The following is a 115,343-nucleotide window of genomic DNA, read 5'->3' on the forward strand; positions in this document are numbered from 1 at the left end:
TCGTTCACTATTATTATGCCTCTCGCTAACGCGGAGTGGTAGTTCAGCTGGTTAGAATACCTGCCTGTCACGCAGGGGGTCGCGGGTTCGAGTCCCGTCCATTCCGCCAATTTAGCACTCTTAGATTCGGAGCGGTAGTTCAGCTGGTTAGAATACCTGCCTGTCACGCAGGGGGTCGCGGGTTCGAGTCCCGTCCGTTCCGCCAATCTTTTTTATCCTTTCTAAATATTTTCTTTTTTATATCCTCCTTTTAATTATTTTTAGAGAATATAAGATTCTGCATATAAAAATCTGCATTTCAACACTCGTGTATTGACTACAAGCATCAAAATGCAGACTAATTTCTCAATCTATTATTTAAAAATATTTCTCGTTTGCTCTACCCGTTTAAATTGGCTGATTAATAAAACCGCCAACAGTAGGCTGTAAAAGGCGAAAATCACCACAATCCATTGAGCCATTGAAAAGCCTAGGAAAGACCAGCTAATCTCCGCACAAGATCCCGTTGGATTAAATACATAAGGCAACCAGCGATCTAATGGCAAGGTTTGTGGAAATTCAGCCATATAAGAACATTGATTCCAAGGTGCCGGATTGAGCTGATAATCAACGTGTTTAATGGCGAGCAATAAGCCTTTCACTGCGCTGCCTAAGCCCACCAATAATGCCAATAAACGCAAAATTAATGCACGCGGATAAAGCAAGCCAATTAATGCTGAAAATGTAATGCCAAACAAGGCGACTCGTTCGTAAATACACATTACGCAAGGGGCTAACCCCATTCCGTGTTGAAAATAAAGTGCGGTGCTTTCTAACGCAATTGTTGAGATCAATAAAAGCAACCAACCGCCACGATTGAGTGATAACTGTTTGAAATATTTCAGCATTGGGAATCCTTCTTATACTGGCGTAATTAATCCAATTTGTGCTAAAAGTTGTGTCATTACAGGCAATAAAAATTCTACCGCAAATAACCCCACTAAAGATAACACAATTGTATAAGGTAGCGCCATATAAACCATTCTTCCGTAAGACAAACGAATTAACGGCGCAAGTGAAGAAGTCAGCAAGAATAAAAATGCCGCTTGCCCATTTGGTGTTGCCACTGATGGCAAGTTTGTCCCTGTGTTGATGGCGACAGCAATTAATTCAAATTGATGTGGCGAAATAATCTGTTGTTCCAATGCGGCTTTTGCTTCGTTGATATAAACCGTTGCCACAAATACGTTATCAGAAATCGCGGATAACACCCCATTGAAAACATAGAACAGCATTAATTGCACATCTTCGGAAGCAGAAAGCACAAGATCAATGATAGGCGCAAACAGGTGTTGATCCACAATCACCGCCACCACTGAGAAGAACACCACCAACAATGCAGTGAATGGCAAGGATTCTTCAAAGGCTTTGCCGAGCGCGTGCTCACTGGTGATACCGCAAGCTGATGTACATAAAATAATGACACTTAGCCCAATTAGGCCAACTGCGGCCAAATGGAACGCTAAGCCAACCACTAACCATACGCCCACTAAGGCTTGGATCACTAATTTTACTCGTTCTTGATTGTTCATTTTGAGCTGGCGGTTGCGGTCAAATTTAGCTAGCACGCCCCACACTTTACGCGGAAGTTTCGCACCATAACCAAATAAGCGGAATTTTTCCACCACAAGGCAAGTTAATGCGCCACAAATTAAAATTGGCACGGTAACTGGTGTCATACGGAAAAAGAATTCACCAAAGCCCCATTTTGCTTGTTCAGCAATGATCAGATTTTGCGGCTCGCCGACCATTGTCATCACGCCGCCTAATGCCGTCCCTACCGCTGCGTGCATCATTAAGCTACGCAAAAAGGCACGAAATTCTTCCAAGGTTTCACGGCTATTGCCAATGTGTTTGTCATCATTAATGTCATCAGAATCATCAAATTGTTTGCCCGATGCCACTTTATGATACACACCGTAAAATCCCATTCCCACGCTAATAATCACCGCCACCACGGTTAAGGCATCTAAAAATGCGGAAAGAAATGCCGCACTTAAGCTAAATGAAAGGGATAGCACCAATTTGGAACGAATATTGAGTAACAGCTTGGTAAAAATGAAAAGGAGCAGCTGTTTCATAAAATAAATGCCCGCCACCATAAACATTAACAGCAAAATTACTTCAAAATTTGCCATAATTTCTTCTTTAACGTGTTCGGGGTGAGTCATTCCAATCATCACAGCTTCAATGGCTAACAGCCCGCCGGGTTGTAATGGATAACATTTCAACGCCATTGCAAGCGTTAAAATAAACTCCGCAACCAACACCCAGCCCGCAACAAAAGGGCTAACACAAAAAAACAAAATCGGATTTAAAACTAAAAATCCGACTATTGCCAGTTTGTACCAATCAGGACTTGAACCAAGAAAATTTTTCAGAAATGCTTGAGAATAGTTCATATTACGACCTTTACTTTAAAACGAAAAAATATAACTGTGCTAATTGTAATATATCCACCTTTCAAGGATAATAACAAATCTCTATTTTGTTATCTATATCACAAATTTTTCAACAAATAATTGCGCAAAAGTATGAATAATCATCAGTCGCTTCTTAAAGCCCAAAGCCCAGCGGGATTAGCTGAGGAATATATTGTAAAAAGCATTTGGAATAACCATTTTCCACCGGGGTCTGATCTACCAGCAGAACGGGAATTAGCAGAAAAAATCGGGGTAACCAGAACGACATTGCGAGAAGTGTTGCAACGCCTTGCCCGTGATGGCTGGTTAAGCATTCAACACGGCAAGCCAACCCGCGTGAATAATGTGTGGGAAACCGCTGGGCCAAACATTATCAGCACGCTGATTCAGCTTGATAAATCCACCATTCCCGTGATCATCACCAATGTAGTGTCTTTGCGTACTCGAATGGGTGAACATTATATCCCAGAGGCCATTCAAACCGATCCTGCCGCTTCATTAAAATTATTTGAAAACCTACCGCACTTGGCTGACACGCCACAAGCCTACGCAGAATTTGACTATAATTTATACCGCTCTTTTACCTTCGTGGCGAACAAACCCGTCTATGGCTTAATTCTAAATAGCTTTAAAGATCTCTATCACCAAGTGGCATCATTGTTCTTTTCTGAAGCCAAATCACGCCAATTCACTATGCAATTTTACCAAGCTCTACGCCAAAGCTGCGAACAAGGCAATGTTGAACTTGCCATTCAATGCCTAGCAGAAAACCGCGAACGCAGCAGCAGCATTTGGAAAGCGATGTTGCATCACTTGCCGGCGGATTTTGGGGAGTAAATTTGGTGAGAAAAATCGCGTGATAATAAAAACGCCAGTACTCACTGGCGTTAAATTCATATATTACTGACGATAATTAGCTAAAAAACGCCCTAACTTAGAAAGTGCATCTTCAATTTGATTCACATACGGCAAGGTTACAATACGGAAGTGATCGGGGGAATGCCAGTTAAAACCGCGTCCGTGTACTAATAACACTTTCTCTTGACGTAATAAATCCAGCACCATTTTTTCATCATCATAAATATTGAATTTTTTCACATCAATTTTCGGGAACATATAAAGCGCGCCCATTGGCTTAACACAACTTACCCCTGGGATTTGATTAATCAGTTCATAGGCTTTGTTGCGTTGTTCTAATAAACGTCCGCCCGGCAGAATAAATTCATTAATGCTTTGATAGCCGCCTAATGCAGTTTGAATGGCGTGTTGCATTGGGTGGTTGGCGCATAAACGCATTGAAGCTAGCATATCCAAGCCTTCAATATAGCCTTTTGCCTGATGTTTCGGGCCGTTCAAAATCATCCAGCCTTGACGGAACCCTGCCACACGATAAGATTTTGACAAACCATTAAACGTGATAGTTAATAAATCTGGTGCAAGGGCAGCAATATGATGATGAACTGCATCGTCATACAAAATTTTGTCGTAAATTTCATCAGCAAAAATAATTAAATTATGCTCACGAGCAATATCTACAATGCCTTGCAATAAATCTTTGCTATACACCGCGCCCGTTGGGTTATTCGGATTGATAATCACAATGGCTTTGGTGCGAGAAGTGATTTTGCTTTTGATATCCTCTAAATCAGGAAACCAATCTGCCTGTTCATCGCATAAATAATGCACTGCTTTTCCGCCAGCAAGGGTGGCCGCAGCCGTCCATAATGGATAATCTGGCATTGGGATCAACACTTCATCATCATTATTCAAAAGCGCTTGCATCGCCATCATAATCAGTTCAGACACGCCGTTGCCGATATACACATCATCAACAGTCGCCCCTTTAATATTTTTCGATTGGTAATATTGCACAATAGCTTTACGCGCGGAATACAACCCTTTGGAATCGCAATAACCTTGTGCTGCGGGGAGATTACGCAAAATATCTACCAAAATTTCATCTGGTGCTTCAAAACCAAAAGGCGCGGGATTGCCGATATTTAATTTTAAGATTTTATGCCCGTCTTCTTCCAAACGCAGTGCTTCTTTATGCACTGGCCCACGAATATCGTAACAAACGTGTTCTAACTTGCTTGATTTAGGAAATTTTGTCATTGTTATTATCCTTTTAGTTACCAAAAATAATATTGCGTGCTGCTATCATTGGGGTAAAAAATTGCCGATAAAAATCGGCGTATTTCTCACCGCACTTTACGCTTATTTTGCAAAGATGAAAAGATTTTATAAAAAATTCTGCCAAAGTGCGGTAGAATTAGCCCTTATTTTTAACTGATTTTTTTGCCAAAAACAACGCTTTTTAAATGGATAATTTGCAATCAATTAAACAACAGCTGATCGAGAGAATTTCCCCTGCGCTGCCTAAGCGACAAGGGATCGCTTGCGTGCAGGCAGAAATTGAGACTGATCTCAATTTGTTAAGCTGGTTAAAAGGGCAAAAAACCTATCCGCAGTTTTACTTGAATTTCCGCGATAGCACCCAAGTTGTGGCGGCTATCGGACAAGTACGCGACTTTTCGCAATTAAATCAGGCACAAGCCTTTATGCAACAAAGCGGTTATCCTTTAGTGGGCGGTGTGCAATTTTATGGTGAAAGCCAATTTGTCTTGCCGCGTCTGTATTTGCAACAGCAAGAAAATAAGTTAAACATTCAGTTATTTATCGATCAAACAAAAGATATTGAGCAAGAGCGCCAAGCCTGTTTAAACGCATTAAAAACCTTTGAAAAAAGCACCGCACTTTGCCCCATTCAACAATCCATTCATTTTGGGAAAAAACGGGCAGAACAACGCGAATGGTGCGAATGGGTGGAAAAAGGTTTACAGCACATTAAACAAGGCGTGCTGAATAAGATTGTGTTGGCCAATGAAACCCTTTTCCAATCAGAAGGCAAACTGAACGCCTATGATTTTTTGGGCGAAAGTGAACGCTATAATTTCGGCTGCTATCATTTTCTTTTTGCCGAAACGGAAGAATGTATTTTTATTGGCTCCAGCCCTGAACGCCTGTATCAACGGCAAGGTTCACAGCTGCAAACTGAAGCCTTAGCTGGCACAGCGTTAGTGGGTGAAAATGCACAAGAAACCGAACAACAAGCGCAATGGTTGTTGCAAGATGAGAAGAATATTTATAGTTGTTGATGACATTAAACAACATCTTGCTCCTTATAGCCAACACATTACGGTGTCCCCTTTGGGTTTAAAAACCTTGCGTCAGGTACAGCATTTAAGACGCCAAATTTCAGCGCAAACTTCCCCTGGATATGGCGATGATATTTTCTTAAACGCCATTCACCCCACTGCAGCCGTGGCAGGCTTAGGACGCAACGAGGCGCTCGCCTTTTTACGCCAAACGGAAACCTTTGATCGCCGTTGGTATGCAGGGACATTAGGCGTAATGCAAAAAGAATGGGCTGAATTTTGCGTTGCCATTCGCTCTGCATTCCTTGAGCAAGAACAAATTCGCGTTTTTGCCGGTGCAGGGATTGTTGAAGGCTCTATTCCCTTGTTAGAATGGCAAGAAATTGAGCGTAAAGCCTTAGGATTAATTTCTTTATTACAAGAATAAAAAAGAACGGACAAAATAAACGGAGAACCCTATGTCAGTGAGTGTATTTAATCGTTGTTGGTCAAAAGTGATCTTGGAAACCCTTGTGCGCCAAGGTGTAAGCCATTTTTGCATTGCCCCCGGTTCTCGTTCTACCCCACTCACGTTAGAAGCGGCACGCCTTGAACAAGGTGGCAAAGCCAAATGCCATACTCATTTTGATGAGCGTGGTTTGGGCTTTCTCGCCCTTGGCTTGGCCAAAGCGCATAAAAACCCCGTGGCGATAATTGTTACTTCTGGCACCGCGGTGGCAAATCTTTATCCTGCGGTGATTGAAGCGCGCCAAAGTGGGGTTAATCTCATTGTATTAAGCGCTGATCGCCCACCAGAATTATTAGAGTGCGGTGCAAATCAAGCGATTTTACAGCACAATATTTTTGCCGATTATCCTGTGGCAACGGTGGAGTTACCGCGCCCTAGCCAAGATTACACGCCAAATTGGTTGATTTCGATTGTGGAACAGGCTTGTTATCGCCAAAGCCAGCACGCTGGCGTGGTACATATTAATGTACCATTTGCGGAGCCATTGTATGAAGCCAATGCAGATCAGATTGATCAACATTCTTGGCTTGCGCCGATTCAGCGTTGGCTAAGCCAAAACAAGCCGTGGCATAATCATCAAGCGCCACAACGAGAAGTGGTAATGCACGAGCATTGGGATCATTGGCGCACGAAGCGTGGGATCATCTTGGTCGGCAAACTGCCACCAGAGCAATCTATGGGCATTCGCACTTGGGCTGAAACCCAAGGCTGGATTATGCTCACAGATATTCAATCGGGCGTTGAGCCAACCTTGCCTTATGCCGATATTTGGCTGGCAAATCAAACTGTTAAACAAAAATTGCTGGAAGCAGATATTGTATTGCAATTTGGTTCGCATTTTATCAGCAAACGCATTAATCAATTTATGACAGCGTTTAAAGGGGAATATTGGATTGTTGAGCCGTCAGATAATTCAGTTGATCCAAACCATCACGCGCACACCCGTTTTAATGGCAAAATTCACCATTGGTTACGCGCTCACCCACCGTTGCGCCAAAAATCTTGGCTACTCGAGCCAATCGCCCTTGCCAAGTTCTGCGCAAGTTTTGTGGAACAGCAAGTGGGGGGTAATTTGAATGAAGCCTCTTTAGCCCATCATTTAGAGCGTTTATTGCCAAACAATGGTCTGCTCTTTTTAGGCAACAGCCTATTTGTGCGCTTGGTTGATGCACTCACCAAGCTGCCTGAAGGCTACCCTGTTTACACCAACCGTGGCGCAAGTGGCATTGACGGCTTGCTCGCCACCACTGCAGGGTTAAGTTTAGGCTCAAATCAGCCTGTGGTTGCGATGTTAGGGGATACTTCTGCCCTATACGATCTCAATTCCTTAGCGTTGCTTAAAAAAGTAAACCAGCCAACCATTATTTTTGTTATCAACAATAATGGCGGCGCAATTTTCGATATGCTGCCTGTGGATGCGGAAATGAAAGATAAATTCTATCGTATGCCGCATAATTTGGAATTTTCTCACGCAGCATCAATGTTTGATCTCAAATATGCGCGCCCTTACACTTGGGCCGATTTAAGCTCGGTGCTAAAACAGGCTTATTTCCGCCGTGAAGCCACCTTGATTGAAATTAAGGTAAACAACAGTGATGGCAGCAATATTTATAAACGCCTGATTGAACAAATTAGTCACGCGGTGATTGGCGCATAAGATCTCAATAACAAAATGGCAACGCAACGTCCGCATTTGGTTTTTCTGCACGGGCTACTTGGCACAAAAGCCGATTGGCAAAAAATTATCGAAAAACTACCGCACTTTCCCTGCGTTGCCCTTGATCTTCCTTTTCACGGCGAAAATAAACAGCTTGCCGCCAAGGATTTTGCTCAAAGTGCGGAAATCTTAAATGCGCAAATTCAAAGTGCGGTGCAAAATCAGCCTTATTTTTTAATCGGTTATTCCCTCGGCGGACGACTTGCCCTTTACTATGCCTTGCAAGCCGAAGTGGAAAAAGGGGATTTGCAAGGGCTGATTTTAGAAGGCGCAAATTTAGGGCTAACCTGCGAGCAAGAACGCCAACAACGCTGGCAAAATGATTGTGATTGGGCGGAACGCTTTGCCACTCAGCCTGCGCATCAAGTGTTAGAAGATTGGTATCAACAGCGTGTTTTTTCTCACTTAACCGCCGAGCAACGCCAAGCCTTAATTCAACTTCGCCAAGCTAATTGTGGTGAGAATATCGCTCAAATGCTCAACGCCACTTCCCTTGCCAAACAACCTGATTTTCGCCCACAAGTGCGGTCAAATTCCTTGCCAATTTTTTATCTGTGCGGTGAAAACGATGGCAAATTCCGCCAAATGGCGGTGGAAAATCAACTGAACTTACATTTAATCCCAAATGCTGGGCATAATGCCCATCAAGAAAATCCGCAAGGTTTTGTTGAGTGCCTACAACAAATTCTAACCAATATAGGAATAAACTAGAAAAACCAGCTAATTAAGTGAAAATTCATCAGATTTTAAGATAGCAACACATTCTTAGAAACACTGACTAAAGCGAAAAATTTAATGACAAATCTGCACAGATAAATCAGCCAATTTTTCCCACACATCATTACTAAATTCAAGTTTTACCAAGCGTTCTAATTCAGCGAGCTGTTGAATGATTTTATACAATTTGCGATAAGTTAAGCGTTGGATTGCTTGCAGAAAAAGCGGGCGGCGTGATTGCCAAATTTTGAGTTGATCAAACTGCTCACGCAATTTCGCGGTAGAAAGCGGTTGATCAATATTGCTCATTCCTTGCTGTGGTTGAGTGAGTGTTAGAATCGTAATTAGCTCGCGTTGTAAGGTGCGCAATAAAATCACAGGCTGGATTTCCTCACCACGCAAGCCGGCTAGAATCCGTCTGGCACGCTGACTTTTGCCCTCAAGCAAGGCATCTACCCATTGGAACACGGTAAACACGGAAGATTGCTCCACCACGGTTTGCAGACGCGATAAGGTGATTTTATCCTTAGGATAAAGCAAGGCGAGCAGTTGTAAGGTTTGTTTTAAGGCAAGAAGATTATTTTCGTAGCTGTAACACAAAAGCTGGATTGCTTCTGGCTCAACAAAAATCTCTAAGGCTTTGCTGCGCCCTACAATCCAACGGGGTAGCTGTTCAATATTTGGTGTTTGACAATTGACGATAGAAAATTGCGCATCAAACTGATTGGCTTGCACAAACCAATCTTGCTTTTCCATTGGCTTGGTGAGCTTTGCCGTTTGTAGAATAAGCAACACGTCTTGATTTAATAAGCCAACTAATTCGGCTAAACGCTTTTGTAAAGGTGCGGTGAGATTTTCGGGAAAATTTAGCAATAAAATTTGACGGTTAAAAAACAAGCCCATTGATTGCACTTGTTCGTTTAAGGCGATCCAATCGGTGCTGTTATCCAGCGTGATCTCATTTTTTTCATCGAAACCTTGCTGCTTTGCCACAGCGCAGATGAGATCCTTACTTTCTTGCAAAAGCAAGGGATCTTGCCCCACTAAACAATAAATTGATGCCAATTTTTTCTCTAGCGAGGCCCTAAGCTGATCAGCAAACAGACGTTGCATTATTGACTTTTCACCTGTTGTTTTAACGCCACCATTTTGGTGATAAGCTGACGCGCAGCTTGTTCACGCATATCGTTCCAAATCACTTCTTTCTCGGCAGATTTCGCTAAGGCAGCACGCGAGTTATCAAAGAAGGTGCGTGTAACTTGGGTGTTAATCGGATAACGTTGCTTATTTTTAAGCTGAACGCTGGCTTCCACTTGCAATACTAGCACTTTTTCCGCCTCACGCCCCTGTTTGAAAATAGACGCCACTTCGCTATTCTCACGAACATTATTTAAGCGTAACACCACCACATCACCTTGCTCAACAAGCTGAATGTTATTGGCTCGCAACTGCTTGCGCATAGCAATCGTCATCGCATCATAAGGATCACTACTTTCCAAACGCAATGTTTTCATCTCTTGTGGAATTAATTCACCATTTTCAAAGTGGAAACCACAAGCCGTGAGTGTTGCCAACGCACCAACAAGGCATAATTTTTTAAGTAAATTCAACATAATAGAAACCTTATTTACAAATAATATTAAATAAAATGCTCGCTTTTTCTTTTACATTAGCCAGTGCCAGATTACGTCCTTTTGTTTTTTCTACATCTTTAATTTCCCGCTGTAAATCAGGGGTATTACCTGTAAAACTTGGCGTATAACCAACTTCTTTTGGTAGTGCATTATATTGCACCTTGGTGTTAATTAAGGCTGTATAAAAATCGGTAAAGCTATTTTGTGGATAATAATTGCTAGCCATAACAAGTTTTACACCTTGCTTACCCTGAAAGTCTTTGCAGATCCCATTCGGTGCAGTGAATTTTGCGTGAGTAAGACGATAAGCACCAAACTCATAAAAATCAAAGGAAGAGGCTTTGGATAACTGAGCAATATCTTGTTTTTTATGTGGGTTAAGAGAACGATTGCCAATTTTGAAAATAGTTGCCATACCGTGGTTATTTCCAGTAAATAGAAAGGATAAATCCCCCAGTGCGTATGTGGTATTATTTTCACGTTGCTCAGCATAGCCTTGAAACTGAGTTAGATCACGTTCATTCCAAGGCTTGTTTATTTCTGAGCTAGGCGTAATAGAAGTAAAACTTACTTCTTTAATTTTCCCATCAATATCTTTATAGGGACGCCAAGGCACATCATTTTGTGTTGCACAACCAGAAAGAGCGGTCAAAATACAGCTAATTTTTACAATATTGGCATATTTCATCGGTTATTCCTTATAAAAAGGTGGGAAATTTCCCACCCATAAGATTATTTTGAGGATTATTTCGCGACAAAGCTAAATAACTTACCTGGTACATAGATGGTTTTCACAATGGTTAAACCGTCTAGGAATTTTTGTACATTCGGATCGGCAAGGGCGATTTCTTTAATGGCGTCTTCTGCCATATCCGCAGGCACAGTGATTTTCGCGCGTACTTTACCGTTTACTTGTACCACCACCAATTTTTCGTCATCAACCATTGCTTGCGCATCAGCTTTTACCCAAGGGGCGAAGTCAATAGCGTCTTGGTTGCCAAGCTCTTTCCATAATTGGAAACAAATGTGTGGGGTGATTGGGTAAAGCATTCTTACCACTGCATTTAAGGCTTCTGCCATTACTGCGCGCTCTTGCTCATCGTCCAATGGGGCTTTGGTTAATTTGTTCATTAGCTCCATTACCGCAGCAATCGCTGTGTTAAAGGTTTGGCGGCGGCCAATATCATCGCTCACTTTCGCAATGGTTTTATGCACATCACGGCGAAGCGCTTTTTGTTGGCTTGAAAGTGCGGTTGGATTTAGCGCAGTTTTTGCTGGATTTTTGCTGTATTCAAACACTAAATTCCATAAACGGCGCAGGAAACGATTTGCCCCTTCCACGCCTGACTCTTGCCATTCCAAGGTCATTTCCGCAGGGGAGGCAAACATCATAAACAAGCGCACGGTATCCGCACCGTATTTTTCCACCATTTCTTGTGGGTCAATACCGTTGTTTTTCGATTTGGACATTTTTGTCATTCCGCTGTGGACTAACTCGCGTCCTTCATCATCAATGGCACGGATAATACGCCCTTTCTCATCGCGCTCAAGGGTTACTTTCGTTGGTGATACCCAAATGCGCTCGTTGGTGTCGCTGGTGTAATAGAACGCATCAGCCAATACCATTCCTTGACACAATAATTTGTTTGCTGGCTCGTCAGAGTTCACTAAGCCCGCATCACGTAATAATTTGTGGAAGAAACGGAAGTAAAGCAAGTGCATTGTGGCGTGTTCGATTCCACCGATATATTGATCCACCGGTAGCCAGTAATTGGCTTCTTCTGGGTTCAGCATTGCTTGGTGGAAATCTGGGCAAGTGTAACGCGCGTAATACCACGAAGATTCCATAAAGGTGTCGAAAGTGTCGGTTTCTTTCAATGCGGGTTGTCCGTTATAAGTGGTTTTTGCCCACTCAGGATCGGCTTTGATCGGGCTGCGCACGCCGTCCATTACCACATCTTCAGGTAACACGATTGGTAAATCAGCCAATGGTGCAGGTACAACTTCACCGTTTTCCAGTGTTAGCATTGGAATTGGCGCGCCCCAATAACGTTGGCGAGATACGCCCCAATCGCGTAAACGATAATTCACTTGGCGTTTGCCCACGCCCATTTTTTCTAATTTATCGGCGATGCCATTGAATGCGGCATCAAAATCCAAGCCATCAAATTCTGCTGAATTGATCAAAATACCGTGTTCGGTGTAAGCCTGCTTTGATAAATCTAGCGGGCTACCGTCTGCTGGCGTAATCACTGGATAAAGCGGTAAATCATATTTTTTAGCGAACTCATAATCACGCTCATCGTGCGCTGGCACGGCCATTACCGCACCTGTTCCATAGTGCATTAACACGAAATTCGCTACCCAAACAGGTACTAATTTTCCTGTAATCGGGTGAATGGCGTGAATGCCCGTTGCCATTCCTTTTTTCTCCATTGTGGCAAGCTCGGCTTCTGCCACTTTCGTGTTTTTGGCTTCTTGAATAAATTGCGCAAGTGCGGGGTTATTTTGCGCTGCTTTTTCTGCTAATGGGTGCGCAGCTGCCACAGCAAGATAAGACACGCCATAGAAAGTATCAGGACGTGTGGTATAAACTGTTACGGTTTCATCAGAATTTTCAATATTGAAGGTTATTTCCACCCCTTCCGAACGGCCAATCCAGTTACGTTGCATTGTTTTCACCATATCTGGCCATTCTGGCAGATGATCTAAACCACCTAATAATTGCTCGGCATATTCGGTGATTTTAATAAACCATTGTGGGATCTCTTTTTGTTCCACAGGCGTATCACAACGCCAGCAACACCCTTCGTGAACTTGCTCATTGGCAAGCACGGTTTCATCATTCGGACACCAGTTTACGCTAGAGGTTTTTTTATACACTAAACCTTTGCGATAAAGCTCTGTGAAGAACCATTGTTCCCACTTGTAATATTCAGGTTTGCAAGTAGCGATTTCACGATCCCAGTCAAAACCAAAGCCCAAAATTTTGAGCTGATTTTTCATATAATCAATATTTTCGTATGTCCATTTTGCAGGCGCGGTTTTATTTTTCACCGCCGCACCTTCCGCAGGCAAGCCAAATGCGTCCCAACCCATCGGCTGTAACACATTTTTACCGTTCATTCGCTGATAGCGCGAAATTACATCACCAATGGTGTAGTTGCGAACGTGTCCCATATGCAAGCGACCAGAGGGATAGGGGAACATTGAAAGGCAATAATATTTCTCTTTGCTTGGATCTTGCACCGCTTTAAATGTTTTATTCTCAGCCCAATATTTCTGCACTTCAGGCTCAATTAAATCGGGGCGATATTGTTCTTGCATAATGTTACCTTTAAAAAATTATCAAAAAATTGACCGCACTTTGCCCATTTATTACGGCGATTTTAGGCGGCATAGATGAATAAGAAAATGTAGTATAGGATAGCGTAAAATGGGGAAAATTGATAGAACTATTGCGAAAATTGCCACCCTTATTGGTGGTGGCATTTCTCATACAACGGCACTAACTCTTGAATGGTTTGTGCGATAAATTCCACTGCATCAATGTGATCTAACTCGGCTTTTTCAATATTTTTCCCTATGCAGAAAAAATCTTCATCATTGTTGAGGCAAAAATCTTGCGCAGAAAGCGACCGCACTTTGCGGAAATCGGCGTATTCACTTTCATCACCACGCCAAAAATCAAAATCGGCATACTGAGTTTGATCCAGTTGTTCAAACCATTGGTTATATTGTTGCACATTGATTTGCGAGCGATCAGCGCGATAGCAGTGCCAATCAAGACTCACTTGTAAACGGCGGCGGTTTAAAATAACCGATAAAATGGCGGCAGAATTTTTGTTAAATTCATATTTAAAATAAGCGAAAAAATGCGCCCGCACTTGCCAACCGTTACACCATTTTTCAATATGGGGTTCAGCAAAAGGTGGGCCAAGGCGTTGCGCCACTTGCAAAATCGCTGTTTTCCATAAATTCCATTGCCGTTTGTAATCCGCTTTAATTTGTGGGATTTGCTCTGGGCAGAATTTTTTCATCTGGGCGAACTGGAAAAAAGGAAGATTGAACAGCTCGCAACTGGCAGAAGTAATCAGTTTTTCTTTCATAGGTTAGGTGTATTGTTTCATTGCGGGTTGAGTAAAATACTGTTTATCTTCCCAGCGTAGCATTGTCATTCGATTGCCCCACACGCAGCCGGTATCAAGAGCGTAAATATTGGCTGGGGTTGGCGTATCAACCAAGCTCGCCCAATGTCCGAAAACGAGATTTTCTGTTTTGAATAAAGGATTATCCAAGTTAAACCAAGGGGTTAGCTCAGAGGGGGCTTGATCCACAGGGGCTTTGCAAGCGAAATCAAGGCGATGATCATAATAACAAAAACGCATACGGGTAAACACGTTGATAATGTAACGTAGGCGATCGATGCCCTGCAAATCAGGCGACCAGCGATCAGGCAGGTTATCATACATCTGTTCGATCATTGCATAATAATCACCGTGGCGTAGCACTTGCTCCACTTCGGCAGCGCAGGCTTTTGCCGTGGCAAGATCCCAATCAGGCGAGATCCCTGCGTGAGTGAGTAAAAATCCTGCTTGTTGATTATGAATAAGCAAGGGTTGCTGGCGTAGCCAATCAATCAATTCGTGAAAATCAGGGGCGTTAAAAATGGCCTCCACGCGATCCTTGGGTTTGATTTTTTTTATGCCAAGTGCGGTGGAAATTAAGTGCAAATCGTGGTTGCCCAGCACGGTGTGCGCTGCGTTACCAAGGGATTTGACTAAACGTAAACATTCAAGGGATTTATCCCCACGCGCCACCAGATCACCCACTAAATAAAGCACATCTTGGCTCGGATCAAAGTTTACCTTTTCCAACAAAGCGTGCAATTCATCATAACAGCCTTGCAGATCGCCGACTAAGTAGGTTGCCATTGTTTTATTCCGTTTCGCTCTGTGTGTTTTCCACCACAGGGTTATCACATAGCCAGTTTGCTAATCTGGCATAATCGGCAATGGAAAGATTTTCTGCCCGCGCATTTAAATCAATCCCAAGTGCGGTGAGATTTTCCGCAGAAAATAGTGTAGAAAGCGCATTACGCAAGGTTTTACGCCGTTGATTAAAGGCTTGCGTACACACGCGATTGAGCCAGTATAAATCTTTCACTGGGTGCGGAAGCGTGCCGTGTGGAATTAAACGCACTACCGCGGAATCTACTTTGGGCGCTGGTTTGAAAGCGCTCGGCGGCACTTCCAAGACAGGCATGACTTGGCAAAAATATTGCGCCATAATGGTTAAACGTCCGTAAGCCTTGCTATTCGGTGCAGCGCAAAGGCGTTTTACCACTTCTTTTTGTAGCATAAAGTGCATATCTTGAATTTGTTCGCAATAGTTGAACAAATGGAACATTAATGGCGTTGAAATATTATAAGGAAGATTGCCAAAAATGCGTAATTTCTGATTTTTTTCCGCTAAATGTTCATCACGGTAAAGTTGCCCAAAATCAAACTGCATCGCATCTGTTTCAATCACATTCAACTTTTGATGTAAAAATGGGTGATGACGCAAACGTTCAGCCAAATCTCGGTCTAACTCCACAACGGTTAAACGCTCAACTCGCTCCGCCACAGGTTCTGTTAGCGCCCCCAAACCGGGGCCGATTTCTACTAAGAATTGATCTGGCTGTGGATAAATGGCTGCCACAATGCTTTGAATAATATTATCGTCTGATAAAAAGTTCTGCCCAAAACGTTTACGGGCGGTATGACCTAGATGTTTTCTTGAACTCATAATGATTTATCACTGTTAAAAAAGACACGCTATTATAAAACAAAAATCCCAGCATTGGGGCTGGGATTTCGTGATTGCTTCAAATTACTTGAAATATTTAATATTCGCTGTTTTACGCAAGGCTTTCACCCAATCTTGTGAGGCTTCACGCAGTTGTTGATTGACTAACTGCTCATAGGCTTTTTGCATATAAGCATCACGGGTACGATCCCCTTGGCGAGTGTCAGTAACTTCTAAAATATGCCAGCCAAATTCTGTTTTAAATGGGGCTGAAATGGTGCCTTTCTTCGTGCTTTGTACCATTTTAGCAAAGGGTGGCACATAGGTTTCTGGGAAAGCAAAGCCTAAACTGCCGCCATTCGCGCCAGATAAATAATCTTTAGAATATTTTAATGCGGCATCAGCAAAGGTGGTTTTGTGCGCCAAAATATCCGCACGAATTTGAGTTAATTGCGCTTTCGCTTGCGCATCATTTAATAATGGGTTTAATTTCAATAAGATATGACGAACTTGGTATTCTGTTCCAGTTACTTTTTTCTCTTTACCCCGTGCTTTCGCTTGATCAAGCAATTTTTGCCCAAGTTCTTGTACTTCTTCTCGGGTTACATCAACACTTTTACCAATCGCCTGATTGCGCACTTCCGACATTAATAATTGATTTGCGATCTGTTGGCGATACTGATGATAGTTAATGCCTTGATAATCCAATACATCAAGTAGTTGTCCGTACGTCAAGCCATTGCGTGCCGCAATATCTTCCATTACACGATCAACTTGTGCGCTACTCACACTCACACCAGAATCTTTAATGGCTTGATTAACTAAAATATCATCAATCACCGTATTTAATGCCGCCTCGCGATTTGCTTCTGTATTGGCCTTTTTACCTAAAGCAGTACGCACTTGGCTTTCTAAAATAGGGCTTCCATTCACGGTGGCAACCACGCGTTCTACGGCAGATACATTCGCTGAAAGCGCAAATAATCCCACCAAACCTACTAAAATCGCTTTAAAGTTAAATCCTTTCATATTTTCCATTTATTAGTTCAAATTATTTTACGTTAGAGTGTCAATTTGCCAAAAGGTTCATCGATTTAGTTTGATAAAACATTTTTTACACGACGTTTATTTTGATACCAGCGCCACTTCATAACATTGATCAAACTTCATCGTCCGAACTTGCACTTTTTCCGCACGACTGGTTGGCACATTTTTGCCGACATAATCGGCACGAATTGGCAATTCACGGTGTCCGCGATCCACAAAAATCACTAATTCCACTTTTGCCGCTCGCCCAAAATCAATTAACGCATCTAATGCAGCTCGAATGGTTCGCCCTGTGAACAACACATCATCGACCAAAATTACAATTTTATTTTGAATACTCACATAATTTGATGCGCCGCTATACACAGGTGATCGGCTTTGCGGCTCAACATATTCCAAATCATCGCGATAAAAGGTAATATCCAAATCAAGGGAAGGCAGCTCTTTACCGGTTAAATCATTAATTTTACGTTTGATTAACTCTGCAATTTCCGCCCCACGGCGCTTAATTCCGACAATAATGAGGTCATTGAGATTTTGATGTTTTTCGATGATTTCGTGCGAAATTCGAGAAATGGTTCGCATAAATCGATCTTCATCAATCAGAATTTTTTCTGCCATTTATAAATCCTAAAGAGTAACTAAGTTATGATGAATTTTCGCTACTATACCAAAAATTCACAAAAAAATGACCGCACTTAATGAAATTCTTTCTCCGCCAGAATAAAGAAAAAGCACAAACTGAAGTTTGCGCTTTGTACCCTTAATCCATTGCATAGCCTGCATTTGGCAGGCATTTGCCATCTAAATAGGCGCTGCCATTTTGAAGCGTTAAACGATCGGTAACAAACCATTTAATCACTAAAGGATAAATTTGCTGCTCTTGATATTTCACGCGCTGCTCAATATCACTGACTTCATCATCTGGAAAAATTGGCACTTTGGCTTGCAGCACGATCGCACCACCGTCCACTTCTTCATTGACAAAATGCACCGTTGTACCGTGCTCTTGCTCACCTGCGGCTAAAGCTCGTTGGTAAGTATCTAAGCCGGGATATTTCGGCAATAATGAAGGATGAATATTCAAAATTTTGCCCGCAAAACGTTGCGTAAATTCAGCAGTTAAAATTTTCATATAACCAGCTAGCACAATTAAATCCGCACCAAGCTCAGCAATATAATCACCGATAGCCCGATCCATCGCTAGATTATCGGCGTAATCTTTGCGTTCAAAAAGTGCGGTGGGAATTTCAGCCATTTTTGCGCGTTGCAATCCATAAGCTGTTGCTTTATTGGCGATAACAACACAAATTTGCGCAGGAATATCCCCCACCTTGCAAGCATCAATAATGCTTTGCAAGGTTTGCCCTTCACCAGAAATCAGTACAACGATCTTTTTCATTAACGAATAACAACCTGCTCTTCGCCTTCGCTCGCACTTTCAATGCGACCAATCTGCCACGCTTTTTCTCCTGCTTGTTGCAATAACGCCAACGCGGTTTCCACTTGATCTTGTGGCAAGGCGATGATCATACCCACCCCGCAGTTGAAGGTGCGATACATTTCATAGCGATCGATATTGCCCTGCTCTTGTAGCCAGTTAAAAATAGCAGGCCACTGCCAGCTTGATTCATCGATCACCGCTTTCACATTATGCGGTAACACGCGTGGGATATTTTCCCAGAAACCACCACCCGTTAAGTGAGAAATGGCGTGAACAGGCACTTGTTTGATTAATTGTAAAATGGATTTAACATAAATTTTGGTTGGTGCTAACACTTGATCGGCGAAAGGCTTGCCGTCTAATTCTGCGCTAGCAGGATCGATACCTGAACGCTCGATCACTTTGCGAATTAAGGAATAACCATTGGAATGCGCGCCACTTGAGCCTAATGCGATCAAGGCATCGCCCACTTTCACTTGGCTGCCGTCAATAATTTCTGACTTCTCGACCACGCCCACGCAGAAACCTGCTAAATCATAATCACCTTGATGATACATTCCCGGCATTTCTGCGGTTTCCCCGCCCACTAAGGCGCAACCTGATTGTTCACAACCGTTGGCAATGCCTTTAATCACGCTGGCTGCCACATCTACGTCTAATTTGCCTGTGGCATAATAATCTAGGAAAAATAGCGGTTCTGCCCCTTGCACCACTAAATCATTAACACACATCGCCACCAAGTCAATGCCGATGGTATCGTGTTTATTCAAATCAATGGCAAGGCGTAATTTTGTGCCAACACCGTCTGTGCCAGATACCAAAATTGGCTCTTTATACTTACTTGGCAACGCACAAAGTGCGCCAAATCCGCCCAACCCGCCAATCACTTCGGGACGTGTGGTGCGTTTTACATCGGCTTTAATTTTTTCTACTAAGGCATTACCGGCATTAATATCCACACCCGCATCTTTGTAGCTTAATGATTGTTTGCTCACGATTTTTTCCTATATGGCTTAGTTACTGAAAATTGCGCGTATTGTAGCACGCCTACGCAATCGTTTGCGATAAATTTTATCGCGTCGCTTTATTTTCACTCTTTATGTAAACCTGATTTTGTGGAACAGCTCACAAAATCGTCTTTTTTTGTTAGAAATCCCCATTCAAATATGCCAGAATGATTCTAACCTAATCAACGAGCGTTCTTCCTCAGAATGTAAGGAGGTCAAAATGAAAAAATTAGGTTTATTGCTTAGCGTAATGCTACTTGCCGCTTGTTCTACTACGCCTACTTCACCCCCCCCCAGAAGTGAAACTCGTTCTGCCAACCTTAACCAAAGCAGGCTATTTCAAATTAGCGCCGAATGCAGAATATTATGTGGATACCCAATCGGTTTGGGTGGATAACGAAGACAAGCACTTAATTCATTTTGATGTGGTGATTAATTCGGATAAAGGCTTATTCGTGTATAAAGAGCGCCCAGAACTTTACGCGCGCTCCGTGCGTCAATACAAAATTCTCAACTGTAATACTTATCGTCTTACCCAAGTTAGAACGGATTACTACAGTGAATTTTGGGGCGATGGTATCCGCGCCGCCTTACGCAAACAACAACGACACACGGTAAAATTGCAAAAAAATTCCACCCTTTATGTGTTAGGGCAAGTGATGTGCGCCAATATGTATCGAAAATGGTAAGGCAATAAAAGTAAAATAAAAAAATTAGGGCTGGGAAAAGTCAAAAGAAGAAAAACAAAGTGCGGTGCAAATTTTCAGAATTTTTGCACCGCACTTCTTTATTTTAGCATTATGGGCGTTTAATCAAACGCTTACGCATTTTGATGTTGATCATTTCGACTACCACGGAGAAGCCCATAGCAAAGTAAATGTAGCCTTTTGGAATGTGGAAATCTAAGCCTTCACCAATTAACGCCACCCCCACTAAAATCAAGAACGAAAGAGCAAGCACTTTCAGTGTTGGGTGCGATTCCACAAAATCACCAATCGGTTTAGCTGCTAGCATCATTACGCCAACGGCAATCACGATTGCCAAAATCATCACGCCAATTTCGCTTGCCATTCCCACAGCAGTGATCACAGAATCCAGCGAGAATACAATATCTAAAATGGCAATTTGAATAAGTACGCTGAAAAAATTCACTTTTTTTGCCGCACTTTGGTCTTCGCCCTCTTCTTCTGGCGTCATTGCGTGGTGAATTTCATGGGTACTTTTTGCCACCAAAAATAATCCCCCCACGATTAAAATAAGATCACGCCCTGAAATTTGTTGCGAGAAAACTTCAAATAACGGCTCAGTGAGTTTCATTAACCAAGAAAGAGAAAGCAATAATAAAATACGCGTAGCCATTGCCAAACCTAAGCCTATTAAACGTCCTGATTGGCGTTGTTGGGCAGGCAAACGCCCTACTAAAATACTGATAAAAATGATGTTATCAATACCTAAAACAATTTCTAATGCGGTTAGGGTAAATAAAGCCACCCACGCTTCGGGGCTGGCGATCCAGTCAAACATAATAAGTTCCTTATAGATTAAATCTAAAGCGAACAATGATATAGATTTCTGGCTTTAATGGAAAGGAAAATCAGCCATTTTGCTGAAACTGTTGCAGGATTTCGTGGGTGAAATTTTTGCGTAAATAAAAGCCGAGCGGTAAGGTGTCAATCATCTCGCCATTTCGCCCAATGCCTTTGGTGAGCGCTTTACTATTTGCACCTTTGGGGCGAAGTTGCAGCACTTCACCAAGGCGCGCGGTGATTTCATCAAGCCGACCAAACACGATATATTCCATTAATTCTTCCCAATCTTGCTGCAAACGTTGTTCTTGCTCAGGTGAGGGCTGCCATAAAATAGGCTGCCCAATATGACGTTCAGCAAGGGGAATGGTGCGTTCGCCTTCAATGGGAATCCACAACACTTTGGATAATTTATGGCGAACGTGAGAAGACTGCCAAGTGATTCCACTATTTTGAATTAGCGGCGCAAGGCTGACGAAGGTGGTTTCAAGGGGCTTACCTTGACGATTAATGGGTATCGTTTTAAGTTCAATGCCAAGATGGGCAAAATCTTGTTCCGCTTTGCTGCCCGCGGTTGCGCCTAAGGCAGTTTCCAGCAGCATTCCCACCCAGCCTTTATCCCGTTTCAAATTGGGTGGCACAGACATATTCAGCTCCTTGGCAACTTCACCAAAGGTGAGTCCTGCCAGCGATTGCGCAAGGGTGAGTAGAGCTTGTTCGGTGTTTGGGCTATTCATAAAGTGCGGTGCTTTTTTATTAAATTTTTGTTAGCTTTGATACTTTTTCAATAATTTCTGTTTGACGTATTCCACGCCTTTATCTACATAAGCAATATTTTCTAACTGTAATAAATGGCGTTTGGCAGGCAACCCGCCGCCAAATCCCGTTAGCTGACGTGTTTTTCCTAACACACGATGGCAAGGAATAATAATGCTAATTGGATTACTTCCCACCGCACCACCTACAGCGCGCACCGCTTTAGGCTTGTTAATGCGATTGGCTAACTCACCATAACTTATGGTTTCACCATAAGCAATTTTGCAAAGCTGCTGCCAAATGCTTTGCTGAAAAGGCGTGCCTTGTGGATTAAGCGGAATCCCTGCAAAATCTTCTTTTTCACCATTAAAATAACGGGTTAATGCTGCCGAAACTTGTGCAAAGAGCGGGTGATTTTCCTGTAAAATCCATTTCGGATTTGGCGCAATTTGTTCAGCTTCTAAATCCAAATTGGTTAATTTGTTATCTTGGCTAATCATCAATAACCGCCCAATGGGGGAATGATAATAACAATAATAGATTTCGGACATTGGGAATTCTCTAAAAAATCACATAAAAAAGACCGCACTTACCTTTTTATACAGAAAAGCTCGCGCGATAGTTAGCTATTTTCACCTTGTCTAAACTTTGTTGAAAACGTGCATTATGGTTCAGTTCCCACAAATCAAGGTTATTTTGTAAATTAATCCAAAATTCGGGGCTAGTACCAAATGCTTTTGCCAATTTTACCGCCATTTCTAAAGTTACTTTAGAATGACTGTTTACTAAGCTACTTGCAGTATTGCGATGAACATCAAGGATTTCAGCAAGATCGCTTACTTTAAGATTAAGTGGTTGCAAAAATTCTTCTTGTAAGATTTCTCCGACTGATGTGGGCTTGCGCTGTGTTGAGAACATCATTTCTCCTTATAAATCATAACGATGTGGATCAAGATAAAGCTGAGAAAGTTCGCCATTATCGAAATGAAAAATCAGACGATATTGTTTATTCACCCTAATGGAATAACGTTTATTCTCTTTAGGCTCGAGCAGCTCAAGGTGATTGGCAGGCGGAACCCGTAAATCATTTAGATTTTCTGCCGCATTTATCATATCTAATTTTCTTGCTAATACTTTCGTTAAATTTGCAGGAATTTTGCTATGCAATTCCCCATACTGGAAAAAACGATAAAGATAGTCATCTTTAAAATGCTTAGCCGTTAAATTAAACATCTTATTTGCTCTGCTTATTTCTTATTATGAAAAATATTGTAAAGAATTGAATTGCATAGTACAAGTGTGCAATTAAGAAAAAGCCTATCCAGCAGGATAGGCTTATTATAATCCAATTCGCGTAAATGCCTAGTTCTTAAATTAGAAGCTATAATTTACGTTTAGGCCGTAAAGGTTGGCGCTAGATTTTGAACGATAGTCAGCTTTTACTTCAACTAAACCACCACCAAGACTTTGTGTTTCGGTAAAGTTGACTTTCTTACCGCGTAAATGAGCAAAACCGAAATCTACAGAAAGACTTGGGGTAAATTTATAAGTTGCCCCTAAGCTATACCAAGTACGATCGGTATCTGGAATTGACGCACTCGCGTGCTCAGTTGGTGCAGCTGCTTCATCATAAGCAATACCAGCGCGTAATGTTAGTTGATCATTAACAAGATAGCTTGCACCTAAGGCTACGCGTGTATTATCGCGGTATCTTTCTTCTTTATGGAATGCAAGATCACCATTGCGAGAGCCTGCCGGCACGCTCTCATAAGTCGCGTGTAAATTTTTCAAACGACTCCACTCTGTATATTTGTAGCTATAATGCACAGCAAAAGCATCTGTTAATTGGTGGAAACCAGAGATTTCCCAATAACCCGGTAAATTTAACGTTAATGAACCCGCACCAACATAAGGTTGAACACCATAAGGCATATAACTTACTGCGTTACGATCTTTAAATTTCACATCAACTTTTGAGTGGTATGCAACACCGATACGGTTTCTTTCATTAAATTCATAAACCAAGCCAGCATTCCAACCAAATCCCCAAGCGCTTCTATCTTCAAGGTGAGTAAGAACTGTACCTTTCTCAACACCTGCACCAACTTGTGCCGCCATTGGTGCATAAGGGCTAGGACTTGCTGCAACCGCATTTAGTGCGTCATCTAAAATCCCTGCTGTACGTTCAACTTCAGCTTTAGCATAGATAGCATTTAAGCCAGCACCAATACTAAATCCTTCAGTAACACGGTAAGCACCACTTAAATTTAAGTTAATTGCGCTTAAATCCGTTTTTCCGCCAAAAACACCCGCACTATAATCGCTGCCATATTCACTTCTTAAACCGAAGTTTACATTCATTCCTCCACCAATCGCGAATTTATCATTGATTGGGGCTACGAAATACATATTAGGTACTAATGAACCTGGTACAACATCATTATTATCAGCAGATTGTGGACGAGTAACTGGACGACCACCTGCTGTCGCGGTTACCGTACCATCAACACGAATTTTAGAATCGACATAAACCCCACCCGCACTAAATTGGTTGGTTTTAAATAAAGTCATCAAAGCAGGGTTGGTAGCCACCACAGAGGCGTTATCAGCAATAGCTGCTTCACCAGCATAAGCACGGCCAAGACCTGAGCTTGAAACTTCTGCTAATTGGAATGCAGCTGCTTGCGCACCTCCAGCGACAGCCAATAATGCAGAAGAAAGTAATGTTCTTGAAAAAATTGTTGTTTTAGTCATTTGTAACCTTTTTTCGATTAAATTGATAAAAATTGATTAGAAAAGCTGTTGGATTGTAAAGAAAGCACTACACTAGTGCAAACAAATTTAGCCTAACAAATCAGAGTTCAGACCAGTTGAAAAATATAAAAAGAAAACAAAGGGATAATAAGCAGCCAGTTCATCGCAAACTTAGCTGTTATATCAAAAATAAGAATAAAAAAATGCCCAGCTAAGCCGGGCATTGATAAATTACTAAATGTGAGAAAAGTTAGAAAAAAGACCACAATAAAATAGCTAATAACTGTGGTGAGAGTATCCGCAAGAACATCACCAGTGGATAAACGGTGGCATAAGAAAGTGCGGCAATTCCGCTGTCTTCTTTAATCGCGTTGGCAAAGGCAAGCGCAGGGGGATCTGTCATTGAGCCTGCAAGTAAACCACATAAAGACAGGTAGTTAAGTTTTAGGTATAAACGCGCAAACAGCCCCACCGCCATTAATGGGAAGAAGGTGATGATAATGCCATAGCCCATCCATTCAAGCCCAGAACCATTTACTAGGGTATCCACAAAGTTACCGCCTGATTTTAGCCCTACAACCGCAAGGAATAACACAATGCCAATTTCGCGTAACGCTAAGTTAGCACTTGGTGGCATAAACCAGTAAAGTTTTCCAATGCTCCCTATTCTTGCCAAAATCAGCGCAACAACAAGCGGCCCACCAGCTAAACCCAGTTTTAGCGCCACAGAAAGCCCCGGAATATAAAAAGGAATTGAGCCTACTAACACCCCTAAGCCAATCCCGATAAAGACAGGGAGCATTTGCACCTGTTGCAATTTTTGCTGTGCGTTACCAATTAAGGCAATGGCGTTATCAATCATATCAGCGCGTCCGACAATGTGTAGCACATCACCAAATTGCAAGCTCGTGTTTGCACTTGGTACAAGTTCCACCCCGGCACGGTTTAACCGAGAAATCACCACACCATATTTTTGATGAATACCCAAAGATTTAATGCGTTTTCCCAAGACCTTTTCATTGGTTACCACAATGCGCTCTGAACGAAGATCACCGGTGAGTGTTGAGCGTGGCACATCTACTTCTTCACCAATCACGAGCTTCATTTTTCTTAATGTATGCGCTTCCCCCACTAAATGGAGCAAATCATCAAGAAAAATTTCAGTGTCTGCATTCGGCACGCTTACGTTATCGCCACGTTTTAAGCGAGAACAAACCACCTCTTTACTTTCAAACCCCGGAATTTCAATTAGCGGCAAGCCGTTAAGATTTGGGTTCGTTACGCGCACATTCATTGAACGCAAACTTTCCTTATCCTGACCGCTTTCACGTTGGAAATTGGCCTCCTCTTCTTCCACTTTTATTTTAAAAAACAACCGCACTAACCACATTGTGAGTAAAATCCCACAAATCCCAAAAGGGTAAGCTACGGCATAAGCCATACCCATATTGCTGGTGGTGTGGCTCATTCCTAATTCAGCAAGAATTTGTTGCCCGGCCCCTAAAGACGGAGTATTAGTTACCGCCCCAGAATAAACCCCAAGAATAATATCAAGTGGCACATCAGCGGCTTTATATAGCACAACCACACTGGCTGCCCCAAGTAATACGATGAGCACCGCTAACCCATTGAGTTTTAAGCCTGATTCTCGTAATGAGGCAAAAAAACCCGGCCCTACTTGAATACCAATCGTATAAACAAATAAGATCAAGCCAAATTCTTGAATAAAATGTAGCGTATGCGCATCTAAATGCACCCCATATTGGTTGGTAAAATGGGCAACAATGATCCCCCCAAACAATACTCCCCCAATACCTAGCCCTACGCCACGAATTTTAAAATGGCCGATCCATAATCCGACCACCGCAACGAGGGCTAAAATGCTAATCGTAACTGCAATATCACTCATAACAACCTCAAAAATTTAATTTAACTAAAAAAATTATAGCAATCTCCAGATAGAAAGAATAAATTAAAGTCCAAAAATTTAATCTACATCACATTTTTCTTGCTTACCGCATTAATTTCTTTAACAATCTTTGAACAAATTTCTCATTCTGCTATCTAAACAACACGATTAACTATTTTCTTTTCTATCAACTCATTACTCGGAAATATTATGAATTGGTCAGACGAATTACTAAGTTCATTTTTATGGATAATCCAAAGCCTCGTGATTACGAGCATTGTCTTCTCCCTTATCTTAGCGCTTTTAGTCAAAACAACTCGCTGGGCGCATCAATTTTGGCTTTTAGCTAAAAATTACCTTTCCCCCAAACAGAGCCTCAAACCACTCTGCTATTTTTGGGTGATCATCTTCTTTAATCTAGTTGCTGTGCGGTTAGATATTCTATTTTCTAATTGGTATAACGCAATGTACAGCGCATTACAGGAAATGAATGTCAGCGTATTCTGGCAACAAATGGTCGTATTTTCCTTGCTTGCCACTGTTCACGTGTTGAATGTGCTGTTTACCTACTACATTTCGCAACGCTTCAAAATTCAATGGCGAACTTGGCTCAATGGGCATTATGTAGAAAAATGGACAGCCAACCTGATCTGCCCCCAAAAAGTTAGACTATATTCTAATTTAATTCAAGGACTGAGTTCTGTATTCCACAGGGCTTAGTCCTTTGAGCTTCACTTGAATACGCTCATTGTTGTAGTAATGAATGTACTCGTGAATCACTTTTTCAAGCTGTTCAAAGGTTTCAAACCGCTTGCCAAAGTAACATTCCGTCTTCAATCGCCCGAAAAAGCTTTCCATCGCACCATTATCAAGGCAATTACCTTTTCTCGACATACTTTGCTTAATACCGTGTTTTTTCAATATCTCCTGATAACCCATCATTTGATACTGCCATCCTTGGTCGGAATGCAGTATCGGTTTTTCCCCCGCTAATCGGTTCACCGCCTGGGTCAACATTCTGGTTATCTGCTCAAAATTCGGACTTCTCGCCACATCATAAGCAATAATTTCGTTATTAAACAAGTCTTTAATCGGTGATAAATACACTTTGCCTTCCGCACATTTGAACTCGGTGATATCCGTTACCCACTTCTCATTCGGCATCGTTGCCGTAAAATCCCGTTGCAACAGATTATCGGCAATTTGTCCCACTTTGCCTTGGTAAGAACGATATTTTTTCTGCTTACTTTTTCCTTTTAACCCCAAACGTTGCATTATCGCTTGCACCCTTTTGTGGTTGATAATCAAGTATTTCCTTAATTCCAAGGTAATTCGACGATAACCATAATTTTCGTCATTTTTGCGATAAATTTCCTCTATTTTCTGTGAAATCGCTACATTTTTATCCGACTTTGGCTTGAGATGATAAAAGAACGAACTGCGTGCCAATCCGATTAGCCTGAGTAACAATTCCAACGGGAAACGCGAGCGTAAGGCATTTACGATGACGGCTTTTTCTGCATTTTTTGTTGGTTGAGTTCCTGCAACTTTTTTAGCATTGCATTCTCCGCTTCTAATTCCAAAATTCGGTAACGCAAGCGTTCTTCTTCTGTTTTGGGCGTTGGTGGCATTTTAGGTGAGTTGAGTTTCATACTTGGACGACCTTTAGGTTTGAGTAATAACCCATCTATACCTTGTTTTTCAAAGCGTTGCAACCATTGACTAATTATCCCTGAACTGGGGATATCAAAGCGAAAGCAGGCGGCTTCAGCGGAGCACTGGCCTTTTTTGATAGCTTGAATAACCTTTAATTTAAACTCAACAGAATAATATCGTTTTTTACCTAACACAGCTAATCCATTGATTCCATTATGATTAAATTTCGCAATCCAACGTGCTAACGTGCTTTGGGGAAGCTGAAAATACTGGCGAGTAAGCGAACGGTTTTTTCCATTTTGATGATAAAAGTCGAGCACTTGTTGTTTGAAACGTTGAGTATATTTAGTCATAAAAAATCTGCACCTTAATCAGTTGGTTGTTTAGTCCAACTTTTGGGGTGCAGATCAACCAAGCCTATTATAAAACCCTGTATAGCCTCAATCAGCTAGACAATCCCGATCAACGTATCCAGCAAGATATTGAATCTTACATCAACAGCTCGCTCAGTTTTGCTACGGGCGTGATTTCCTCCACGGTTTCACTCATCGCATTCACCGCGATTTTGTGGAACTTATCAGGGCCAATGGAAATCGCGGGCTATGAAATCCCGCATATGATGGTATTTTTAGTGTTTATTTATGTGCTTATTACCAGTGTGATTGCCTTTAGAATTGGACGACCATTAATTAAACTCAACTTCGCTAATGAAAGGCTCAACGCAAATTATCGTTATTCCCTAATTCGCCTAAAAGAATATGCAGAAAGCATTGCCTTCTACCGTGGTGAAAAAATGGAACAACACTTATTGTTCAAACAATTCAATAAAATTATTGGAAACATCTGGCAACTGGTTTACCGCACCCTGAAATTATCTGGCTTTAACTTAACTGTTTCACAGATCTCCGTTATCTTCCCATTTCTTATTCAAGCGGGGCGCTACTTCAGTGAACAAATCAAACTCGGTGATTTAATGCAAACCGCCCAAGCCTTTGGCAAAGTGCAAGAATCTCTTTCTTTTTATCGCAATTCTTATGATGATTTCGCGGCTTACCGTGCTGTGCTTGATCGTTTAACAGGCTTTCATAGTGCGATTAATGCGGCTAATCAACCATCTAAAACCCAACTTCAAGATAGCCAAGGCGAAGTGGCATTCCAAAATCTCACCATAAAACGCCCTGATGGAAAAAGCCTGATTGAAAACTTAAACCTCACCTTTCCCCTAGGCACAAGGGTACTAATTCAAGGGCAATCTGGGGTTGGAAAAACCACGCTATTACGCACCGCAGCAGGGCTTTGGCAATATTCCGAAGGCACCGTAATCTGCCCACAACACAGCGCCCTATTCCTTTCGCAAAAACCTTATTTGCCACAAGGTCGCTTAATTGATGCCCTTTATTATCCTGCAATGGCAAGTGAAGATTGCGATCTCGCTGCAATCCAACAAATTATGCAACAAGTTAATTTAGGACATTTAACCGATAAGCTCGAGCAAGAACAAGATTGGACGCGCGTGCTTTCTCTCGGCGAACAACAGCGCCTTGCCTTTGCCCGCTTATTACTACACAAGCCACAGGTGGCATTTCTTGACGAAGCAACAGCAAGTATGGACGAAGGACTGGAAGACGCAATGTATCAGTTATTAAAAAGCGCATTGCCAAATACCACCATAATCAGCGTAGGGCATCGCTCTACCTTGCTTAAGCATCACAGATTGCATTTGCAAATTCAGGCAGATAAAAGCTGGAAATTAATCCAACCGATGGAAAATTAGGGTAAAGAAAAGTGCGGTGGAAAAACTCAATATTTTTCCACCGCACTTCATATTTTATACTTTATTGAATACTAAACCGAATTGGCACGGTCATTGAAGAAGAAAGCCCTGCAGGTCTTGCGCCGATAGATTTTGTTCGGCTTACAGCCTCTAAGGCGGCTTTATCTAAATCATTATTACCCGAGGATTTTGCGAGTTGAATATTACTCAACGAACCATCAGCGGCAATATTAAAACTCACTGTCGCTATCCCTTGTTTACGCATCATTTTAGCCCGTTGTGGGTAGCGTCTATGGCGTTCTATTTCTCGGCGCAATGCGCCCATATAGGCATTCTTTACATCAGAGCCAGCACTTTTACTAACAAGGTTTGGATTGTTCACCGTTGCCTTGCCTAAGCTGGTTGCTGTCGCTGTGATTTTCGCTTCAGAATTCACATTGCGATCCCCTTTTTCAAGCGCCTTATTCGCCAAAGGTTTCTCTTTGAGTTGAGGTTTCTCTTTTTTCGTTTTTTCTTTCTTTTTCTCTTTCGGCTTTTCTTTCTTAATTTCTTTTGGCTTTTCTGGTTTTGGTGGTTCAGGTTTTACAATGGGATCGGGCACAATTTCTTTTGCCACTGGCTCTGGCTCAGGTTCTGCAACAGGTTCTGGCGCAGGTTCAGGTTCTTCAACGGTCATTCCCATTAGCATTTCCATTGAAATACTGTTATCGATCACGTCTGCTTGATAGCCATTGGCACTGCTGTCGGCTTTTACAGCATAGACAATCGCTCCAATCACGGTGGCGTGAAATAGGAGAGAAAAGAAGAAGCCAAACCAAGAACGATGTTTATTTGCCATTTATTTGCCTTTTTCTTTCATTGTGACAATGGCAACATTTTTGATGTTATTTTTCGCCATTAAATCTGTCAGGCTAACAAAATCTTGGAATGTGGCTTTAGCGTCCACTTTCAGGGTTACTTTTTGATCTTTCGCCCAGCTTGCCACTTCTTTTTCCATTTGCGCTAAATCTGTCGGCTTATCGTTAAAAAAGATTTCACCTGTTTCCGTAACGGTTAATAATTTGGCTAAATCGTCCGATTTAAACGCTACAGTGCTGCTGGCTTTTGGCACGTTCACTTGAATTTTGCCTTGCGAAATAAAAGACGCAGTGATTAAGACAATCGCCAGCAACACTAACATAATGTCAATGAAAGGGATAATATTGATTTCATCAAACTTTTTCACATTATGCCCCTAGATTTTTTTGTCCGTTTAAGGCTTTCCATTTTAGGCGATTGACTTCCACTTTGCGTTGCAAGCCGTTGTAAAACACCATTGATGGAATGGCGACTAAAATCCCTACTGCCGTGGCTTTCAGAGCAAGGGAAAGGTTAAGCATAATGGCAGCAGCATCAATGTCCCCACCTGAATTTCCTAATTCATAGAAAGTTAATAAAATCCCGATAACTGTACCCAATAAACCCACATAAGGGGCATTTGAGCCAATGGTGGAAATAATAGTTAGGTTACGGTTGAGATCAATGTCTAACTCGTAGATATTGGTGTAGTGCGAAACATTCACACGGCTTAAAAAGATAAAGCGTTCAATCACGAACCATACCATAATAAAGCTCATTAAACCGAGTAAACCTAAAATAATGTAATCAACATAATGTTGTAAAAATGCGAATAATTGCGGCATTGAGAAATCCTTAACGCTGACTTCAAATAAAACGAGGCAAATTGCCCTTAATTGTTATTGAGAATGAATTTCAATTAGGTTGCAAATTGTAGCAAATTAAAAATTTGCGGTCAAAGCACAAACAAAAAATGTGGTGAAAAATCACCGCACTTTGTTTTTTCACATTTAGAATGTGTAACTCACATTCATTCGGAAATCACGCCCTGCGCCGGTTAGGCTGTTTACCCCTGCGCGTTGGCTGTGGCTTTTGTAGTTCTTGTTGAACACGTTATCCACCGCAACATTAATGGTGAGATTTTCGTTTGCTTCCCAACTTGCGTAAAGATCATTGACGCCGTACCCCGGTTGTTTCACGCTGTCGCCTGAACCAGAACCACGGCTTGGTGAGCCTGTTTCACCTTCTACAAAACGTCCTTTCCAGCCAATAATTAAGTTTGGCTCAGCAAATTTGTAGGAAACTTCAGTTTTCCAAGTACGCCCTGTTGCCACAGCAAACACGGTGTTATCCGCCACTGCGCCATAAACTTCTGGCTTGCTTTCAGCCACGCCAGCACGCAAGGTTAGCCCTGAATATTTGTAAGCTGCACCTAATTCATAACCCTGGTTACGCAATAATGCGCCGTTATAAATCACGTTATCTTTCAAGGACATTGCCTCTTTCACTTTTTGCCAGAAATAACTTCCGTTGAGAGAAAGGCTGTCGTTGAAATCATAGTTAAAGCCAATTTCCGCATTGCGAGCTTGCTCAGCACGGATATGGCTATCTACGCTAATTCTACCCGATCCCGCAATCGCTACCTCATACAAACGAGGGCTACGACTTGCATAGTTTAAGCTGGTATTCAGGCTTAAATTATCAGAAACTTGCCAAATTAAGCCCGCACTTGGGTTGAAATGCCCGTGGCTGGCTTTTTTGCTTTAAATTCAAAGTAATCGTAACGGGCTCCCGTAGTTAGTGTAACGGAACCAATTCCCCAAATACCCTCTACATAAAAGCCTAAATCGTCTTTACGCTGATTATGAGCCCCCACTGCCAGTTGGTTAGGTTTTCCCACTTGTTTACGATAATTTACCCCATATTTCACAAGGTGATGCTCGCCAATGGCACTATCTAAATTTAAATTTGCTCCCGTGGTGAGAATTTGGGTTTCACTCGCTGGTTCTTTACGCACACGCTTTGTGTGATATACATTGGCATTCGCCTCTGTGATAAACCCCATATTTTTGCCTGTCCACTCTAAATTGGTGGTATCTTGCGTGGTGGTGCGGTAACGTGGATTGTTGTTATCTTCATTCACCACGAAGTTTCCATTATTGTCTAAAAGATAATAGCTATCTTGCCCACGGCGATCCTTACCAGCATAAACTGAGCTTAAAGCATATCCTTTTGCCCGTTGTTCCGCTGAGAGTTTTGCTCCCGATACATAGGAATTACTAAAATCAAATTCTTCACGCAAAGCACGCACACCATAATAACGCTCTTGACGGTGGCTGAATACCACCCGCTGATTTTCGCTAATATCCCAACCAAACTTTGCTAATAATCCCCGTTCGCCTAAGGCACTATTTTGTACGGTATCTGAACCATTGAGATTTTGATACCCTTTACCACCTTTATAATTTTCTTTATGGTTCCAGTTGCCAGAAATCAAGGCATCAAATGCCGCAACCTTGCCATAAACACTTGCGCCTTGCGTATAGCCTTTATTACTGCGTACGCCACCAGTGAGCTTAAAGCCAAAATTTTGCCCCTCTCTCAATAAATCCTGCGCATCAACAGTGGTGGCGATGATCGAACCACTGGTCGCCCCAATCCCCGCACTGGCTGAGCCAGCCCCTTTTTGCACGTCAATACGTTTGATTAACGCAGGATCAAGCAAGAAACGCCCTTCGTGATGGAAAGCTTGGGTGTCGGAATAAGTATTGTCCACTTTGAAATCAATTTGATCTTGCCCCATTCCACGAATGGCTACCCATTGTGATGTGCCGCCATTTCCGCCACCGAAATTGATGGCTGGCTCATCAAATAATAAACCACGCAAATCCGTTTCAGTGCTACGTTCCATTTGTTTTAGGGTAACAACATTGGTTTTGCTTTTCGCCCCTGTATTTTCCGTGATGACATCAATCACACCAAGGCTTTCCGCTTGTACCGCTGTAGCAACAAGCGTAGCGAGAGGTAAAAGAACAAATTTTGCTTTTTTCATAATGAACTTCCTTTATTTCATACTGTCAAATTATTGAGAATTATTATTGTTTGCTTTTGCATTTATAGTCAATAACTAAAAATTCAAAAGATAAAAATTTCTGAAACAGAAAGAAAATCGTTAAAAATTGAGAAAAATTTTGTAAAAAATCACCGCACTTTGTGAAATAAATTAGATAACGTTTAAAGATGAAAAGTAAATGAAAGGCAAAGGAAAAAGACGAAAGGCAAATAACCTTTCGTCTTTGTGATTTTATGATAGGAAAAACCGTTTATTCTGGCTGTTTTGTTGGTGAAATTTTTTCTACTTTTGCTTGTTTCACCATATTATCTGCCACTTCTAAAATAGTGATTTTTAAGCCGTTGATTTCACATTCCGTGCCTTCTTCGGGAATTTCTTCTAAATGCTCTAAAATCAATCCGTTGAAAGTGCGCGCTTCGTCTGTGTCTAAATGCCAGTCAAACAATTTGTTCAGATCACGAATATTGGCAGAGCCTTCAATGATCATTGAGCCGTCAGATTGTTGGGTAACTTCTTCATCAATGGACGGGGCAGTTGACGTGGTAAACTCGCCCACGATTTCTTCCAAAATATCTTCCAAGGTGACCAAGCCTTTGATGTCGCTATATTCGTCCACCACCAAGCCAATCCGCTCTTTTTTGCTGCGGAAATTCAATAATTGTGCATTAAGCGGTGTGCCTTCAGGGATAAAATAAGCTTCATCCACCGCGCGGATCAAGGTTTCTTTGCTGAATTCATTTTTATCTAGCATTAAGCGATAGGCTTCGCGCACACGCAAAATACCTAGCACATTTTCGTCCATACTCTCTTTGTACAACACCACTTTACTGTGCGCCGAATGGTTGAGCTGACGCATAATGGCTTTCCAATCATCGTCAATATCGATTCCGCCAATGTCGTTGCGCGGCACCATAATGTCGTCCACGGTAACTTTTTCTAAATCCAAAATAGAAAGCAACATTTCTTGGTGGGCGGAAGGAATGAAATGCCCCGATTGGTTTACAATGGCGCGTAATTCTTCTGTGCTTAAGGAACTGGTTTTTTGCTCATTTTTCACGCGGAATAATTTCATCAAGCCACGAATAATCAGGTTCATTAAGAACACAATGGGGCTAAAAATTTTCAGCAATGGGGTGAGAATATGGCTTGATAAAAACGCCACTTTTTCAGGATAAAGTGCGGCAATGGTTTTCGGGAAAATTTCCGCAAAGATCAACATTGCGAAGGTTAACGCCCCTGTGGCAATCGCCACGCCCATATCGCCATATAAACGCATACCAATAATGGTTGCAATGGCAGAGGCAGAAATATTCACAAGGTTATTACAGATGAGAATCAGGCTAAGTAAAATATCTGTTTTTTTCAAAAGTTTTTCTGCTTTTTTCGCCCCTTTATGCCCTTTTTCAGCTAAAAAGCGCATACGATAGCGGTTGGCGGAAAGCAAGCCTGTTTCTGAACTGGAAAAATAGGCGGATAAAATGAGTAAAATAATTAAAGTGATAAATAACGTACTAAGGGGAATACTATCCAAAATCAAGTCCTTTTATAAAACCATCGTTCTTGGGTGGCCGAAATTAAAGCCCTAACCCAAACGCAACTCGGCTGCCAAAATAGGCAATCGAAAGCAAAATCATACCTGAAATGCTATAAATAATCACCTTTTTTCCACGCCAATGCCATTTCCAATGCCCGATTAACGCGACACCTAGCACCAACCACGCAAGGAACGAAAAGATGGCTTTTTGTACATTTTGCATACCGAAGAAATCTGGCAAATAAATCGCCCCAGAAATTAGCGTTAGGGTCAGCAACACTTCACCACTTAGCATTAAGCGGAAAAAATGGCGTTCCACCGTCATTAATGGCGGAATAATTGGCGATAACGCCAGTTTTTTGCTTTTTAGATTGCGGTCAATCCACCACAACTGCACGGCATATAAAGTAGCGATAAAGCAGACAGCATAAGCCAACAGCGCCAAGCCAATATGCAAGAATAAGCCCACATTGTGGATCAAATGCTGCACGATAGAAAAAGGTAAAAATGTTTGTAAAATCAAATTGATAATGGCGAGGCAATAGACGATCGGCAACAAAAACCATAGCGTATTCACCCGAAAACCAATGGCAAAAGTTGCTAAAGCTGCCACGATCACACTTAGCAAAGAACTGATGTCCATTAAGGTGAAGGTTTGCTCATTCGCCCAATGGGAAAACAACGGCGCAAGGCTAATGCCGTGGGTAATAATCGCCAAAAGTGCGGTGCAAAAAAACAATGTTTTATTCGGTTTTTTGGTTTGTGCGCCCGAATGGGCTTTCAACAACATCGGGGTAATGAGAAGAATGCTAATTAAATATAAAAAAATTGAAACAACGGCAAACCACATTTTTATTCACCTTATTTATTCGCTTTAATGCCAAATTAAGAACTATTCTTATTCTAGCCTTGCCGCACTAAAATCGCTATAAATTTCTTTCAAATGATGAAAATCTGTGGGATTTCAGTATAATTGGCACAATTTATTTCATTTTATTCCACTCAAATTTAGGAAAAACGATGTTTGAAAACCTTTCTGATCGGCTCTCGAAAACCCTGCGTAACATAACAGGGAAAGGGCGTTTAACCGAAGATAATATTAAAGATACCCTGCGCGAAGTGCGTATGGCATTGCTTGAAGCAGACGTTGCGCTGCCTGTGGTGCGTGAATTTATCAATAAAGTGAAAGAGCGTGCTATCGGTGAAGAAGTGAATCGTAGCTTAACACCAGGGCAAGAATTTCTCAAAATTGTGCAATCCGAGCTTGAAAAAGCGATGGGTGAAGCAAATGAAAGCCTAAATCTCGCCACTCAGCCGCCAGCAGTGATCCTAATGGCGGGTTTGCAAGGGGCGGGTAAAACCACCAGTGTGGGGAAATTAGCCAAATTCTTGCGTGAACGTCAGAAGAAAAAAGTGATGGTGGTGTCGGCGGACGTGTATCGCCCTGCGGCGATCAAACAGCTTGAAACCCTCGCGCAAGCCGTTGGAGTGGATTTTTTCCCGTCTAACAGCCAGCAAAATCCAGTAGAGATTGTGCAAGCTGCCCTAGCAGAAGCTAAGCTCAAATTCTATGATGTGTTGATTGTGGATACCGCTGGTCGCCTGCACGTTGATGGCGAAATGATGGAAGAAATCCAAAAAATTCACACCGCACTTAATCCTGTGGAAACTCTTTTCACCGTGGACGCAATGACGGGACAAGACGCCGCCAACACCGCAAAAGCCTTTAATGAAGCGCTACCACTTACTGGGGTGATTCTGACCAAAGTGGACGGTGATGCGCGTGGTGGTGCGGCACTTTCTATTCGCCAAATCACCGGCAAACCGATTAAATTCCTAGGGATTGGGGAAAAAACAGACGCCCTTGAGCCTTTCCACCCTGATCGTGTGGCTTCACGCATTTTAGGAATGGGGGACGTGCTTTCGCTCATCGAAGATCTACAACGTTCTGTGGATCAAGAAAAAGCGGAAAAAATGGCGAAAAAATTCCAAAAAGGCGATGACTTCACTTTGGAAGATTTCCGCGATCAGCTCATTGAAATGAAAAAAATGGGCGGAATGATGACAATGCTTGAAAAATTACCGGGTGCGAAAAATCTGCCTGATCACATTAAAAATCAAGTTGATGACAAAATGTTCATCAAAATGGAAGCCATCATCAATTCAATGACCCTAAAAGAGCGCGCCAAACCTGAGATCATCAAAGGTTCGCGCCGCCGCCGTATTGCGCTTGGCTCAGGCACACAGGTGCAAGACGTGAATAAATTGCTCAAGCAATTTGACGAAATGCAGCGTATGATGAAAAAAATGCGCAAAGGCGGTATGGCAAAAATGATGCGTGGAATGAAAGGAATGATGGGCGGAATGGGCGGCCTAGGTGGTCTTGGCAATATGTTCAAACGCTAATCAATCATAAAAACGGTAAAAATAAAACCGCACTTTTAAAGTGCGGTTGTTTTTTGCGAATTTATTTAGTTCGTTTATTCCAGCGTCCCTTGCTGTTTTAAATATTCCAAAACTTTTTGTGTGGCGAGGGAACATTTTTCTTTGTCTTGATAACCAATCCAAGCCAATTCAGCAATTTCACTTTCAGGGCGATAATCGCCGATGAAATCGCCTTTGTAGCAGGTGAGCGTTACAACGCAATCCATATTTTTTCCGTCTGCTTGAGCGGAAAATGCACCGATTCGTTGAAGGCTATTTTCAATTAAGTCGATGCCCAATTCTTCTTTAATTTCGCGCATTAGGGCTTGTTGATCACTTTCGCCTTGCTCTCTTTTTCCGCCAGGGAGATAAAATTTCTCTTTGCCTTTAGAGCGTGCCATTAATACTTGTTTATCTTTAATGTATAACCAAGCTAGCTTGTCGATTTGCGTCTTCATTTTTGCCTCGCTGAAAATAAAAATCTGCACCTTAAACGCAGAATATTGTATTCCTGTTTAAGGTGCAGATCAAAGTGCGGTGCTTTTTTGCGAATTTTATAAAAATTACGCTTTAGTTTGTGCGCGTTTTACTAAAATAACAGAAAGAGTAAACGCAACGGCGAAAGAAATCACCATACCCACACTGTACATTGCAAGGCTGTCTGGTTTAATAGACGGAATACCTAAGAACCCTGCTGCGCCAAGTGCTTGCGCTTTTACATTGAAGAATGCAATAAAGGCGCTGGATAAACCTGAACCGATCATTGCCGCTAAGAAAGCTTGACGATAGCGTAAGTTCACCCCGAACATTGCAGGCTCAGTGATCCCTAATAAGGCAGAAATACCTGAAGGAACGGCTAAGCCGCGTACTTTTGGATCTTTCAATGCGAATGCCACACCTAAACAAGCCGCACCCTGTGCGATGTTTGACATTGCTGCAATTGGGAAGATGAATGTACCGCCCGATAATGACATATTAGAAAGCAGTTGCGTTTCCACCGCGATAAAGGTTTGGTGCATACCCGTGATAACAATTGGTGCATAGAATGTCCCGAAAATACCGCCACCGATAAAGCCAAGTTTGTCATATAACCAAGTTAAACCGATAGTGATCAAATCCCCTGCTTCACGTCCGATTGGCCCAATCACGGTGAACGCAAGTAAACCTGCGATAAAGAGCGAGAACATTGGGGTGATCAAGTTGTCGAGGTAAGATGGCACAAATTTACGGAACGTTTTTTCTAACGTAGCTAGAACCCAAGCCGAAATTAACGTTGGAATTACCGTGCCTTGGTAGCCCACTTTTTCGATTTCTAAACCGAACACATTCCAGTGTGTGATTTTGCCTTGCGCAGCGGTAAGGGCATAGTTCCAACCGTCCGCCAATGCAGGGTGAACCAATAACATTCCCAACGCAGCCCCTAAGAACGGATTTCCGCCGAATTTACGAGTAGCAGAAAAACCAAGCAACACCGGTAAGAACACGAATGGCGCGTTGGCAATAGTATTAATAAAATCAACAAGATCAGAAAGATTGCTAAAACGATCGACTACGGAATAACCTGTAATTGGCTGACCAGAATCGCGCAAGGCTTGTGGTACGTCCCAGAAGAAACCTTGTGCGGTAAGCATACTGTGGATACCCATTAACAAACCGCCCGCCACGATAGCAGGGATAATTGGCACGAAAATATCCGCCAAGCCTTTCACCAAGCGCATAATTAGCCCTTGGTTATTTTCTGAAGCTTGTCTCGCCACTTCATTTTTGGTCATATCGCCGATGTTAAGCTGTTTCGCCATTTCATCGTGTACTTTATTTACGGTGCCTGAACCAAAAATAATTTGATACTGGCCAGAAACTGCAAATTGACCTTTTACACCATCAATATTTTCGATAGCTTCTTTGTCAATTTTGCCTTCATCTTTCACCACAATGCGTAAGCGAGTTGCGCAATGTGCAAGCGCGCTGATATTGTCTTTGCCACCCAGTTTATCAATCACCTGCTTGGCAACATTTGGAAAATTCATCGGTTTTCTCCTCTTGTTGATGTTGAATTAAAATTGCACAGATTCTAGCTAAAACCTTTAAGCGTGGCTAGTGTAATGTGCAAAAACTTTGCTAATGATCAACAGAATTTAGCCAATTTATTAACTTATCTAAATCTTTCTGCCAATTTTGCGAGAGTTGTTCCAAATAATAGGCGATTTCACTTTCCCAATTGGGGTTTTCGCTATGCTGGGCTTGTTCGGCGATTTGTTGAATGCGCTTTAATCCAACAGAGCCTGCCGCGCCTTTGATTTTATGGGCGATGTTGCCGACTTCAGTTCTGTGCGCGGGTTGAGTTTGATAAATTTGGTAAGCCGCCATTAATTCCGCCATATAATCGGGCATTAGCTGTTGGAAAAGTGCGGTGTTATTTTTTACTGTTTTTACGCCCAATAAAGCGACAAATTCATTGAGCGTGGCGAAATCCAGCGCTTCATCTTGTTCTATTGCTGTTTCTGGCATTGCTTTGGAAGAACTTTCGGCCAGCGGCAGTGTAATCTCATCAGCAAAATATTGATAAAGACATTGCGTCAGCGCCTCTAAAGAAAGAGGTTTACGCAGAATATCGTCCATTCCTTGCTGTAAATACTCTTGCTTATCGTGCATTACATTGGCAGTGAGCGCAATGAGTGGCGGCAGATAATCATATTCATCATTTTCGTATTTTTGGCGTAAATGTTGGGCGATTTGAAAGCCCGACATATCAGGCAGCTGAATGTCAATGAGCAGCAAGTCATAGCTATTTTGCTCAAATTTTTCAATGGCTTGTTGCCCCGTCATTGCCACATCTACTTCATAGCCCAATTTTTCCAACACAGATTTTGCCACAATCACATTCACTTCAATATCTTCAATCAGCAAAATACGCAGTTGGCTTGGCAGATGTTGATGATAGGCTAACGGCTTGCTCACAGACTCGGCTTGAATAGTTAAGGTAAAAACGGAGCCCTTTCCCACCGCACTTTCCACACAGAGATCACCGCCCATTAAATTGGCAATAGTCTTGGAAACTGCTAAGCCAATACCACTGCCGGCGTGCTGATATTGATTGGATTGCACGCGGTAATACATTGCGAAAATATTCGCCAGCTCGCTTTCTGCAATGCCAATACCCGTATCGGAAATAGCAAAAGCAAATTGTTGTTCGCCAGTTCGGCTAACTTTCAGCTTGATCACGCCTTTTGGGGTGAATTTCACCGCATTATTAATTAAGTTCCATAAAATTTGGCTTAATCTGGCGCTATCTAGCATCAGCCATTGCGGTAAATCAGGTTCGTATTCCAGTTCAAATTTGAGCTGATTTTGCTCCGCCATTAAGGTAGCAAAATTGGCAATATCATTAAGAAAGGCATAAAAATCCGTTTCTTTGTGGTTTAACTCAATTTTGTGCGCATCAATTTTTTCCAAATCAATAATATCGCTAAAAATATGTCCTAAAGACACCGCACTCATATTAATGGTTTTCAGATAATTGCGTTGTTCTTGGTTTAATTTGCCATCAAGTAAAATACGGCTTAAGCCAATAATGCCGTTCAGTGGCGTGCGTAATTCGTGGCTAATGGTGGTCATCAAGGCGGTTTTGTTACGGCTGTTTTGCTCTAAATCATTTAATGCCACAGAAAGTTTTTTTTCTGCCACCATTCTTTCCGATACTTCACGGCGTAAATTTTCCACTAATTTGGCTAATTCAAGGCGAGATTTTTCCAGTTTTTCCACCAAAAGAGTGAAGAAATAGATCACAAAAGGCGCGGAAATCAAGCCAAACACCACGGAACGCACCACGTCCGTCCAATAAACCGTTCCCACCACACAAAGGCTGAACAACACTTGTGTGCATAAAGCCAACACCGCCAGTGCTAAGACGCCAAGTATAGAAAATCGCACGCGTCCAAGGCGGATCACCCAATCCACATAACGTTGTGCGAAGTGTTTGATATTTCTCATTTTACAACCTTGATTTAGCCAAATAGACAATGGCGTTATGATAACAACAACGCATAAAAAAAGAGATAAAAATTTGCCCTAGACAAGGCTAGGGCAAAATTTGAATAGGTAAGAAGAAAAATGATGCGATAATTAACGGCTGCGGAAAATAATGCGTCCTTTACTTAAATCGTAAGGGGTCATTTCCACGGTTACTTTATCGCCAGTTAAAATACGAATATAGTTCTTACGCATTTTCCCTGAAATATGTGCGGTTACAACGTGTCCATTTTCTAATTCAACGCGGAACATCGTGTTCGGCAAGGTTTCTAAAATCGTGCCTTGCATTTCAATGCAATCTTCTTTAGCCATTAATTCCTCTAATATTAGTTAATAAATAAGTCAAAAAACGGGCGAATTATACTCTCATCAATCGTATTCACCAAGTTTTTTCTAGAAATTTAGTCGAATACGCAAGTTTTGCTAAATTGTGGTAAAATCCGCCGCCGTGAAATTCACTTCATTTTTTATCTTCAACTAAGGACATTTTATGAGTATTGCCACCCCACAAGCGGTGCTTGATTTTTGGTTTAGCGAAGAAAATCAGCCATTCTGGTTTGTTAAAAGCGATGAATTCGATGACAAAATTCGCGAAAAATTTGACCGCACTTTAAAAGCCGCCGCACAAGGTGAATGCGCCAACTGGCGTGAAACCATTGAAGGGCGCTTGGCGGAAATTATCGTGTTGGATCAATTCTCGCGCAATTTATATCGCAACACCCCAGCAGCCTTTGCGCAGGATTCAATGGCATTAGTGTTGGCTCAAGAAGCCATTAAACATCCTGATTTTGCTAGTCTACCGACCTTATGGCGTAAATTTATGATTATGCCTTATATGCACAGTGAATCTGCCTTGATTCATCAGCAAGCAGTGGAATTATTTAGCGCACTCAATGATGATTACACCTTAGATTTTGAACTGCGCCATAAAGCGATTATTGATAAATTTAATCGTTATCCGCACCGCAATGCGATTTTAAATCGCACCTCAACCGCGGAAGAAATTGAATTTTTAAACCAGCCTAATTCTTCTTTTTAATTCGGAGTATTGAATGATTCATAAATTAATGAAAGCCCGTGATCATCACGAAGTCCATCGTGTTGCCACCACATTAGAGCTTTATTTTGATTTAGTTTTCGTGATCGCCATTGCGGCGACTGCAAGCGGCTTGCATCACGCCCTTGCGGCGCATCATTTCAGTGAAGGCTTAATCCATTTTGCCACCTCGTTTTTCTGCGTGTGGTGGGCGTGGATGAACTTTACTTGGTTTGCCTCTGCTTACGATAATGATGATTTTACCTATCGCATCGTAACAATGGTGCAAATGTTCGGCGCAATTATTTTAGCTATCGGTATTAATAATGTATTTGAACACAACGATTATGTGATGATTTTGATCGGCTACATCGTAATGCGTGTGGCAATGGCATATCAATGGTTTCGTGCTGCAAAAGGCGATCCAGAGCGCCGCACCACCTGCTTACGTTATGCCTTCGGGATTATCTTCGCACAAATTTGTTGGACTATTGTGGCATTAAAATTCCCTTATTTATTCAACACCTTATTCCCATTCTTAGCCTTGCTTGAGCTTTCTGTGCCAGCCTGGGCGGAAAGTGCCAACAAAACCCCTTGGCACCCACATCACATTTCAGAGCGTTACGGCTTATTAGTGATTATCGTTTTGGGCGAAGGCATTTTAGGCGCAACTAACGCCATCACACCATTATTCCACAGCAATGAAGCAATGCTCACTGAAGCATTCCCATTAGGCTTAGGGATTTCAGCGTTAATGTTCTCTCTTTGGTGGCTTTATTTCAAAATGCCTTGGGGCGAATTTTTGCACAGCGATCGCACGTTAAATAACGCTTTAGTCTATGGTTACGGCCATTTATTGATTTTCATCGCGCTCACCGCGTTAGGTTCTGGCTTAGAATTATTAGCGGACTCCGTGAAAGAATTTGGCACAATGGCGGAAGTGGTGGAACACGCAAGTTCAAATGCACATTCTGTTTCGCCTTTATTTGCAATGACCGTGTTAAGCATTTGCTCGGCGGTTTACCTCATTGCCTTAGCATTCTTGCGTTGGTACTTAGACAAAGACACCAATTACAGCGTGATCGGTTTTGTGCTTGCTATTGCAGCGACTTTCCTTGGCGTGCTATGTGTGTATTTAGGAATGCCGTTGCAATGGTCAATTTGGTTCACCGTGATTGCGCCAATTGCAATGATCTCATTCTATAAAACGAAGCCGATTGGTTAAGTTTCATTGATCTTTCCCCTAGCCGAAAAAATGGGCTAGGGGAGATTTAACATTTTGATTTTTCTCACTCTTGTATTAGGATAACTAAACCTAATCTAAATAAGGAAGATCATTATGTTAATTCACCTTTCAACACAACCTGCCAGCCCAGTTTGGGGCGAAAATGCGTTATTGAGTTTTGCAAATGACGAAGGCACGGTTCATCTTAAACAAAATTCGACAAATTCCGACCGCACTTTAATTCAAAAAGCCGCGCGTAAATTGCGTAATCAAGGCATTAAAGAGGTGGAATTAGTGGGCGAAAATTGGGATTTAGAAAACTGTTGGGCGTTTTATCAAGGTTTTTATTCTGCAAAACAGGATTATGCCATTGAGTTTCCTCATTTAGATGACGAACCGCAAGCAGAGCTATTTGCCCGTATTCAGTGTGGTGATTTTGTTAGAGAAATCATTAATTTACCTTCCGATGTTATCACACCACAAAAATTAGCTGAACGCGCGGCGCAATTTATTGCAGAGCTTGCAGCGGAATACGCCAATGAAAGTGCGGTGAATTTTGAGATTATTTCTGGCGAAGCCTTATTAGAAAAAAATTATCAAGGCATTTGGAATGTGGGCAAAGCCTCCAACCATAAGCCAGCAATGTTGCAATTAGATTTCAATCCAAGCCAAGATCCAAACGCCCCTGTTTTAGCTTGTTTAGTGGGCAAGGGAATTACCTTTGACAGTGGTGGTTATAGCTTAAAGCCAAGTGATTCAATGTCCACAATGCGCACCGATATGGGCGGCGCAGCCTTAGTTACCGGTGCATTAGGTATGGCTATTGCAGGCGGTTTAAACCAGCGCGTGAAGCTTTATCTTTGCTGCGCAGAAAATATGGTAAGCGCCGAAGCTATGAAGTTGGGCGATATTATCACTTATCGCAATGGCGTAACTGCTGAAGTGTTGAATACAGACGCAGAAGGGCGTTTAGTGCTAGCTGATGGCTTAATTGAAGCGGATAAGCAAAATCCACAATTTATTATTGATTGCGCCACCTTAACGGGCGCGGCAAAAATGGCGGTGGGCAATGATTATCACAGCGTCCTTTCAATGGATAACGAACTCGTTGCAAGCTTGTTTAACGCTGCACAAACGGCTAACGAGCCTTTCTGGCGTCTTCCATTTGAAGAATTTCACCGCGCGCAGATCAGCTCTCAATTTGCCCAAATCGCCAATATCGGCACAGTGCCAGTGGGTGCTGGCGCAAGTACGGCAACAGCATTCTTATCTTACTTCGTGAAAAATTACCAACACCATTGGCTGCATATTGATTGCTCTGCGACTTATCGCAAATCAGCCAGTGATTTATGGGCAACAGGCGCAACAGGCATTGGCGTGCAGACCTTGGCGCATCTTTTACTCAACCAAGCAAATTCATAGGAGGAACGCGTGGAACGGACATTATCCATTATTAAACCTGATGCGGTAGAGCGTAATTTAATTGGCAAAATTCTCAACCGCTTAGAAAGTGAAGGGTTTCGCATCATCGCGATGAAAATGGTGCATTTAACTCAAGAGCAAGCACAAGGGTTTTACGCAGAACATCAAGGAAAGCCATTTTTTGATGATTTGGTGAAATATATGACTTCCGCGCCAGTGGTGGTTTCGGTGCTAGAAAAAGAAAATGCAATAAAAAACTACCGCACTTTAATGGGCAAAACCAACCCAGAAGAAGCCGATGAAGGCACATTACGCAAAGAATTTGCCTTAAGCAAAACTCAAAACTGCGTTCACGGCTCTGATAGCCCAGAAAGCGCCGCCCGTGAAATTGCCTATTTCTTTGCGGATTCGGAAATTTGCCCACGAGCAGAATAATGTTGTGCTTTTATAAAAGTACAAGAGCGATAAAAACAAAAGAGCCAATAAAAATTGGCTCTTTTTTATGCTTATTGATAATAGCAAATTAATCCAAACGCGCTGCCATTTTGAGCCAGTCAGCTTTAAATTCACGGCGCATATTGTTGATTGCGTCAATAATATCGTGGTGAACAAGGTGTTCATTTTGGATTCCCACGCAGTAGCCGCCTTTGCCTTGTAAAAGCAGATCTACCGCATAAACACCCATACGTGAAGCTAAAATACGGTCAAAGGCGCAAGGTGTACCACCACGTTGGATATGCCCTAAAATGGTTGCGCGAGTTTCGTGTTTTACACGGGCTTCAATTTCTTTGGCTAACTCATTCACATCACAAATATGCTCTGTCATTGCAATGATTGCGTGGCGTTTACCTCTCAAAATACTACGTTCGATTTGTTGAATTAACGCTTCACGATCAAATTCCACTTCAGACGCTACGATGTATTCACAGCCACCTGCAATCCCCGCAGAAATGGTTAAGTCGCTACAATGTCTGCCCATTAATTCCACGATTGAAATACGTTGGTGCGAGCTTGATGTATCACGCAAGCGGTCAATGGCCGTTACGGCGGTTTCTAATGCGGTTTGATAGCCGATGGTATAATCCGTTCCAGCCACATCATTATCAATAGTGCCGGGGATCCCCACGCAAGGGAAGCCATGTTCTTCGGTAAGCAATTTTGCCCCCATATAAGAACCGTCTCCGCCGATAACAACGAGCGCATCAATACCGTGGGAACGTAAAATTTCTGCACATTTCGCCCGCACTTCTGGTTTTTTAAATTCTGGGAAACGTGCTGAACCAAGGAATGTTCCGCCGCGGTTAATAATATCTGATACGCTATAACGTGTTAATTGCTTGATTTTATTGTTATAAAGCCCGTGGTAGCCATCATAGATACCATAAACTTCTAAGCCTTCGCCTAAGGCTGAACGAACCACGCCACGGATCGCAGCATTCATTCCTGGGGCGTCCCCACCACTTGTTAATACGGCAATTTTTTTAATCATAATCGTTAATACCTTTATTCAAAGTTAATAATATAAAAACTGTGCGTAGCTTACACTATTCGCAAAACCTGCTCTAGAAAAATTTTGTGAATCCTATCACATTTTGATTTAGGTTAATTATTTGGCTGTAAGCTATCAGCTTGAGCTTGTTCAATCTGCACCACGCTGGTAGGTTCGTGATGAATTACTATATCCACACGGGGAAAACATCGGCGTAAACGCTGTTCAAGATGATCGGTAATTTGATGCGCTTCCACGAAAGAGAGATGATCATCGAGTTCTAAATGAAATTGAATGAAGCGAATTGCCCCTGAACGGCGTGTACGCAAATCGTGAAAGCCTAAAATATTCGGCTGCGATTGAATCACCTGTTCAATTTGCGTAATTTCTTCTGGCGGTAAAGCTTGATCGAGCAGCAATTGAATCGCATCATAAAACATCTGACCCGCATTAAATAAAATATATAAGGCGATCACAATTGCAAAAACTGCATCAGCCCACAGCACACCCCATAAGCTCAACCCTAAGGAACATAAAATGGCAATATTCATCAGCAAATCCGTTTGATAGTGCAAGCGATCCGCCTTAATCGCAGGGCTATCGGTTTGCTTGATAATATGGCTTTGATACAGCACCAGAAGCAACGTTGCCACAATAGAAAACAGCGTAACCATAATGCCGAGATAGGTTTGATTTAACGGCTGCGGTGAAGTTAAACGGTAAATCCCTTGTAATAAAAGGAAGATCGCACTACCAGAAATAAACGCACTTTGAATAAGTGAAGCAAGTGATTCCGCTTTGCCGTGTCCAAAAGAATGGTTGTGATCCGCTGGCATTAGGGCAAAACGCAAGATCAGCATATTCATAAAAGAAGCCAATAAATCCAGCGTGGAATCCGTAATGGACGCAAGCATACTGACGGAATCCGTTTTCCACCAGGCAAAACCTTTGATTAAAATTAACAGCAACGCGGTGAAAATGGCACAATTTGCCGCCCGTTTCACCTGTTTGGAATAGACTTCTTGCATTAAGGATTACAGCTCCAAGTGAAATGCCCATTGTTTAATTTCTGCATTTCTTTATCCACCACATATTTCTTCAAATAACGAATTACGCGGTTGTGTTTCATATTCATTAATTTGCGATCTTTGGCAATTTTCACGGAATATTGATATTGCACAAAACCGCAAAATGGAATCTCTTTACCCCGAGCCACGTTTACCTGCCAATCGGGATTTTGTTCAGTTGGATCGTAAATCACAAAGGCAAACAGCTCATTTTTTTTACTATAAATATCAAAATGCTCTACGCCAGTATTACGATAAACCCGTTTGCGTAAGACAATGCGCTCCTCCAAGGTTCGCTGCTGCCAATTTCTATCTTGCAACAGTTCAATCGCACTATGCCACTGTTCGGCAGTTTCGCCTTTTGGTACATAAACGTAACGAGCAATAGTGCCTAAATCTTGTTGCGAAGCAAGATAATAGCTTTGTCCACTGTGGTCAATTACCTCAGACACCGCTAATTGCGGTGAAGTGCTACAAGCCGTCAAAATAAGTGCGGTGAGAAAAACGGCAATTTTTTGCACCGCACTTTGGTTTCTTTCAATCCATTGTTTCATTTTATTCACTTAAATCACGTTTAAACACGAATTCCTTTTCCGTTGATGAAGTGGCGTCAAACCAGTAGCCACCGAGATCGAAATCTTTTAATTGTTCCACTTGAGTGAGACGATTTTGAATGATGTAGCGACACATTAAACCGCGCGCTTTTTTCGCATAAAAGCTGATCACTTTATATTTACCATTCTTATTATCTAAAAAGACTGGTTTTACAATATGCGCCTTCAACTCGCTTTCCTTAACGGATTTATAGTATTCATCGGAGGCAAGATTGACCAACACATTATCCCCTTGCTGATCCAAAGCTTGTTGCACCGCCGCGGTGATAATATTGCCCCAAAAATGATATAAATCCTTGCCTTTCGGGTTGGCTAATTTTGTTCCCATTTCTAAACGATAAGGCTGCATTAAATCCAAAGGACGTAGCAGACCATATAAGCCCGACAACATTCTCAAGTGCTGCTGGGCGAATAAAATATCATCACGGGATAAATGCGCGGCATCTAGCCCCGTATAAACATCACCTTTGAACGCAAAAATCGCAGGGCGCGAGTTTTGTTCATTGTGATCCTGATTCCACTGCGCAAAACGCGCCACATTTAATGCGGCTAATTTATCGCTAATGGACATTAAAGAGGCGACATCGTGTGGCGCAAGCTGACGACAAATACCAATCAGCTGTTCGCTATATTCCGTTAAATCAGGTTGAGAAACGTCAAATTTTTCCACCGCACTTTCAAAATCAAGAGTTTTAGCGGGAGAGATAATTGCTAACATAATGAAATCCTTATAAATTCTTTAAAGCGTTAAGGGCAGTTGCCATTCTATCGGCGCTAATTGATGCTGTTGTAAATAGGCGTTCGTTTGCGAAAAATGCTTGCAACCGAGAAATCCGCGATGTGCAGATAAGGGCGAAGGGTGCGGCGCAGTTAGCACGCAATGTTTTTGTCTATCAATAAATTGCCCTTTTTTCTGCGCGTGGCTGCCCCATAAGAGAAAAACAAGATTTTCGCGTTGTTCATTTAAGGCGGCAATCACCCGATCGGTAAAAGTTTCCCAACCAAAATTTGAATGGGAATGGGCTTTGCCTTGTTCCACGGTTAGAACCGTATTTAACAGCAGTACACCTTGTTCTGCCCAGCTCACTAAATAACCGTGCTGAGGAATTTGAAAGCCCACATCATTGGCTAATTCTTTATAAATATTGACTAACGAGGGTGGTGGCGCAATACCGGGTTTCACCGAAAAAGATAAACCGTGCGCTTGGTTTGGCCCGTGGTAAGGATCTTGCCCCAAAATCACCACTTTCACTTGATCAAACTCGGTTAATTTGAAGGCATTGAAAATCTCATTGCTCGGCGGATAGACAATTTTGCCCGCCGCTTTTTCACGCTGGACTTGTTGTAAGATTTGCTGAAAATAAGGCTGGCTTTTCTCGCCACCAATCACATCTTTCCACGTTTTCATTTTGTTTTCCTCAGCGTTAAACCTAGGCTAAGATTATAAAGAACCTCACCTCAAATTAACAGCCTCTATTCCAATTTAATGTTTAATTAATCTTTATAAAAATGTTAAGTAATTGTTAAATTCAAGATGATAAATTTATTTTATTTTTGATATGTATCAATTTCGCTATTTTTGTTTGATAAATTCAATCTGATCCATATCAAAATAATTGAATTGGTCAAATTTTTTGATAAAATTCCTACCAACTTATGATTAATTAACAAACAAATTTAGGAGTTCTTATGATTAAAGGTATCCAAATCACTCAAGCCGCAAATGATAACTTATTAAATTCATTTTGGTTATTAGACAGTGAAAAAGGTGAAGCACGTTGTTTATGTGCAAAAGGTGATTTCGCAGAAGATCAAATCGTAGCAGTAAGCGAATTAGGTCAAATCGAATATCGTGAATTACCAGTTGATGTTGCCCCAACAGTAAAAGTTGAAGGTGGTCAGCACTTAAACGTAAACGTTTTACGCCGTGAAACCTTAGAAGACGCGGTGAAAAACCCTGAAAAATATCCACAATTAACTATCCGTGTTTCTGGTTATGCAGTACGTTTTAACTCATTAACCCCAGAACAACAACGTGATGTAATCACTCGTACTTTCACGGAAAGTTTATAATTTCTCCAATTAGTAGTTTAGATTATAAAAAATCGCCCTTAGCTATCGGGCGATTTTTTTATGCAATCATATTGTTTTCAGGTAATTCTCAACAAAATTTAAGGGATAAAAAATATCTTATCCCTTACTATTTAAATACTAAGAACGCTCCACTTCCAATCTTTCAAACACCAACACTCTATTTTCTAGTTTGCGTAGTAATAATGTGGCGATGCCTGTAATGGCAAGGTAGATGACACCTGCGATGCCGTAAATGGTGAGTGCATCATATTCTGTGCCGTAAAGCTGTCTTGCGTAGCCCATAATATCTAAAATGGTAATGGTTGAAGCAAGCGATGTGCCTTTAAATACCAAAATAATTTCATTGCTGTAAGATGGCAAGGCGCGTTTTAAGGCATAAGGAATTAAGATTTTCAGCGTTTGCCAACGGCTTAAGCCAAGTGCAGCACAACTTTCCCATTGTCCTTTTGAGATCGCTTTCACTGCGCCGTAAAATAATTGTGTGGAATAAGCTGCACTGTTTAGCGCAAGGGTGAGCATTGCGCAAAACCACGCATTAGACAATAGTGCCCACGCGGGGCTTTCTACGATCCATTGGAATTGTCCTGGGCCGTAATAAATTAAGAAGAATTGCACTAATAGTGGTGTGCCAGTGAATAAAGTTAGGAAAATATTCACCGCACTTTTTAGCAGTTTATTTTCCATTGCAAGAATAAAGGTTAAAGCAATGGCTAAAATAAACGCAAAAAAGAGCGCAGAAACCGTAAGCAATAGGCTTGTTGGAATCCCCTGTGCGATGGTGATGAAATAATCGTGAATCATTATTCCACTCCTCTTTCAAAGCGGGTAAAACGCCATTCGAGCTTACGGATTAGTACTTGGCTGATAAGCGTAATCACTAAATACATTAGTGCAGCAAAGCCATACCAAGTGAAAGGTTCGTGGGTTCTGGTGTTAATTAATTCTGCTTGACGCATTAAATCGTGTACCCCAATCAATGAAACGAGGGCTGTATCTTTTAATAACACTAACCATTGATTGCTCAAGCCCGGTAAAGCGTGTCGCCAAACTTGCGGCATAATGATATGCAAAAAGGTATAGCTACGGCTTAAACCAAGGGCCGCGCCTGATTCCCATTGCCCAAGGGGAATGGCTTGAATGGCACCGCGCAAGGATTGCGAAGCATAGGCGGCAAAAATAATGGATAACGCCAACACCCCACAAAAGAATGGGCTAAGTTCCAAATATTTTCCAGTGATTAATTCCAACACTTCAGGAATGCCAAAATAAATTAAGAAAACCACCAAAATTTCAGGCAAGCCACGCAAAAGGGTGATGACAACGGCGCTCGGTTTACGCACGAATTGCCATTTGCTCATTTCTAGGCTTACAAAAATGAGCGATAAAATAAGCCCTAATAATAAGGAACACACCGCTAACTCTAAGGTCATTAGGGTTGCGGTGTACATTAAAGGAAGATAATCCACAAACATAGCGATTATTTAGTCATCCATTTGTCGTAAATTTTTTGGTATTCGCCGTTTGCTTTAATGGCTTCGATACCTTTGTTTAGGCTTTCTACTAACGCAGTGTTAGATTTATTTACCGCGATACCTAAGCCGTTGTTGAAGTAACGTTTATCCGTAACACGCTCGCCCACGAAAGTTAATTCAGGGTTTTTCTCGAACATATCACGCAATACGTCAGTATCACCGAAGATCAAATCAATACGCCCATTTTTTAAGTCAAGAATCGCATCTTGCAGGCTTGCGTAAGATTTTGCTGTGTATTGTTTGGCTTCTGCGTTAGCATATTGTTGGTAAGTTGTCCCATTTTGCACGCCCACGGTTTTCGCCGTAGCTAAATCTGCTTTGCCTTTTACTGCGATGAAACTTGCTGAGCTTTCGTAGTAAGGTTGGCTGAATGCCACTTGTTTTGCGCGTGCTTCGGTAATATCAATAGCAGAAATTGCGGCATCAAACCCACGGCCTTTAATTAAGCTTGGAATTAACGCGTCAAAAGCTTGGCTTTTGAAATGACAAGTGGCTTCGATTTCTTTACAAATTGCGTTAGCAATATCCACATCAAAACCTACGATTTCGCCTTTTTCATTGGTTAATTCAAATGGTGGATAGCTTGGTTCGGTGGCAAAAGTAATGTCTTGCGCTTGTACCATTGCCGCTGAGCTGGCTAAAAGGGTTGCTAAAAGTAATTTTTTCATTGTGTAATTCCTTAATGTGAATGAGATAAATATTGTTTAAATTGTTCCGTTTTAGGCTGCATAAAACAGCTTGCATCGCCCATTTCGATGATATGGCCTTTTTCCATATACACCACTTTGGTCGCCACTTTCTGTGCCACAGAAACTTCGTGGGTAACAATCACTTGGGTAATGCCTGTTTCTTGTAATTCCTGAATAATGGACACCACTTGCGCCGTAATTTCAGGATCGAGTGCGGCGGTTGGCTCATCAAATAATAAAACTTGCGGTTTCATCATTAATGCTCGGGCAATCGCCACACGCTGTTGCTGTCCACCAGAAAGATGCAATGGAAAGCGATCAGCAAATTCTTCTAAACGTAAACGGGCAAGCAATTCAAGGGCTTGTTTTTTCGCCGTTTCTTTATCTAATCCAAGCACCTTTACGGGCGCTTCGATTAAATTTTCAATAACAGTTAAATGCGGCCATAGATTGTATTGTTGGAACACCATTCCTACATCTTGGCGTAATTGACGCATTTGTTTTGGATTTGCCGTTGCCGCAGAAAGATCAAATTTATTGTTGGCAATCACCAACTCACCAGACTTTGGCACTTCTAATAAGTTTAAGGTGCGAATCAGCGTACTTTTCCCCGCACCACTTGGTCCTAATAAAACCACGGTATCGCCATCTTCCGCCGTTAAGTTAATGTCAAACAGGGCTTGCGATGAACCGTAGAAAAAATTGAGATTTTTTACACTAATGGTCATTTTTGTTGTTAGCTCTAAATTTAAAGTTGAAATAATATTAATGTTTTTTGCATAACTATGCAAATAAAAAGTCAAAAAATTTTCACCGCACTTTTGTATGGGCGTTTTTGAGATAAAAATCCCTTAATTTTGTCCCGCACTTTCATCGGAAGGCCAAGAATGCACTACGGCTTTGACTAAGGTTGCAAGAGGGATCGCAAAGAACACGCCCCAGAAGCCCCATAATCCACCGAAAATCAGCACGGCGACAATAATGGTCAGCGGATTAAGGTTTACCGCTTCAGAGAATAAAAATGGCACAAGCAAGTTTCCGTCTAAAATTTGACTTATCACATATGCGGCGATTAATGACCAGAAAGTCGGTGTAATGCCGAATTGCGACATTGCCACTAACGCCACGGGAATGCTGACTAACACCGCCCCCACATAAGGCACTAGCACGGATAGCCCCACGGCAACGGCAAGCAACAAGGCATAGCGCAGATCGAAAAAGAGGAAGATTGCATAAGTAATCACCCCAACCACCAAAATTTCAATAATTTTGCCGCGAATATAATTGGCGATTTGTTTTTGCATTTCTTGCCATACTTTATCAGCCAGTTTGCGGTTGCGTGGCAGAAATCCGCTGATGTAAGTGAGTAATTCTTGTTTATCTTTCAATAAGAAAAATACCATTAATGGCACAAGGAAAGCGTAAATACCTAGGCTTACAAGGCTGATAATGGACGAAATTGAAAGTTTGAGCGCTGATTCACCAAAGCCTAAAATTTTGCTTTTCACGCTGGTGAAGAAGCTGTCGATCATTTGGTAATCCACCACTTCAGGGTAATGCTCGGGCAAGGAAAGTAGCCAATCATTGAGCGAATTAAACATATGTGGCAATTCGCTAAACAAGTTAATAGTTTGATTAACCAGTGTCGGAATGAGTACCAGCGCGATAATCAGCACAATACTAATAAAGCCGCCAAGCACTAAAATGGTGGCTAGTAAGCGGGGGAATTTGAGTTTTTCATTTAACACGCGGATTGGCATTTCCAGCAAATAAGCCAGTACGATGGCCACCAATAACGGCGCAAGTAAATCACTGAAAAAATAAATGGCGATAAAGCCAAACAGCAAAATGGCGAGTAATGCCATTGCCTGCGGATCACTAAATCGGCGCTTATACCAATTTTTCAACATTTCTAACATAAAAGCTCCTTTCGGCGAGAATTTGTGCTGATTATAAGGTAAAATGAGACTGATTTAATATAAGGAATTTTCTATGACTGTTAAAATTTATCACAACCCACGTTGTTCCAAAAGCCGCGAAACCCTTGCCTTATTGCAACAGCAGAGGATTGAGCCAGAGATCGAGCTTTATTTAGAAAAGCAATATTCCGTTGAGTTCTTACAACAGCTTGCGCAAAAGTTACAGCTTAACAGCGTGCGAGAAATGATGAGAACTAAGGACGATTTATACCGCACTTTGCAGCTTGATAATCCTGATCTCACCGAAGAACAGTTGCTCAAAGCTATTTCACAGCATTCTGCTTTGCTTGAGCGTCCTATTGTGGTAAACGGCGAAAAAGCCAAAATTGGCCGTCCGCCAGAAAGTGTTTTAGCAATTTTATAATTTCTTCGCTATAATAACGCCCGCTCCGCCATAATCATTGAGCGGGCATTATTTTTACCCATTTTATTTATTGAGAGGCAATGATGAAAAAGAAAAAATCTTTTGCGCCCGTTGCTGACGTGCAAGGTTGCACCACCTATCAGCACAACAAAGGGACAATCCGAGATAACGCCATTCAGGCATTATTATCCGACAAATTATTTCGCCAACGCATTGAAAAGAAACGAAAAGGCAAAGGCAGTTATCAGCGAAAAGCGAAACATCAAGGGAAATATTTTGAAAAGCCCGATTATCAAGTTTTTGGCAACAGAGATTTTATAATCGGGTTTTTCTTAACAAAAATAGCAAATAGAGGAAGTCATTATGTCAATCAGAACAGAATGTTTATTTAGCAACGAATGGAACGTACGAATTAGCGATCCCGGTGAGGAAGGCGCACACAGTCATTTTTTTGAGAAAATTTATATCACCCTTGATGCCCATATTGACGGGGAAAAGATCACTTACGAATTCACTCGCAAAGTGGAAGATCAAGTAAAAATCAACCGCACTTTTACTGATTTAACCGAATTATTCAAATTTTTAGGCGAATATCTTGATCCTGTGGCGCTAGGATTCTTAGGCGTAAAAATTGGGAATTTAGGGGTGAAAGCTTAATCTGATTGATAACTAAAAAAGAGCGATTTTTCTGATCTGCCCCCAAAAAGTTAGACTATATTCTAATTTAATTCAAGGACTGAGTTCTGTATTCCACAGGGCTTAGTCCTTTGAGCTTCACTTGAATACGCTCATTGTTGTAGTAATGAATGTACTCGTGAATCACTTTTTCAAGCTGTTCAAAGGTTTCAAACCGCTTGCCAAAGTAACATTCCGTCTTCAATCGCCCGAAAAAGCTTTCCATCGCACCATTATCAAGGCAATTGCCTTTTCTCGACATACTTTGCTTAATACCGTATTTTTTCAATATCTCCCGATAACTCATCATTTGATACTGCCATCCTTGGTCGGAATGCAGTATCGGTTTTTCCCCCGCTAATCGGTTCACCGCCTGGGTCAACATTCTGGTTATCTGCTCAAAATTCGGACTTCTCGCCACATTATAAGCAATAATTTCGTTATTAAACAAGTCTTTAATCGGCGATAAATACACTTTGCCTTCCGCACATTTGAACTCGGTGATATCCGTTACCCACTTCTCATTCGGCATCGTTGCCGTAAAATCCCGTTGCAACAGATTATCGGCAATTTGTCCCACTTTGCCTTGGTAAGAACGATATTTTTTCTGCTTACTTTTTCCTTTTAACCCCAAACGTTGCATTATCGCTTGCACCCTTTTGTGGTTGATAATCAAGTATTTCCTTAATTCCAAGGTAATTCGACGATAACCATAATTTTCGTCATTTTTGCGATAAATTTCCTCTATTTTCTGTGAAATCGCTACATTTTTATCCGACTTTGGCTTGAGATGATAAAAGAACGAACTGCGTGCCAATCCGATTAGCCTGAGTAACAATTCCAACGGGAAACGCGAGCGTAAGGCATTTACGATGACGGCTTTTTCTGCATTTTTTGTTGGTTGAGTTCCTGCAACTTTTTTAGCATTGTATTCTCCGCTTCTAATTCCAAAATTCGGTAACGCAAGCGTTCTTCTTCTGTTTTGGGCGTTGGTGGCATTTTAGGTGAGTTGAGTTTCATACTTGGACGACCTTTAGGTTTGAGTAATAACCCATCTATACCTTGTTTTTCAAAGCGTTGCAACCATTGACTAATTATCCCTGAACTGGGGATATCAAAGCGAAAGCAGGCGGCTTCAGCGGAGCACTGGCCTTTTTTGATAGCTTGAATAACCTTTAATTTAAACTCAACAGAATAATATCGTTTTTTACCTAACACAGCTAATCCATTGATTCCATTATGATTAAATTTCGCAATCCAACGTGCTAACGTGCTTTGGGGAAGCTGAAAATACTGGCGAGTAAGCGAACGGTTTTTTCCATTTTGATGATAAAAGTCGAGCACTTGTTGTTTGAAACGTTGAGTATATTTAGTCATAAAAAATCTGCACCTTAATCAATTGGTTGTTTAGTCCAACTTTTGGGGTGCAGATCATTTCAACCGCTCTTTTTTATTTACTGTTAAGCACTATTTGCTTTTACGCATAATACATTTCAAATTCCACTGGGTGTGGGGTCATATTTAAGCGTTCCACTTCTTTGCGTTTAATCGCAATAAAGGCATCAACAAATTCTTTGCTGAACACGCCACCTTGGGTTAAGAATTCGTAATCTTTTTCCAATGCGTTTAATGCTTCTTCCAATGATCCTGCTACGGCTGGAATTTCTTTTAATTCTTCTGGCGGTAAATCATACAGGTTTTTATCCATGGCATCGCCTGGGTGAATTTTGTTCACAATACCATCTAAGCCTGCCATTAATAATGCCGAGAAAGCTAAATATGGGTTTGCCATTGGATCAGGGAAACGCGCTTCAATACGAATCGCTTTCGGGCTAGTTACCGCTGGAATACGGATTGATGCAGAGCGGTTGCTTGCTGAGTAAGCTAATAATACAGGCGCTTCAAAACCCGGTACTAAGCGTTTGTATGAGTTGGTTGAAGGGTTAGTAAAGGCATTCAAGGCTTTAGCGTGTTTGATGATCCCGCCAATGTAGTAAAGTGCGGTTTCAGAAAGCCCTGCATATTTATCCCCTTGGAAAATATTTTTGCCGTCTTTGCTTAAGGACATATTACAGTGCATTCCTGAGCCGTTATCGCCAGTGATAGGCTTTGGCATAAAGCAGGCAGTTTTGCCGTGTTCTGCCGCCACATTTTGCACCACATATTTATAAATTTGCGTTTCGTCCGCTTTTAAAGTGAGCGAGTTAAATTTGGTGGCAATTTCATTTTGTCCTGCGGTGGCCACTTCGTGGTGGTGCGCTTCAATCACCAAGCCCATTTCTTCTAGCAATAAGCACATTTCTGAACGAATATCGTGCGCGGTATCATTTGGTGCAACCGCACAGTAACCGCCTTTGGTAAGTGGACGATAACCATTGTTGCCGCCTTCATAAATTTTGTTGGTATTCCACGCGCCTTCAATATCATCGACCACATAAGAATTGCCATTCATTGCCGAGCCAAAACGAACATCATCAAATAAGAAAAACTCAGGTTCTGGGCCGAAAAACACATCGTCTGCAATGCCTGTTGAGCGCATATAATTTTCTGCTCGGATCGCAATAGAACGCGGATCGCGATCATAGCTTTGCATTGTGGTTGGTTCATAAATACTGCAACGAAGGGATAAGGTTGGGATTTGTGCGAAAGGATCTACTACGGCGGTTTCAGCGATTGGCATTAACAACATATCTGCTTTATTAATGGCTTTCCAACCTTCCACCGATGAACCGTCAAACATTTTACCGTCTTCAAATAAATCTTCATCAATTAGGTTAACAGGTAAGGATACGCCGTGCTCTTTTCCTTTAATATCGGTAAAGCGAAGAAGAACAAACTTAATGTCATTTTCTTCGATTAACTTAAACACATTGGCAACGGCCGCTTCATTTGACATAGTGATAATCCTCATAAATATGATTGCTAGAGTTGAGATGCTGTGTGCTTAATGCACGCTGGCTAAAATATCACATCACCTGCAAAATTCAAGGGGCGAGCGTGATTTTAATTTCACTCAAGTGCGGTAAAAAAATCAGGAATTTTTACACCGCACTTTACGAAATTCTCTCCAAAAGATAGAAATCCACTTATTTCCAATTATTCATAGCTCAACGTGGCAAAACGTTGTATAATCTGCAACCTTTTCGTGCAATCTTGCTAACAACATTGCACATTATTCAAACATCATTATTGATAACAAAAGACTTTTCAAATGACAGATACCATTGATATTAACAAATTGCGTAACATCGCAATTATTGCTCACGTTGACCACGGAAAAACCACGCTTGTTGATAAATTATTACAGCAGTCAGGCACCCTTGAAGCAAGCCGTGCAGATGCTGACGAACGCGTGATGGATTCCAATGATCTTGAGAAAGAACGTGGCATTACCATTCTTGCAAAAAATACCGCAATTAACTGGAACGATTACCGTATAAATATTGTAGATACCCCAGGACACGCCGATTTTGGTGGTGAAGTAGAACGCGTGCTTTCTATGGTGGATAGCGTATTGTTAGTGGTGGACGCCTTTGACGGCCCAATGCCACAAACCCGTTTCGTAACGCAAAAAGCTTTCGCTCACGGCTTAAAACCTATCGTGGTAATTAACAAAGTGGACAGACCCGGCGCACGCCCTGATTGGGTGGTGGATCAAGTGTTCGATTTATTCGTGAATCTTGGCGCCACAGACGAACAGCTCGACTTCCCTATTATTTACGCTTCTGCGTTAAATGGTGTGGCTGGCTTAGAACACGAAGATATGGCACAAGATATGACGCCATTATTTGAAGCTATTGTACAACACGTTGAGCCGCCAAAAGTGGAACTTGATGCGCCATTCCAAATGCAAATTTCTCAACTTGATTACAGCAACTATGTAGGCGTAATCGGGATTGGTCGTATCAAACGTGGTACAGTAAAACCAAACCAAGCGGTAACCATTATTGATAGCGAAGGCAAAACACGCAACGGCAAAATCGGTCAAGTGTTAGGTCATTTAGGTTTACAACGCTATGAAGAAGATCTTGCGCAAGCGGGTGATATTGTGGCGATCACCGGTTTAGGCGAACTCAATATTTCTGACACCATTTGTGATGTAAATAATGTAGAAGCCTTGCCTGCCTTAAGTGTTGATGAACCAACGGTAACGATGTTCTTCTGCGTAAATACTTCTCCATTCTGTGGTAAAGAAGGGAAATTTGTCACTTCACGCCAAATTTTAGAGCGCTTAAACAAAGAACTTGTGCATAATGTAGCATTGCGTGTAGAAGAAACCCAAAACCCAGATGAGTTCCGTGTTTCAGGACGTGGTGAATTGCACCTTTCTGTATTAATCGAAAATATGCGCCGTGAGGGCTATGAGCTTGCGGTATCGCGTCCGAAAGTTATCTTTAAAGAAGAAGACGGTCGCAAACAAGAGCCATTCGAGCAAGTAACCATTGATATTGAAGAACAACATCAAGGTGCGGTAATGGAAGCCTTGGGTATCCGCAAAGGTGAAGTGAAAGATATGATTCCAGACGGCAAAGGACGCACCCGTTTAGAATACATTATCCCAAGCCGTGGTTTAATCGGTTTCCGTAATGAATTTATGACAATGACCTCAGGAACAGGCTTACTCTACTCCACATTCAGCCATTATGACGATGTAAAACCTGGTGAAATCGGTCAGCGCAAAAACGGTGTGTTGATTTCTAACGGTACGGGCAAAGCCCTTGCTTATGCGCTATGGGGCTTACAAGAACGTGGTAAGCTGATGATCGATCACGGTGTGGAAGTGTATGAAGGACAAATCATCGGTATTCACAGCCGTTCAAACGATTTAACGGTAAACTGCTTACAAGGGAAAAAACTCACCAATATGCGTGCTTCAGGAAAAGACGATGCGATTGCGCTAACCACGCCTGTGCGTTTCTCTCTTGAGCAAGCCATTGAATTTATTGATGATGACGAATTAGTGGAAGTTACCCCAACATCAGTGCGTATTCGTAAGAAATTACTCACTGAAATGGAACGCAAACGCGCTAGCCGTACAACAACTAGCACAAGCACTCATTAATTCTGATTATTCCTAATAAAAAGTGCGGTGGTTTTTTGTTAAATTTTTAGCAAATTTCCACCGCACTTTTCTTATTACAAACTCTGCTATTCTTCCCCATTTTTTCTAAAGCAATCTTTACTAAACCTCAAACTCAGGTTAAACAAAAAAGCCGAACGGAAATCCATTCGGCTTGTTATCATCGATCACTCGCGATTAAGCAAGATCGTCAATCACCACATACACTTTGGTTGTTGGGCCGTGTACACCGACCACTTTAACTAGCTCAATATCCGCGGTGGAACTTGGGCCTGAGATGATGTTTACGCAAGATGGCATTCTTTCCCCTAACACGGCTTTGTCGTGCAGAATTTTGGCAAGCTGTGCCACTCGCGGTAAAACAAGGCTTTTACGCACCACAACAATGGATTTTTCTGGCAATAAGCTCACTGAACGGCCTTTGTCTTTGCCTGAAAATAGCACGACACCACCTGATTCAGCCAAGCCATATTCTGCATAGTTAATGCCGATATTGGCTTGTTCTGCGTGTTTTAAGTTTTCATCGCCATTTTGCGGTAACCAAATATCTGCATCATAATTGGCTTGTACATCTTGCGTAATGCCAAGTTGCGCTAAGCGTTCATCGCCTGTAAGGATAATTGGCCCACCACCATATTTTTCGCAGGCAGAAAGCACCGCACTTTTTGCTTCCGCTTCATTGGTTTCGATCACATCAACCATCATTGCTTTTGCCGATTCAATAAAAGTTTGGCATAAGGCTTGCGGATCAAGATCGGTTAAACGCGTTGTAGCGTAATCATTTAGCGGCGCAGGCATTGGCTCTGGCACAAGCTGGCGTGGACGCCCCATTCTTTCCGCAAGTTTGTTTAGGAAGTTTTCTCTATTTTGTGCGTCCATTATTTTGCCTCTCTTTTGTTAAACCATTCACGGAAACTCTCGCCATCAGCACTTGGCAGATCGCGCGCTTTTGTCCATTCGGCCAATGCGCCAAATTCAAGCGGTGCTTTACCATTTTTGATGAATTTGCTTGCCACTTTCGCACCCACATTCACGCCCACTTTCCATAAGGTTGGGTGAGAGTTGGCAAAGTTGAAACCAAAGATAGATAAACGCTCTGCGGTTGGTGTCATACCACTTTGGGCAATATGCTCACGGTGTTTTAAGATGAGCTGTGCCAATGGAATTTTCACTGGGCAAACGGAGTTACAGGCAGTACATAACGAGCAGGCATACGGCAATTCTTTGAAGTCTTCATAACCGCCTAATAATGGTGAAATCACCGATCCGATTGGGCCAGGATAAATTGAGCCATAGCCGTGTCCACCAATTTGACGATAAGCTGGACAAGTATTTAAGCACGCACCACAACGAATACAACGCAACACTTCTTTAAATTCGCTTTCAAGAATTTTAGAGCGTCCGTTATCCACGATAACCAAATGGAATTCTTCAGGGCCGTCCGTTTCACCCGCAAGACGTGGGCCAGTGAGCCAAGTGTTATAACCGGTTAATTTTGCCCCTACGGCACTTCTGGCAAGCATTGTGATTAACACGTCCACTTCTTCAAAAGTGGGTGCAATACGCTCCATTCCCATTACTGCAATGTGCGTTTTTGGCACGGTGGTAGCAAGACGTAAGTTTCCCTCGTTGGTAACCAAGCAAAGGCTACCTGTTTCAGGCACAGCAAAGTTACACCCACTCACGCCTATGTCTGCTTCTAAGAAATCTTGACGAATTTTTTCACGAATGAACAAGGTCATTGCTTCTGGCGTTTCTGGGCCGTCATAGCCTAATTTTTCGTGTAAATCTTTACGAATTTGATGGCGATCTTTGTGAATGGCTGGCACCACGATATGAGAAGGGCGATCCCCGGCAATTTGTAGGATATATTCCCCTAAATCCGTTTCAATCACCTTGATACCTTCGGCTTCCAGCACTTCGTTCATACCAATTTCTTCGGTTACCATTGATTTAGATTTCACGATTTTTTTGGCATTTTTCTCAAGAGCAACTTGGCGAATATAATTGGTGGCATCTTCTGCGGTTTCGGCAAAATACACTTTTCCGCCATTTTCCGTCACTTTTTCGCTTAATTGATATAAATAGGCATCAAGATTAGCTAAAACGTGGTTACGAATATGTTTTGCTTCATCACGCCATTCTTCCCAATGGCCAAGCTCGTCCACCATTTTTTGGCGATTTGTGCCGATGCGTTCTTGCGCCATTACAATGGCTTTACGCATAATATCGTTGTGAATTTCATTATCCACACGTTTTTTAAATGCAAGATTGCTGGTTTTTAATGACATCTTATTTTCCCTCCTGCATTAATACTTCGGCAATGTGCATCACTTTCACTTTTTTGCCTTCACGACTTAAACGTCCGCCAATATTGAGCAAACAACTGACATCAGCTCCAATTAAATAATCAGGGTGAACTTCCGTGATATGTTCCACTTTTTCCGTTACCATTTCGCCAGAAATTTCCGCCATTTTCACCGAGAATGTTCCACCAAAACCGCAACAGGTTGTTTGGTTGTGAATTGGCAATAATTCTAGCCCTTTCACATTTTGTAATAAGGTTAAAGGCTCATTCACAATGCCTAATTTACGGCTTAAGCTACAAGATGGGTGATATACCGCTTTTCCTGTTAAAGTCGCGCCCACATTGGTTACGCCTAATTTATTGACGATAAAATCCGTTAAATCATAAAAACGATCGGCCACTTTCTGCGCGCGCTCTGCCCATTCTGGCTCATTAAAACGGTTAAAATATTCAGGGTAGGTTTTAATCGCGTAAACACAAGAACCCGCAGGGGCAACGATCGGATAATCATTGACTTCAAAGGTTTCTACCAAGTTTTTCATTCCAGCTAAGGCTTGTTTGGTATAACCACTGTTCAGGGAAGGCTGACCGCAGCAACCTTGTTTTTCAAGGAAAACGATATTACAGCCAAGCTTTTCTAGTAATAATACGGTGTTTTTTGCAACGCCTGCTTTTACCACATCAGCGATACAAGTAACGTAAAAATTTACGTTCATAAATTACTCCAACATAATCAAATAGAAATGAGAAATCAGGCAAAGTTACCTCTGCCTGATTTGTAATAATTCACACTAAACGTTAAAGAAAAGTGGAATAATAAAGAGTGCAACAAGTGCGGCAATAATACCATAAACGATCATTGGAACGATGGTTTTCTTAATGATTGTGCCTTCTTGTTTATCAATATTTAATACCGAGCTTACCGCAACGATGTTGTTGATACACACCATATTCCCCATTGCGCCGCCGACAGATTGCAAGGCAAGAACAAGGGTTGCAGAAAGACCAGTAATTTCCGCAGTGGAAAGCTGAACACTACCAAAGGTTAAGTTAGAAACGGTGTTTGAACCAGAGAAGAACGCACCCACCGCACCTAAGTAAGACGCAAATAATGTCCAATATTCGCCTGTGGCTTCCGCAAAACTTCTACCGATGATTTTCACCATTGAATTATCGCCGCCCACAAGCATTAAGTTCACCATAATTAATGCACCAACAAGGGCTAAGAATGGGTTGCGAGTTTGTCTTAAGCTGCCCATAAAAATATCTTTGGTTTTGCTTGCCGATAATGCGAATAATGGGATTGAAATTAATACCGTTACCACAAATGGAATTAATGCTGGCACATAAAGCAATTTATAGCTTGCATTCACCGATGTACCAAAAATTTGTTTTAAGCTGAAAATTAAACCGTGGCTAATTTCAAATAAACCTAATGAGCCTAATTGTACGCTAAACCAAGTTGTCGCATCGTTCATCATTGCTTTGAATGGCAATTGTTGTAAACGTGTCACAATTAAAATCGCAATTAATAACCCTGTTGGCAATAAAGCTTTCACTACTTGCCCTGTGCTTACTGCATTATCGTCAAGGTTATTTTCTACTTTGGCTAAACCAATGCCTTTATTTGCTACAAACACAGACACCAATAAACCAATTGCACCACCCACTAATGATGGAAATTCATAGTTCACTTGAGCCAATAAGAAATAAGGTACAACACAAGCGAAAATACTGATATAAATAAACACAAGGTTTTTACGAATTTCGCTCCAGCCTACGATTAAACGTAACGCCATTAATGGAATAATTAATGCGGCAAAAGAGTGAATAAGCGCTGACATTGAACCAATTTCAAGAATTTGGTTATCCGTTAAATTTAATGGGCCGAAACCAAACCAAGTTGGTGTCCCTACCGCCCCAAAGGAAACGGGTACAGAGTTCATAATTAAGGCAAGCATTGCCACTTTTAATGGTGGGAAGCCTAAGCCCACTAAGATCGGCGCAGCAATCGCTGCTGGTGTCCCGAAGCCACTTGCGCCCTCAATCATAAAGGCAAATGCCCAACCGATAATCATAATTTGTGCAACAGGGTTTGGATTAATATTACCTAACCACTTACGCAACGTATTCGTTGCACCTGAGATTTCAGAAAAACGGTTAAATAAAATCGCACCGAAAATTACCGTAATTAGTGTTTGAACCGCCACCAATGCGGCTGTTACATTGGCGCTCACGATAGCAATATCTGTGCCAAAGAAAATAAATTGAATAATTAAGACCACTACCGCAATCCACGGCAATGCAACATAAGATGGCAACGCATTGCGTTTTACCATTAAATAAATTAATAAAACAATAGGAAAAATACTAAGAAAAAGAGCCATACAAACTACTCCATCAATAATTAATGTTATGACTTAAATGAGAGCGCCATTCTATGCTGATTTAAACGTTTTAGTAAAACATTTGTTAAGAAATTATGACAACGATCACAAAAAATTTTAACATTTCGCTAAAAATACTTCCTTATGGTTAGCCTTTAGCCAGTCTGAGAAGTCATTTCTCATTAAGGGCAAAATCCGCTATAATTAGCCAATTTTACAAAAAACTTATTATTTTTTCACCGCACTTTGCTTTTGCTGTGAAAGAAAATTTGCCCTAACGAATATAGAGGTTTTTATGACAACTCCCGTAGTTGCCCTTGTGGGTCGCCCAAATGTGGGAAAATCCACTTTATTTAATCGCCTAACGCGCACCCGTGATGCCCTTGTAGCCGATTTCCCCGGCTTAACTCGCGATCGCAAATATGGCCAAGCCAATATTGCTGGCTATGATTTTATCGTGATTGACACTGGCGGTATTGACGGCACAGAAGAAGGCGTAGAAGAAAAAATGGCAGAGCAATCCTTGCTTGCCATTGAAGAAGCTGACATCGTGTTATTTCTGGTGGACGCACGCGCAGGGCTGACTTCCGCCGACATTGGCATCGCCCAATATTTACGCCAACGCCAAAATAAAACCACCGTGCTGGTTGCCAATAAAACAGACGGTATTGATGCAGATTCTCATTGTGCGGAATTTTATCAGCTTGGTTTAGGCGAAGTGGTACAAATCGCCGCCTCGCAAGGCCGTGGCGTGAATGCCTTAATGGAACAAGTGCTTGCGCCACTTGCTGAACAAAATGCTGAAAAAGAGGCTGAGCAAAACCAAAGTGCGGTGCAAAATAACGAAGAAAATCAGGAAGATGAATGGGATCACGAATTTGATTTCAACAACGAAGAAGATGGCCAGCTATTAGATGAAGCCCTTGCGGAAGAAGAAAGCGAACAAGAGCAAAACATCAAAATTGCCATTGTAGGCCGCCCGAACGTAGGGAAATCCACCCTCACTAACCGCATTTTAGGCGAAGATCGCGTGGTGGTTTACGATCTCCCCGGCACAACACGTGATAGTATTTCCATTCCAATGGAACGTGATGGTCAGCATTACACCATTATCGACACCGCGGGCGTACGTAAACGGGGAAAAGTGCATTTAACGGTAGAAAAATTCTCTGTGATCAAAACCTTACAAGCCATTCAAGAAGCCAATGTGGTGCTACTCACCATTGATGCGCGTGAAGGCATTTCCGATCAAGATCTTTCCTTGCTCGGCTTTATTCTCAATGCAGGGCGTTCTTTAGTGATTGTGGTGAACAAGTGGGACGGCTTAGATCAAGAAGTCAAAGATCGCGTGAAATCAGAATTAGATCGCCGTTTAGACTTCATTGATTTTGCTCGCGTCCATTTTATTTCTGCCTTGCACGGCAGCGGTGTAGGCAATCTTTTTGATTCAATTAAAGAAGCCTATGCTTGCGCTACGCAAAAAATGACGACTTCAATGCTCACGCGTATTCTGCAAATGGCAACAGATGAACATCAACCGCCAATGGTTAGCGGTCGCCGTATTAAATTGAAATACGCTCACCCTGGTGGCTATAATCCGCCAATTATTGTAGTACACGGTAACCAAATTGACCGCTTGCCAGATAGCTATAAACGTTATTTATCAAACTATTACCGCCGTAGCCTGAAAATTATTGGCTCGCCAATTCGTTTGATTTTCCAAGAAGGCAGCAATCCATTCTCGGGCAAACGCAATAAACTCACGCCAAATCAGCTGCGTAAGCGTAAACGTTTGATGAAATTTATTAAGAAATCTAAAAAAATAACAATCCGCACGTAAAACGTGCGGTTTTTAGGCTACCCTATAAGGGCCTAGGACTTCACATGCCCCTCAAAGGGCATGTGAAAAACTGACAACCGCACAATAACTCTATGGATTACCCCTTAAAGGGGTCTACATATTCTTTCTTCGATAAACTATCTGAAATCATATCTTCCTTCTCTTGATTCCTGATATATTCTTCTACTACCTTCGTATTTAGACCCACTGTACTTACATAATACCCTTTCGCCCAAAAATTCCGACTTCCATACTTATATTTTAAATTCGCATGTCTTTCGAATATCATTAGCGATGACTTCCCTTTCAGATAACCCATAAAACTCGATACTGCCAATTTCGGGGGGATCTTGACTAACATATGAATATGATCTTTCATCGCATGTGCTTCTAGGATTTCTACATTTTTGTAAGTACATAACTGCCTTAAAATACCGCCTATATCTACTCGTAATTTTCCATAAATTGCCTTTCTTCTATACTTCGGAATAAAGACAATATGATACTTACAGTTCCATCTTGTATGTGATAGACTTGAATCGTCATTGGATTTACTTGCCATGACTTATCCTCCTATATTCTGAATTTTGGTTGTCAGCCTTATTCATTATAGGAGGACTTTTTTATTCTGTTCACCGCTTAAGCTCTTTGATTCCATACGCATAGCGTATGGTTTTTATAGCTAGACTTTGTCTAGCTATAATAAAAATAAAGGCGATTTAATATCGCCTTTTTTATTACCCACATAAAAACTTTCTATTTTTCCACCGCACTTCATTATTGCACGGCTTGTAGCGGTAAATGCCGATAGCGTAGATGAATCGCCAAAAACAGCATAATGCTAACCAAGGCAAAAATACCGCCCACCATTCCAATATAAGACAGCCCCAAATGTTGCATTACTTGGTTGCCGAGCAATGCGCCGCCGCCAATACCAATATTATAAATGCCTGAGAAAATCGCCATTGCAACATCCGTGGCATCTGGCGCGAGTTGTAAAATGCGAATTTGCAAGCTCAAGCCAATGCTTGCAATGCCAATGCCCCACAATAGCACCAACGGATAAGTAAAGGAGGAATGGCCTTTTAATAGCACTAAAGCAAAGAGTGAAAGGGCAAGGCTACCCATTGCAATCAGCAGGAATTTTGCTGGCCCAACGCGGTGAAAACGGCTAAATAGCATACTGGCGATCATTCCTGCGCAGCCAAACAGCAATAAAATCAAGGTGGTTTCCGTTGGGGCGATGCTCACTTCTTGAATCATAAAAGGTTCAACATAGCTGTATGCGGTGAAATGGGCAGAAATCACAATGGCGGTGAGAACAAATAACCCCACCAACAGCGGACGTTTGAATAATAGCGGGACACTTTTTAATGTGCCGGCGTTTTTGCTCACTAAGTGCGGTAATAATTTATACAGAAAAATCAATACGATAAATGCCACTACGCCAATCACGCCAAAGGTGGTGCGCCAACCAAGCCATTGGCCGATAATACGCCCTAACGGCAAGCCTAACACCATAGCCAAGGCGCTGCCCATTGCTAACAGGCCGAGCGCTTGTGCTTTTTTATCTTTTGGCGCAAGGCGAACGGTGAGCGAAGCGGTGATCGCCCAAAATACCGAATGAGAAATGGCAATACCAATACGAGAAATCAGCAACACTTGGAAACTCCACGCCACACAAGACAAAATATGGCTCACAATAAAGAGCATAAACAACTTAATCAACAAACTACGTCGTTCTAATTTCGCGGTGAGCAGCATAAAAGGCAAGGAGAGCAAGGAAACAATCCACGCATAAATGGTGATCATTAGTCCAGTTTGGCTAACTGGCATTTGGAAACTTTCGGCAATATCGGAAAGCAACGCCACAGGGATAAACTCAGTGGTGTTAAAAATAAAGGCGGAAAACGCCATACAAATAACACGCCATAATTTTACACGGCGAACAATTTTGGGAGATAACATTTTAAATTAGGGTTAGCAAAAAAGCTGGCTATTCTAGCACAGAAGTTTAGATTTTACTCAGCGAGAAAAGCGTTGTTTGAATAAATCTTTGAGTTGTTTTTTTAAGCCTTGAGTGGACTCAATTTTATATTGAGGCGAATAACAATCACCGAAAAAATGTAATGGCAACCGGAAGTTTTGATATTTTTTCTCACGCAAATTGAGATTAACGAGAAAATCACATTGTTGGCTAGCTTGCTCCACCGAGCCTTCACCCACGAGTTGAAAATAAGGATCGCGCAATTGTAAATTCTGCCATTGCATTTTTTGCTGATCCCAGATTAATTGCGCATTAAGCTGCTCAAAGGGGGAATCCATATTTTGCAATTGTTCCGCATCATAATTAATCGGCAAACGTTGTGCCACAATGGCTAACAAATTCACATTTTTCACCTTACCATTGGCGATTTGTAAGCTGGCCTGCCCTTGCTCAATTTGTTGATCAACAAGTGCCACTTCCCCTTTTAATTGCGCCTGTCCCGTTGCTAGCACCGGCAACTTAAACAAGGCAAGCCATTGTTCTATAGCGATATTTTGTGCGGAAAACTGAACGCGATCGGGTTGTTGATAAAATTGGAAATCAACATTTCCTTGCGCTGCTAAGGTAAGTTTACCATTGATAAAGTGCGGTTGAAATTCAAGCAGAATTTTGCCTTGAGAAAAGGGAACTTGGTTAATGCTCAAATCCGTGAAATCAAGCTGATAGTGGTTCGTTTCGCCTTCCATTTCATTGCGTAAATGCCCTTGTTTTAACTGCAGCGCCATTGTTTTCACATCACCATAAAGGGGGCGTTCAAACTGCCATTGCCCTGTAAGTTGTTCAAACACTAAGCCATTATGAGAAAGTTGCACATTGCCTTGCAACTGGATCTGGCTTGCTACGCGTGTTGCCTGCGCGCTGAACGCCATTTGCACTGGTTTCTGTAAATTCAATGGGGCATTTTGTGGTAAGGCATTGAGTAAATGGGCAATGTCCTGCCAAGAAAGTGCGGTGGGTTTTAGGCTAAAATTTAGCCTTTGCCATTGGGAGTTGCCAATATTTCCGTTATGTAGCTGGATTTCATTGAGCTTAAGATCACCGCCGAGCAATGCTGTGGGATTGAGCTCAAGCACAATTTTTTCGAAAAAAAACCACCGCGCTTTTTGTTGGAACTTAACATTATGTAAGGATAATTGAGTGGGGAAAAGCTGGCTTTCCACTTTTGCCACTTGGATATGCTGTTGCGCAAGGCGTTCCGAAATCTGCGCTGTTAAGCGGGATTTCTGCCAAAAAAGAAAACACAGCCCCACGCACAACAGTGCGATTAGCCATAGTGCTTTCTTTTTCATTGTTTATTTATCCTTATCAATACGGCTGGCCACCGCATTTTGTTGATCTTTATATTTGGCATCTTGACGACGGTTATAAGGACGGCTCGCCTCACCACTCAGTACTTCAAAACTGAGCGCGCCAATCACCATTTTAGGACGTAATGCTAAGGGAAGTTTTCCTGAATTGTAAAATTCTAATACAATGCGCCCATTCCAACCCGGATCGATACGGTGTGCCGTAACGTGTACCATTAAGCCTAATCGCGCAAGGGAAGAGCGCCCATCTAGCCAGCCGATAATATTAGCAGGCAAGGATACCGCCTCAAAGGTGGTGGCAAGTGCCAGTTCACCAGGGTGAAGGAAAAAGGCTTCGCCATCATCAATGAGAATTTCATCGCTCATTACCGCTTCAAGTTGCGCAGAAACTTCTTCTTTAGGTCCGCTTAAATCAATGTAAGGTGCGGTATGCTCACGAAACACACGGAAAGAATTGCCCAAGCGCACATCAACGGTCGCACCATTGATTTTGTCGTTATCTGGGCGCGGCGTTAAGCTGATAATGCCTTCATCTAAATAACGTTCAATGTCGGTATCACACAATCTCATTTTGCCCCCTATTTGCTTTTCAGCAGGTGTCTAATTTGTGCTTTTAACATATTGATTGCAATACGGTTTTTCCCACCGCGTGGAACAACAATATCGGCATATTGTTTAGACGGTTCAATAAATTGTAAGAACATTGGACGCACTGTAGCACGATATTGATCCACCACCGATTGCAAAGAACGCCCACGCTCTTCCATATCACGTTTTAAACGGCGGATAAAACAAATATCTAACGGCGTATCCACGAATACTGAAATACTCGCTTCTTGGCGAATGCGTTCGTCCGTGAGCAACAAAATGCCTTCTAAAATAATCACTTTTTTCGGTTTGAAATGAGTGGTTTCGCCCGTGCGCGTATGTTCCACATAGCTATAAACGGGAATATCTACCGCCTGCCCTGCTTTTAAGGCGCGCAAATGTTGTAACAACAAATCACGATCCATTGAATTTGGGTGGTCATAATTGGTTTTAATACGCTCTTCAAAAGCAAGGTGGGTTTGATCTTTGTAGTAGCTATCTTCGGAAATAATGCCAATGTCTTCGCAACTTAGCTCATCACGAAGTTCTTTATGAATGGTGGAGGCAATAAGGCTTTTTCCTGAGGCGGAAGCCCCTGCGATAGCGATAATGATGCAATCTTGATCTGACATAATATGGCTCAACTAGACGAGTTACAGTGATTTTAGAATTATAAAGAAAAATTTCGCTTTTTTATAGGGCTGTTGATAATTCATTTTGCATTTGAGCTATCTACAGCCTCTAAGAATTTCACCCTTTTGACGAAATAAAACGAAAGAAATCTCTCATTTTGTGAAGTGGTTCACAGCATTTTTTACTCCATTCGGATAGGATTAGGTTCATTTAATTTAGATTAATCAATGATCTAGGCGATTTTCCGCCAAACCATAAGGAGTACCACAATGAAATGTAAAGCAATTTCTCTCGCAATTTCCACCGCACTTGCCACTTCTGCCTTAATCTTCAGTATGCAAGCGCAAGCCAAAGGACGCTTGGTGGTATATTGCAGCGCCACAAATGAAATGTGTGAAGCTGAAACCCAAGCCTTCGGCAAAAAATATGATGTGAAAACCTCTTTTATCCGTAATGGTTCAGGCAGTACCTTTGCGAAAATTGAAGCGGAAAAGAAAAATCCACAAGCTGACGTGTGGTATGGTGGCACGCTCGATCCACAATCTCAAGCCGGCGAACTTGGTTTATTAGAAGCCTATCGCTCGCCAAATGTCGATCAAATTATGCCAAGATTCCAAGATCCTGCTAAAGTTAAAGGCAACTACACCTCCGCCATTTATATGGGGATTTTAGGCTTTGGGGTAAACACGGAACGCTTAAAAAAATTAGGTATTACAGAGGTGCCAAAATGCTGGAAAGACTTAACCGATCCACGCTTAAAAGGCGAAATTCAAGTGGCTGATCCACAAAGTTCAGGCACTGCGTACACCGCCATTGCTACCTTTGTGCAATTATGGGGCGAAGATCAAACCTTTGATTTCTTCAAACAACTTCACCCAAATATTTCCCAATATACCAAATCGGGCATCACCCCTTCACGCAATACAGCCAGAGGTGAAACCACAGTAGGAATTGGCTTCCTACACGATTACGCCCTTGAAAAACAACAGGGCGCGCCAATTGAATTAGTCGTACCTTGCGAAGGCACAGGCTATGAGCTCGGCGGTGTGAGTATCTTAAAAGGTGCGCGTAACTTAGATAATGCTAAATTATTCGTGGATTGGGCATTATCAAAAGAAGGCCAAGAATTAGCGTGGAAAAAAGGCCGCGCTTTCCAAACGCTTACCAACACCACCGCCGAACAATCGCCAACTGCATTTGATCCAACCAAACTTAATCTCATCAATTATGATTTTGAGAAATACGGTGCATCAGAAGAACGCAAACGCTTGATTAACAAATGGGTTAATGAAGTGAAGTTAGCACAATAATTTAGCGTTGTCATAGTGAGGTGGGTAATGAAAAAAGTAACGTCCAATCTAATTTTATCTAGTCTATTATTAACAGGATTAAGTCTTTCTAATATGGCTTTCGCTGAAGGGCGATTGGTGGTTTATTGTAGCGCGCAGAATATTGTATGCGAAAAGGCAGTGCAAGGATTTGCGAAAAAATACAATGTAAAAACTTCCTTTATTCGTAATAGCTCTGGCAGTACCCTTGCCAAAATGGAAGCTGAGAAAAATAATCCTCAAGCAGATGTTTGGGTTGGCGGCCCTTTTGATACCCACCTCCAAGCAGGTGAATTAGGCTTAATTGCATCTTATGATTTCCCGAAACGCAATGAAGTAATGACCCAATTCCAAAAACTTGGCAATGGAAAAAGTTCTATTATTTATATGGGTGTTTTAGGTTTTGGCGTTAATACAGAACGTTTGAAAAAACTAGGTATTACTGAAACACCAAAATGCTGGAAAGATCTGTTAGATCCTCGCTTAAAAAATGAAGTACAAATTGCTGATCCACAAAGTTCTGGCACAGCTTACACCGCCATTGCAACTTTTACGCAACTTTGGGGAGAAGATAAAGCCTTTGATTACTTAAAACAAATCCATCAAAATATTTCACAATATCCAAAAGCAGGAACAGCCCCATCACGCAACACAGCAAGGGGCGAAACGGCGATTGGTATCGGTTTTTTACAAAATTATTCTTTTGAAAAACAGCAAGGTGCGCCCATTGAGCTTGTCGTACCTTGCGAAGGCACAGGTTATGAGCTTGGTGGCGTAAGCGTTATTAAAAATGCGCGTAACTTAAAAAATGCACAATTATTTGCTGATTGGGTAATGTCAAAAGAGGCGCAAGAATTGTCGTGGAAAGAAGCGCAATCTCATCACGTTGCCACAAACATTAATGCCGAGCCTTCACCTTACGCACTCAAACCTGCTGATTTGAATTTGATCGATTATAATTTTGATAAATTTGGTTCAAACGAAACACGCCGTCATCTTATTGACAGATGGGTGAATGAAGTAAAATTGGCGAAATAATCGGTGTTTCACGGAGATGTTATGAAAAAGCTGTCACAGATGTTTAATAGTCGCCTATTTTGGATTTTGCTCGCGTTGTTGGGCTTTATCTGTTTGCCTTCTATGGCGTTGTATTATGGTTTGGCGGAATCCACGCCTGATGAAATTTATGAAGCAATGGGCTGGGCGAGCTTTAATTTAAGTTGGTTTTGGTTTGCTGCATTAGCCTTTGTGCCAATTCTGTCTGCTGTTTTCAAAGGGAAAGGGGAACGACAGCAAGGTCTGGCAGAATTTCTGGCGGTGTTGGCAATTTTCCTATTTGTGTTTATTTCTGCCACAATAGAAAAATTCAATCTTGGTTATTCTGTTTTTGTCCTAATGTTGAGCCTGATTGCCCTTGCCACTCAAGGCTTGGCAAAAATGAAGGAGGTGATGCAAGGGGATAAATTCATCATCGCCTCGCTCATTAGCATTGTCTTGCTGATTTTCTTTTTTATTGTGTATCCCACCTTGGCGATTTTTATCTCGATGTTTTATGACAACGGGGAATTTGTGCCAAGCCAAGTAATCAGCATTGTGGAAAAACCTTACATCATTCGGATTATTGGTAACTCCCTTAGTGTAGCAATTACGGTGGGCATTTTAGCCACATTATTTGGTTTGATTTTTGCCCTTTACACCACACGCATTGCCAAACGCACCGCCGTGATCGGAAAGATTTTTTCCATTTTGCCGATTGTGACCCCGCCTTTTGTGGTGGGGTTAGGGGTAACCTTAATGCTTGGGCGTTCAGGTTATGTTACGGAATTTTTAGTGCAATATTTTGGTTTTAATAGTAATTGGCTATATGGTTTTACAGGAATCATTATCGCCCATACCCTTGCGCTAACCCCAATGGCCTTTATGATTTTAGAAGGGGCGTTAAAATCCATTCACCCGTCTATTGAAGAAGCGGCATATACGCTGCGTTCAAACCGCTATCAAGCCTTTTTCAATATTATTTTCCCCCTACTCAAACCGGCGCTTGCCAATGCCTTTTTAGTGGTTGCAATCCAATCTTTAGCCGATTTTAGTACCCCACTTGTGCTAGGTGGTAGCTTTGATGTGATTTCTTCGCAAATTTATTTCTACATTGCAGGCTCGCAGCTAGATTACGCTTCTGCCAGCACCTTAGGCAGTATTTTGCTGATCTTCTCTTTGGCGATTTTTGTGATCCAATATTTATGGATCGGCAATCGCTCTTATGTTACCGTTTCAGGCAAATCCTATCGTGGTGATGTGCAAGATTTGCCAAGTGCGATGAAATTTTTCATTATTTTTACCCTTGGTTTCTGGGTGCTGTTTAATGCGGTGCTATACGGCAGTATTTTCTACGGCAGCTTCACGATGAACTGGGGCGTGGATTACACCTTCACCTTTAAACATTATCTCACCTTATTCGGACAAGGCTTTAGTGACGGCGCTTGGCCATCACTTATTCATACGGTGATTTTTGCCGCCACCGCCGCTCCAATTACAGCGATTTTTGGCTTATTGATTGCCTACATCACCGTGCGCCGTGATTTTAAAGGCAAGAAAACCCTTGAATTTTTAACCTTACTTTGCTTTGCCGTACCGGGAACGGTGGCGGGGGTTTCCTATATTCTTGCCTTTAACAATGCGCCAATTTATATCACGGGAACAAGCATCATCATCGTGCTTTCAATGGTAATGCGTAATATGCCTGTGGGTATGCGTGCTGCTGTGGCGGGTTTAGGACAGCTTGACAAATCCCTTGATGAAGCCTCGCTTTCGCTTAAAGGCAGCTCGTTAAAAACCATTTGGTATATTGTGTTTCCACTGCTCAAACCTGCGTTGCTTTCCGCTTTGGTAACCAGTTTTGTACGCGCAATGACTACGGTCAGCGCCATTGTCTTCTTAGTTACCGCGGATACAAGGGTTGCCACTTCTTATATTCTAAACCGCGTGGAAGACGGCGAATACGGCGTTGCCATTGCTTATGGCTCAATTTTAATCGTGGTAATGATGGCAATTATTTTGCTATTTGACTGGTTGGTGGGCGACACGCGAATTGCTCGTTCTAAAGCGAAAAAAATGAATTAATAGGTTGTAAAAATGAAGAATAATGACTTTTTAGTTTTAAAAAATGTGACCAAATCCTTTGGTAAAGCGGTGGTGATCGATGATCTGAATCTTTCCATTAAACAAGGCTCAATGGTTACCCTGCTCGGGCCTTCTGGTTGCGGAAAAACCACCGTGCTACGCCTTGTAGCAGGGCTAGAAAGCCCTACTTCTGGGCAGATTTTTATTGATGGAGAAGATGTCACCAAATCTTCCATTCAAAATCGTGATATTTGTATCGTGTTTCAGTCTTATGCGCTGTTCCCGCATATGTCCATTGGGGATAATGTGGGCTACGGTTTGCGTATGCAGGGCGTGGGATCAGCAGAGCGCAAGCAACGGGTTAAAGAAGCCTTGGAATTGGTGGATTTGGCGGGCTTTGAAGATCGCTATGTGGATCAAATCTCAGGTGGTCAGCAACAACGTGTCGCTTTGGCGCGTGCGCTGGTGCTAAAACCTAAAGTACTATTGTTTGACGAACCACTGAGCAACCTTGACGCGAATTTACGCCGTAGTATGCGTGAGAAAATCCGCGAGCTGCAACAACGCCTTGGCATCACTTCCCTTTATGTTACCCACGATCAAAGCGAAGCATTCGCCGTGTCTGATGAAGTGATCGTAATGCACAAAGGTAAAATTATGCAAAAGGCTTCTGCAAAAGAACTTTATCAGCACCCTAACTCGTTGTTTTTAGCGAATTTTATGGGGGAAAGTAGCATCTTTGACGGCAAACTTGAAAACGGCACGATAACAGTTAATCAATATGCGTTCACCTTGCCAAATGTGCAATCCTTCGGTTTGCCAGACGGAGAATGCTTAGTCGGCATTCGCCCTGAAGCAGTGCGCCTTTCGCAACAAGGCGATGCGGCTCAACGCTGTGAAATTCAAAGCGCGGTATATATGGGCAATCACTGGGAAATTGTGGCGCAATGGGGCGGCAAACCGCTACTCATCAACTGCCAACCTGATAGTTTTGATCCTGCTATCAAGCAAGCCTATGTGCATTTTGCTGACTATGGCGTGTTCTTGCTGAAAAAAGAATAGCTCGTTTAGTTACAATGGCTTACAACAGCCGATTAAAAAAGTGCGGTGGAAAATTTGTTAAAATTTAGCAAAAAACCACCGCACTTTATTTATCTTAATAATGCACTGAGTACACTTTAAATTTATTGGTTTTGGCTAACACTTGATGCGAGCCAAAATGCTGATCCAACAAATCTGCATAAGGTAAAAAAGCATTAGCCACAATGCGCAGCTCTCCCCCTTCGTTTAAATGCCATTTAGCTTGCTGAATAAGCTCAGACACAGCGCGAAACGCAGTATCCACGCCATCGTGAAAAGGCGGGTTAGAAATAATCAAGTCAAACTTGCCTTCTATTTGTGAAAATACATTACTTGCTAACACATCTGCTTCAAGCTGATTTTCTGCCAAAGTGCGCTCTGCAGATGCGATAGCTAAAGCGTGAATATCCGTCATCACAAGATTCACACTTGGATTATGCTGTTTAATATAACTTCCAATCACACCAGCACCACAACCGACATCTAGCACACGACCTTTGATCGGAGGATCTAATGTAGAAAGCAATAATGCCGTTCCCACATCTAATTCCGCCGCGCTGAATACCCCCGGCAAGCTAAAAATCGTCAGCTCACCAAGTTGCTTGTGCTGATAAGATTTCCAATATTTGGCTAAATCAAAGTGCGGTAGATTTTTCAAACAAAAATGATAAAGCCCACAACGTCTTGCGCTATCAATTTTGCCAATCTCACCAAACGGGGAAAGCATTTTTTCCGCCGAACGCACGCCACTGCGATTTTCGCCAATAATCAACACTTCTTGCTCAGGCGTGCATTGCGATAAAAGCTGCATTAATTGCAACTGATTTTCTTGTTTGTTTTTTGTCCAATAATAAACGATTAAATCGGCCTTTGGCACAAAATCTACGGAAAAATCCACCGCACTTTTGTTTTCGGCATAGTCAAAATACCACGTCCAGCAATGAACTGATTGCGCTTTGTTGCGTAATTGCTGTGGAAAATCATCATTCAATGCCCCAGCAAATAATACATTTCGATTTTCAAATAAAGAAAGATGGCGTTCTAGCACTTGGCTTTCAGGTGAAATCACGGTTTTATCCTACTCATAAAAATATCAATAAAATCCTACTTTGATAAAAGTAGGAATGAAACTGCTGAATTCTATAATGCGAAATCAGTCAAGACAATAATCTCTTTGTAAATAAAATTTATCTCAGCATTTCATTTTGTTGGCTATTAAATTTGATATTTGCCCTTATCGCCAATATCAAAATGTAGCGGCATTCGCCATTTTTGGATCGCAAGCACGGCAAAGAGTAATCCAGAAATAACGGATAATCCATTGAGAAGTAAAGAATAATTCAGCACTTTTGCAAACCACAATAAAGCAAGAAAAACAGGTTGCCAATTTAATCCCCAAATACGAAAACAAAAATATTCTTTAAATGCCAAACCGCCAAGTGTCAGCAAAGCGCCGCCCATAGCCAGTTGCGGCATTCCATATAAATGGCATAACAATGCCGCCCAAGTGGCAAATTGCAGTAGAAAACGGATATTTTTCAAATAAATATGTAATGATGAAGCACAACATAACGCCGCACTGAGTAATCCTAAATAAGCCACCTCTGGATAATAAGGCAAAAGCGCTGTCATTATTGCCGCTAAGACAAAACCTAAACGATAAATGATGACGGTAAAATAATCACACCAATCCATCGGTGATTGAATATGTGGATCAGCCATCTGTTTCTCCTTGTTTACGATATTGATTTGGCGAAATGCCGTAATATTGCTTAAAGACGCGGCTAAAATAAGCCTCTGACTGATAGCCAATATCCAAAGCAATGGTAAGAATGTTTTTCTGCGTTGTTTTTAATAGCATTGATGCCTGCTGCATACGAACTTGGGAAAGAAATTTCCCGGGTGTCGTATCCATTTTCTTTTGGAAAACGCGAATAAAATTGGCGCGCGACATATTCGCTATTTCTGCCAAGGTTTCCATATTCCAATTTTTCTCTGGATTCTGCAAAATTGCTCGCACCGCTACCGCTAAACGCTTGTCCTGTAGCACCGCGAGCAGCCCCATTTTACTTTCGTGCTTTTCAATATAATGCCGTAAAATGTAGGAAAATAGCACCGATGAAAGGGCATTAATAATAGATCTGCCTGCAAATTGCGCTTTCCCTTCGGCTTCAATACGGAATAATGCAACAAGTTGCTCAATCGGCGTTTGATACATCGAAAAATGCAAAATATGCGGCAGAATTCTGAATAAAATAGACTGCTTATCGTAATAAAACGCCCCACAGAACATTTCAAAATCACTTTTTTCTACACCATTGCTCGCCACTTGAAATAGTCCATTTTCACGCTTATCAATTAAGGTTTGTATATTTTCTGCAAATTTTCGGCTTTGAATATAGTGCAAATCCCCCTCAGGCAAAAAGAAAATATCTCCCGCTTTCAGCAAAATTTTTTCTTTATTGACAATAACTTCACACTCACCGCGCACAATAATATGAAAAACGCCCATATTTTGCCCCGCACTTGGTTGTAGCGACTGCCAATCCCCCTGAAACAAACAATGGGTGTGAATTTCTCCTTCAATTTGAGCCAGTTCAATTAAATGATCCAAAATATCCAATGCTTTCTCCTTGTGCTAAACCAGCATCATAACGTATTTTGTTAGACTTTTTTAACCAAAACTTGAGATGATTTTGCAAGATAACTCTAACAAATCATCTCATAATAACACAAGTTAAACAGCTATGATTTGATTAAATAGGAGTAAACAATGTTTAAAGACTGGAAACAAGAAAAGGCCCACGTTAAACAATCGTTCGGTGAACTTGGCAAAAAATACCCGAAAATGCTACAGGCATATGGCGCATTATCAAGTGCAATGGAAGCCTCCGCACTCGATGCCAAAACCCGTGAGCTCATTGCTCTTGCCGTTGCCGTAACCACACGCTGCGAAAGCTGCATTGCAGTACACGCAGATGAAGCTGTCAAAGCAGGCGCAACGGAAGAAGAAGTTGCCGCAGCATTAGCTACGGCAATTGCCCTCAACGCTGGCGCTGCCTATACTTATTCATTAAGAGCTTTAGAGGCGTTTAACGTTAATAAATAATTCATAAAAACCTAGTGATAGTGCTAGGTTTTTTACAAAAGTAAACTAACTCGTCCCACCCACCGTAATTTCTTCAATTTTTAATGAGGGTTGGCCGACCCCAACGGGGACGCTTTGACCTTCTTTGCCGCATACGCCAATGCCGTGGTCGATTTCTACGCTGTCGGCTACCATTGAGATATTTTGCATCACTTCAATGCCGCTGCCAATAAGGGTTGCGCCTTTGACTGGTTTGGTGATTTTGCCATTTTCAATTAAATAGGCTTCGGAGGTTGAGAACACGAATTTGCCTGAAGTAATGTCCACTTGGCCGCCACCAAAGTGCGGTGCAAAAATGCCACGATCTACGGAAGCAATCAAATCGTCAAATTTACTTTTTCCTTCAAGCATATAAGTATTGGTCATTCTTGGCATTGGCAGATGAGCATAACTTTCACGGCGACCATTGCCCGTAGGCGCAACGCCCATTAAGCGCGCATTCATTTTATCTTGCATATAGCCTTGCAAAATACCGTCTTTAATCAATACGTTACATTGGCTTGGCACGCCTTCATCATCAATGGTGAGCGAGCCTCGGCGATTTGGCAATGTGCCGTCATCAACAATGGTGCAAAGCGGTGAAGTTACCAGCTCGCCCACTTTGCCCGTAAATAAGGAACTTTCTTTACGATTGAAATCCCCTTCTAAGCCGTGTCCGACCGCTTCGTGCAATAGCACGCCCGGCCAGCCTGCACCAAGCACAACAGGCATTAATCCAGCAGGTGCTGGGATTGCATTAAGATTCACCAAAGCTTGTCGCACCGCTTCTTTAGCAAACGCCACTGCGCGCATTTCGCCGTTGTCTATCTCAAAGAACCAATCTAATCCAAAGCGTCCGCCACAGCCTGCTCCACCACGCTCACGCTTGCCATCTTCTTCCACCAAAATAGAAATAGATAAACGCACTAAAGGACGAATATCCGCGGCTAATGTGCCATCAGTGGCAGCAATCAACACTTCTTCATAAATTGCGCTTAAACTGGCGGAAACCTTGGTAACACGTGGATCAGCCGAACGCGCAGTGCGATCCACCAGATGCAATAATTCAATTTTCTTTTCTTTACTAAGGCTTTCCAGTGGATTAATCGCCGCATAGCGTTGCACCGCAGAAACTGGTGTGAACGGCTGTGGTAAAATAAAACTTTGCTGCGTAGGCTGCGCAATGCCTTTCACTGCATTGGCACATTGCTGCAGACTCGCCAAGTTAATTTGATCCGCATAAGCAAAGCCGGTTCTCTCACCACTCACCGCACGCACGCCCACACCGCGATCAATATGGAAGCCGCCTTCTTTAATAATGCCGTCTTCTAATACCCAGCTTTCATCTTGGCTAAGCTGGAAATATAAATCCGCATAATCAATATTGCGGTGATCCATTAGGTTAAACACATTCATTAAATCTTTCGTTGCCAACTGACTCGACGCAAGTAGGGATTGGGTTACTTTATTTAGCATTGTTTTCTCTGTAAATAATTAAGGGGCGAACAAGCCTGCTCGCCCTAGTTAAAAAATATCTAAAATTTCGACCGCACTTTGTTCTGCCTTAATCTATCTTGCAAACAAAGTGCGGTGCTTTTTGGTGAAGTTTTACATTACTACCACATCAAACTGTTCTTGGTGGTAATACACTTCGGTTTTTATTTGAATTTGTTTACCAATGAATACTTCTAATTCTGCCACGAGTCCGTGGCTTTCTTCGTTGATCAAATAATCCGCCACGGCTCTTGAAGCATACACCACAAATTTTTCGCTGTCGAAAAGATGATGTACGCGGATAATTTCACGCATAATTTCGTAGCAAATGGTTTCTACGGTTTTCACCCGTCCACGTCCGCTACATTCAGGGCATTCATCACATAGAACGTGTTCTAAACTTTCGCGGGTGCGTTTGCGTGTCATTTCCACCAAACCGAGCTGAGTAAAGCCGTTCACACTGGTTTTTACGCGATCTTTCGCCAGTGCTTCTTGTAAGGATTCCAGCACGCGGGTTTGATGCTCTTCTTTTTGCATATCAATAAAATCAATGATGATAATGCCGCCGAGATTGCGTAGCTGAAGCTGTTGTGCAATGGCTTTGGTGGCTTCAATATTGGTATTGAAAATGGTTTCTTCAAGGTTACGATGCCCTACGAATGCTCCGGTATTGATATCAATGGTGGTCATTGCTTCCGTTTGTTCGATAATGAGATAGCCGCCCGATTTGAGATTAACACGCTTGTCTAATGCGGTATGAATAGCATTTTCCACCCCATAGACATCAAACAGAGGTTGCTTGCCTGAATGCAACATTAACTTGTCCGTCAAACTTGGGATAAATTCTTCGGTGAATTGCTTCACTTCATCAAAGCAAAGATGGGAATCAATGCGGATTTTTTCTAAATCGACTCCAATAAAATCACGCAAAATACGCTGCGGAAGCGCAAGTTCACCATAAAGCATTGAACGTGTTGGATATTTTGCGCGGCGCTCCATTACCTTACGCCATAAGCGTTTTAAAAATTCGGCATCTTGCAACAGATCTTCTTCTCGCGCCCCTTCCGCCGCAGTACGAATAATAAAGCCGCCTAATTCATCGCAAAACGGCAATACCAGATCTTTTAAGCGCGCACGTTCTTCTTCGCTTTCAATCCGTTGCGACACGCCAACGTGGCTATTTTCTGGCATAAACACGAGATAGCGAGAAGGTAGCGTAATATCCGTGGTCAGCCTTGCGCCTTTCGTGCCAAGGGGATCTTTCACCACTTGCACCACAATATCTTGCCCTTCACGCACAAGCTCCGCAATGTCTTTGACGATGAACTGTTTTTTCTCGTTTTCATCTACACATTCTGTGTGCGAAACAATATCAGAAGCGTGCAAAAAGGCCGCTTTTTCCAAGCCAATATCCACAAAAGCCGATTGCATTCCGGGCAGCACGCGCGTTACTCGCCCTTTATAAATATTGCCAACAATGCCGCGTTTGGCTTGGCGTTCGATATGCACTTCTTTCAAAATCCCCGTATCCACAAGGGCGATGCGGGTTTCACTTGGCGTTACATTAACTAATAATTCTACGGTTTCCATATTAATCTTAGGGGCTGTAGTAGATTAGCCCTAAATTTCACACCATTTTCGCAATATTTTTAACTGCTCTTTTGGTGTCCCAAAGTTAAACCGAAATTCACATTCCTTCAAGAATAAAGGAAAGTTTTTTCGGTTAATTCCATTATATTTTCGCAGTATCCGCTTCGCCTGATTCCAAAAATTTTCAATGCCATTAATATGATTTTGTTTCACCGCAAATAGCTCGGAATGATTGATTCGTTCGTGGTGAAATTCACTCACATCAAGCGCATCATAACTGCGATAAGTGTCCGTATGAACCCAGCTATCAGGCTTGATTTTTCTTTTAATAACAGGGAGTAATGTTTCATTCTTGGTGTTTTCAACCACAACAGTAAATACCTTTCCTTGTCGTTTTAGTAACCCAAAAACAGCAACTTTTCCAGCCGCTCCTCGTCCTCGTTTTCCCTTTCGATGACCACCAAAATAGCTTTCGTCTAGTTCAATTTCCCCCTCAAAAATCTCGTTAACTTCAAGGGATAAATGATAGCCAATCACAAGCCTGATTTTATGGTAGAACAAAGCGGCTGTATTCGGTTGAATATCTAGCAAATTTGCTGCCGTTCTTGCAGTAACTTCTGCGACAAAAAACTCAAGCAGTTTTTTCTGTATGGATTTCTTTAATTTACAATATGTTATCTTCATTTTTGTAGTATAGCATTGTTGCTAATCTACTACAGCCCCTAATCTTATTTACTTATTTTTCTGCTGGCTAGTCTAGCGAAAAGGGAAATAGAATACAGGTAAAATATGACCTTTCTCAAATTTTAACCATTTCTTTTGGAATGTTCAGTTTATAAATTATGATCGATTTTCGTCCTTTTTATCAACAAATTGCAACCAGCCCGCTTTCTGCTTGGCTCGAAACCTTACCCGCTCAACTTAAACAGTGGGAAAAGCAAACCCACGGCGATTACGCTAAATGGGCAAAAATTGTGGATTTTCTGCCTGATTTGCACGCCAATCAGATTAATTTAAAAAGTGCGGTGCAATCTGAGGGCGATGTTGAACTCAGCGCAGGCGAGCGTCAGCGCATTATTTATCATCTCAAACGATTGATGCCTTGGCGCAAAGGGCCTTATCATCTTTATGGCATTCATATTGATTGTGAATGGCGTTCTGATTTCAAATGGGATCGCGTGCTGCCACACCTTGCCCCACTCAAAGATCGCGTAATTTTAGATGTGGGCTGCGGCAGTGGTTATCATATGTGGCGAATGGCGGGCGAAGGCGCAAAAATGGTAGTCGGCATCGATCCTACTGAATTATTTTTATGCCAATTTGAAGCGGTACGTAAATTACTAAATAATGACCGCCGTGCCAATTTAATTCCCCTTGGCATTGAGCAAATGCAACCTTTAGGTGTGTTTGATACTGTGTTTTCAATGGGTGTGTTATATCATCGCAAATCGCCTTTTGAACATTTTGCACAATTGAAAAATCAGCTAAGAGCTGGCGGTGAATTGGTACTTGAAACCTTAGTGATTAATGGTGATGAAAACACCGTGCTTGTGCCGCAAGATCGCTACGCCAAAATGAAAAACGTGTATTTTATCCCTTCGGTCAACGCCTTAATTTTATGGCTAGAAAATGAAAGCTTGATTGATTTCCTTGCTCCAAACGATCATAGCAAAACCATTGAAGGCTACCCAGCACCAAAAAGAGCGGTGATTTTGGCGAATAAATAATTAGAAAAAATACCGCTCTTACAATAATGCAAAAATATAAATAAGAGTGAAAATGCTTCGTTCTTATTTATCGCTTGCTAAGGCTCTCTCTTAAAAAGCATAAAACCAAAGTGCGGTGTAATTTTGCCAGATTTTTCTTATATATTTTCTAAGTACATCTATATACTCATTTAAATGATACTTATAGCTACTTGAACTTTCTCGAAGCCAACTTATTTAAATAATTCTGCCTTAATATTAAATAAATGATAAAAATAGGTATATTCAGAAAAGTAAAATGGGATATATAAAGTACAAAAAGTCTAATTAGGTTCTTTTCCCAGCTTTTCCCTAACTAATAACATCTAGAACCAAGATAACTGAAAGTAAACGAGAAGATAAATTAAGATAGACAAATATTAAATTAACCGAAACAAGACGCCCCAAAATAAAACCCAAAATAGGAGATATAAAATAAAACAAATAAAAAAACGCCACTGAGTTCCTCAATGGCCTTCTTCTCTCATTCAATACCTGGCGGTGTCCTACTCTCACATGGGAAATTCCCACACTACCATCGGCGTTACAGCGTTTCACTTCTAAGTTCGGCATGGATTAGGTGGGTCCACTGCACTTTCGCCGCCAAGATAATTCTTTGTATTCTTTACATTCTTTATCTGTCTTTATGTCTTTTCTATTCGTTCTTCACTTCTTTAACAAAAACAAGCCAAAACCCTTGAGTGTTGTATAGTTAAGCCTCTCGGGCAATTAGTACTGGTTAGCTCAACGGCTCACACCGCTTACACACCCAGCCTATCTACGTCTTAGTCTCAAACAACCCTTACAGTCTTATAGACTGGGAGAACTCATCTTAAGGCAAGTTTCGTGCTTAGATGCTTTCAGCACTTATCTCTTCCGCATTTAGCTACCCAGCAATGCCTCTGGCGAGACAACTGGTACACCAGTGATGCGTCCACTCCGGTCCTCTCGTACTAGGAGCAGCCCCTCTCAATTCTCCAACGCCCACGGCAGATAGGGACCGAACTGTCTCACGACGTTCTAAACCCAGCTCGCGTACCACTTTAAATGGCGAACAGCCATACCCTTGGGACCTACTTCAGCCCCAGGATGTGATGAGCCGACATCGAGGTGCCAAACACCGCCGTCGATATGAACTCTTGGGCGGTATCAGCCTGTTATCCCCGGAGTACCTTTTATCCGTTGAGCGATGGCCCTTCCATTCAGAACCACCGGATCACTATGACCTGCTTTCGCACCTGCTCGACTTGTCTGTCTCGCAGTTAAGCTTGCTTATACCATTGCACTAACCTGACGATGTCCGACCGTCATTAGCAAACCTTCGTGCTCCTCCGTTACGCTTTGGGAGGAGACCGCCCCAGTCAAACTACCCACCAGACACTGTCCGAACACCCGTTTCAGGCGCTTCGTTAGAACATCAAACGTTAAAGGGTGGTATTTCAACAACGACTCCACGATAACTGGCGTTACCGCTTCATAGTCTCCCACCTATCCTACACATCAAAATTCAAGGTTCAGTGTCAAGCTATAGTAAAGGTTCACGGGGTCTTTCCGTCTAGCCGCGGGTACACCGCATCTTCACGGCGATTTCAATTTCACTGAGTCTCGGGTGGAGACAGCCTGGCCATCATTATGCCATTCGTGCAGGTCGGAACTTACCCGACAAGGAATTTCGCTACCTTAGGACCGTTATAGTTACGGCCGCCGTTTACTGGGGCTTCGATCAGGAGCTTCTCTTTCGATTACACCATCAATTAACCTTCCAGCACCGGGCAGGCATCACACCCTATACGTCCACTTTCGTGTTTGCAGAGTGCTGTGTTTTTAATAAACAGTTGCAGCCAGCTGGTATCTTCGACTGGTTCATGCTCCATCCGTATAGAACTTCACACTACGCCAGCGCACCTTCTCCCGAAGTTACGGTGCTATTTTGCCTAGTTCCTTCACCCGAGTTCTCTCAAGCGCCTGAGTATTCTCTACCTGACCACCTGTGTCGGTTTTCAGTACGGTTTAGATAAACCTGAAGCTTAGTGGCTTTTCCTGGAAGTGTGGTATCAATTACTTCAGCACCTTAGTGCCTCGTCATCATCTCTCAGTGTTTATAGTGAACCGGATTTGCCTAATTCACCCACCTACCAACTTAAACGTACATCTCCAACAGTACGCTAACCTAACCTACTCCGTCCCCACATCGCAGTTTATCCAAGTACGGGAATATTAACCCGTTTCCCATCGACTACGCTTTTCAGCCTCGCCTTAGGGGCCGACTCACCCTGCCCCGATTAACGTTGGACAGGAACCCTTGGTCTTCCGGCGAACGGGTTTTTCACCCGTTTTATCGTTACTTATGTCAGCATTCGCACTTGTGATATCTCCAACAGACTTCTCAATCCATCTTCATCGACTTACACAACGCTCCCCTACCCAACAGACGTATCACTAATATCCCTCTTCGATTCTTTGCCATTACACTCAACGTGTTTTTCGCTTTACCCACTTGCTTCGCAAGTGGTTAATCGTTAAGGCGTATTAGTGATACGCCTGATGCCGCAGCTTCGGTACTATATTTTAGCCCCGTTACATCTTCCGCGCAGGCCGACTCGACTAGTGAGCTATTACGCTTTCTTTAAATGGTGGCTGCTTCTAAGCCAACATCCTAGCTGTCTAAGCCTTCCCACTTCGTTTCCCACTTAATATAGATTTTGGGACCTTAGCTGGCGGTCTGGGTTGTTTCCCTCTCCACGACGGACGTTAGCACCCGCCGTGTGTCTCCTGAGTATCACTCTTCGGTATTCGGAGTTTGCATCGGTTTGGTAACCCGGGATGGGCCCCTAGCCGAAACAGTGCTCTACCCCCAAAGGTGTCCGCTCAAGGCTCTACCTAAATAGATTTCGGGGAGAACCAGCTATCTCCCGGTTTGATTGGCCTTTCACCCCCAGCCACAAGTCATCCGCTAATTTTTCAACATTAGTCGGTTCGGTCCTCCAGTTAGTGTTACCCAACCTTCAACCTGCCCATGGCTAGATCACCGGGTTTCGGGTCTATACCTTGCAACTCAACGCCCAGTTAAGACTCGGTTTCCCTTCGGCTCCCTTATTCAGTTAACCTCGCTACAAAATATAAGTCGCTGACCCATTATACAAAAGGTACGCAGTCACCCCATCATTAAGCCCCCTCTGTTTGATTTTTTCGGGTTGGACTTCACTGCGTGAAGTCAACCGCACTTCCAACAAAAGGTGCGCGACTCATCATCGAGCCTTTGGCTTAATGATGGGGCTCCCACTGCTTGTACGTACAGGGTTTCAGGTTCTATTTCACTCCCCTCACCGGGGTTCTTTTCGCCTTTCCTTCACAGTACTGGTTCACTATCGGTCAATCAGGAGTATTTAGCCTTGGAGGATGGTCCCCCCATCTTCAAACAGGATTCCTCGTGTCCCGCCCTACTTCTCGTAAGCTTAGTACCACAGCCTGGATTTTAAATACGGGGCTATCACCCTGTGTCGCTTGCCTTCCCAGACAATTCTTCTATCTCTGCTGCTATCACTTACTGGCTTCTCCGCTTTCGCTCGCCGCTACTCACAGAATCTCGGTTGATTTCTTTTCCTCGGGGTACTTAGATGTTTCAGTTCTCCCGGTTCGCCTTGTTTACCTATTTTATTCAGTAAACAATGATAGGTTCTTCACCTATCGGGTTTCCCCATTCGGACATCGTGGGTTAAACGCTTCTTATCAACTCACCCACGCTTTTCGCAGATTAGCACGTCCTTCTTCGCCTCTGATTGCCAAGGCATCCGCCCTGTACGCTTTCTCACTTAACTATACAACCTCAAGGATTTTTCTCCCTGAAGTCTCTTCATTCTCGTTGAGAACGCTTACTTGCTTTTGTTCAAGTAAGTCTTTTTTACTCAGACTTCTTCAATTTAATAAGAAAATGGTTCTATCACTGTCACCACTTCCTCATTAGCTTGAAAGTCTCTTCAGTTTTCAGCTTGTTTTTACATTGTTAAAGAGCAAATTAGATATGACGCTTACGTCTTATCATTACTAAATTCTTTCTACTTCCCTTTCACTCTATTCCCTAAACTAGCTTTAGATATTTAAGTGAATTAAGGTAATTAATTTAAAAGAACTTACTAATGATTTGGTGGAGATAAGCGGGATCGAACCGCTGACCTCCTGCGTGCAAGGCAGGCGCTCTCCCAGCTGAGCTATATCCCCAATCATTCTCCGCATCACTTGAGTGGTGGGTCTGAGTGGACTTGAACCACCGACCTCACCCTTATCAGGGGTGCGCTCTAACCACCTGAGCTACAGACCCTCAAGGATTCGGGTTATTCTTCATTTGCTATTTATTGTCTAACAACCATCACGACAATCTGTGTGAGCACTCATCTTTCCTGTCTTTGTAAGGAGGTGATCCAACCGCAGGTTCCCCTACGGTTACCTTGTTACGACTTCACCCCAGTCATGAATCATACCGTGGTAAACGCCCCCCTTGCGGTTAAGCTATCTACTTCTGGTACAACCCACTCCCATGGTGTGACGGGCGGTGTGTACAAGGCCCGGGAACGTATTCACCGCGACATTCTGATTCGCGATTACTAGCGATTCCGACTTCATGGAGTCGAGTTGCAGACTCCAATCCGGACTTAGATGCACTTTCTGAGATTCGCTCACCCTCGCAGGCTCGCACCCCTCTGTATGCACCATTGTAGCACGTGTGTAGCCCTACTCGTAAGGGCCATGATGACTTGACGTCATCCCCACCTTCCTCCAGTTTATCACTGGCAGTCTCCTTTGAGTTCCCACCCGAAGTGCTGGCAACAAAGGATAAGGGTTGCGCTCGTTGCGGGACTTAACCCAACATTTCACAACACGAGCTGACGACAGCCATGCAGCACCTGTCTCTAAGCTCCCGAAGGCACTCCCGTATCTCTACAGGATTCTTAGGATGTCAAGAGTAGGTAAGGTTCTTCGCGTTGCATCGAATTAAACCACATGCTCCACCGCTTGTGCGGGCCCCCGTCAATTCATTTGAGTTTTAACCTTGCGGCCGTACTCCCCAGGCGGTCGATTTATCACGTTAGCTACGGGCACCAAGCCTAAAGCCCAATCCCCAAATCGACAGCGTTTACAGCGTGGACTACCAGGGTATCTAATCCTGTTTGCTCCCCACGCTTTCGCACATGAGCGTCAGTATCTCCCCAAGGGGCTGCCTTCGCCTTCGGTATTCCTCCACATCTCTACGCATTTCACCGCTACACGTGGAATTCTACCCCTCCCTAGAGTACTCTAGTAAACCAGTCTGAAATGCAATTCCCAAGTTAAGCTCGGGGATTTCACATCTCACTTAATTTACCGCCTGCGTGCCCTTTACGCCCAGTTATTCCGATTAACGCTCGCACCCTCCGTATTACCGCGGCTGCTGGCACGGAGTTAGCCGGTGCTTCTTCTGTGGCTAACGTCAAACAATAGTGCTATTAACACTACCGCCTTCCTCACCACCGAAAGAACTTTACAACCCGAAGGCCTTCTTCATTCACGCGGCATGGCTGCGTCAGGGTTCCCCCCATTGCGCAATATTCCCCACTGCTGCCTCCCGTAGGAGTCTGGGCCGTGTCTCAGTCCCAGTGTGGCTGGCCATCCTCTCAGACCAGCTAGAGATCGCAGGCTTGGTAGGCCTTTACCCCACCAACTACCTAATCCCACTTGGGCTCATCTTATGGCAGGTGGCAAAATCGTCCCACCCTTTAATCTTTCGATTCTATGCGGTATTAGCCATCGTTTCCAATGGTTATCCCCCTCCATAAGCCAGATTCCCAAGCATTACTCACCCGTCCGCCACTCGTCAGCGTCGAAAGCAAGCTTTCAACCCGTTACCGTTCGACTTGCATGTGTTAAGCCTGCCGCCAGCGTTCAATCTGAGCCATGATCAAACTCTTCAGTTTAATCTTTCTCAATTCGTACACTAACAAAGCTTCATTTTTTTTTATGAATTTCAGTTAAGCACTAATTGTTCTAAATCTTTTAAATTTTTCCAGAATCAACAAGTGCCCACACAGATTGTCTGATTGATTGTTAAAGAGCAAAAAACAACGACGCGATGTGTATTCTTTTAATTTCTACAACGTCGCGTCGTTGCGTGCGGCGTATTATAGGCTTCTGAAAAATCTTTGCAACCCCTTTTTGCAAAAAAATGGCAAAAAATGCGAAAAATCATTGCAACTGATTATTTTGAAATCACACCGCTGAATTATCAGGCAAAGTGCGGTGGAAAATTAGCAAAATTTTTACCGCACTTTATTATTTCACGCCTTCTTATTCACCTAAAGTGAGTGCGTGCAATTCTGCAAAACCAAATTGTTTAAATACCTTTAATAAAGCGAGCTGTTCTTTGCTTTCTTTTGTGCAATAGACCAGATTATCTTTAGCTGATTTTTGCTGCGATTCACCGAGTAAATCTTTCACACGTTTGGCGATGGCTTTGCTAGGATCTAAAAAATATTTCACTTGTGGTAAGCAAGCTTTTAATTCTGCTTTTAAGAATGGAAAATGTGTGCAACCTAAAATCACCGTATCCAAGGTTAAATTTCGTTGCCAATCTTTGACCTCGCGTAAAAGCCTAATAGGATCAACGGGATAGCCTTGCAATTTTTCTTCTGCAATTTTAACTAATTCTGTACTCCCCAACTTTTCCACTTCGCAGTGGCTTGCGTAGTCTTGGATCAATTTATCGACATAAGGGCGTTTTACCGTGCCTTTGGTTGCAAGCAATCCGATGACGCCTGTTTGTGTTTGTTGAGCAGCAGGTTTGATAGCAGGAACCGTTCCTACAACAGGGCAAGAAAATTTTTCGCGCAAGGCAGGCAGAACCACGGTGCTTGCGGTATTGCAGGCAATCACAATTAAATCGAGTGGCTGTTGCTGCGCGATTTTCTGACAAATTGCCACGCAACGCTCAATGATTGCCTGTTCAGCTTTTTCAGAATAAGGGAAAAAAGCATTATCCAAACAATAAAGATAGTGGCAGTCTGGCAACAAGGCTTTCACTTCGCGATAAACGCTTAAGCCGCCAATGCCTGAATCAAAAAATAAGATGGTTGGTGCTGTCATTTTTGTAGGAAATTCATTGATATTAAGATGATCTTATACCTTCGTTCAGCACATCTCAAGGTAAAGTTTACGCATTGGAATAAATGGTTTTCTCATCAAGCCAGCGCTGAATCAAGGCCTCAGAAAGTTGTGGATATTTGCTGATCATTGCTCTGGCATAATGCTGAACCGTTGGGATCATTTTGCGATCGCGCATTAAATTCGCCACTTTAAATTCCGCCACACCAGTTTGTTTTGTGCCTAACACTTCACCCGGCCCACGAATTTCTAGATCTTTTTCTGAAATGTAAAAGCCGTCTTGGCTTTCACGCAGTACTTGCAAGCGTTTTTTCGACACCTTGCCCAATGGCGGTTTATACATTAGCACGCAAAAAGAAGCCGTACTTCCGCGCCCTACTCGCCCACGCAATTGATGAAGTTGAGATAGCCCAAGGCGTTCGGCATTTTCAATAATCATCAAACTGGCGTTAGGGACATCTACGCCCACTTCAATCACGGTGGTTGCCACCAACACATCTAACTCGGCAGCTTTGAAACTTGCCATAATCTCTTGTTTTTCAGTGGGTTTCATTCGCCCGTGAACTAAACCGATGCGTAAATTTGGCAGCGCTTTGGTTAAATCTTCCCAAATGGCTTCCGCTGCTTGCGCTTCCAGCACTTCACTTTCATCAATGAGCGTGCAAACCCAATAGGCCTGATGCTTTTCATTCACGCAAGCCTGATATACGCGCGCAACAATTTCTGCACGGCGCTCTTCTGAAATGGCAATGGTGGTGATCGGCGTTCGTCCTGGGGGTAATTCATCAATAATAGAGGTATCCAAATCTGCATAAACCGTCATCGCTAAGGTACGCGGAATTGGGGTTGCGGTCATAATCAGCTGATGTGGATAATTTCCTGACTTTTCGCCTTTTTCGCGTAACATTAAGCGTTGATGTACGCCAAATCGGTGCTGTTCATCAATAATCACTAAGGCGAGATCATTAAATTCCACGTCTTGCTGAAATAAGGCGTGCGTCCCCACAATCATCTGCACTTCGCCTGCTTTCATCTGCTCTAACACAGCTTGGCGAGCCTTGCCTTTAACTTTTCCTGCTAGCCAACCCACTTTGATGCCTAAAGGCTCAAACCAATTTTGGAAATTAGCAAAATGCTGTTCCGCCAAAATTTCTGTCGGCGCCATAAGTGCCACTTGCTTTTGATTGTCAATTGCTACCAGTGCAGCTAATGCCGCGACCAAGGTTTTCCCCGATCCCACATCGCCCTGCACTAATCGCATCATTGGATAAGGCTTTTGCAGATCTTGCTCAATATCCTGCACAACACGACTTTGCGCATTAGTCGGGCTAAATGGCAAACGCTGTAAAAATTGCTGTTTTAGATCGGTTTGATACCGCAATGGCAAGGCAAAAAATTGTTGAATATTTGACCGCACTTTTTGCATTGCTAAATTATGCGCTAATAATTCTTCAAAAATTAACCGCACTTGCGCAGGGTGCTGCCCTTTCTCCAACATTTCTAAAGAAACATCAGGCGGTGGGCGGTGCAAAAATCGGATCGCCTCTTTTAGGCCATAAGGATAAGGGTTAAATTCATCAGGCAGAATTTCTGGCAACTGAATTTTATCAAGCAAAGCCAGCGCTTGATCCGTTAATTTGCGTAAAGAATTTTGCTTTAAGCCTTCTGTGGTGGGATAAATTGGCGTCAGGGTTTCCGCCATTACCAAAGGGGCATCATCACGAATAATTTGATATTCAGGGTGATGAATTTCCGCCATAAAACGACCGCGCTTCACTTCGCCAAAGGCCTTGACTCGCGCGCCCACTTGGAAGCTATTACGCATTGCCGCATTAAAATTGAAAAAACGTAGAGTTAATTTTGATGTGCCGTCCGACACCACGACCGTTAAAATCGGGCGGCGTCCAAATTGCACTTCGCAGAGCTGGACAACGGCACTAATGGTGGCATATTGTTCAGGGCGAAGATCGATTATGGGCGTAATTCTTGTGCGGTCTTCATAACGGCTAGGCAGATGAAAAAGCAAATCTTGCAGATTATTAATGCCAATTCGGCTCAATTTTGCCGAAACTGCTGCGCCTACACCAGAAAGTGTAGTCAGCGGAACTGCACCAAGAATTTCCGTAGCCATTAGCGATTTATATTACGTTCAATGCTGACAAAACCTGGTAAGGTTTTGATTTTGCGCATAATTTGACTTAAATGATGGGTATCTCTTGCCGTCAGTAACACCACGATTTGATATAAACGGCCGTCTTGCTCTTCCGTCCAAATGCTGTGAATATTGCTATCCATCGCGGAAATATTAGAGGTTAAATTCGGCAGCGCTCCTTGCTGATTAATCATTTCAATGCGTAATTCGGTTTCAAATTCCACTTTGTTATCGCTTTTCTCCCAAGTAACTGGGGTGAAATGTTCTGGATTTTCTTTTCGATTACGCAAATTTGCACAAGCCTCGTGATGCACCACTAGACCTTTTCCTGGGCTTGCGTATGCCACAATCGGATCACCCGGAATTGGGTGGCAACATTGCGCAAAGGTGGTAAGCAGGCTTTCGTTACCGTTAATGGCAAAAATATTTTTATTGTTGCTGAGATCGCCGTCTGTATCAATTTCAATGCTTTCGCCTAATAAACGATAAGCAATCACGGCACTCATTTGGTTACCTAAACCAATTTCCGACAATAAATCCTCAAAACGATTAAGTTTTAGATCGCTTAATAATTCATCAATACGTTGTTCAGGGATTTGTTCTAATTTATGTGGTAACAACGCATTAGTAAGTTGGCGTTTGCCAAGAACGATCGCCGTATCTGAACGCAGATTTTTCAAGGCGTGGCGAATATTAGAACGGGCTTTTGCGGTTACCACAAAATTCAGCCAGCCCACATCAGGTTGTGCTGTCGGTGCGGTGATAATTTCAATGGTTTGCCCTGATTGCAATGGCTGCGAAAGAGGATAAGGTTTGCGATCCACATTGGCTGCGATACAGGCATTGCCAATGCCAGAATGTACCGCATAAGCGAAATCTACTGGGGTTGCGCCCACTGGCAATTCCACAATACGCCCTTTCGGGGTGAACACATAAATCTCTTTCGGGAAAAATTCTGATTTGACACTTTCAATAAATTCAAAAGAATTACCCGCACTTTGTTGCAATTCAATCAGGCTTTGCAACCAGCGTTGCGCGCGAATTTGTGCGGTGGTGCTATCATTCTTACCACCTTGTTTATACGCCCAATGCGCTGCCACGCCCATTTCCGCGGTTTGATCCATTTCTTCCGTGCGAATTTGCACTTCCACCGGAACGCCGTGTGGGCCGATCATCGAAGTATGCAGGGATTGGTAGCCATTTGCTTTTGGCACAGCGATATAATCTTTCACACGCCCCGGACGTGGCTTATACAAACCGTGCATTTGCCCTAATACACGGTAGCAAGTATCCACATCTTTCACCACCGCACGGAACGCATAAATATCCATAATGGAATGAAATTGTTGATCTTTTAAGCGCATTTTTTGATAAATGGCATAAAGATGTTTTTCTCGCCCAAATACGCGTGCTTCAATGCCCACATCCGCTAAACGCCCTTTGATTTCATCAGAAATTCGTTCGATCATATCTTTGCGGTTACCGCGCGCAATTTGAATAACTTTTTGTAAGACGGCATAACGCTGTGGGTGCATTGCTTCAAAGCCGAGATCTTCCAGTTCATTTTTAATATGTTCGATCCCTAAACGATGGGCAAGTGGGGCATAAATTTCCAAAGTTTCTTTCGCAATTCTACGCCGTTTGTCAGGGCGTAATGCGCCAAGGGTGCGCATATTATGGGTGCGGTCAGCTAGTTTGATCAGAACAACACGAATGTCTTTGGTCATCGCCAAAATCATTTTGCGGAAATTTTCCACTTGGGCTTCTTGGCGAGTGCGGAATTTGAGCTTATCTAATTTAGATACACCTTCCACAATTTCAGCAACACTCGCACCAAATTCTTCTTTGAGCTGTTCTTCGGTGTAAGGGGTGTCTTCAATGACATCGTGCAACAATGCGCCCATCACGGCTTCGTGATCTAAACGCATTTCTGCAATAATTGATGCCACCGCAACAGGGTGAGTAATGTACGGCTCGCCGCTGGAGCGAGATTGTCCTTCGTGTGCATCTCGTGCGATAACGTATGCACGTCTTACTAATTCAATTTGTTCAGGCGGTAAATAGCCTCGGATAATATGCTCTAAACGTTCAAATAAGTACAAAGGACACCTAACTTTTTATTCAAATTTTATTGCCAATGATAAAAATGGAACAAAAAACAACCGCACTTTTATCGCTTATGAAGATAATAAAGACACTGCGTGATGCTCTGTTGCTTCTTGCTCTAAAGCATCTTGACGCTCGTGCGCATTCATAATTTCGTTGTTAATCAAGCCTTTTTCAATTTCACGCAAGGCGATTACCGTTGGTTTATCGTTATCTTCTGGAACTAAAGGTTCACGCAAATGTAATTGTAATTCTCTTGCACGGCGTGCTGCGGTTAAAATTAAATCAAAACGGTTACCAATTTGCTCTACCGCATCTTGCACTGTTACACGAGCCATAAATTTACTCCAATCAGTTAAAATTCTTCAATAAATAAAAGGGATCTAATGATACTAAAATGTCAATTATTTTGCCAGTAATTGATGAATTAAAGCGATATTTTGCGCTTGTTGATAGCTTCTAGTTAAACATTCCGCACGCAAAATGTGTTGTAAATCCGCCACTGCTTGCTCGAAATTATCATTAATAATCACATAATCATATTCGTCATAGTGGGACATTTCACTGGTGGCTTTTGCCATACGATCAGCAATGACTTCTGCGCTATCCTGCCCGCGTCCAATTAAACGGCGTTCCAATTCTTCAACCGAAGGGGGCAAAATAAAAATACTTTTAACCTGCGGTAATTTAGCGCGAATTTGTTGCGCCCCTTGCCAATCAATATCTAAAAAAACATCAATGCCCTGCGCCAAACTTTTTTCAATAGTCGGCAAGGACGTACCATAATAATTGCCGCCAAACACTTTGGCATATTCCAAAAACAAATCTTGTTCGATTAGACGTTCAAATTCGTCTTTACTGACAAAATGATAATGCACACCGTCCACTTCACCGGGGCGCGGCGCACGCGTGGTATGGGAAACAGAAACCATCATTTCACACCCATTGTCTTTCGCCAATAAGGCAGCGATTAAAGACGATTTTCCTGCGCCACTTGGGGCTGAAATAATATAAAGGTTACCTTGGCTCATTGTTTATCCTTAATTTTCATCAAATTTCGTTCATTATGCCGATAAATCGGAAAAAAATCATTATAAAGGTCGGTATTTTTTTACTTAAAATTTACAAAATAAAAACAAGCTAACTGGCCGATCCGCAAAGTTTTGATGTAGATCACAAATGTTTTACGGTTTTCTTGCGAGTTAGTTTCACCCTACCTAAAAAGCGTGCTATAATCCACTGCGAACGGAAAATAGAATGCTTTCTATGCACCGTAACCCTTTTGTTTAACTTAAATTATAGGTGAAAAACTTATGGCTATTAAAATTGGTATCAATGGTTTCGGCCGTATCGGTCGTATCGTATTCCGTGCAGCACAACAACGTGATGACATCGAAGTTGTAGGTATCAACGACTTAATTGACGTTGAATATATGGCTTATATGTTGAAATATGATTCAACTCACGGTCGTTTCGATGGCACTGTTGAAGTGAAAGACGGTCATTTAGTGGTGAACGGTAAAACAATCCGTGTAACTTCTGAGCGTGATCCTGCAAACCTTAAATGGAACGAAATCGGTGTTGATATCGCAGTTGAAGCAACAGGTATCTTCTTAACAGATGAAACTGCTCGTAAACACATTGAAGCAGGTGCGAAAAAAGTTGTTTTAACTGGTCCTTCTAAAGATGCGACTCCAATGTTCGTAAACGGCGTAAACTTTGATACTTATGCTGGTCAAGACATCGTTTCAAACGCATCTTGTACAACAAACTGTTTAGCACCATTAGCGAAAGTAATTAACGACAAATGGGGTATCAAAGACGGTTTAATGACAACTGTTCACGCAACAACTGCAACGCAAAAAACAGTTGATGGTCCTTCAGCGAAAGACTGGCGTGGTGGTCGTGGTGCTTCTCAAAACATCATTCCATCTTCAACAGGTGCGGCGAAAGCAGTAGGTAAAGTAATTCCTGAATTAAATGGTAAATTAACTGGTATGGCGTTCCGTGTTCCTACACCAAACGTGTCTGTAGTTGATTTAACTGTAAACCTTGAAAAACCAGCAACTTACGCTGAAATCTGTGCAGAAATCAAACGCGCTTCTGAAAACGAATTAAAAGGCGTTTTAGGTTACACTGAAGATGCAGTAGTATCAACAGACTTCAACGGCTGCGCATTAACTTCTGTATTCGATGCAGAAGCAGGTATCGCATTAACTGATACTTTCGTTAAATTAGTATCTTGGTACGATAACGAAACAGGTTATTCAAACAAAGTATTAGACTTAGTAGCTCACATTCACAACTACAAAGGCTAATTAAAAACCCTTTAAAATTAAGCCGCACTTTTAAAGTGCGGTTTTTTTTCGCCACATTTTTATTGCTGTGATTGATTATCTCTGATTTCCCTGTCTGCTTTTCGCTAAGAATATCCTGTCTTTTCTAGATAAAAATAAACAGCTGTTCGCTCGCTAAAACTGTTATATTGCTCACAAAATCACTGGTTATCCGTAGTTTTAAACGGATTTTTCTCGCTTTTTCTTTGATTAACGATTATATTTAGCCTTACAGCTGTACGCTAAAACTCAGCGATTTGTTAAAAACGATTTGTTAAATAGGAAAAAGAAGAATGACAAATATCCTTGATTTTCATTTTGTTAGCCTCTTTCAACATCAGGCAAAAACATTAAAAAATAACACCGCACTTCGTTATTTTGAAAATCAACAATGGCACGATATTTCTTGGGCTGACTTTCAACAGCAAGTAAACGCCCTTTCTCTTGCGCTGCTTGCTCATCATATTGATGTACAAGATAAAATTGGTATTTTTGCACACAATATGCCGCGCTGGACAGTCGCTGATATTGCCACTTTGCAAACCCGTGCGATTACCGTGCCTATTTACGCCACGAACACCGCGCAACAAGCAGCATTTATCATTAATGATGCCGATATTAAAATTCTGTTTGTTGGAGATCAAGAACAGTATGATCAAGCACTACAAATCGTTGCAGATTGCCCGCAGTTACAACATATTGTCGCGATGAAAGACAGCATTCAGCTACACGATCACCCACTGGCTTGCCATTGGGCAGACTTTATCGCAACAGGCTCACACACCAATCCCGCAGAATTACAACAGCGTCTTGATGAAAAACAACTGAATGATCTATTTACCCTGATTTATACTTCTGGCACCACAGGCGAGCCAAAAGGCGTAATGTTGGATTATGCCAACCTTGCTCATCAGCTAAAAGCCCACGATCAAGCATTGAAGCCGATTACAGAACAGGACATTTCTCTTTCTTTTCTGCCGTTCTCCCATATTTTTGAACGTGCGTGGGTGGCCTATGTGCTACATCGTGGCGCGGTGAACTGTTATATTGAAAACACCGATCAAGTGCGTGCGGCATTAAGTGAAATCCGTCCGACATTAATGTGTGCCGTACCACGTTTTTACGAAAAAATTTACACCGCAATCCACGATAAAGTGCAGCAAGCACCAAAACTGCGCCGTGCCTTATTTAACTGGGCAATGAAAGTGGGACATCGTTATTTTGATCGTAAAAGCCAAAAACAACCCATTCCATTTTGGCTTAAACAGCAATTTTTCTTAGCAGATAAATTGGTACTGAGCAAATTACGTAACCTACTCGGTGGACGTATTCGTATGATGCCGTGCGGCGGGGCAAAATTAGAACCTACCATTGGGCTATTTTTCCACAGCATTGGCATTAACATTAAACTGGGCTACGGTATGACGGAAACCACCGCCACTGTTTCATGTTGGGAAGATGATCATTTCGAACCAAATTCTATCGGCAAGCTAATGCCGGGTGCGGAAGTGAAAATTGGCGAAAATGATGAAATCTTAGTGCGTGGCGAAATGGTGATGCGTGGTTATTACAAAAAACCAGAAGAAACAGCTGCCGCTTTTACTGCAGATGGTTTCTTAAAAACTGGTGATGCAGGTCAATTAGACGAACAAGGCCATCTTTACATCACCGATCGCATCAAAGAGCTGATGAAAACCTCAAACGGCAAATATATTGCGCCACAGCACATTGAAGGCAAAATCGGCAAAGATAAATTTATTGAGCAAATTGCCGTGATCGCTGATGCGAAAAAATACGTTTCCGCCTTGATCGTGCCTTGTTTTGCTTCTTTAGAAGAATATGCGAAAAAGCTCAATATCAAATATCAAGATCGTATGGAGTTGATCAAACATTCCGAAATTATTCAGCTTTTTGAAAAACGTTTAAATGAATTGCAGAAAGAGCTGGCGAGCTTTGAGCAAGTGAAGAAATTCACTCTGTTGCCACAGGCTTTCACCACCGCAATGAACGAAATTACACCAACCTTAAAACTACGCCGCAAGGTGATTTTAGAGCGTTATAAAGCACAAATTGAAAAAATGTATAAATAATAAAGTGCGGTGATTTGATCTGCCCCCAAAAAGTTAGACTATATTCTAATTTAATTTTAATTCAAGGACTGAGTTCTGTATTCCACAGGGCTTAGTCCTTTGAGCTTCACTTGAATACGCTCATTGTTGTAGTAATGAATGTACTCGTGAATCACTTTTTCAAGCTGTTCAAAGGTTTCAAACCGCTTGCCAAAGTAACATTCCGTCTTCAATCGCCCGAAAAAGCTTTCCATCGCACCATTATCAAGGCAATTACCTTTTCTCGACATACTTTGCTTAATACCGTATTTTTTCAATATCTCCTGATAACCCATCATTTGATACTGCCATCCTTGGTCGGAATGCAGTATCGGTTTTTCCCCCGCTAATCGGTTCACCGCCTGGGTCAACATTCTGGTTATCTGCTCAAAATTCGGACTTCTCGCCACATTATAAGCAATAATTTCGTTATTAAACAAGTCTTTAATCGGCGATAAATACACTTTGCCTTCCGCACATTTGAACTCGGTGATATCCGTTACCCACTTCTCATTCGGCATCGTTGCCGTAAAATCCCGTTGCAACAGATTATCGGCAATTTGTCCCACTTTGCCTTGGTAAGAACGATATTTTTTCTGCTTACTTTTTCCTTTTAACCCCAAACGTTGCATTATCGCTTGCACCCTTTTGTGGTTGATAATCAAGTATTTCCTTAATTCCAAGGTAATTCGACGATAACCATAATTTTCGTCATTTTTGCGATAAATTTCCTCTATTTTCTGTGAAATCGCTACATTTTTATCCGACTTTGGCTTGAGATGATAAAAGAACGAACTGCGTGCCAATCCGATTAGCCTGAGTAACAATTCCAACGGGAAACGCGAGCGTAAGGCATTTACGATGACGGCTTTTTCTGCATTTTTTGTTGGTTGAGTTCCTGCAACTTTTTTAGCATTGTATTCTCCGCTTCTAATTCCAAAATTCGGTAACGCAAGCGTTCTTCTTCTGTTTTGGGCGTTGGTGGCATTTTAGGTGAGTTGAGTTTCATACTTGGACGACCTTTAGGTTTGAGTAATAACCCATCTATACCTTGTTTTTCAAAGCGTTGCAACCATTGACTAATTATCCCTGAACTGGGGATATCAAAGCGAAAGCAGGCGGCTTCAGCGGAGCACTGGCCTTTTTTGATAGCTTGAATAACCTTTAATTTAAACTCAACAGAATAATATCGTTTTTTACCTAACACAGCTAATCCATTGATTCCATTATGATTAAATTTCGCAATCCAACGTGCTAACGTTCTTTGGGGAAGCTGAAAATACTGGCGAGTAAGCGAACGGTTTTTTCCATTTTGATGATAAAAGTCGAGCACTTGTTGTTTGAAACGTTGAGTATATTTAGTCATAAAAAATCTGCACCTTAATCAGTTGGTTGTTTAGTCCAACTTTTGGGGTGCAGATCAATTTTTCACCGCATTTTTATTATCAACTTTTCCCCTAACCGCAAAAATTGCTGAATTTTCCACCGCACTTTTATTTTTATAAATTTTGATCTAAATCAATAAAACAAAACATTTATTGAGAACAATTCTCATCAAAAAAGATAAAAATAGCCCAGTAAAATCAACTCATTCACTCCATTTCGTTCAAAAAACAAGCTAAAAAACCCTAGTTTTTGTCTGTTGAATTTCACAAAACATCTATATATAGTGCTTTCAAAATTATAAAGACACAAGATATAGGGGGTTGTACAATGAGTTCGTTTTTTGTGATTAAACGCGATGGTTCACGCGCACAATTTGATATTCAGCGCATCATCAATGCTATTCGTAAAGCGGCATTGGCGGTTGACATTGAGCAGGACGATTATTGGCAAAAAATGGGGCAACAGGTTGCCAATGGCATTTTTGCCAAATATCAGCAGGAAATTGACATTCACGACATTCAGCGGCTGGTTGAAAATCAATTAATGGCGAGTGATTATCCGCAAGTAGCACGCGCTTATATTGAATATCGCCACGATCGTGATTTAGCGCGGGAAAAGCGTAGCCAGCTTACGCGTGAAATTGAAGGGCTGATTGAGCAAAGCAACGTGGAATTGCTCAATGAAAATGCCAACAAAGACGCGAAAGTGATCCCAACGCAGCGGGATTTACTGGCAGGCATTGTGGCGAAACATTATGCCAAGCGTTATATTCTTCCGCGTGATGTGGTGGAAGCCCACGAAAAAGGGGAAATTCACTATCACGATTTGGACTATGCGCCATTCTTCCCAATGTTTAATTGTATGTTGGTGGATCTTAAAGGAATGCTCACCCAAGGTTTTAAAATGGGCAATGCAGAAATTGAACCGCCGAAATCCATCGGTACGGCAACGGCGGTTACCGCACAGATTATTGCCCAAGTTGCGAGCCATATTTACGGTGGCACAACCATTAATCGAATTGATGAAGTGCTTGCGCCCTATGTGCAACTGAGTTATGAAAAGCATTTAAAAACAGCCCAGCAATGGAATGTACCTGAGCCTGAAAATTATGCTAAGGCGTTGATTGAAAAGGATTGTTTTGACGCATTCCAATCGTTGGAATATGAAGTGAATACGCTTCACACGTCCAACGGGCAAACCCCTTTTGTTACCTTTGGTTTTGGTTTAGGCACGAGCTGGCAAGCACGTTTAATTCAGCAAGCCATTTTACGCAACCGCATTCGTGGCTTAGGCAAAAATCACAAAACGCCCGTCTTCCCGAAATTGGTCTTTACCATTAAAAAAGGCGTAAACCAACAAGCTAGCGATCCTAATTACGATATCAAACAACTGGCGTTGGAATGTGCTTCTAAACGAATGTATCCCGATATTCTCAATTATGAACAAGTGGTCAAAGTAACAGGCTCTTTCAAAGCCCCAATGGGCTGCCGCAGTTTTTTAGGCGCGTATGAACAAGAGGGTGAATTACAGCACGATGGACGCAATAACCTTGGCGTAGTTAGCCTGAATTTACCGCGTATCGCGCTTGAAGCCAAAGGTGATGAGCAACGTTTTTACGCCTTACTTGATGAACGCCTTGCCATCGCGAAAAAAGCCTTAATGACGCGTATTGCTCGCCTTGAAAACACCAAAGCACGGGTTGCCCCTATTTTATATATGGAGGGCGCGTGTGGCGTGCGATTGAAAGCTGATGACAATGTGGCGGAGATCTTCAAAAATGGACGAGCTTCCATTTCCCTTGGCTATATTGGCATTCACGAAACCATTAACGCGCTTTATCCGCAACATCATATTTATGATGATGAACAATTGCGACAAAAAGGCATTGCGATTGTGGAATATTTGGCCCAAGCTACCAAACAATGGCGACAAGAAACTGGCTACGCGTTTAGCCTTTATTCCACCCCAAGCGAAAATTTATGCGACCGCTTCTGTCGTTTAGACACCAAACAATTTGGAGTGATAACTGGCGTAACCGACAAAGGCTACTACACCAACAGCTATCATTTAGATGTGGAGAAAAAGGTCAATCCTTACGACAAACTGGATTTTGAAATGCCTTACCCACCACTGGCGAACGGCGGATTTATTTGCTACGGTGAATATCCAAATATTCAGCACAATCTCAAAGCCTTAGAAGATGTTTGGGATTACAGCTATGACCGCGTGCCTTACTACGGCACCAACACCCCGATTGATGAATGTTATGAATGTGGTTTCACAGGCGAATTTCACTGCACCAGCAAAGGCTTCACCTGCCCTAAGTGCGGTAACCACGACAGCGAAAAAGTTTCCGTCACCCGCCGAGTCTGCGGTTATCTAGGCAGCCCAGACGCCAGACCGTTTAATGCAGGAAAGCAGGAAGAGGTGAAAAGAAGAGTGAAGCATTTGTAGTTGGGGAATGACGTTTTATTTTGGGGTTAAATTTTGTTTTATCGTCAAATCGCTTTTTTCTTTGTAGTTAAGAACGAATTTCGCTCGTTGAGCGACCTACTTTCTTTTGCTTGCTCAAAAGAAAGTAGGCAAAGAAAAAAGCACCCGAATAAATTGCTTATCTTCATTTTTAACAAATTTTCGTCACGAAAAGTAAGCCCATACTCGCTGCGCTGCGTTCAGGCGTTACTTTTCTAAAAATTTGTTAAAAATGAAGGCAATTTACACGGGAGATTAATTCATTATCTTTTCCAGGTCATAGATGGGGATTTTGAAGCTCTTCTGAAATAAGCGGTGAGATATACTGTATTCAAACCCAGATGTTGTAAAGCGAGAACTTTTAAGCTCCTCTTTAGTAAAGAGGGGGTGGGGAGATTTATTCTGGAAAATACTTCGCCACCTACGAGCCGTAGGTGGTTAGATAACACAGCCACACCGTGGCTGGGGCGAGAAAATTTTCTTTGTACTTTCTAACTTCTAACAAATTCAAAGAATTTCCACCGCACTTTAAATTTGCCCTAACTGAATTTCCCCGTCCAAACCGCCCGAATGAAGATAAAATTTTTAGAAAAGTAACGCCTGAACGCAGCGTAGCGAGTATGGGCTTACTTTTCGTCAAGAAAATTTTATTGGAATGAGGAAAAGCGGTTTGATCGGGGTTCCCTTTTCTTTGCTTCCTTTCTTTTGGGTAAGCAAAAGAAAGCAAGTCGCCAACGGCGAAACTCGTTATTAATCACAAAGAAAAAATTAATTATTTAAGATAAAAAATAAAATGAACTACCTCCAATATTACCCCGTTGACATCGTAAACGGCGAAGGCACGCGTTGCACTTTATTTGTGAGCGGCTGTGAACACGCTTGCAAAGACTGTTACAACCAAAAAAGCTGGTCATTCAGTGCAGGTATTCCCTTTGATAAAGCGATGGAAGATCAAATTATTCGCGATCTACAAGATCAACGCATTAAACGGCAGGGTCTTAGCTTATCAGGCGGTGACCCCCTACATCCGAGAAACGTGCCGACCTTGCTCGCCTTAGTCAAACGCGTCAAAAGGGAATGCCCAGAGAAAGACATTTGGCTTTGGACAGGCTACAAACTCGCCGAGCTTAACGATCTTCAACGTCAAATGCTGCCTTATATTGATGTTCTCATTGACGGCAAATTTATCAAAGAACAAACCGATCCTGCGCTTATTTGGCGTGGATCGGCAAATCAGGTGATTTATCGGTTTAAGGTGGAGTAAGATTTTAAATAACTGAAAGGCATTTTGCGGAAGTATGGAGAATAAAATGCCTAGCTTTTAAAAAACCAAGTTTATTTCAACTTGGGTTTTATACTTTTTATTGCTCTCAGGCTGCCTGAAAATATTCAGGCAGCTTTTTAGTCGTAGAGTTAAGCTGCCTTACCAAAAACTTCCACCAAATGCTTGCGATAATTCTCCAAATACATCGGTACATTCGGCGATTTAATCACGTCATTGCAGATAAATGTTGGTAGCGCCATTGTCCCGATAAATTCGTTGGCTTTGTGAAAATGCAGATAAACACTGTCCACGCCCACGCCATCAAAGAAATCGCCTTTACGGGTGAAGGCTTCAATCAGGGCATTCCAAGTGAGTGACAGCATATGCTTACGCCCTTGCAATAGTCCGCCTATGCCATAGCCTTCGGTAGGGTTTACGCGGTGGCGGCCATCGCTTTCATATAATTTACCGTGTCCAAGGGTGAACACTTCATCAATGTATTTTTTCACGATTGATTTTTTGAGCGAGTATTTACCAAAAAAGCGTGGTGTGTGCGATAAGCTTTTCAGGTAGCGTGAAAAGAAAAACCCGAGTTAAATTCAAACTCGGCTTTGTATCAAGACGGTTTTTCCTCACCCCACCTGCACCCTTTGTGCAATGTCTTTCAAATTACTGTAGTTTTCCACCAAACGCGGCGCATCATCCAGCGCCATGGCTAACATCCACAAATAAGTCGTTATCGAATAAACATGCCCAGCGCTTTGATAGCCGAGCAGGCTTAAATAAACAAAGCTAAAGCCAAACAGCACACTCATCGCCGTCCCAATCAGAAAATAGCCCAAAGCCTCACGATTAGAAATCAGCACGCGCAAACGCGCCACCAAACGATAATGCCGCCAAAGACGGTTGGCATCACTTTGGCGGATATGGTGATTATCCTGCTCCAGACGGTTATTCAGACGGCCATAAAGTCCCTCACTCATTCGGGAAAACCACGGCAGCAGCGATAAAAACAGCAATAAAATCAACAAAGAGAACAGACCAATCGGCCATTCCAACACCATTAACATCAGACACGCCCCCGCAATCGACAAAATAGAGGTGATGGACTGCGGCAAATGTTCCTCAAAAAAATTCACAAACTCCCGCGACAAAGCCACTCTTGCGGTAATGGCAGAAACAGAAACTGCCTGCGCCCGCTGTTTTAAAATCACAGGGACAGCGATTTGCGTATAAATATGGGTAAACGCACGGGTATCGACCGAACGGCGCAATCCGCCAATGCCCCACATCAACAGTACCAACAGGCCATAAGTCAGCGACTGCCACACTTGCCCATTCATCACTGCATTGACGGCAAAACCGCCAAACAAGGGATAGCAAAGAAACAGCAAATTTTCCGCGCCGACCAAGGCAAAAGTTGCCAGTAATAGGCGGAAATGGTTTTGACCGATATTTTTCAGGCTTTGCCACATGATGCCTGCTCCACATGCTGGGCAAATACTTGCTCAAACTGCTGTAATAATTGACACAGCTGGTGCGTATTTTCCGCACCAAACTGCTCAAAAACCGTCTGGCTTAATTGCTCGAATGCCTGCACCAAACCGTCCGCCTGTGCTTGGCCTTTTTCGGTTAAAACCAACCATTTTTCCCGTCTGTCCTTCTCGCTGTCCTGAATGACAATCAAGCCCTGTTCCTGCAATTGTTTGCACAGACTAAACACCGTCTGCTTGGACAACTGCCATGCCTCGCTGATGTTTTTCTGCGTCAAACGCTGCTCTTCTGACACCGCAATGCCATACAGCACGGCAAAACGGTTGTAGGGAATGCCCTGCTTTTGCAGCCAACGGTCATATAAATGTTCGATACTGCCCATTTGCTGGGCAAGTTGTTCCAGATGATTGTGCATAAAAAAGTCCGAAAATTGACTAAAGAATCCATTATAGTCAATTTTCGGACTAAATCAAGAGTAAAAAGATAGACGGTGGGGTTGAGAAGATATTTTCAGGCGGCCTTTTAATACCGAAAACCGCTCTGACTCCCCACCACTTCTGCCCTAACTTTCAGTATTTCTTTTTCTTCCACCATCTGTGCTGTCTTGCTCAAATATTCCTGAAAATGCGGGGTTTGCCGGTGTTGTTCATAGGCTTTGGCATCGGCATAGATTTCAAAAAATAGCCAATGATTGGGGGTGTTTTTCTCCGTGCCTGCCGCCATCAGCCAAATGCCGTTTTCTTTGTCCATCGCGATTTGCATTTCATTTTTCACGATTTGGGCAAACTCGCTTTGATATTCGGGTTTGACGCGGACTTTCACCAAATTGCTTTGCATGGTTTAGCTGGGCGTAAAGGTTTTGTCTGCCCAAAATTGCAGGGTTAATGGGGTGAATTGTTTATGGTCGGTGAGAATTTTCGGCGATTCTTGTAAAAAATACTGGTATTGCGGCGATTTTTTATGGATTTGATAGGCGGCTTCATCGACATATAACTCCAGCATATAGCCGAGTTGCGGATTATTTTGGGATTGCAAGGCAATCATCGCCAACGTGCCTTTTTCGTTTTTAATTGAGGTTTGGATATTGTGCTGTGCCACTTGGTAATAGGCGGTGTTTTGCCCTTCGGCAATGCCGAGTTCAAAGAAGTTCATGATGGGGGCTGCCTGAACGCTGAGGCTGGCTGAAAGGGCAAGTGCGGTCATGATTTTTTTCATGGTTTTTCCTCAAAAAAACTGCCCTAAAACCATTCACTCCCCGAAACCGCCATTCACTACGATGGCTTATACCTCTACTACCCCCACCGCCGCCAGCATTCACCGCTATTTAAAGCGTTGGTGGAGGTGTTGCAGGAGGAAGAATAGGGCTATTTCCCCAAAAATAAGGTGTTTCGTATATAATAAACGTATTGCCCTGAATGAGAAGGGATTTCCCTTCTACAATTTGATTATCCTCCCTGAAGGAACAACTTAAGGAATTCTTATGACATCAGAAGATCTTCAACACCTACAAAATCAATACAATCAACTGGTTGATTTAATCGACGTTTTTCAAAAAGACATCGCCAAATGGCAACAAGCCGCCCATCTTGCCAAAACGCTTCAAACCTTTTATTCCTCTCAACAATGGATCGCATTACACGAAAAAATGGCGGACTTTCCCATTGAAACGAATAATCACTATCACGTTTTATCTGAAGACGGTATTTATGACACTTTCACCGAATTGAGCCAATTAGCCAATAAAATGAAAGTTATTTTAGAAGATCTCAATCATTTTTAAACATAAATAATTGCAGGATGGATTACAAAATCCAAGCATATCGCTCTATCTTTATTTGCTCTTCTGTATTGAATGATAGCTAAAAATCTTGTGGAAAATACCTATTTTCAGGCAGCCACCTATCTCGCCGTCCAACTCACCCCGCCTTGATTGCCAAGATACAGCGGTTGAACGGTTCGATAATCTTTGCTTTCCAGCATTGCCGCGGTGTCTTTGAGGTAAGCTTGGAAATGGGGTGTTTGGCGGTGGGCTTGGTAAGCGGCATCATCGGCGTAGATTTCCACCATATAGGCCATATCGGGCTGTTCGCTCGGCTGCACGGCAATCATCGCCAATGTGCCTTTTTCGTTTTTGAGGGAGGTTTGAATATTGTGCTGTGCCACTTGGTGATAGGCGGTGTTTTGCCCTTCGGCAATGCCAAGTTCAAAGAAGTTCATGATGGGGGCTGCCTGAACGCTGAGGCTGGCATAGAGGGCAAATGCGGTCATGATTTTTTCATGGTTTATCCTCAAAAAAACGGCGAAAAACCTACGCTTTCTGCCGTCTTTCATAAATATTAACGATCAGTTTATAACTTCTCAATTCCACTAGTATCCGTCGCACATAAGCGGATACGATGACCATCAGGATCTAATGCTACAAACGTATAACCAAACTCAAGCTCTGTTGGCGGTAATGCCATTGGTATATTTCTAGCTTGGAAATCACGATAGATATTATTGACTTCATCTTTGGATATATCACTCAGACATAACTCAAAACCACCAAATGATAACTGTGGTTTAGGTTCAATATCGTGTTTTGTTTGAAGCCCTAAAATAAAACCATCCTTCAATGAAAAAACAGAAAATCCAGGATAAGCCTCTATAGGCCCTTCACCCAAGATACTTTTATAAAATTCCGTGCTAATGTCGACATTATCAACATATAAAATAATGCTATTTGGTTTAAACATAATACACCTCCAAATTCAAATACTATAAATATTATATCAAAAAGTACAACGTCCAGATCTAAGTCTTCCACCACAATTTTGCACGATTTTTAAGTCATCGGCTTGGTTGATGGCGGTAAAGTTTTTTGTTTCCCATATCATAACTCCCTTTCAAAAAAACGGCAAAAAACGCATGCTTTTCGCCGCCTTTCATGCGATTGATTGAATTACCAAGGCTGGGTAGTTGGGCCGATGGTGATTTCGCTGATGTCGGTGTCTTCTGGCTGGCTTAGGGCAAACAGCACGGCGTTGGCGACACGGTCGGCAGGGATTTCGTAAGTGTCGTACAGTTCGCGATAGCCTTTGGAAGCCTGTTCGTTGGTGATGCCAGCGACCAATTCCGACTGCACGGCAGCAGGATAGAGGGTGGTGGTGCGGATATGGGTGCCAGCTTGGGCGGATTCCATGATGGCTTTCACCGCCCATTTGGTGCCGCAATATACCGCCGCGCCTGCATAGACTTTCAGTCCTGCTACTGATGAGGTGCTTAATACATGCCCTGATTTTTGTGCCTCAAAAGTGGGCAAGACGGCGGCAATGCCGTTCAACACGCCTTTGATGTTCACGTCCACCATGGCATTCCAATTGCCGGTTTCCAAAGCGGAAAGTGGTGAGCTGGGCATGAGGCCTGCGTTGAGGAAGATGGCATCGACTTTGCCGAAACGGTCTTTGGCAAGCTGTACAAGGGCTTGATTGTCTTCGGCTTTCACCACGTCCGTCACGCGGTAAGCGGCTTCACCGCCGTTTTGCGCGATTTTGTCGGCAATGGCTTTGAGCTTGTCTTCACGGCGTGCTCCTAAGACGATTTTTGCGCCTGCGGCTGCCAGTTTATAGGCGGTGGCTTCGCCAATGCCTGATGATGCGCCTGTGATGATGACGACTTTGTCTTGAATATTTTGCATTTTTTGCTCCTATTTTGCGTGAGAAAAGAATTTGACCAAATATTAAGTGCGGTCAAATTTTATGAGATTTTTATTTCTTTTATTTTCAGACGGCATAAGCATTTTATAAGGCCGTCTGAAAGCCTTAGTTTTTCGTGATTTCACTTAATTCACCATTTCCATTAAATCATTTGCGATAAATTTGGCGGCAAATTCGCGAACCTGATAATCCGCTAACTGTTTATGGAAATACACGTCTTCCGCCAAAATGGCTTGCAAGGCGGTTTCATTTTCCGCTTGGGCGATAATCAAACCGCCTTTGTGATCTGCGTATGGCCCAAATAGCAGGAATACGCCCGATTCGGCATACTTTTTCAGCCAAGCGCGATGCTCTTCTAACAAGGCATTCACGGCGTTATTTGTGGGATCTAATGAAATTTGTACTAAAAACATACCGCTCTTTCCTTAATCTTGAATGGTTTTAACTAAACGTGCTGCGTGATCAAGGGCTTTCTCACGCACTGCTGCAAGCTGTTCCGCTGTGCTGACATTCGGAATTGTCATCATTCCGTTGGAATACACAGGCGGCAGCCACTGCATTTGGCAAAGGTTCGCAAGCTGCTGAAATGCGGGTAAAAATTGTTCTACTGTGTGATGCATTGCGCCGTCAGGCTGATATTGCTCCGCCGCTGCGCCTGTGGTGAAAGAGATAAGCAATTTTTTGCCCGCCAATTTTCCGCCCGTGCTGCCGTGCGCAAAGCCGTACACAAACACATCGTCCACCCATTTTTTCAACAACGCAGGATAGCTATACCAATAAAAAGGGAACTGCAACACGATGGTGTCCGCATTAAGCAAGCGGTTTTGCTCCGCCGCTACATCAATTTGGTAATTTGGATAAACCAAATCCAAACGCACAATCTCTGCCTGTGGCAAGGCTTTTTCGAGTTGAGCGAGAATTTCACGATTCGCCACGGAATGATCTAAATCGGGGTGTCCTGAAATAATTAATACTGAGTTCATTTTTGTTCCTTATTACGTTCTGAATGAATTTGATGCGTAGTATAGACTTGCGTCATTGATTAAACTAGACTAACAATAACTAAAACAGAATTAGGTAAAAACTAACAATGGATAGCTCAACCTACCAACAACTGCGTATTTTTCACGCTATCGCTCGTGCTGGCAGCATCAGCGAAGCGGCGCGCACATTGGGAATGACCACGCCCTCTGCTAGTCAGGCATTGAAATTGCTGGAACAAAAAATGGATATGCCCTTATTTTGGCGAAACACTCGGCGTGTGGTGCTAACAGAGGCAGGGCAACGATTGTTGAGCCAAACGGGGTCATTAATGGCACAACTGGAACACAGCTTTGACGCGCTGATCAGCGAAGAACACGAACCCGCAGGCTTGGTGAAAATCACCCTTTCTCGTTTTGCTTACCGCTTGATTATTCAGCCTTATTTGGCCGAATTTAACCAGCGTTATCCGCATATTTGCTTGGATATTTCCGTCTATGACGGCACGGTGGACTTGGTACAAGCAGGCTATGATTTGGGCATTCGCTTTGGTGATAAAATTGATGAAAATATGGTGGCACGGCAATTATTGCCGTCTTTCCAAGAGGGGCTATATGTTTCCAAAGGCTACCTGAAAACTTACGGCGAACCGCAAAGAGATAATCTGCATCAACACCGTCTGATCGGCTACCGCTTTATCACCACCGGGCAAATCCTACCGCTGATTTTAGAACAAGGCGGCGAAAGCATGAGCGTGGAAATGCCTACCCCAATCATCTGCAACGACATCGACACCTTTGCAGACGGCGTACGCGCGGGGTTGGGCATCGGGCGTTTATTCACGCCCATTCATCAGCAATTGCCCGATAAAAATGACTTTATCCCTGTATTAACCGATTATTGGCGCAATTATCCGCCTGTGTATTTGTATTACCCACAGGCCAGCCAAAAGATTAAACGCGTGGCTGCGGTGATTGAGTTTTTGGTGGGGAAGATGGTGAATTAATCTCGCCTTTTGAGTTTCCTTTGTTTGGTTTAAAAGCGTTTTGTTGTTTGGATAATTGATTGTTTCTGTGTGATTGATAATGGATTTCGCTCATTGAGCGACTTCCTTTCTTTTGCGTTCCCGAATGGAGAAAAGTAAAGTTTTGGTTTTATCGTTAAATTGCTTTTTTCTGCGTAATTAATAACGGGTTTCGCCGTTGGCGACTTCCTTTCTTTTGCTTACCCAAAAGAAAGGAAGCAAAGAAAAGGGAACCCCGATCAAACCGCTTTTTCCTTATTCCAATAAAATTTTCTTGACGAAAAGTAAGCCCATACTCGCTGCGCTGCGTTCAGGCGTTACTTTTCTAAAAATTTGTTAAAAATGAAGGCAATTTACACGGGAGATGATAATACGCTTTCAATAGGTTGCACCTACCAATCCCCCTCTTTAGCAAAGAGGGGTTAGGGGAGATTTGTTCTGGAAAACATTTCACCACCTACGAGCCGTAGGTGGTTAGATAACACAGCCACATCGTGGCTGGGGCGAGAAAATTTTCTTTGTACTTTCTAACTTCTAACAAATTCAAAGAATTCCCACCGCACTTTAAAATTCACCCTAACCGCATTCCCCGTCCAAACCGCCGTCATTCCAATAAAATTTTTAGAAAAGTAACGCCTGAACGCAGCGTAGCGAGTATGGGCTTACTTTTCGTTAAGAAAATTTTATTGGAATAAGGAAAAAGCGGTTTGATCGGGGTTCCCTTTTCTTTGCTTCCTTTCTTTTGGGTAAGCAAAAGAAAGGAAGTCGCTCAACGAGCGAAACCCGTTATTAATCACAAAGAAAAACACGATTTAACGGTGAAAGAAAAACTTTACTTTCTTCCATTCGGGAAATGCAAAAGAAAGGAAGTCGCCAACGGCGAAATCCGTTATCAATTACGCATAAAAAAGCAATTTAACGATAAAACCAAAACGTTACTTCTCTTTATTCGGGAACGCAAAAGAAAGTATGTCGCTCAACGAGCGAAACTCGTTATCAATCCCAACGAAAAACAACAATCACCCAAATAACCTAACACTATTCCCCCAAATCCGTGCTTCAATCTCATCTGGACTTTCTGCCCGTAATTCACATAACACCTTGAACGTTTCTCGCACGCGCATTGGGCGGTTGGGTTGGCCTTGGAAGCCGAATACGGGCATATCAGGGCTGTCGGTTTCGAGTAATAAGCTGTCTAGCGGCAGGCGTTTGATGGTTTCGCGGGTTTTGTTGGCGCGGGCATAGGTGATGACGCCGCCTACACCGATTTTATAGCCCAAATCAACAAAGCGTTTGGCTTGTTCATAGCTGCCTGAAAAGCCGTGTACCACGCCAGTAACGCTAAGCTGTGCGGTTTTTAAGAAACGATAAAGATCTTCGTGGGATTTGCGTGAATGTAGATTAACAGGTAGTTGATTGGCTTTGGCTAAGCTCAGTTGCGCCTCAAAAAATTCGCATTGCTTTTGCCATAATTCAGGGGTTAATAACTCTGGCACGCCTTTTTCTAAGCCGATTTCAGCCACTGCAGTGAGATTTTTAGGACGATTGGCAAGTCGTTGCGCCAATAAGTCTAAATCC

General features: G+C 42.4%; 104 protein-coding genes, 4 tRNA genes, 3 rRNA genes and 4 pseudogenes (1 of these 115 cut by a window edge). 34 read left to right on the forward strand and 81 right to left on the reverse strand.

Annotated elements, in window-relative coordinates; all coding sequences use genetic code 11:
- Nucleotides 1-32 precede the first annotated feature (32 nt).
- Both ELZ61_RS09555 and ELZ61_RS09560 read left to right on the forward strand, forming a co-directional pair.
- Nucleotides 33-109 (forward strand) — tRNA-Asp (locus ELZ61_RS09555).
- Between the two features lie 19 nt (nucleotides 110-128).
- Nucleotides 129-205, forward strand: a tRNA-Asp gene (locus ELZ61_RS09560).
- 148 nt (nucleotides 206-353) lie between these two features.
- On the opposite strand, the gene dsbB is transcribed toward ELZ61_RS09560, so the two are convergent.
- A complete protein-coding gene (dsbB, locus tag ELZ61_RS09565) occupies nucleotides 354-887 on the reverse strand; it encodes a disulfide bond formation protein DsbB (RefSeq protein WP_126373226.1) in 534 nt (177 codons plus the stop codon).
- Nucleotides 888-899: 12 nt separating this feature from the next.
- Nucleotides 900-2,441, reverse strand: a complete 1,542-nt coding sequence (gene nhaB, locus ELZ61_RS09570) for a Na(+)/H(+) antiporter NhaB (protein ID WP_126373228.1) — start codon at nucleotides 2,439-2,441, stop codon at nucleotides 900-902.
- A gap of 132 nt (nucleotides 2,442-2,573) precedes the next feature.
- On the opposite strand from nhaB, the gene fadR reads away from it, so the two are divergent.
- Nucleotides 2,574-3,299: a fatty acid metabolism transcriptional regulator FadR gene (fadR, locus tag ELZ61_RS09575; RefSeq protein ID WP_103855494.1), complete on the forward strand. Its 726-nt coding sequence runs from the start codon at nucleotides 2,574-2,576 to the stop codon at nucleotides 3,297-3,299.
- Nucleotides 3,300-3,362: 63 nt separating this feature from the next.
- Here the strand turns inward: fadR and ELZ61_RS09580 are convergent, their stop codons facing one another.
- Nucleotides 3,363-4,577 carry a pyridoxal phosphate-dependent aminotransferase gene (locus ELZ61_RS09580; RefSeq protein WP_126373230.1) on the reverse strand — a complete coding sequence of 405 codons (1,215 nt, stop codon included), beginning with the start codon at nucleotides 4,575-4,577 and terminating at the stop codon, nucleotides 3,363-3,365.
- Nucleotides 4,578-4,783: 206 nt separating this feature from the next.
- Here ELZ61_RS09580 and ELZ61_RS09585 point away from each other — a divergent pair.
- From ELZ61_RS09585 to menH, 3 genes and pseudogenes are all read left to right on the forward strand, one after another.
- A pseudogene (locus tag ELZ61_RS09585) lies at nucleotides 4,784-6,047 on the forward strand (isochorismate synthase).
- A 31-nt stretch (nucleotides 6,048-6,078) separates the two neighbouring features.
- Nucleotides 6,079-7,785, forward strand: coding sequence for a 2-succinyl-5-enolpyruvyl-6-hydroxy-3-cyclohexene-1-carboxylic-acid synthase (gene menD / locus ELZ61_RS09590; RefSeq protein ID WP_126373232.1), 1,707 nt, complete (start codon nucleotides 6,079-6,081; stop codon nucleotides 7,783-7,785).
- Between the two features lie 15 nt (nucleotides 7,786-7,800).
- Entirely contained in the window at nucleotides 7,801-8,556 is a 756-nt protein-coding gene (gene menH, locus ELZ61_RS09595) for a 2-succinyl-6-hydroxy-2,4-cyclohexadiene-1-carboxylate synthase (RefSeq protein ID WP_126373234.1), read from the forward strand.
- Between the two features lie 81 nt (nucleotides 8,557-8,637).
- Here menH and holA read toward each other — a convergent pair whose 3' ends face one another.
- From holA to purM, 11 genes are all read right to left on the reverse strand, one after another.
- Nucleotides 8,638-9,675, reverse strand: coding sequence for a DNA polymerase III subunit delta (holA, locus tag ELZ61_RS09600; RefSeq protein ID WP_126373236.1), 1,038 nt, complete (start codon nucleotides 9,673-9,675; stop codon nucleotides 8,638-8,640).
- A complete protein-coding gene (locus ELZ61_RS09605; protein ID WP_126373238.1) occupies nucleotides 9,675-10,175 on the reverse strand; it encodes an LPS-assembly lipoprotein LptE in 501 nt (166 codons plus the stop codon). Before ELZ61_RS09605 ends, holA begins: the two co-directional genes overlap by 1 nt.
- A gap of 10 nt (nucleotides 10,176-10,185) precedes the next feature.
- Nucleotides 10,186-10,884, reverse strand: coding sequence for a DUF8095 domain-containing protein (locus ELZ61_RS09610; RefSeq protein WP_126373240.1), 699 nt, complete (start codon nucleotides 10,882-10,884; stop codon nucleotides 10,186-10,188).
- Between the two features lie 56 nt (nucleotides 10,885-10,940).
- Nucleotides 10,941-13,523 carry a leucine--tRNA ligase gene (gene leuS / locus ELZ61_RS09615; protein ID WP_126373242.1) on the reverse strand — a complete coding sequence of 861 codons (2,583 nt, stop codon included), beginning with the start codon at nucleotides 13,521-13,523 and terminating at the stop codon, nucleotides 10,941-10,943.
- 149 nt (nucleotides 13,524-13,672) lie between these two features.
- Nucleotides 13,673-14,305: a glucose-6-phosphate 1-dehydrogenase family protein gene (locus ELZ61_RS09620; protein ID WP_197717459.1), complete on the reverse strand. Its 633-nt coding sequence runs from the start codon at nucleotides 14,303-14,305 to the stop codon at nucleotides 13,673-13,675.
- A 3-nt stretch (nucleotides 14,306-14,308) separates the two neighbouring features.
- On the reverse strand, nucleotides 14,309-15,130 hold the full coding sequence (gene apaH / locus ELZ61_RS09625) for a bis(5'-nucleosyl)-tetraphosphatase (symmetrical) ApaH (protein ID WP_126373245.1): 822 nt from the start codon (nucleotides 15,128-15,130) through the stop codon (nucleotides 14,309-14,311).
- 4 nt (nucleotides 15,131-15,134) lie between these two features.
- Complete coding sequence (gene rsmA, locus ELZ61_RS09630; RefSeq protein WP_126373247.1) at nucleotides 15,135-15,986, reverse strand: 16S rRNA (adenine(1518)-N(6)/adenine(1519)-N(6))-dimethyltransferase RsmA; 852 nt, start codon at nucleotides 15,984-15,986, stop codon at nucleotides 15,135-15,137.
- Nucleotides 15,987-16,070: 84 nt separating this feature from the next.
- On the reverse strand, nucleotides 16,071-17,015 hold the full coding sequence (locus ELZ61_RS09635) for a peptidylprolyl isomerase (protein ID WP_126373679.1): 945 nt from the start codon (nucleotides 17,013-17,015) through the stop codon (nucleotides 16,071-16,073).
- Nucleotides 17,016-17,111: 96 nt separating this feature from the next.
- Nucleotides 17,112-17,654, reverse strand: coding sequence for a bifunctional pyr operon transcriptional regulator/uracil phosphoribosyltransferase PyrR (pyrR, locus tag ELZ61_RS09640; RefSeq protein ID WP_126373249.1), 543 nt, complete (start codon nucleotides 17,652-17,654; stop codon nucleotides 17,112-17,114).
- Nucleotides 17,655-17,796: 142 nt separating this feature from the next.
- Nucleotides 17,797-18,435: a phosphoribosylglycinamide formyltransferase gene (gene purN, locus ELZ61_RS09645; RefSeq protein WP_126373250.1), complete on the reverse strand. Its 639-nt coding sequence runs from the start codon at nucleotides 18,433-18,435 to the stop codon at nucleotides 17,797-17,799.
- A complete protein-coding gene (purM, locus tag ELZ61_RS09650; RefSeq protein ID WP_126373252.1) occupies nucleotides 18,435-19,472 on the reverse strand; it encodes a phosphoribosylformylglycinamidine cyclo-ligase in 1,038 nt (345 codons plus the stop codon). The genes purN and purM overlap by 1 nt, the downstream gene beginning before the upstream one ends.
- 232 nt (nucleotides 19,473-19,704) lie before the next feature.
- Between purM and ELZ61_RS09655 the strand changes: the two are divergent.
- A pseudogene (locus tag ELZ61_RS09655) lies at nucleotides 19,705-20,173 on the forward strand (surface-adhesin E family protein).
- Between the two features lie 109 nt (nucleotides 20,174-20,282).
- On the opposite strand, the gene ELZ61_RS09660 reads toward ELZ61_RS09655, so the two are convergent.
- The 7 genes from ELZ61_RS09660 to ELZ61_RS09690 all read right to left on the reverse strand — a co-directional run bounded on the left by ELZ61_RS09660 (nucleotide 20,283) and on the right by ELZ61_RS09690 (nucleotide 26,429).
- A complete protein-coding gene (locus tag ELZ61_RS09660; protein WP_115249505.1) occupies nucleotides 20,283-21,008 on the reverse strand; it encodes a TerC family protein in 726 nt (241 codons plus the stop codon).
- Nucleotides 21,009-21,078: 70 nt separating this feature from the next.
- Entirely contained in the window at nucleotides 21,079-21,747 is a 669-nt protein-coding gene (gene mutH, locus ELZ61_RS09665; protein ID WP_126373254.1) for a DNA mismatch repair endonuclease MutH, read from the reverse strand.
- Nucleotides 21,748-21,777: 30 nt separating this feature from the next.
- Entirely contained in the window at nucleotides 21,778-22,317 is a 540-nt protein-coding gene (locus tag ELZ61_RS09670) for a methylated-DNA--[protein]-cysteine S-methyltransferase (RefSeq protein ID WP_126373256.1), read from the reverse strand.
- Nucleotides 22,318-22,363: 46 nt separating this feature from the next.
- Entirely contained in the window at nucleotides 22,364-22,684 is a 321-nt protein-coding gene (locus ELZ61_RS09675; protein WP_126373681.1) for a HigA family addiction module antitoxin, read from the reverse strand.
- Nucleotides 22,685-22,693: 9 nt separating this feature from the next.
- Nucleotides 22,694-22,999, reverse strand: coding sequence for a type II toxin-antitoxin system RelE/ParE family toxin (locus ELZ61_RS09680; RefSeq protein WP_126373258.1), 306 nt, complete (start codon nucleotides 22,997-22,999; stop codon nucleotides 22,694-22,696).
- A 141-nt stretch (nucleotides 23,000-23,140) separates the two neighbouring features.
- Entirely contained in the window at nucleotides 23,141-24,520 is a 1,380-nt protein-coding gene (locus ELZ61_RS09685; RefSeq protein ID WP_126373260.1) for an outer membrane protein transport protein, read from the reverse strand.
- Nucleotides 24,521-24,770: 250 nt separating this feature from the next.
- Nucleotides 24,771-26,429, reverse strand: coding sequence for a putative transporter (locus ELZ61_RS09690; protein WP_126373262.1), 1,659 nt, complete (start codon nucleotides 26,427-26,429; stop codon nucleotides 24,771-24,773).
- Between the two features lie 210 nt (nucleotides 26,430-26,639).
- On the opposite strand from ELZ61_RS09690, the gene ELZ61_RS09695 reads away from it, so the two are divergent.
- Entirely contained in the window at nucleotides 26,640-27,149 is a 510-nt protein-coding gene (locus ELZ61_RS09695) for an SbmA/BacA-like family transporter (protein WP_126373264.1), read from the forward strand.
- Here ELZ61_RS09695 and ELZ61_RS09700 read toward each other — a convergent pair.
- A protein-coding gene (locus ELZ61_RS09700) for an IS3 family transposase (protein WP_126372175.1) occupies nucleotides 27,111-28,438 on the reverse strand; the annotation gives its coding sequence in 2 pieces (ribosomal slippage) (nucleotides 27,111-27,988 and nucleotides 27,988-28,438; 1,329 coding nt in all). The genes ELZ61_RS09695 and ELZ61_RS09700 overlap by 39 nt on opposite strands.
- 26 nt (nucleotides 28,439-28,464) lie before the next feature.
- Between ELZ61_RS09700 and ELZ61_RS09705 the strand changes: the two genes are divergently transcribed.
- Complete coding sequence (locus ELZ61_RS09705; protein ID WP_241969699.1) at nucleotides 28,465-29,859, forward strand: ABC transporter ATP-binding protein/permease; 1,395 nt, start codon at nucleotides 28,465-28,467, stop codon at nucleotides 29,857-29,859.
- A gap of 61 nt (nucleotides 29,860-29,920) precedes the next feature.
- Here ELZ61_RS09705 and tolA read toward each other — a convergent pair whose 3' ends face one another.
- From tolA to ELZ61_RS09735, 6 genes and pseudogenes are all read right to left on the reverse strand, one after another.
- Nucleotides 29,921-30,697 carry a cell envelope integrity protein TolA gene (tolA, locus tag ELZ61_RS09710; protein WP_126373268.1) on the reverse strand — a complete coding sequence of 259 codons (777 nt, stop codon included), beginning with the start codon at nucleotides 30,695-30,697 and terminating at the stop codon, nucleotides 29,921-29,923.
- On the reverse strand, nucleotides 30,698-31,084 hold the full coding sequence (gene exbD, locus ELZ61_RS09715) for a TonB system transport protein ExbD (RefSeq protein WP_103853409.1): 387 nt from the start codon (nucleotides 31,082-31,084) through the stop codon (nucleotides 30,698-30,700).
- Between the two features lies 1 nt (nucleotide 31,085).
- Nucleotides 31,086-31,541 (reverse strand): TonB-system energizer ExbB, encoded by a 456-nt coding sequence (exbB, locus tag ELZ61_RS09720; RefSeq protein ID WP_126373270.1) that lies wholly within the window; start codon nucleotides 31,539-31,541, stop codon nucleotides 31,086-31,088.
- Nucleotides 31,542-31,706: 165 nt separating this feature from the next.
- A pseudogene (locus ELZ61_RS09725) lies at nucleotides 31,707-33,748 on the reverse strand (TonB-dependent receptor domain-containing protein).
- 271 nt (nucleotides 33,749-34,019) lie between these two features.
- Complete coding sequence (locus tag ELZ61_RS09730) at nucleotides 34,020-35,300, reverse strand: HlyC/CorC family transporter (RefSeq protein WP_126373272.1); 1,281 nt, start codon at nucleotides 35,298-35,300, stop codon at nucleotides 34,020-34,022.
- Between the two features lie 43 nt (nucleotides 35,301-35,343).
- Nucleotides 35,344-36,153 (reverse strand): cytochrome C assembly family protein, encoded by an 810-nt coding sequence (locus ELZ61_RS09735; protein WP_126373274.1) that lies wholly within the window; start codon nucleotides 36,151-36,153, stop codon nucleotides 35,344-35,346.
- A gap of 170 nt (nucleotides 36,154-36,323) precedes the next feature.
- Here ELZ61_RS09735 and ffh point away from each other — a divergent pair, with 170 nt between their 5' ends.
- A complete protein-coding gene (ffh, locus tag ELZ61_RS09740; protein WP_126373276.1) occupies nucleotides 36,324-37,709 on the forward strand; it encodes a signal recognition particle protein in 1,386 nt (461 codons plus the stop codon).
- 74 nt (nucleotides 37,710-37,783) lie between these two features.
- Here ffh and ELZ61_RS09745 read toward each other — a convergent pair whose 3' ends face one another.
- From ELZ61_RS09745 to infA, 4 genes are all read right to left on the reverse strand, one after another.
- Complete coding sequence (locus ELZ61_RS09745) at nucleotides 37,784-38,185, reverse strand: NUDIX hydrolase (RefSeq protein ID WP_126373279.1); 402 nt, start codon at nucleotides 38,183-38,185, stop codon at nucleotides 37,784-37,786.
- Between the two features lie 105 nt (nucleotides 38,186-38,290).
- Nucleotides 38,291-39,754, reverse strand: coding sequence for a sucrose-specific PTS transporter subunit IIBC (locus ELZ61_RS09750; RefSeq protein ID WP_126373281.1), 1,464 nt, complete (start codon nucleotides 39,752-39,754; stop codon nucleotides 38,291-38,293).
- Between the two features lie 91 nt (nucleotides 39,755-39,845).
- Nucleotides 39,846-41,717 (reverse strand): ATP-binding protein, encoded by a 1,872-nt coding sequence (locus ELZ61_RS09755; RefSeq protein WP_126373283.1) that lies wholly within the window; start codon nucleotides 41,715-41,717, stop codon nucleotides 39,846-39,848.
- A 132-nt stretch (nucleotides 41,718-41,849) separates the two neighbouring features.
- Entirely contained in the window at nucleotides 41,850-42,068 is a 219-nt protein-coding gene (gene infA / locus ELZ61_RS09760; protein WP_005627617.1) for a translation initiation factor IF-1, read from the reverse strand.
- 178 nt (nucleotides 42,069-42,246) lie between these two features.
- On the opposite strand from infA, the gene ELZ61_RS09765 reads away from it, so the two are divergent.
- From ELZ61_RS09765 to ndk, 4 genes are all read left to right on the forward strand, one after another.
- Nucleotides 42,247-42,795 carry a DUF924 family protein gene (locus ELZ61_RS09765; RefSeq protein WP_126373284.1) on the forward strand — a complete coding sequence of 183 codons (549 nt, stop codon included), beginning with the start codon at nucleotides 42,247-42,249 and terminating at the stop codon, nucleotides 42,793-42,795.
- Between the two features lie 13 nt (nucleotides 42,796-42,808).
- Complete coding sequence (locus ELZ61_RS09770) at nucleotides 42,809-44,017, forward strand: low temperature requirement protein A (RefSeq protein WP_126373286.1); 1,209 nt, start codon at nucleotides 42,809-42,811, stop codon at nucleotides 44,015-44,017.
- Between the two features lie 114 nt (nucleotides 44,018-44,131).
- A complete protein-coding gene (gene pepB, locus ELZ61_RS09775; protein ID WP_126373288.1) occupies nucleotides 44,132-45,439 on the forward strand; it encodes an aminopeptidase PepB in 1,308 nt (435 codons plus the stop codon).
- A gap of 9 nt (nucleotides 45,440-45,448) precedes the next feature.
- Nucleotides 45,449-45,874 (forward strand): nucleoside-diphosphate kinase, encoded by a 426-nt coding sequence (ndk, locus tag ELZ61_RS09780; protein WP_126373290.1) that lies wholly within the window; start codon nucleotides 45,449-45,451, stop codon nucleotides 45,872-45,874.
- A gap of 88 nt (nucleotides 45,875-45,962) precedes the next feature.
- On the opposite strand, the gene pfkA is transcribed toward ndk, so the two are convergent.
- From pfkA to ung, 5 genes are all read right to left on the reverse strand, one after another.
- Nucleotides 45,963-46,928: a 6-phosphofructokinase gene (gene pfkA, locus ELZ61_RS09785; protein WP_126373292.1), complete on the reverse strand. Its 966-nt coding sequence runs from the start codon at nucleotides 46,926-46,928 to the stop codon at nucleotides 45,963-45,965.
- Between the two features lie 113 nt (nucleotides 46,929-47,041).
- Nucleotides 47,042-47,956 carry a cation diffusion facilitator family transporter gene (locus ELZ61_RS09790; protein ID WP_126373294.1) on the reverse strand — a complete coding sequence of 305 codons (915 nt, stop codon included), beginning with the start codon at nucleotides 47,954-47,956 and terminating at the stop codon, nucleotides 47,042-47,044.
- Complete coding sequence (locus tag ELZ61_RS09795; protein WP_197717482.1) at nucleotides 47,956-48,516, reverse strand: hypothetical protein; 561 nt, start codon at nucleotides 48,514-48,516, stop codon at nucleotides 47,956-47,958. The genes ELZ61_RS09790 and ELZ61_RS09795 overlap by 1 nt, the downstream gene beginning before the upstream one ends.
- A gap of 34 nt (nucleotides 48,517-48,550) precedes the next feature.
- Nucleotides 48,551-49,327, reverse strand: a complete 777-nt coding sequence (gene yaaA / locus ELZ61_RS09800; RefSeq protein ID WP_126373298.1) for a peroxide stress protein YaaA — start codon at nucleotides 49,325-49,327, stop codon at nucleotides 48,551-48,553.
- 21 nt (nucleotides 49,328-49,348) lie between these two features.
- Complete coding sequence (ung, locus tag ELZ61_RS09805) at nucleotides 49,349-50,017, reverse strand: uracil-DNA glycosylase (RefSeq protein ID WP_103854708.1); 669 nt, start codon at nucleotides 50,015-50,017, stop codon at nucleotides 49,349-49,351.
- A 281-nt stretch (nucleotides 50,018-50,298) separates the two neighbouring features.
- On the opposite strand from ung, the gene grcA reads away from it, so the two are divergent.
- The gene (gene grcA, locus ELZ61_RS09810; RefSeq protein WP_126373300.1) at nucleotides 50,299-50,682 is read left to right on the forward strand and encodes an autonomous glycyl radical cofactor GrcA; all 384 of its coding nucleotides are present in this window, start codon (nucleotides 50,299-50,301) and stop codon (nucleotides 50,680-50,682) included.
- A gap of 138 nt (nucleotides 50,683-50,820) precedes the next feature.
- Here grcA and artM read toward each other — a convergent pair whose 3' ends face one another.
- The 5 genes from artM to ELZ61_RS09835 all read right to left on the reverse strand — a co-directional run bounded on the left by artM (nucleotide 50,821) and on the right by ELZ61_RS09835 (nucleotide 54,843).
- Nucleotides 50,821-51,504 (reverse strand): arginine ABC transporter permease ArtM, encoded by a 684-nt coding sequence (gene artM, locus ELZ61_RS09815; protein ID WP_103854706.1) that lies wholly within the window; start codon nucleotides 51,502-51,504, stop codon nucleotides 50,821-50,823.
- Nucleotides 51,504-52,175, reverse strand: a complete 672-nt coding sequence (gene artQ / locus ELZ61_RS09820; RefSeq protein ID WP_126373302.1) for an arginine ABC transporter permease ArtQ — start codon at nucleotides 52,173-52,175, stop codon at nucleotides 51,504-51,506. Before artQ ends, artM begins: the two co-directional genes overlap by 1 nt.
- Before the next feature lie 5 nt (nucleotides 52,176-52,180).
- A complete protein-coding gene (locus ELZ61_RS09825; protein ID WP_126373304.1) occupies nucleotides 52,181-52,903 on the reverse strand; it encodes a lysine/arginine/ornithine ABC transporter substrate-binding protein in 723 nt (240 codons plus the stop codon).
- A gap of 11 nt (nucleotides 52,904-52,914) precedes the next feature.
- Nucleotides 52,915-53,652 carry an arginine ABC transporter ATP-binding protein ArtP gene (gene artP, locus ELZ61_RS09830; protein ID WP_126373306.1) on the reverse strand — a complete coding sequence of 246 codons (738 nt, stop codon included), beginning with the start codon at nucleotides 53,650-53,652 and terminating at the stop codon, nucleotides 52,915-52,917.
- Between the two features lie 123 nt (nucleotides 53,653-53,775).
- A complete protein-coding gene (locus tag ELZ61_RS09835; protein WP_103853435.1) occupies nucleotides 53,776-54,843 on the reverse strand; it encodes an AI-2E family transporter in 1,068 nt (355 codons plus the stop codon).
- A gap of 73 nt (nucleotides 54,844-54,916) precedes the next feature.
- Here ELZ61_RS09835 and arsC point away from each other — a divergent pair, with 73 nt between their 5' ends.
- The 3 genes from arsC (at nucleotide 54,917) to ELZ61_RS09850 (ending at nucleotide 55,924) form a co-directional block, all read left to right on the forward strand.
- Complete coding sequence (gene arsC / locus ELZ61_RS09840) at nucleotides 54,917-55,267, forward strand: arsenate reductase (glutaredoxin) (RefSeq protein WP_126373308.1); 351 nt, start codon at nucleotides 54,917-54,919, stop codon at nucleotides 55,265-55,267.
- A gap of 80 nt (nucleotides 55,268-55,347) precedes the next feature.
- A complete protein-coding gene (locus tag ELZ61_RS09845; RefSeq protein WP_103853437.1) occupies nucleotides 55,348-55,659 on the forward strand; it encodes an alternative ribosome-rescue factor A in 312 nt (103 codons plus the stop codon).
- Nucleotides 55,631-55,924: a DUF5377 domain-containing protein gene (locus tag ELZ61_RS09850; protein WP_103853438.1), complete on the forward strand. Its 294-nt coding sequence runs from the start codon at nucleotides 55,631-55,633 to the stop codon at nucleotides 55,922-55,924. Before ELZ61_RS09845 ends, ELZ61_RS09850 begins: the two co-directional genes overlap by 29 nt.
- 67 nt (nucleotides 55,925-55,991) lie before the next feature.
- Here the strand turns inward: ELZ61_RS09850 and ELZ61_RS09855 are convergent.
- Both ELZ61_RS09855 and glnA read right to left on the reverse strand, forming a co-directional pair.
- Nucleotides 55,992-57,319, reverse strand: a protein-coding gene (locus ELZ61_RS09855) for an IS3 family transposase (protein ID WP_126372225.1) whose coding sequence is annotated in 2 segments (ribosomal slippage) — nucleotides 55,992-56,869 and nucleotides 56,869-57,319 — 1,329 coding nt in all. Because the reading frame shifts where the segments join, the coding sequence is not laid out codon by codon here.
- 100 nt (nucleotides 57,320-57,419) lie between these two features.
- On the reverse strand, nucleotides 57,420-58,838 hold the full coding sequence (gene glnA, locus ELZ61_RS09860; RefSeq protein ID WP_126373310.1) for a glutamate--ammonia ligase: 1,419 nt from the start codon (nucleotides 58,836-58,838) through the stop codon (nucleotides 57,420-57,422).
- A 315-nt stretch (nucleotides 58,839-59,153) separates the two neighbouring features.
- On the opposite strand from glnA, the gene typA reads away from it, so the two are divergent.
- Nucleotides 59,154-61,004 carry a translational GTPase TypA gene (gene typA, locus ELZ61_RS09865; RefSeq protein WP_103854982.1) on the forward strand — a complete coding sequence of 617 codons (1,851 nt, stop codon included), beginning with the start codon at nucleotides 59,154-59,156 and terminating at the stop codon, nucleotides 61,002-61,004.
- Between the two features lie 195 nt (nucleotides 61,005-61,199).
- Here the strand turns inward: typA and ELZ61_RS09870 are convergent, their stop codons facing one another.
- From ELZ61_RS09870 to ELZ61_RS09885, 4 genes are all read right to left on the reverse strand, one after another.
- On the reverse strand, nucleotides 61,200-61,901 hold the full coding sequence (locus ELZ61_RS09870) for a LutC/YkgG family protein (RefSeq protein WP_126373312.1): 702 nt from the start codon (nucleotides 61,899-61,901) through the stop codon (nucleotides 61,200-61,202).
- Complete coding sequence (locus ELZ61_RS09875) at nucleotides 61,901-63,313, reverse strand: LutB/LldF family L-lactate oxidation iron-sulfur protein (RefSeq protein WP_103853442.1); 1,413 nt, start codon at nucleotides 63,311-63,313, stop codon at nucleotides 61,901-61,903. Before ELZ61_RS09875 ends, ELZ61_RS09870 begins: the two co-directional genes overlap by 1 nt.
- Nucleotide 63,314: 1 nt before the next feature.
- A complete protein-coding gene (locus ELZ61_RS09880; RefSeq protein ID WP_126373315.1) occupies nucleotides 63,315-64,046 on the reverse strand; it encodes a (Fe-S)-binding protein in 732 nt (243 codons plus the stop codon).
- A 75-nt stretch (nucleotides 64,047-64,121) separates the two neighbouring features.
- Entirely contained in the window at nucleotides 64,122-65,717 is a 1,596-nt protein-coding gene (locus ELZ61_RS09885) for a lactate permease LctP family transporter (RefSeq protein ID WP_126373317.1), read from the reverse strand.
- A 295-nt stretch (nucleotides 65,718-66,012) separates the two neighbouring features.
- On the opposite strand from ELZ61_RS09885, the gene der reads away from it, so the two are divergent.
- Nucleotides 66,013-67,557 (forward strand): ribosome biogenesis GTPase Der, encoded by a 1,545-nt coding sequence (der, locus tag ELZ61_RS09890; RefSeq protein ID WP_126373319.1) that lies wholly within the window; start codon nucleotides 66,013-66,015, stop codon nucleotides 67,555-67,557.
- Between the two features lie 97 nt (nucleotides 67,558-67,654).
- Here the strand turns inward: der and tnpA are convergent, their stop codons facing one another.
- The 5 genes from tnpA to udk all read right to left on the reverse strand — a co-directional run bounded on the left by tnpA (nucleotide 67,655) and on the right by udk (nucleotide 72,131).
- Nucleotides 67,655-68,119 (reverse strand): IS200/IS605 family transposase, encoded by a 465-nt coding sequence (gene tnpA / locus ELZ61_RS09895; RefSeq protein WP_126371153.1) that lies wholly within the window; start codon nucleotides 68,117-68,119, stop codon nucleotides 67,655-67,657.
- Between the two features lie 215 nt (nucleotides 68,120-68,334).
- Nucleotides 68,335-69,525, reverse strand: coding sequence for a sugar transporter (locus tag ELZ61_RS09900; protein WP_126373321.1), 1,191 nt, complete (start codon nucleotides 69,523-69,525; stop codon nucleotides 68,335-68,337).
- A gap of 57 nt (nucleotides 69,526-69,582) precedes the next feature.
- Nucleotides 69,583-70,893: a hypothetical protein gene (locus ELZ61_RS09905; protein ID WP_126373323.1), complete on the reverse strand. Its 1,311-nt coding sequence runs from the start codon at nucleotides 70,891-70,893 to the stop codon at nucleotides 69,583-69,585.
- 3 nt (nucleotides 70,894-70,896) lie between these two features.
- Nucleotides 70,897-71,481, reverse strand: a complete 585-nt coding sequence (gene dcd / locus ELZ61_RS09910) for a dCTP deaminase (RefSeq protein ID WP_126373325.1) — start codon at nucleotides 71,479-71,481, stop codon at nucleotides 70,897-70,899.
- Nucleotides 71,482-71,489: 8 nt separating this feature from the next.
- Nucleotides 71,490-72,131 carry a uridine kinase gene (udk, locus tag ELZ61_RS09915; protein ID WP_103853449.1) on the reverse strand — a complete coding sequence of 214 codons (642 nt, stop codon included), beginning with the start codon at nucleotides 72,129-72,131 and terminating at the stop codon, nucleotides 71,490-71,492.
- Between the two features lie 270 nt (nucleotides 72,132-72,401).
- Here udk and ELZ61_RS09920 point away from each other — a divergent pair, with 270 nt between their 5' ends.
- The 4 genes from ELZ61_RS09920 to fbpC are packed head-to-tail and all read left to right on the forward strand — an operon-like array spanning nucleotide 72,402 to nucleotide 77,642.
- Nucleotides 72,402-73,442 carry an ABC transporter substrate-binding protein gene (locus ELZ61_RS09920; RefSeq protein WP_126373327.1) on the forward strand — a complete coding sequence of 347 codons (1,041 nt, stop codon included), beginning with the start codon at nucleotides 72,402-72,404 and terminating at the stop codon, nucleotides 73,440-73,442.
- 27 nt (nucleotides 73,443-73,469) lie between these two features.
- Nucleotides 73,470-74,498, forward strand: coding sequence for an ABC transporter substrate-binding protein (locus ELZ61_RS09925; protein WP_126373329.1), 1,029 nt, complete (start codon nucleotides 73,470-73,472; stop codon nucleotides 74,496-74,498).
- A 21-nt stretch (nucleotides 74,499-74,519) separates the two neighbouring features.
- On the forward strand, nucleotides 74,520-76,580 hold the full coding sequence (locus ELZ61_RS09930) for an ABC transporter permease (RefSeq protein ID WP_126373331.1): 2,061 nt from the start codon (nucleotides 74,520-74,522) through the stop codon (nucleotides 76,578-76,580).
- Nucleotides 76,581-76,592: 12 nt separating this feature from the next.
- A complete protein-coding gene (fbpC, locus tag ELZ61_RS09935) occupies nucleotides 76,593-77,642 on the forward strand; it encodes a ferric ABC transporter ATP-binding protein (RefSeq protein ID WP_126373333.1) in 1,050 nt (349 codons plus the stop codon).
- Nucleotides 77,643-77,736: 94 nt separating this feature from the next.
- Here fbpC and rsmC read toward each other — a convergent pair whose 3' ends face one another.
- The 3 genes from rsmC to ELZ61_RS09950 all read right to left on the reverse strand — a co-directional run bounded on the left by rsmC (nucleotide 77,737) and on the right by ELZ61_RS09950 (nucleotide 80,283).
- The gene (gene rsmC, locus ELZ61_RS09940; protein ID WP_126373335.1) at nucleotides 77,737-78,729 is read right to left on the reverse strand and encodes a 16S rRNA (guanine(1207)-N(2))-methyltransferase RsmC; all 993 of its coding nucleotides are present in this window, start codon (nucleotides 78,727-78,729) and stop codon (nucleotides 77,737-77,739) included.
- Between the two features lie 146 nt (nucleotides 78,730-78,875).
- Nucleotides 78,876-79,382: a DUF2301 domain-containing membrane protein gene (locus ELZ61_RS09945; RefSeq protein ID WP_126373337.1), complete on the reverse strand. Its 507-nt coding sequence runs from the start codon at nucleotides 79,380-79,382 to the stop codon at nucleotides 78,876-78,878.
- Nucleotides 79,375-80,283: a helix-turn-helix domain-containing protein gene (locus tag ELZ61_RS09950; RefSeq protein WP_126373339.1), complete on the reverse strand. Its 909-nt coding sequence runs from the start codon at nucleotides 80,281-80,283 to the stop codon at nucleotides 79,375-79,377. Before ELZ61_RS09950 ends, ELZ61_RS09945 begins: the two co-directional genes overlap by 8 nt.
- Nucleotides 80,284-80,433: 150 nt before the next feature.
- Here ELZ61_RS09950 and ELZ61_RS09955 point away from each other — a divergent pair, with 150 nt between their 5' ends.
- Complete coding sequence (locus ELZ61_RS09955; RefSeq protein ID WP_103853457.1) at nucleotides 80,434-80,769, forward strand: carboxymuconolactone decarboxylase family protein; 336 nt, start codon at nucleotides 80,434-80,436, stop codon at nucleotides 80,767-80,769.
- 45 nt (nucleotides 80,770-80,814) lie between these two features.
- Here ELZ61_RS09955 and tldD read toward each other — a convergent pair whose 3' ends face one another.
- The 3 genes from tldD to ELZ61_RS09970 form a co-directional block, all read right to left on the reverse strand.
- A complete protein-coding gene (gene tldD, locus ELZ61_RS09960; RefSeq protein ID WP_126373341.1) occupies nucleotides 80,815-82,263 on the reverse strand; it encodes a metalloprotease TldD in 1,449 nt (482 codons plus the stop codon).
- A 132-nt stretch (nucleotides 82,264-82,395) separates the two neighbouring features.
- On the reverse strand, nucleotides 82,396-83,871 hold the full coding sequence (rng, locus tag ELZ61_RS09965) for a ribonuclease G (RefSeq protein WP_126373343.1): 1,476 nt from the start codon (nucleotides 83,869-83,871) through the stop codon (nucleotides 82,396-82,398).
- Between the two features lie 30 nt (nucleotides 83,872-83,901).
- Nucleotides 83,902-84,555, reverse strand: coding sequence for an IS1595 family transposase (locus tag ELZ61_RS09970; protein ID WP_126372815.1), 654 nt, complete (start codon nucleotides 84,553-84,555; stop codon nucleotides 83,902-83,904).
- A 158-nt stretch (nucleotides 84,556-84,713) separates the two neighbouring features.
- Between ELZ61_RS09970 and cmoB the strand changes: the two genes are divergently transcribed.
- Complete coding sequence (gene cmoB / locus ELZ61_RS09975) at nucleotides 84,714-85,598, forward strand: tRNA 5-methoxyuridine(34)/uridine 5-oxyacetic acid(34) synthase CmoB (RefSeq protein WP_126373345.1); 885 nt, start codon at nucleotides 84,714-84,716, stop codon at nucleotides 85,596-85,598.
- A gap of 511 nt (nucleotides 85,599-86,109) precedes the next feature.
- On the opposite strand, the gene rrf is transcribed toward cmoB, so the two are convergent.
- From rrf to gmk, 10 genes are all read right to left on the reverse strand, one after another.
- Nucleotides 86,110-86,224, reverse strand: a 5S ribosomal RNA gene (gene rrf / locus ELZ61_RS09980).
- A gap of 100 nt (nucleotides 86,225-86,324) precedes the next feature.
- A 23S ribosomal RNA gene (locus ELZ61_RS09985) occupies nucleotides 86,325-89,434 on the reverse strand.
- A gap of 324 nt (nucleotides 89,435-89,758) precedes the next feature.
- Nucleotides 89,759-89,834: transfer RNA gene (locus ELZ61_RS09990), tRNA-Ala, on the reverse strand.
- Nucleotides 89,835-89,857: 23 nt separating this feature from the next.
- Nucleotides 89,858-89,934 (reverse strand) — tRNA-Ile (locus ELZ61_RS09995).
- Nucleotides 89,935-90,022: 88 nt separating this feature from the next.
- A 16S ribosomal RNA gene (locus ELZ61_RS10000) occupies nucleotides 90,023-91,564 on the reverse strand.
- Together the 16S, 23S and 5S rRNA genes with 2 tRNA genes alongside form the textbook arrangement of a ribosomal RNA operon.
- A gap of 370 nt (nucleotides 91,565-91,934) precedes the next feature.
- The gene (murI, locus tag ELZ61_RS10005; protein WP_126373346.1) at nucleotides 91,935-92,729 is read right to left on the reverse strand and encodes a glutamate racemase; all 795 of its coding nucleotides are present in this window, start codon (nucleotides 92,727-92,729) and stop codon (nucleotides 91,935-91,937) included.
- A gap of 67 nt (nucleotides 92,730-92,796) precedes the next feature.
- Entirely contained in the window at nucleotides 92,797-94,878 is a 2,082-nt protein-coding gene (recG, locus tag ELZ61_RS10010; RefSeq protein ID WP_126373348.1) for an ATP-dependent DNA helicase RecG, read from the reverse strand.
- Nucleotides 94,878-97,001, reverse strand: coding sequence for a bifunctional GTP diphosphokinase/guanosine-3',5'-bis pyrophosphate 3'-pyrophosphohydrolase (gene spoT, locus ELZ61_RS10015; RefSeq protein ID WP_126373350.1), 2,124 nt, complete (start codon nucleotides 96,999-97,001; stop codon nucleotides 94,878-94,880). The genes recG and spoT overlap by 1 nt, the downstream gene beginning before the upstream one ends.
- Nucleotides 97,002-97,076: 75 nt before the next feature.
- Nucleotides 97,077-97,343: a DNA-directed RNA polymerase subunit omega gene (rpoZ, locus tag ELZ61_RS10020; RefSeq protein ID WP_103855460.1), complete on the reverse strand. Its 267-nt coding sequence runs from the start codon at nucleotides 97,341-97,343 to the stop codon at nucleotides 97,077-97,079.
- Between the two features lie 66 nt (nucleotides 97,344-97,409).
- A complete protein-coding gene (gene gmk / locus ELZ61_RS10025; protein WP_126373352.1) occupies nucleotides 97,410-98,036 on the reverse strand; it encodes a guanylate kinase in 627 nt (208 codons plus the stop codon).
- 282 nt (nucleotides 98,037-98,318) lie between these two features.
- Between gmk and gapA the strand changes: the two genes are divergently transcribed.
- Both gapA and ELZ61_RS10035 read left to right on the forward strand, forming a co-directional pair.
- On the forward strand, nucleotides 98,319-99,323 hold the full coding sequence (gene gapA / locus ELZ61_RS10030) for a glyceraldehyde-3-phosphate dehydrogenase (RefSeq protein ID WP_103854106.1): 1,005 nt from the start codon (nucleotides 98,319-98,321) through the stop codon (nucleotides 99,321-99,323).
- Between the two features lie 311 nt (nucleotides 99,324-99,634).
- Nucleotides 99,635-101,431 carry an AMP-dependent synthetase/ligase gene (locus tag ELZ61_RS10035; protein ID WP_126373354.1) on the forward strand — a complete coding sequence of 599 codons (1,797 nt, stop codon included), beginning with the start codon at nucleotides 99,635-99,637 and terminating at the stop codon, nucleotides 101,429-101,431.
- A 56-nt stretch (nucleotides 101,432-101,487) separates the two neighbouring features.
- Here ELZ61_RS10035 and ELZ61_RS10040 read toward each other — a convergent pair.
- Nucleotides 101,488-102,815 (reverse strand): IS3 family transposase gene (locus tag ELZ61_RS10040; protein ID WP_126372850.1). Its coding sequence is split into 2 segments (ribosomal slippage): nucleotides 101,488-102,365 and nucleotides 102,365-102,815, totalling 1,329 coding nucleotides; the frame shifts between segments, so codons are not numbered across the junction.
- A 347-nt stretch (nucleotides 102,816-103,162) separates the two neighbouring features.
- Here ELZ61_RS10040 and nrdD point away from each other — a divergent pair.
- Together nrdD and nrdG are read left to right on the forward strand one after the other, a co-directional pair.
- A complete protein-coding gene (gene nrdD / locus ELZ61_RS10045) occupies nucleotides 103,163-105,289 on the forward strand; it encodes an anaerobic ribonucleoside-triphosphate reductase (protein ID WP_126373356.1) in 2,127 nt (708 codons plus the stop codon).
- Between the two features lie 811 nt (nucleotides 105,290-106,100).
- On the forward strand, nucleotides 106,101-106,571 hold the full coding sequence (gene nrdG, locus ELZ61_RS10050) for an anaerobic ribonucleoside-triphosphate reductase-activating protein (RefSeq protein ID WP_126373358.1): 471 nt from the start codon (nucleotides 106,101-106,103) through the stop codon (nucleotides 106,569-106,571).
- Between the two features lie 149 nt (nucleotides 106,572-106,720).
- Here the strand turns inward: nrdG and ELZ61_RS10055 are convergent.
- From ELZ61_RS10055 to ELZ61_RS10075, 5 genes and pseudogenes are all read right to left on the reverse strand, one after another.
- Nucleotides 106,721-107,080 (reverse strand): annotated as a pseudogene (locus ELZ61_RS10055) (NAD(P)H-dependent oxidoreductase); the annotation flags it as partial.
- 123 nt (nucleotides 107,081-107,203) lie between these two features.
- The gene (locus ELZ61_RS10060; protein ID WP_126373362.1) at nucleotides 107,204-108,046 is read right to left on the reverse strand and encodes an ABC transporter six-transmembrane domain-containing protein; all 843 of its coding nucleotides are present in this window, start codon (nucleotides 108,044-108,046) and stop codon (nucleotides 107,204-107,206) included.
- A complete protein-coding gene (locus ELZ61_RS10065; protein ID WP_126373364.1) occupies nucleotides 108,031-108,480 on the reverse strand; it encodes a MarR family winged helix-turn-helix transcriptional regulator in 450 nt (149 codons plus the stop codon). Before ELZ61_RS10065 ends, ELZ61_RS10060 begins: the two co-directional genes overlap by 16 nt.
- 107 nt (nucleotides 108,481-108,587) lie before the next feature.
- A complete protein-coding gene (locus tag ELZ61_RS10070) occupies nucleotides 108,588-108,902 on the reverse strand; it encodes a putative quinol monooxygenase (RefSeq protein WP_126373366.1) in 315 nt (104 codons plus the stop codon).
- Nucleotides 108,903-108,905: 3 nt separating this feature from the next.
- Nucleotides 108,906-109,280 carry a putative quinol monooxygenase gene (locus ELZ61_RS10075; protein WP_126373368.1) on the reverse strand — a complete coding sequence of 125 codons (375 nt, stop codon included), beginning with the start codon at nucleotides 109,278-109,280 and terminating at the stop codon, nucleotides 108,906-108,908.
- A gap of 265 nt (nucleotides 109,281-109,545) precedes the next feature.
- On the opposite strand from ELZ61_RS10075, the gene ELZ61_RS10080 reads away from it, so the two are divergent.
- Nucleotides 109,546-109,845 (forward strand): DUF4298 domain-containing protein, encoded by a 300-nt coding sequence (locus tag ELZ61_RS10080; RefSeq protein ID WP_126373370.1) that lies wholly within the window; start codon nucleotides 109,546-109,548, stop codon nucleotides 109,843-109,845.
- A 119-nt stretch (nucleotides 109,846-109,964) separates the two neighbouring features.
- On the opposite strand, the gene ELZ61_RS10085 is transcribed toward ELZ61_RS10080, so the two are convergent.
- The 5 genes from ELZ61_RS10085 to ELZ61_RS10105 form a co-directional block, all read right to left on the reverse strand.
- Entirely contained in the window at nucleotides 109,965-110,333 is a 369-nt protein-coding gene (locus ELZ61_RS10085; protein ID WP_241969702.1) for a putative quinol monooxygenase, read from the reverse strand.
- A gap of 80 nt (nucleotides 110,334-110,413) precedes the next feature.
- Complete coding sequence (locus tag ELZ61_RS10090; protein WP_126373374.1) at nucleotides 110,414-110,800, reverse strand: VOC family protein; 387 nt, start codon at nucleotides 110,798-110,800, stop codon at nucleotides 110,414-110,416.
- A gap of 206 nt (nucleotides 110,801-111,006) precedes the next feature.
- Nucleotides 111,007-111,741, reverse strand: coding sequence for an SDR family oxidoreductase (locus ELZ61_RS10095; protein ID WP_126373376.1), 735 nt, complete (start codon nucleotides 111,739-111,741; stop codon nucleotides 111,007-111,009).
- Between the two features lie 144 nt (nucleotides 111,742-111,885).
- On the reverse strand, nucleotides 111,886-112,173 hold the full coding sequence (locus ELZ61_RS10100; protein WP_126373378.1) for a YciI family protein: 288 nt from the start codon (nucleotides 112,171-112,173) through the stop codon (nucleotides 111,886-111,888).
- Nucleotides 112,174-112,185: 12 nt separating this feature from the next.
- On the reverse strand, nucleotides 112,186-112,743 hold the full coding sequence (locus ELZ61_RS10105) for an NAD(P)H-dependent oxidoreductase (protein ID WP_126373380.1): 558 nt from the start codon (nucleotides 112,741-112,743) through the stop codon (nucleotides 112,186-112,188).
- 107 nt (nucleotides 112,744-112,850) lie between these two features.
- Between ELZ61_RS10105 and ELZ61_RS10110 the strand changes: the two genes are divergently transcribed.
- The 3 genes from ELZ61_RS10110 (at nucleotide 112,851) to ELZ61_RS10710 (ending at nucleotide 114,796) form a co-directional block, all read left to right on the forward strand.
- Nucleotides 112,851-113,747 (forward strand): LysR family transcriptional regulator, encoded by an 897-nt coding sequence (locus tag ELZ61_RS10110; RefSeq protein ID WP_126373382.1) that lies wholly within the window; start codon nucleotides 112,851-112,853, stop codon nucleotides 113,745-113,747.
- 536 nt (nucleotides 113,748-114,283) lie between these two features.
- Nucleotides 114,284-114,460 (forward strand): hypothetical protein, encoded by a 177-nt coding sequence (locus tag ELZ61_RS10705; protein ID WP_164550736.1) that lies wholly within the window; start codon nucleotides 114,284-114,286, stop codon nucleotides 114,458-114,460.
- A 12-nt stretch (nucleotides 114,461-114,472) separates the two neighbouring features.
- The gene (locus ELZ61_RS10710) at nucleotides 114,473-114,796 is read left to right on the forward strand and encodes a hypothetical protein (RefSeq protein WP_164550737.1); all 324 of its coding nucleotides are present in this window, start codon (nucleotides 114,473-114,475) and stop codon (nucleotides 114,794-114,796) included.
- Here ELZ61_RS10710 and ELZ61_RS10115 read toward each other — a convergent pair.
- Nucleotides 114,785-115,343, reverse strand: the 3' portion of a protein-coding gene (locus ELZ61_RS10115; protein WP_126373683.1) for a TatD family hydrolase. The gene runs 230 nt beyond the window's last position; 559 of the gene's 789 nt are visible here — the last part of the coding sequence; the start codon falls outside the window, past its right edge; its stop codon occupies nucleotides 114,785-114,787. The two genes, ELZ61_RS10710 and ELZ61_RS10115, sit on opposite strands and share 12 nt — an antisense overlap.

It is taken from the genome of Avibacterium volantium, from assembly GCF_900635775.1.
In the GTDB taxonomy this organism is placed as follows: Bacteria; Pseudomonadota; Gammaproteobacteria; order Enterobacterales; family Pasteurellaceae; genus Avibacterium; species Avibacterium volantium.

Excerpts from the sequence above, each read along its gene's own strand:
- dsbB (WP_126373226.1), bottom strand. The coding sequence starts at position 887 with ATGCTGAAATATTTCAAACAGTTATCACTCAATCGTGGCGGTTGGTTG.
- nhaB (WP_126373228.1), bottom strand. The coding sequence starts at position 2,441 with ATGAACTATTCTCAAGCATTTCTGAAAAATTTTCTTGGTTCAAGTCCT.
- fadR (WP_103855494.1), top strand. The coding sequence starts at position 2,574 with ATGAATAATCATCAGTCGCTTCTTAAAGCCCAAAGCCCAGCGGGATTA.
- ELZ61_RS09580 (WP_126373230.1), bottom strand. The coding sequence starts at position 4,577 with ATGACAAAATTTCCTAAATCAAGCAAGTTAGAACACGTTTGTTACGAT.
- menD (WP_126373232.1), top strand. The coding sequence starts at position 6,079 with ATGTCAGTGAGTGTATTTAATCGTTGTTGGTCAAAAGTGATCTTGGAA.
- menH (WP_126373234.1), top strand. The coding sequence starts at position 7,801 with ATGGCAACGCAACGTCCGCATTTGGTTTTTCTGCACGGGCTACTTGGC.
- holA (WP_126373236.1), bottom strand. The coding sequence starts at position 9,675 with ATGCAACGTCTGTTTGCTGATCAGCTTAGGGCCTCGCTAGAGAAAAAA.
- ELZ61_RS09605 (WP_126373238.1), bottom strand. The coding sequence starts at position 10,175 with ATGTTGAATTTACTTAAAAAATTATGCCTTGTTGGTGCGTTGGCAACA.
- ELZ61_RS09610 (WP_126373240.1), bottom strand. The coding sequence starts at position 10,884 with ATGAAATATGCCAATATTGTAAAAATTAGCTGTATTTTGACCGCTCTT.
- leuS (WP_126373242.1), bottom strand. The coding sequence starts at position 13,523 with ATGCAAGAACAATATCGCCCCGATTTAATTGAGCCTGAAGTGCAGAAA.
- ELZ61_RS09620 (WP_197717459.1), bottom strand. The coding sequence starts at position 14,305 with ATGAAAGAAAAACTGATTACTTCTGCCAGTTGCGAGCTGTTCAATCTT.
- apaH (WP_126373245.1), bottom strand. The coding sequence starts at position 15,130 with ATGGCAACCTACTTAGTCGGCGATCTGCAAGGCTGTTATGATGAATTG.
- rsmA (WP_126373247.1), bottom strand. The coding sequence starts at position 15,986 with ATGAGTTCAAGAAAACATCTAGGTCATACCGCCCGTAAACGTTTTGGG.
- ELZ61_RS09635 (WP_126373679.1), bottom strand. The coding sequence starts at position 17,015 with ATGAAAGGATTTAACTTTAAAGCGATTTTAGTAGGTTTGGTGGGATTA.
- pyrR (WP_126373249.1), bottom strand. The coding sequence starts at position 17,654 with ATGGCAGAAAAAATTCTGATTGATGAAGATCGATTTATGCGAACCATT.
- purN (WP_126373250.1), bottom strand. The coding sequence starts at position 18,435 with ATGAAAAAGATCGTTGTACTGATTTCTGGTGAAGGGCAAACCTTGCAA.
- ELZ61_RS09660 (WP_115249505.1), bottom strand. The coding sequence starts at position 21,008 with ATGTTTGACTGGATCGCCAGCCCCGAAGCGTGGGTGGCTTTATTTACC.
- mutH (WP_126373254.1), bottom strand. The coding sequence starts at position 21,747 with ATGAATAGCCCAAACACCGAACAAGCTCTACTCACCCTTGCGCAATCG.
- ELZ61_RS09670 (WP_126373256.1), bottom strand. The coding sequence starts at position 22,317 with ATGTCCGAAATCTATTATTGTTATTATCATTCCCCCATTGGGCGGTTA.
- ELZ61_RS09675 (WP_126373681.1), bottom strand. The coding sequence starts at position 22,684 with ATGTTCTCAACACAGCGCAAGCCCACATCAGTCGGAGAAATCTTACAA.
- ELZ61_RS09680 (WP_126373258.1), bottom strand. The coding sequence starts at position 22,999 with ATGTTTAATTTAACGGCTAAGCATTTTAAAGATGACTATCTTTATCGT.
- ELZ61_RS09685 (WP_126373260.1), bottom strand. The coding sequence starts at position 24,520 with ATGACTAAAACAACAATTTTTTCAAGAACATTACTTTCTTCTGCATTA.
- ELZ61_RS09690 (WP_126373262.1), bottom strand. The coding sequence starts at position 26,429 with ATGAGTGATATTGCAGTTACGATTAGCATTTTAGCCCTCGTTGCGGTG.
- ELZ61_RS09695 (WP_126373264.1), top strand. The coding sequence starts at position 26,640 with ATGAATTGGTCAGACGAATTACTAAGTTCATTTTTATGGATAATCCAA.
- tolA (WP_126373268.1), bottom strand. The coding sequence starts at position 30,697 with ATGGCAAATAAACATCGTTCTTGGTTTGGCTTCTTCTTTTCTCTCCTA.
- exbB (WP_126373270.1), bottom strand. The coding sequence starts at position 31,541 with ATGCCGCAATTATTCGCATTTTTACAACATTATGTTGATTACATTATT.
- ELZ61_RS09735 (WP_126373274.1), bottom strand. The coding sequence starts at position 36,153 with ATGTGGTTTGCCGTTGTTTCAATTTTTTTATATTTAATTAGCATTCTT.
- ffh (WP_126373276.1), top strand. The coding sequence starts at position 36,324 with ATGTTTGAAAACCTTTCTGATCGGCTCTCGAAAACCCTGCGTAACATA.
- ELZ61_RS09745 (WP_126373279.1), bottom strand. The coding sequence starts at position 38,185 with ATGAAGACGCAAATCGACAAGCTAGCTTGGTTATACATTAAAGATAAA.
- ELZ61_RS09750 (WP_126373281.1), bottom strand. The coding sequence starts at position 39,754 with ATGAATTTTCCAAATGTTGCCAAGCAGGTGATTGATAAACTGGGTGGC.
- ELZ61_RS09755 (WP_126373283.1), bottom strand. The coding sequence starts at position 41,717 with ATGAGAAATATCAAACACTTCGCACAACGTTATGTGGATTGGGTGATC.
- infA (WP_005627617.1), bottom strand. The coding sequence starts at position 42,068 with ATGGCTAAAGAAGATTGCATTGAAATGCAAGGCACGATTTTAGAAACC.
- ELZ61_RS09765 (WP_126373284.1), top strand. The coding sequence starts at position 42,247 with ATGAGTATTGCCACCCCACAAGCGGTGCTTGATTTTTGGTTTAGCGAA.
- ELZ61_RS09770 (WP_126373286.1), top strand. The coding sequence starts at position 42,809 with ATGATTCATAAATTAATGAAAGCCCGTGATCATCACGAAGTCCATCGT.
- pepB (WP_126373288.1), top strand. The coding sequence starts at position 44,132 with ATGTTAATTCACCTTTCAACACAACCTGCCAGCCCAGTTTGGGGCGAA.
- pfkA (WP_126373292.1), bottom strand. The coding sequence starts at position 46,928 with ATGATTAAAAAAATTGCCGTATTAACAAGTGGTGGGGACGCCCCAGGA.
- ELZ61_RS09790 (WP_126373294.1), bottom strand. The coding sequence starts at position 47,956 with ATGCAAGAAGTCTATTCCAAACAGGTGAAACGGGCGGCAAATTGTGCC.
- yaaA (WP_126373298.1), bottom strand. The coding sequence starts at position 49,327 with ATGTTAGCAATTATCTCTCCCGCTAAAACTCTTGATTTTGAAAGTGCG.
- ung (WP_103854708.1), bottom strand. The coding sequence starts at position 50,017 with ATGAAAACGTGGAAAGATGTGATTGGTGGCGAGAAAAGCCAGCCTTAT.
- grcA (WP_126373300.1), top strand. The coding sequence starts at position 50,299 with ATGATTAAAGGTATCCAAATCACTCAAGCCGCAAATGATAACTTATTA.
- artM (WP_103854706.1), bottom strand. The coding sequence starts at position 51,504 with ATGATTCACGATTATTTCATCACCATCGCACAGGGGATTCCAACAAGC.
- artQ (WP_126373302.1), bottom strand. The coding sequence starts at position 52,175 with ATGTTTGTGGATTATCTTCCTTTAATGTACACCGCAACCCTAATGACC.
- ELZ61_RS09825 (WP_126373304.1), bottom strand. The coding sequence starts at position 52,903 with ATGAAAAAATTACTTTTAGCAACCCTTTTAGCCAGCTCAGCGGCAATG.
- artP (WP_126373306.1), bottom strand. The coding sequence starts at position 53,652 with ATGACCATTAGTGTAAAAAATCTCAATTTTTTCTACGGTTCATCGCAA.
- ELZ61_RS09835 (WP_103853435.1), bottom strand. The coding sequence starts at position 54,843 with ATGTTAGAAATGTTGAAAAATTGGTATAAGCGCCGATTTAGTGATCCG.
- arsC (WP_126373308.1), top strand. The coding sequence starts at position 54,917 with ATGACTGTTAAAATTTATCACAACCCACGTTGTTCCAAAAGCCGCGAA.
- ELZ61_RS09845 (WP_103853437.1), top strand. The coding sequence starts at position 55,348 with ATGATGAAAAAGAAAAAATCTTTTGCGCCCGTTGCTGACGTGCAAGGT.
- ELZ61_RS09850 (WP_103853438.1), top strand. The coding sequence starts at position 55,631 with ATGTCAATCAGAACAGAATGTTTATTTAGCAACGAATGGAACGTACGA.
- glnA (WP_126373310.1), bottom strand. The coding sequence starts at position 58,838 with ATGTCAAATGAAGCGGCCGTTGCCAATGTGTTTAAGTTAATCGAAGAA.
- typA (WP_103854982.1), top strand. The coding sequence starts at position 59,154 with ATGACAGATACCATTGATATTAACAAATTGCGTAACATCGCAATTATT.
- ELZ61_RS09870 (WP_126373312.1), bottom strand. The coding sequence starts at position 61,901 with ATGGACGCACAAAATAGAGAAAACTTCCTAAACAAACTTGCGGAAAGA.
- ELZ61_RS09875 (WP_103853442.1), bottom strand. The coding sequence starts at position 63,313 with ATGTCATTAAAAACCAGCAATCTTGCATTTAAAAAACGTGTGGATAAT.
- ELZ61_RS09880 (WP_126373315.1), bottom strand. The coding sequence starts at position 64,046 with ATGAACGTAAATTTTTACGTTACTTGTATCGCTGATGTGGTAAAAGCA.
- ELZ61_RS09885 (WP_126373317.1), bottom strand. The coding sequence starts at position 65,717 with ATGGCTCTTTTTCTTAGTATTTTTCCTATTGTTTTATTAATTTATTTA.
- der (WP_126373319.1), top strand. The coding sequence starts at position 66,013 with ATGACAACTCCCGTAGTTGCCCTTGTGGGTCGCCCAAATGTGGGAAAA.
- tnpA (WP_126371153.1), bottom strand. The coding sequence starts at position 68,119 with ATGGCAAGTAAATCCAATGACGATTCAAGTCTATCACATACAAGATGG.
- ELZ61_RS09900 (WP_126373321.1), bottom strand. The coding sequence starts at position 69,525 with ATGTTATCTCCCAAAATTGTTCGCCGTGTAAAATTATGGCGTGTTATT.
- ELZ61_RS09905 (WP_126373323.1), bottom strand. The coding sequence starts at position 70,893 with ATGAAAAAGAAAGCACTATGGCTAATCGCACTGTTGTGCGTGGGGCTG.
- dcd (WP_126373325.1), bottom strand. The coding sequence starts at position 71,481 with ATGAGATTGTGTGATACCGACATTGAACGTTATTTAGATGAAGGCATT.
- udk (WP_103853449.1), bottom strand. The coding sequence starts at position 72,131 with ATGTCAGATCAAGATTGCATCATTATCGCTATCGCAGGGGCTTCCGCC.
- ELZ61_RS09920 (WP_126373327.1), top strand. The coding sequence starts at position 72,402 with ATGAAATGTAAAGCAATTTCTCTCGCAATTTCCACCGCACTTGCCACT.
- ELZ61_RS09925 (WP_126373329.1), top strand. The coding sequence starts at position 73,470 with ATGAAAAAAGTAACGTCCAATCTAATTTTATCTAGTCTATTATTAACA.
- ELZ61_RS09930 (WP_126373331.1), top strand. The coding sequence starts at position 74,520 with ATGAAAAAGCTGTCACAGATGTTTAATAGTCGCCTATTTTGGATTTTG.
- fbpC (WP_126373333.1), top strand. The coding sequence starts at position 76,593 with ATGAAGAATAATGACTTTTTAGTTTTAAAAAATGTGACCAAATCCTTT.
- ELZ61_RS09945 (WP_126373337.1), bottom strand. The coding sequence starts at position 79,382 with ATGGCTGATCCACATATTCAATCACCGATGGATTGGTGTGATTATTTT.
- ELZ61_RS09955 (WP_103853457.1), top strand. The coding sequence starts at position 80,434 with ATGTTTAAAGACTGGAAACAAGAAAAGGCCCACGTTAAACAATCGTTC.
- tldD (WP_126373341.1), bottom strand. The coding sequence starts at position 82,263 with ATGCTAAATAAAGTAACCCAATCCCTACTTGCGTCGAGTCAGTTGGCA.
- rng (WP_126373343.1), bottom strand. The coding sequence starts at position 83,871 with ATGGAAACCGTAGAATTATTAGTTAATGTAACGCCAAGTGAAACCCGC.
- ELZ61_RS09970 (WP_126372815.1), bottom strand. The coding sequence starts at position 84,555 with ATGAAGATAACATATTGTAAATTAAAGAAATCCATACAGAAAAAACTG.
- cmoB (WP_126373345.1), top strand. The coding sequence starts at position 84,714 with ATGATCGATTTTCGTCCTTTTTATCAACAAATTGCAACCAGCCCGCTT.
- murI (WP_126373346.1), bottom strand. The coding sequence starts at position 92,729 with ATGACAGCACCAACCATCTTATTTTTTGATTCAGGCATTGGCGGCTTA.
- recG (WP_126373348.1), bottom strand. The coding sequence starts at position 94,878 with ATGGCTACGGAAATTCTTGGTGCAGTTCCGCTGACTACACTTTCTGGT.
- rpoZ (WP_103855460.1), bottom strand. The coding sequence starts at position 97,343 with ATGGCTCGTGTAACAGTGCAAGATGCGGTAGAGCAAATTGGTAACCGT.
- gmk (WP_126373352.1), bottom strand. The coding sequence starts at position 98,036 with ATGAGCCAAGGTAACCTTTATATTATTTCAGCCCCAAGTGGCGCAGGA.
- gapA (WP_103854106.1), top strand. The coding sequence starts at position 98,319 with ATGGCTATTAAAATTGGTATCAATGGTTTCGGCCGTATCGGTCGTATC.
- ELZ61_RS10035 (WP_126373354.1), top strand. The coding sequence starts at position 99,635 with ATGACAAATATCCTTGATTTTCATTTTGTTAGCCTCTTTCAACATCAG.
- nrdD (WP_126373356.1), top strand. The coding sequence starts at position 103,163 with ATGAGTTCGTTTTTTGTGATTAAACGCGATGGTTCACGCGCACAATTT.
- nrdG (WP_126373358.1), top strand. The coding sequence starts at position 106,101 with ATGAACTACCTCCAATATTACCCCGTTGACATCGTAAACGGCGAAGGC.
- ELZ61_RS10060 (WP_126373362.1), bottom strand. The coding sequence starts at position 108,046 with ATGTGGCAAAGCCTGAAAAATATCGGTCAAAACCATTTCCGCCTATTA.
- ELZ61_RS10065 (WP_126373364.1), bottom strand. The coding sequence starts at position 108,480 with ATGCACAATCATCTGGAACAACTTGCCCAGCAAATGGGCAGTATCGAA.
- ELZ61_RS10070 (WP_126373366.1), bottom strand. The coding sequence starts at position 108,902 with ATGCAAAGCAATTTGGTGAAAGTCCGCGTCAAACCCGAATATCAAAGC.
- ELZ61_RS10075 (WP_126373368.1), bottom strand. The coding sequence starts at position 109,280 with ATGAAAAAAATCATGACCGCACTTGCCCTTTCAGCCAGCCTCAGCGTT.
- ELZ61_RS10080 (WP_126373370.1), top strand. The coding sequence starts at position 109,546 with ATGACATCAGAAGATCTTCAACACCTACAAAATCAATACAATCAACTG.
- ELZ61_RS10085 (WP_241969702.1), bottom strand. The coding sequence starts at position 110,333 with ATGACCGCATTTGCCCTCTATGCCAGCCTCAGCGTTCAGGCAGCCCCC.
- ELZ61_RS10090 (WP_126373374.1), bottom strand. The coding sequence starts at position 110,800 with ATGTTTAAACCAAATAGCATTATTTTATATGTTGATAATGTCGACATT.
- ELZ61_RS10095 (WP_126373376.1), bottom strand. The coding sequence starts at position 111,741 with ATGCAAAATATTCAAGACAAAGTCGTCATCATCACAGGCGCATCATCA.
- ELZ61_RS10100 (WP_126373378.1), bottom strand. The coding sequence starts at position 112,173 with ATGTTTTTAGTACAAATTTCATTAGATCCCACAAATAACGCCGTGAAT.
- ELZ61_RS10105 (WP_126373380.1), bottom strand. The coding sequence starts at position 112,743 with ATGAACTCAGTATTAATTATTTCAGGACACCCCGATTTAGATCATTCC.
- ELZ61_RS10110 (WP_126373382.1), top strand. The coding sequence starts at position 112,851 with ATGGATAGCTCAACCTACCAACAACTGCGTATTTTTCACGCTATCGCT.